Origin of the sequence: Mucilaginibacter agri, from assembly GCF_009928685.1 — a bacterium.
Classification (GTDB): domain Bacteria; phylum Bacteroidota; class Bacteroidia; order Sphingobacteriales; family Sphingobacteriaceae; genus Mucilaginibacter; species Mucilaginibacter agri.
The window spans coordinates 1-115,343 of sequence record NZ_WWEO01000043.1; the positions used below are offsets into that span (position 1 = coordinate 1).

Genomic DNA, 115,343 nt, shown 5'->3' on the forward strand with positions numbered 1-115,343 from the left:
ACAAAAACGGATATACAGAGAGCCAGTAAGGTCAGATCAACAAAGGGTTTGCTTATTCATGTTTTTGGTAAAATTGCTGCCGCTTTTATTTATCTTGTCTTTTAACCCTTGATTCGCATTAATAACTTAATAGTATTGTCACTAAGCAAAAGCATTCTTAGCAACGCAATACTATTTACAGACATTTAACAATCCCTTGCTTGTGGATTTATATACAATGTTTAGAATTGCTAAACAACTTCACGCTATGAAAAGATATTTAACCTTTCTGCTTTTACTTGTCGCACTTAGTGGCTTTGCCCAAAAAAAGAAAACTCAAAATGTAGTATTTATTTCTATCGATGGCTTTCGCTGGGAAGAAATATTCAGAGGTGCAGACTCTGCTATTTTGAGCAATAAAAAATTTCGCCGTCAGGATTCTGTCGAACTTTATAGGAAATATTGGGCTGCAACATCAAATGAACGCCGTAAAAAATTGATGCCATTTTTCTGGAGCACTCTGACTACACAAGGTCAGCTTTATGGTAACCGGGATTTAGATAACAAAGTAAATGTTAAAAATAAGTATTGGTTTTCTTACCCGGGGCGCAGTGAAACAATATGCGGCTATTATGATAGTTTGGTTAATTCTAACGAGTATCCTAATAATCCTAACATTAACGTATTTGAGTTTATCAATAAACAAAAAGGCTACGAAAATAAAGTGGTTACCATATCTGGTTGGGATGCCGTTGCAAAGATTGTAAACCGCGACCGCAATCATATGCCGCTCATTAATCCGTTTGAGAGTGTGGAAGGGCCAAACCTTACCGAATCACAGAAGCTCGCTAACGAGTTGCAAAATTATCTGCCAGATTACTTTGGCAAAGGGGTTCGTTGGGATTTAAATACTTACGCCATTGCCAAAACTTATATCGCGGCTAACCATCCAAAAGTTACCTATATAGATTTTGATGACCCCGACGATCTTGCGCACGCAGGGCAATATGATTCTTACCTTGACGCTATCCATTATTTAGATACGATGATTGGCAATCTCTGGAAAATGTATCAGAACGATCCGCTCTATAAAGATAAAACCACGTTTGTGATATGCCCCGATCACGGGCGCGGGTTGATAAATCAATGGACAGACCATGGCTCTAATACCGCACATTCAAATGAAACCTGGCTGGCTGTAATTGGTCCCGACACCCCTGTCACCGGAGAAGTGAAATCTGCCGGTCAAATCTATCAGGATCAGATTGCTCAAACTATAGCCAATTTGCTTGGATTTAATTTCGTGGCAAATCACCCGGTTGGTGCTCCAATTGTGTCAGTTTTTAAATAAAGTGAATCACCCCTAAACACAAAGCCTGGATATAAATGTCCAGGCGTTGTGTTCGACAAAGAAGCCCCATGTTGGGGCCGGTTTTTGTTTGGTAAATAAAATGTGTAAATATCAATTACTTTACGTCGCCTGCCATCTTTTTGGCTGTGCCCTTGCCGGGCAGATAAATTTGCAAGCCAAACGATAGCATTAAATTGCTCTGATAGCCTGCGCTGCCAAAGCCGCCTACGCCGTTGTATTTAAATAAAGTTTCGATGCCGATATTGGGTGTAACAAAATAAGCGAAGCCAGGGCCAACACTAAAATCGATGCCGTTGGTATTGCCACCGCCGTTGCTGGCATTTAGTCCGCCGAAGCCGACGGTACCTTCAGCAAAAAAGCGCCCGTGCTGTATAATGGCTACGTCAGACCCTGTGTAGTACCGGCCTAATGCACCCACCCCATAATTAATAATGGTGTTACTGTTATGCGCGCTCTGTACGCCAAAGTTTAAATATCCGCCCAGGGCTACATTGTCCTGTACAAACCACGCTGCCTTGGGTGATATGCTAAGGCTAAAAACCTTTGCGTTATCTAAGCCAAGGTTTATGTTGGCAAAGTTTGCACCAACAAATACATTGCCCTGCTGGATCTGCGCCCTGGCAGAGAGCCCGAAAGCAAACAATGCAATAAGATTAAGGATTAAAAGTTTTTTCATAGCTGTAAGATTTAATTAAATTATAAATGAAAAATAGATTCAACTTTTAGGGCTTTTGCGGAGGCGTTTGCTTGAGATAGTTGCGGCTAATTAATTGGACGGAAACGCCAATTACAAATATCCGGTTCACAGATATTTTGGGATATGTGCAAATATATCTGCGTATTGTTGAAATGCGGTAAAATTTAACTTCAATGCGTTTCATCTTTTAAAGTGAAACGCATTGTGATTTGCAACAAAACGAATCGGATATTTTGAAAAGTGAAACAGATTATGTTTTTCTCTGGCATTTGGCGATGCAGAATTATTGCTGGTGAATATGCCGGGTTTAATAAAAAAAGCCTCCCAGGTTTACCTGAGAGGCTTTTCGAAATTGAAGTTAATTACTTTTAGTTGTTGAGTTTAATTAAATTCATTTCTAATTTCTTATCCTTTTTAAAGTAATTCATTTGGAGTACATGGCCCGACTTGGCTGGTAAAAATCTCGAAAGGGTGGCTTTTTCGTCCTTAATTGGTAGTTTATCCGTAGTAAGCGTCCCATTCTTGTATTTTATCTGGCCAAAATTATCGGTGCTTTTCGAGGCGTCATCAATTTTGCCATGATCAACAAAACTAAACGCAATTTCAGAATTGTCGCTGTTTTGTGTAGTAAACATGTAGTCCATTAAGCCTAATCCATTAGCCCACGAAGCCAGATAATAGGCTGGAAAAAAACCGGAGTACGAAGGGAATGGCGCAGTTGAGGTCATTGCTTTAGGAATTTCTGTTGCGGTTTTAATATTCCCTTCCAGGTCATATTCCAAAACTACCATGTTTTCTAATTTAAGCTTTATAGGTCCTCCTCCCACTAATGATAGCGCAATTCCGCCTGCATCAGCTGCCTTTTTAAATTTCTCTGCAATAATCAAATTGGTGTTTCTGTTTGAGCGGATTATATTGTGGAAATACAAATAATACCCACCGGTAAGCTGGTGGTTCTCTATCGGTAAATATTTACCAAAAGACTCATCAAAAGTTTTAAAGCTGCTTTTTAAAACTTTTCCGGTTCGGTCCATTTGTATAAAAGCTAACCCTTCAGGAGCCGAAGTGTATGTTTTCTCACTTAAGTAATTAAGACCTATAATAGTTATTTTTCCGTCTTCAAGTATTGCATTAATCGGTACAACATGGTTTTCGCCAAAAGTTGTTGATACATCAAAAAGCTTGCTGCCATTTTTTGTGTTATATGCCGCAATAGACTGCGCTGTTTTTAAACTGTAAAGGCCTTTATCAATTCTTGTTATTCCTGTAAGAATCATTTCGTCGTCGCCTGTTAAAAACTTGGGTACTACAGCTTTTGATTTAGCTTCTGGCTCATAAGTTTGTTGCCACGAAGCCTGGCTGTTATTATTGATGTAGGTAATTACAAACGAGTTGTTGGGGTCGTTAAATGTGTAATTACAAAAGCCAGCATTACCAACAGTATAAATATCGGCGCCCACAATTTGGCCAAAAGTTTGGTAGGTATTGCTGTTAGTATTGTAATTGGTTTTTAATGTGTTTGCAGCTATTTCTTTAGCTTGTTGGTCGTATACCCTTAGTTCTATTGTTTTCTCTTTTTCGTCGTAAAATTTAAAGCAAAAGTTAGTGCCATCAAACCCACTGGTAAGCAACGACCAGCTTTTAGGCCCTGTAATATCGCCTGTACCAATTGGATTTAAATTCTCATCCAGCAGATTCAGCCTGAATAAGATTGTTTTTCTGTCCACCTTATCAAACTCATAGAAAGTGTAATAACCTTTTATAACGTTGTTTTTTTTAATACTTCCGAAGTCTTTTACAGTTACATCTTTTACTTTGTCGAAAACCTTGGTAACGTTTTGGGCAGATCCTCTTATACTCAAAAATAAAAGAGCAGTAGCAAGTAGTCGTAGTTTCATTTTACTTAATGGTTGTTAATTGTGTTTAGGGCTTCGGTAGAAGCATTAATTAATAGTTTATTGTTGTTAAAGTATCTGGTTGCGATGTCTGCCATTTGCCACGAACTTAAATTGTCCAATAGTTTTAACAGCGTTGTGTATTGGTCATTCTTATCGTCGGTATTATATTGATTTTCTGCCACCTGGTGAAGGGTGTGTGCCTTCATATGTTTACTTAAACTGACCATGGTGGTAAACAACTCAGCAGTGATAAAAGCGTTTTGGGGATAGTATGCGCTGGCTTGTATGAGTTGAAAGAGGTACATGCTGAGATGATTTTGATCTTTAGAATAAAGTGCCGCATTAAGGCAAGCCATTTTCTTGATCTCATTTAATTGTGAGTTATTGGCAAAAAGGTAGTCCTTTCCTGATTTAGGACTTTGGGCAAAAAAATTTTGCATCCATACTTTTCGTTGTGCACAATCGGGATGTGTTTGTAAGGAATCTGATCGTTCTTTGCTGAGTTGATTCCCAAAACCGAGAGGTTTGTCGGGGGGCGAAAGTTCGGCATCGAGATCAATGCTTTCTCGCTTAAAAAAGGTACTGATGTTTATCGCCGCCACATTTTTATCGGCAGAGTCTAGGAGGTCAAAAATACCGGAAACATTTTGCCCATTATATTCTGTATGCGAAAATAGGATCATTGCTAATGAGTCAGCGGCCTTTTCTTGTTCACGATCATGCCTCCTTTCATCAAAAATTGTGTTAAGCATCAAACTCTCCAGCTTCTCTTTTTGATTATATCCGTTCTTCTGGATAGCCTTGATTTGTCTTAAAAGTTCGGGCGAACTAAGCTTACTTAATTGTTTAAGAATAGCTGTGTTGACGTGATTTAGAATACAATGTCCCAGTTCATGGCAAAGAACCATAGCCAACTGGCTTTCATTTTCCACAATGCTTACCAGTCCCAGGTTACATACCACCGTTCCGTCCTCGTAACTGTAGGCGTTAACTACCGATGATCTGTCGACGAAGAAGTGATAATGGCTTTTATCCAGATGATTCTCCCGGATGATATGATCGATTATAGACTGCAGATATGGCCAGGCTTGATTGTCAAATAAAAAGCCCCTTTCATTGTATTTTCTTTCGAGCTCTTTGTTTTTCCTCTCAATTATTGCCAAATATTGTTTCCGAAACTTGTTATCCAGTAAATGACCATTCGCTGCTGTATTTGAATCTAAAAAAAGATGATAACCAGAAAAGCCAAGAGATGTGTAAACGTTATTTTGAGCAGAAACTTTGGCGGAGCATAGTACTAGGAATGAAAACAGAAAAGTATAGCTAATAAGTAGCCGATTCCCGAACGATGTAAAATAAAAAGAGTGACAGGTCAAGTTAAATAGAGGTATCTATCTTAATATATTAAAACTATTGGCGTTATACGCATATTGCAGATAGAAAGATGCAAAAAAAGAATACCGGCATCCTCCTATAAGAAACATTAGACAGTGATAGCAGAATGGTTATAACGTTGGTCTTTATTTGGCTTAAACCCTGGGTGCGGTCGGCTCGTAGTATTGAACTATCGCGCCCGAAGCAAATTCTTTTGTTTTTAAGAGTTTTAAATCAACTCTGTTCGCCATATTTTTAAATAACGGCAACCCGCTTCCTAAAATAATTGGATGCACGCAGATCTGGTATTCGTCAACTAAGCCAAGATTTATAAACTCTGCTATTAAACCGGGGCTGCCCGCAAAAAGGTTGTTGCCGGCTTGTTGCTTCAGTTCTAAAATATCATCTTTAATCACTTCGTGTTTTAATACAGAATTTTTCCAGTCGACACTTTTTAACGTACGCGAAAAAACGATTTTCTGAATATCATCTATAAGTACAGCAAACTCGTCAACTGCTTTATTGCCGGTGGGGTGTTCTACAATAGCCGGCCAGTAACTCTCCATTAACTGGTAGGTTGTTCTGCCGTATAAAAGGGCGCCTGCATTACTTAATAATTCGTTGTAGTGCTTGTGTAGTTCTTCATCTGCAACTGACGCTGTATGATCGCAGAAGCCGTCGAGCGTCATGTTGATTGCTGCAATTAGTTTCCTCATAATTTTTCAGATTAAACGAGCGTCAACTGATTACCCATTCCGAATCGCTCATGAAAAAGTTGATCAGTCGCTTTAAGAACGACTTTATCTTGTCGCCAAGGGTTTTAAGTTGGGGTGTTGCTGGCGGTGAAGTGTTCGGCTCGTCATTGCGCGGGGGCAATTCCGCATCTTCCATTTCCTTTAATACAAACTGGCGAACCATCGGATCACGGTTGATAATTTCATCCATTTCCGCTAACTCTCTTAGGGTGCACTCACCTTCCATGCGTTTTTTCCAGAGCACTTCAAACCGCTCTTGCGACATGGTACGCCTGATGATAAACCTCTTGTTGGAATCCATGGCATTTGATTTGGCTTAACATGCGTCAAATCAGGTGCCATATTTTTATTGTATTGGTAGTCAAATAATTACGATATTGTATAAGTAAAGTTTGATCGTTTTTGAAACAGTGGGTGTTCGGGGTTGATACATAATTTAAAACACCCCGCCAGGGAATAAACTTGCGCTGAAACACAGTGGGTTGCGGGGGGGGGCTGAATCGTAATTATAAATAATCATAAAAATAAAAATCATGGAACTTAAACTTATCCGTTCGGTGTTTAAACCCGACTGTACTTTGGGAAAAATGTTTTTAAATGATGCGTTTTATGCCTTTACATGCGAAGACACCGTAAGGAACTTAATGCCCGATGGCAGCGGCAAAATTAAAAACAGAACCGCTATTGATTATGGCCGCTATGAAGTGGTTTTGAGCTTTAGCAATCATTTTCAGAAATATTTGCCACTACTTTTGAATGTTAAATTTTTTGAAGGGATCAGAATTCATGGAGGTAATACCGCAGCCGATTCGGAAGGCTGTATTCTTGTAGGGGCCGAAAGCGATATGCAAACCAAAATTTGGAATTGCGCCAGCAAGGTGGCAAATCTGGTGGCAACACTTAAAGGTATTGAGAAGAAAGAGAAGATGTTTATCACGATAACGCATGAATAAGGTATAGCCTAAAAAACACCTTTTATCGTTTTGCTGTCCAAAGTTTCGAGGCTTTGGGAGATTTATATTTGTTATGCCCCTATGTTGCTCATTTCTTTTTCATTTATATCTTTACAATACTGCATAACCAATGCAAACCTCAAAACCACTTGATAGCCAATATGTCGACATTTAAGAAATTAGCCGCTTTATGCTTGCTGTCCCTTTTGTTTGGTGCTTGCCAAAATGAAGCTTCGAAGGAAAATCAATTAACCGAGAAAGAAAAAAGCGAAAAGTGGAAGCTTTTGTTCGATGGAACCTCGACAGCCGGATGGCACTTATATAACGTTGGTAATATTGGTAACACCTGGTTAGTAAAAGATGGCACTTTATATTGTAATCCCGATATCAACATCGATCACGGCGACCTCGTGTCTGATGACTCGTTTACTAATTACGATCTTGTTTTCGATTGGCAGATACCGGAAACCGGGAATAGCGGAGTGTTTGTAAATGTTTTGGAGCGTAAAGATATTCCTACAGCCTGGGCATCGGGGCCAGAGTATCAATTGCTTGGTGATAAGCATCAGGACGCATCAATTCCGAGTAAAGTATCGGGGTGCCTTTTTGCCTTTGGCCCGCAATTACATCCAGCCAAAAACAAGCCGAACGGCGAATGGAATCATTCCGAAATTATACAAAAAAACGGTAAGCTATCATTCTATTTAAATGGTACACTTACCGCCGAACAAGATCTAAAAGCCCCCGAATGGGCTGATAAAATTAAGAACAGCCATTTCAAAGCCTATCCAGAATATGGCCAATATAGCTATGGCCGAATAGCTTTACAGGATTGGACCAAGGGTGTTTCTTTTAGGAATATCAAGATTCGGGAACTGTAACGCAGATGGCTTATTTCTTTACCTCAACCAATAAAAAGGTCGCATTTACCGAAGTACGGTTCGGATCACTGCTCTTATTTTGAGCAGCGAACAAAGCTTCCAGTTCTTGTTGCAATTCTGCCGACTTTCCATTTTTTTCTGCCGCCTCAAAAGCATTCATTGTTGGCCCATAGTATGCTTTAAATAACTGAACAAATTCTGCAGGTTTATAATCGACATTGAATGTAAACGTTTTTTTGCTGAAGCTTATATTTTCAGGCAAGACACCTGCACTTGTAAAACGCTCTTTTACCTGGTCTTCTACACCCCAAAGCATTGGGCTAACAAAACCTTCGGGAGGTGGCGGGGTATAAGCGGAACTGATTCTGAGGATCTGAGCCACCAGTGTAGGATCGCCGGGGATCCAGTTACCCATTACAATTTTCCCGCCGGGTTTGGTAACCCTAACCATTTCTTTGGCCACGTCAAACGGCTTCGGGGCAAACATCGCACCGAATATGCTTACCACCATGTCGAAAGTATTATCGGCAATGCCGTGCAAATCGGTAGCATCGCCTTCCTGAAAAGTGCAATTGCTTAGTCCTTCTGCTTTTGCCCGTGCGTTTCCGGCGGCTACCAGATTTTCAGCGATATCAACCCCCAGTACATTTGCACCAAGCTTGGCCGACGGTATGGCGGTTGTTCCGTCACCACAGCCAAGATCGAGCACTTGCATGTTTTTAGTAATACCCAGATCGGCAACCAGCTGTTCTCCGCTGGCGCGCATTGTTTCGGCGATTTTGGTAAAGTCGCCTTTCTCCCATAGAGCTTTGTTTGGATTCATAGTACTTTGTTTTCTTCAAAGTTAAATGAAACCCAATTTCTTTACTTATATTAAACGTTCATAATCATGACTTTAAAGGCCACATTATTAATCACAGATTTGCGCCCGCAATGATCAATTTTTACGAAAGGGTATTACAGTATCCCAATTATCACCGCCAGTTTAACTGTAATGATAGCCTCATTACGGCATTCAATTGCCCCGCCGAAGCCCGGTTAATGAAAACTAAATTTGCCGAGTTGTGGACCCAATACAACTGCCTTTTTTATGTGGTGGAGGGAAAGAAGATATGGCATACTGCCGATGGTGTTTATCCAGTTGAACAGGGAAGCTGTATGTTTATGCGTAAAGGCGCCTTTATTCTCGAGCAGTTTTGGGATATTGGGTTTTGTATCGTGCTTTTCTTTATCCCCGATGAGTTTATATGCCACACCCTGAGTGCCAAACTTGATATGCCTGATCGCAAAAGGCTCACACACAAACAAGTAATTGCGCTGGAAACTAATCAAACACTGGAGGCTTTCTTTTTATCGATGTCTTCCTATTTCGGCCAATCGAAAGAGCCTGATCCATTACTTCTGGAGCTTAAATTTAAAGAGCTGATCCTCACAATTGCCGATAACCCCTTTAATAAAGAGATGCTCGCTTATTTCTGCGCGCTGATTCATGAGCCACGCCCCGTTGCTTTGCAACGGTTAATGGACGATAACTTCCGCTTCAATCTTAAACTTGAGCAATTTGCGAAACTAAGTAACAGGAGCCTGTCAACATTTAAACGAGATTTTCAAAGCACGTTTAATACTACGCCGGGTAAATGGCTTTTAGAAAAAAGGCTGCTGCACGCCAAAAGCCTTATTGTAAACAGCGAGAAATCCATTAATGAAATTGCTTTTGAAAGTGGTTTTGAAACCGCCTCACATTTTAGCAGAGCTTTTAAGCAGAAATTCGGACTAAGTCCTTCAAGTGTTCGGGAGAAGTAATTTTCGATGCGCGACTTTTAAACAAAGTAGACTACGACTTTTAAACAAAATCTTCAGTTTCGATAAACGCGAATTTTGCTTCATCAAATAAATAAAAAGATGAATACAAGTTCGAATAACGAAAAATTAGTGCTGGTTACTGGTGGTGCCGGGTTTATAGCCGTGCATTGCATAATTCAATTATTAAATGAAGGCTATCGAGTAAGGGCAACATTGCGCTCATTAAATCGGGAACCACAGGTAAGGGCCATGTTGCAAGAAGGTGGGGTAGACGCAGGTGCCAGGTTAACATTTATTCAGGCCGATCTTTCTGCCGGCGATCATTGGGAAGAGGCTGTAAAAGGCTGCACTTATGTGCTGCATGTGGCGTCTCCGACGCCTAAACTCAACTTCAAGCACGAAGATGAAATGATTGTTCCTGCCCGCGAAGGTGTATTACGCGTACTGCGTGCAGCCAGGGATGCTGGCGTAAAACGCGTAGTTTTAACATCGGCCATTGGGGCGGTGGTTTACGGCCACCCTAACCAAACGGAACCTTATGATGAAAACAGCTGGACAAACACGACAACTGCGCCGGCTTATCAAAAGTCGAAAACACTAGCCGAAAAAGCAGCATGGGAATTTATTGAACGCGAGGGCAATGGGTTAGAGCTTGCTGCGGTTAACCCAACTGCGGTAATGGGGCCTGTGCTGGGACCAGCGTATTCGCATTCTATCGATATTATTAAAAACCTGTTGACAGGTAAGATGGCTGGTTCGCCTAAAATTAACTCCTGCTTTGTTGATGTACGCGATGTTGCCGACTTGCACCTGCGCGCCATGACCAATCCTGTTGCAGCTGGCGAACGATTTATTGCCACTGCAGGCGAAAGTATTTGGTTGATTGACGTAGCCAGGATATTGAAAGAGAACCTCGGGGAAGCTGCTGCCAAAGTAAACGTAAAGCAATTGCCAAACACCCTGTTGAAAGTATTGGCAATGAAAGATCCTAAAATTAAAAGCATTGTGCCCCTGTTGGGTATTAATATGAATACCACCAGTGCTAAAGCTATCCGCATGTTAGGTTGGTCGCCGCGTACTACCCAGGAGGCGATATTGGCCACGGCAGACAGTCTCATAAGGCTCAATTTATTGTAACTTGCACTATGGAGGTTGCCGAAGTTTTTGTGTCATGTAAAAAGGAAGCCCATTACAGCCGGGAGCTCACACTCCCGCAGCCTGCGCTCGTGCGTGTGATATCAGGTGAGGTAAGGATTGTTGCCGCCGACCGTTGTTTTCGCTTCTTTCCGGGTGATACCGTTTTGTTTCCACGCGACCAATTAGGGCGAATGAGCAAACTGCCTATGAACGGGGAGCCTTGTGTGGCCATATCAGTTGTTTTTCGCAACGACCGATTAAAACGTTATTACAGCAATGTTAAACCACTGGCGCCAAGGAGTAATGAACCGGTAGTTTTTACTGATCATCCGTTGCTTCAAAGCCTGTTTAATTCTTTAGGGCCGTACTTTGATTTGGCCGATGCGCTGCCTGGCGATATCGCAGCCCTGAAAGTGGCCGAAGCAATCCATGTTTTGCGCGCCATTAACAATGCGGCCGACGGCTTGCTGGGGCATTTTGAAGCACCGGGTAAGCTGGACCTGGTGCAGTTTATGGAACAAAATTTCATGTTTAACCTGCCGGTAGAAAAGTTTGGCTACCTAACCGGCAGGAGCCTTACTACATTTAAGAAAGATTTTAAGAGCGCGTTTAAAAATACACCAGGCAGGTGGTTAACTAAGAAAAGATTAGAGCTGGCTCATTATCAAATTGTTGAACAAAAGCGTAAACCCTCCGAAGTTTATCTCGACGCGGGGTTCGAAAACCTTTCCCATTTTTCGTTTGCGTTCAAAAAGCTTTTTGGCTATAGTCCTGCCAGTGTAAATGCTTATTAAGAACTACCAGGCCATCGGTTTTATTAAGGTGTATGATATTGCCTGACAATATCATACACCTTTTTGCACTTATAATGCGGGGTTTGCAATCATTTATTTAGGTTTGGCGATATTTAAAAGTGCAGCAATGTTTTGGTACGAAGACGAGATAAAACGCCTGGAGCGGGTACGGACTAAGGTAATCCGCGAGCCTGATACGCTGTTCTACGGCAGTTCGTCTATCCGTTTGTGGACCAGCCTCGCAAAGGATCTGGAGGAATTTAATCCTGTTAATCTTGGGTTTGGGGGTTCTACAATGGCTGCATGTACCTGGTTTTTTGATCGTGTAATGGTTGGGTACAAGCCTCAACGCCTGGTTTTATATGCCGGCGACAACGATTTGGGCGATGGCAGGCATCCCGAAGAAGTATTTATCTTTTTTCAACAACTTGCTGCAAAAACAACTAAACGTTTTGGTGACATACCCTGCTATTTTATTTCTTTAAAACCCAGTTTCAGCCGTTGGAACATGGCCGATCAGTTTAGATTTACCAACAAAATTATATCGGAGGATATAGCAAGTAATCATCCCGACTGGCATTTTATTGACGTTTTTAACCCGATGCTTAACGTAGATGGAAAGCCAAACGCCAAATATTTTGCACCGGATGGCCTGCATTTGAGTGCGCAAGGCTATGCACTTTGGTCGGATATTATTAAGAAGGCCATAAGCTCATAAATTAACCGTATTTTGACGGGTAGTTAATCTGCAACGCAGATCTTTCAGCAAAAAGTAACCTTACTGATGAACAGGGAATATCACCGGTGGTATAGCGATCGCTTGGGTCGGGATATGGAGCTGCTGGTTTTTGGTCACGCTGGCAGAGCCGTGCTTTTCTTTCCGCCGCGCATGGGCCGTTTTTATGATTACGAGAACTGGGGTATCATCGAATCCCTCCGCGATCGTATAAGCAATGGCGAACTTCAGTTATTCTGTGTTGATAGTGTTGACTGTGAGAGTTTTTACAATGACTGGGCACAGCCACACGAGAAGATGCATAGGCATTTGCAGTACGAGCAGTACATACTTTGCGAGGTTTTGCCGCTAATGAATACCATAAACCCCAATAATGATATTGAAGTTGCCGGCTGCAGTATGGGAGCTTATCATGCCGCAAATATTACCCTTAAACATCCCCAGCTATTCAATAAGCTGGTTTGCATGAGCGGCCGCTATGATCTTACCCGATCTGTTCAATATTTTCGCGACCTGTTTAACGGTTACCATAACCAGGATATTTATTTTAATATGCCCCGCCAGTTTATGGCTAATATGGAAGATCAATGCATGCTTGATGCTATCCGTCGATTGGATATGTTGATTGCAATAGGTGAAACCGATCCGTTTATGCCCGATAATTACGACTTTAGCGAGGCATTGGGTTGGAAAGGCATAAATCACAAGTTTTATACCTGGCAGGGATACGCACACAGCCCCAAAAGTTGGCGAAAGATGGCACCGCTTTATCTTTAAAAACTTCTCGGCTTAGGTTATTTACCAAAGGCAAGGTAGTTATTTCAACAGGTATTCATTATCGCCTCTATTATTAGCATTTTTGAAGGTATGAAGAATGGTTGTTGGAAGAACGCAATGGCCGCATTATTGCTGACAGCAATTACTGGTTGTGGGTTTATAAAATCGCTGGGGAAAAAGCCTGCAGGTGATGAGCTTGCCCGACTGGATACGTTGCCTAATTATAAAGATGGCGCCTTCCAAAATTTGGCCAAACATCCCGATTCTACCGCCAAGTACGACCATTTTCTTTTTATCTTCCGTAAGCGCCAGAAACCTACCCGCCCCGCTACTGATCTGCCATGGGTAAAAACTAATTTACTGACATTGGCTGCAACTCCGCCAACCATTGTTTGGTTCGGGCATTCATCTTTGCTGATCAAAAGCGCGCAGGGTAATATACTCATCGACCCGGTTTTTAGTAACCAGGCATCGCCGGTGCCGGGAGTGCTAAAAGCGTTTAAGGGTACTAAAAATTATAAGGCTGAGGACATGCCGCCAATTGATGTGTTGATCATTTCGCACGATCACTACGATCATTTAGACTATAGCACTCTGAGAAAGCTGAAAGACCGTATTAAAATGGCCGTAGTGCCCATGGGGGTAAGGTCGGATCTCGTATACTGGGGTTTTGATCCGAAGAAAATAATTGAGCTGAATTGGAACCAATCCACAACGCTGCCCGGTGGGCTTCAGATTACTGCCACACCGGCACAGCACCATAGCAAACGTGTGCTTACAGAAAATAAAACACTTTGGGCATCTTATGTGATACAAATAAATAAATACCGGCTTTTTTATAGTGGCGACAGCGGTTATGGCACCCACTTTAAACAGATAGGGCAACAATATGGCCCGTTTGATCTGGCGCTTTTAGAGTGTGGGCAGTATAATCAGATATATGTTCACATGGGCCTTGGGCAACCGGCCCAGGCCGCTGTTGATCTGCGTGCCCGTTTGCTGCAACCTATCCATTGGGCCAAGTTTCCGGAAGCTAATCACCCCTGGAATGAACCTATAAAAACGCTTCTCCCAGCTGCAGCAAAATTGGGTATGCCGGTACACGTTCCGCGTATCGGAGAACCTTATGCCCTGGGCGATGTGCCCAGGACAGCAGATTGGTGGGATTTTGAATAGGTTGTGATCTTTGTCAAAAAAACGTTATGCCTGTTCTATAGCCAGTAATTCTTCAAGTTGGTTAAGGCCAATAGTAAAGCCACCTTCAAATCCCATTTCTACCAACATTTTAATATCGGCGTCATTATCAAAACTAAGGTCTATCACTACTTTGGTCTTATTGCCTTCGGCCATAAATTTATTATCCCAATGGCTTACCGGTGCGCCCGGCAATGTATTGCCCTCTTCGTCGGAGAACATGGCGTCGGTAGCAAACTTGCTTTCTTTTTCTATGGTGGTAAACTTTACATAGCTCCAGTGCTTCTGTCCCTCTGGCCCCTCCATAGCATATAGCCAGGCGCCGCCTACTGTAAAGTCCATCGATTTGGTTTTGGCTACCCAGGGTTTCGGTCCCCACCATTTTTCGAGCAGGGCAGGTTCTGTCCAGGCTCTCCACACTTTTTCAACTGGTGCGTTAAACTCACGTACTACATGAATCTTTTTAGCAGCAAGGTCTTTTTCGAATATCATGTTTGTCATTTTAAGTGGTTTTATATTTGGGTTATTCAAAAATTCGCAATTCATCTGGCGGCTTTAGGGCAAAGTCTGTTTAACTCCCCAATTGCCTGCCATAGCTATTTAAATGTTGTCTAGGAGATTATCTAACTGATCAAAGCTTTGTTCCCACATCTTGCGTAAACGCTCCAGCCATACATCAATCTCTTTCATTTTTTCGTGGTTGTAGTGATAGTATATTTCCCTGCCGATCTTTTTCTGTGTCAGTACTTCGCATTCGGTTAAGATTTGAATATGCTTCGATATCGTTTGCCTTGTGCTGTCAAAGTGCTCTGCTATAGCATTGGGTGTCATGGCTCCCATTACCAGTAAGCCCAAAATAGCCCTGCGTGTGGGGTCGGCAACGGCTTGGAAAACATCTCGTCTCATTTATATATGCAGTTGATTGACTGCAAATATAAATGCAGTCAATCAACTGCGCAAATTTTTTCTAATTTTTTTTGTCACATCCGTAAGCAGTAGAAAAGCCTTTCAGAATTTCTCTGAAAGGCTCGTGTTGGTGAGTTAAAGTGTTAGTTTATTTACGGTATGATGTGCCGAGCTTGTGAAATACAAATACTTTTCGCTGTTTGATAAAGCGATATAAGAAACTTCTTGTCCTGACAGCAGCGTGGTTACACTCGCCGTAGCGGCCGACATGTTACTGATCACTTTGATAACGCCGTTATCTGCTATATATAATTTATCTCCACCAGTGCTTGCGCATATACTGCTAATGTTATTAAAACTTAAATTCTTTAAAATTCTAGCCAATACACCTTCCTTGGTTAGCTTATAGAGCCCAGCCCCTTGTATAATATATTTTACACCGTTCGAGCACGAACTAAGATCTCCAAACCCAAATTCCCTGCCGCCGTTTACATTGTTGGTTGTGTTGCTACTGTAGCCGGTTCCGGTTGACGATATGGTGCTTACTCCAGTATCTCCGGTATACCAAAAATAGCCGCCGTTGACATCTTTATCTATACCGCCATACTCAATCCCGTTGCTATGTGGCTGTACCGAATAACCAGCCGATTGTCCATTAGGATTAAAGACCCATAAGCCATAATAAAAATTGAAGTCTGGGGTGTCCACCGTCCCGGTGATTCCGATAGCGCCATCTGTTGTTTCGGCAACATCCAACGGAAAAGCGCCTTCGAAACTTACGCCATTTTTCACCATCGGAAAATGCAATGTGGAAACAACAGTATCTGATTTAATTTTACGGATAAGCCCATTATCGTGATCGGCAACTAACAACGATCCATCAGCATTAACAAAAATGCTCAGAGGCCTGTTAAATAATGCCTTTAAGCCGTTACCGTCGGCGTTGCCCGACGTGTTATACTTGCCATCAATTACAATAAACTGGCGGGGAGCAGCATGGGCCATTGGTACAACATCAAGCGGTTGGGTTTTTGTTGCTGGCGTTATTTCTTCTCCGCTCTCTTTCTTACAAGAAAAATTAAATACCAAAAACACAGTACAAATGATTAGAAACTTTTTCATAACGAGTGATTTATGTTGGGGTTAAGACACAATTTTCACAGTAAATGAAGTTAGCAGCCGTAAAAGGGCTATTAATGGACAGACTATTGTAAAGTGGTAGTTAGATTTATAGAAGTGCGGAGATCAGGGTGAAGGTATGGGTATATAATGATGGCGACAAGGCTTGGGGGTAACGATTTGATTCACAATTGATGAGTAAACATCCTGAACCCAAAAAAAGCCTCAGTATTTCTATTAAGGCTTTTCTTTCTGGATAGCGGGATAGGACTAAAGTCGAACCATTTGTCGGAAAGGTTCAGGCAATTAGCTATAATTATCCAGTCTATTCAAGCTTGGTTTTGTTGTTATAAAATCCCTTTTTAATCCATACATACCAGATCAAATCCGAACACATCTTGTACCAAAAGCGGACGTTTTTGATTTTTAAATATTAAATAAGTTGCTTAAAATCACAATCTTGTATTTTAGGCACTTGATTGGTTGTTGCATATAATGATCCACTTACACCAGCAAAGATTGAATCATGATCAAATATTTTTTCAAGATAGGTTATCGTAGTTTGTTGCGTAACAAAGGATTTTCTTTTTTAAATATCACGGGGTTGGCTATAGGCATGGCTTCTGCAATTTTGATTTTATTGTGGATTCAAAACGAAGTGAGTTACGATCGGTTTCACGAAAATAAGGACCGCATTTATGAGGTTTGGAACCATGTTAACGATCATGGCGACCTGGGCGTATCAAATCATGTATCTGCCCCATTGGCCCGAGTAACGGAGAAGGATGTGCCCGAAATAGAACGTGCTGTGCGGGTAAAGGATGTAAACAACAAGCTTTTTTCGGTAGGCGAAAAAAAAATGATGATATCAGGTGCGGCAGTAGATACAGGTTTTTTGCAGGTATTTAGCTTTCCATTATTAAGAGGGAATGCTACCACAGCGCTGAACGAAATACATTCCATCTTACTTACAGAAAAGACGTCAAAGGCCTTATTTGGCGACGAAAACCCTATGGGTAAAATGGTTACCCTCGACAATAAAGACAGTTATACGGTTAGCGGTATATTGAAAGATATGCCAGATAATACACGTTTTAATTACGATTATCTGCTGCCATGGAATGCCATAAAGGTTGAAAAGGCGCAAGATTTAGGCTGGAATGATAATAGTACATCAACGTATGTTTTATTAAAACGTAATGTTAGCTTCGCCGCTGCATCGGCCAAAGTACGACCTTTAAAACAACGCTATGATGAAGAAGCAAAGAAATTTAAATGGGAGTTTTTCTTATATCCTATAGAACGCTGGCGTTTGCATTCAAGCTTTACCAATGGTGTAGAGGATGGCAACGGGCGAATTAAATCCATTAACTTGCTCGGTGTTATAGCTTCATTCATTTTATTGATTGCCTGTATAAACTTTATGAACTTAAGCACAGCCCGAAGCGAAAAACGTGCTAAAGAAGTGGGTATACGAAAGGTAGCAGGAGCCCAAAAAAATTCGCTTATTATACAATTTATTACGGAATCCGTTATCATGGCCACTTTGGCGGGAATCATTGCGGTAATGATTGTGTTGCTTTGCCTGCCCGCATTTAACAATTTCACCCAAAATAACCTTTTTATCAATTTTGAGGTATTAAATACGTGGCTGTTTTTCGTCGGATTTATACTCTTAACCGGTCTTTTGGCGGGAAGTTACCCAGCATTCTTCTTGTCATCTTTTCAGCCGGTTAAAGTATTAAAAGGTACATTTAAAAGAGTAGATGCAATCGTAAATCCGCGTAAAATATTGGTTATTGTCCAGTTTACCTTTGCTATAGCGCTTATCACGTGTACAATTATTATTAAGCAGCAAATTGATTATGCCCGGAATCGTGAAACGGGTTATAACCGCGACCATTTGATTTATCATTTCCTGACGGGCGATATCTCTCAGAATTACTCCCTTATCAAAAATGATTTATTAACGTCTGGGATTGCTATAGCGGTATCAAAAACTAATTCGCCCCTCACTGAGCGTTGGAGCGATGGTTGGGGACAAAACTGGGAAGGTAAAGATCCTGATCAACAAATTTCCTTCGATCGTTATATGGCCGATGAGGCACTGGGTAAAACCGCCGGACTGCAATTTATTAAAGGTCGGGACTTTGATCTGAAGCAATTCCCTACGGACTCCACTGGTTTGATCATTAATGAATCGGCGCTAAAAGTCATGAAGTTTAAAGAACCGATAGGAAAAAAAGTGAGTGATCTGGGTGTGGATTGGCATATAGTGGGCGTAATCAAAGACTTTATTTTAACCAATCCTTACGAGCCAACGAGACCTTTGTTGCTATGTGGCGCTAAAGGAGGATTTATGACTTTCAACACAATCCAAATCAAACTAAACGGTAAGAATTCGACCGCTGATAACCTGAAAAAAGCAGAAGGGATTTTTAAGAAGTATAATCCGCAATACCCTTTCGATTACAAATTTGTAGACGAGGCCTACGCCAGGAAATTTGATAGCGAGCAGCGACTGGGATCACTTGCAGCGTTATTTGCCGGCCTGACTATCTTTATTTCCTGCCTTGGGCTGTTTGGCTTAGCTGCCTACATGGCCGAAAATAGGGTGAAAGAGATAGGGATCCGGAAGATTTTAGGTGCTTCGGTAACGGAAATTACAGGATTATTATCTAAGGAATTGATTTCGTTGATCATAATTTCGTTTATCATAGCCTCCCCGGTAGCCTATTGGGGAATGCATAAGTGGTTGCTGAATTATAATTATCGTATCGGTATAAGTTGGTGGGTATTCGCGATGGCAGGTGTTTTATCTATGGCGATAGCATTGTTAACGGTAAGTTACCAGTCCATTAAAGCAGCACTGGCTAACCCGGTAAAAAATCTTAGGGCGGAGTAGTTATTTGCCTTCCTACTAAATAATATGCTAACTTATATCTGTTAAAAGGCAGATATAAGTTAGATAAACTAAAGAACAACGCCTCTCAGAATTCTCTAAACGCTTTTTACTCGTCCTGTATCGGGAGCAGGACTCGAACCTACGACCTTCGGGTTACGAGTCCGACGAGCTAAAATAAAAAAGCCTCTCAGATTTCTCTGAAAGGCCTTGGGTAGCGGGAGCAGGACTCGAACCTACGACCTTCGGGTTATGAGCCCGACGAGCTACCAACTGCTCCATCCCGCACTATCTTGTGTTTTTTATTGGACTGCAAAGATATAATTCGTTTCTTTGTACTCCAAATAAAAAATTAAATATTTTTATATGAGTCATAGGGCAGGTTTTGTAAGCATTATTGGTAAACCCAACGCAGGTAAATCAACACTGATGAACGCGCTGGTGGGAGAGAAAATGTCTATCATTACCCCCAAAGCACAAACTACGCGTCATCGTATTTTAGGTATTGTTAATACCGACGACTATCAGATTGTGTTTTCTGACACCCCCGGCGTTATTAAACCGGCGTACCAGTTGCAGGAAAGCATGATGCACCAAGTTGATGGAAGCATTGTAGATGCCGACCTGATTTTGCTGGTTACCGATATTAACGAGAAGTACGACGAAGGCGATGTAATGATCAAACTGCAAAAATCGGATGCACCGATTGCGGTATTGATTAACAAGATTGACCAGAGCGACGAAGAAACCGTTAAGCAAAAAATTGAATACTGGCAGGAAAAACTAAACCCGAAAGCAATTTTTGCAATTTCGGCCCTGCACCAGCATAACGTGAAAGCCATTATGGATTTCATTTTGGAGAACCTGCCCGAGCACCCTGCTTATTACGAGAAAGACTTTTTGACCGATCGTAACGACCGCTTCTTTGCTTCGGAGATGATCCGCGAGCAGGTGTTTAAACAATACAAAAAAGAGATCCCCTACAGCACCGAGGTTATTATTACCAAGTTTGAAGAGGGCGATAAGCTATATCGCATAAGCGCCGAGATTATTGTGGAGCGCGATTCGCAAAAGAACATCCTCATAGGTAAAAACGGCGAGATGCTTAAAATTGTTGGTACTTATGCACGCCGCAGCATGGAGGAGTTTTTCCAGAAGAAGATTTTCCTGGAGATGTTTGTAAAAGTAATTACCGACTGGCGCAGCAAAAAGAACTACCTGAAACAATTCGGGTACGAAGACTAATTTTAAGAGAAGCAAGAGACAGGAATCCGACACCAAGATGGCTTGGTTGATGTTTTTAATTGCATAATAAGAAAGTAAGCAATACTTAACTTACAGGTAGTAAGTTTAATATAAATAGGAATACAAGGGTTACCGGTAACAAAGCCATTTTTTCTTTGTTGCATGGCTCTTGGTTCTTTAATCCCATAAAAAAATGAGCAATATAGTAGCTATTGTAGGTCGCCCAAACGTGGGCAAGTCAACCCTATATAACCGACTAACCGAATCCCGTAAAGCAATTGTTGATGATATGAGCGGCGTAACCCGCGATCGCCATTACGGTGTAGCCGAATGGATTGGCCGTAACTTTACCGTTATTGATACCGGCGGTTATGTAGCTAACAGCGAAGACGTTTTTGAGGCTGCCATCCGTGAGCAAGTAACCATTGCTATTGAAGAAGCTACCGTTATTGTATTTGTGGTTGACGTTACCACCGGTATCACCGACCTCGACGATGAGATTGCCAACCTGCTGCGCAGAAGCAAAAAGCCGGTATTTGTAGTAGTAAATAAGGTTGACAACACTTCGCTTAATGCCGATGCTACCATATTTTACAGCTTAGGCCTTGGCGAGATATACAGTGTTTCGTCGATGACTGGCTCTGGTACGGGCGAATTACTGGATGCGGTTGTTAAAACTTTCGACGATGATGTGGTGGAAGAAAACACCCGCCCTAAATACGCTATTGTTGGTCGCCCTAACGTAGGTAAATCATCTATCATTAACGCACTGATTGGTCAGGACCGTAATATTGTAACCCCAATTGCCGGTACCACCCGCGACAGTATCCATATCCACTACAACCAGTACGGGCACGATTTTATGCTGATTGATACTGCAGGTTTGCGTAAAAAAACCAAGGTAAAAGAGAATATCGAGTTTTACTCGGTAATGCGTACCATTAAAGCGTTGGAAGAAGCCGACGTAATTATCCTGATGATTGATGCCCAGGAGGGTATCGAATCGCAGGATATCAACATCTTCCACCTGGCCGAAAAAAATAAAAAAGGCATTATGGTGGTAGTGAACAAGTGGGATTTGATCGAAAAGAATAACAAAACAGTTAAGGTTTTTGAGGAAGCCATCCGCGAAAAAATTGCGCCGTTTACCGATGTGCCTATCGTGTTTACTTCGGTAACCGAAAAGCAACGTGTATTAAAGGTGTTGGATGTTGCAGCCGATGTGTATAAAAACCGCGCTAAGAAGATCTCGACATCCAAGCTTAACGACGTGATGCTGCCTCTTATTGAACACTATCCGCCGCCTGCACTTAAAGGCAAGTTTGTGAAGATTAAATACGTTACGCAGATCAACGCTTCATCGCCAATGTTTGCTTTCTTTTGTAACCTGCCACAGTACATCAAAGAACCGTACCGCCGCTACATAGAAAACAAGCTACGCGAAAACTTCGATTTCAGCGGTGTGCCGATCCAAATCTTCTTCAGACAGAAATAGTTTAGAAGAGAATCAGGAATCAAGACAAGATAAGGGCGAAAGAGCAAGGAGCAATCTTTGATCTTTCGCCCTTTTTTGTTTGCACCTATCGTAGTTCGTTTTGTCCTGCCCAGCCTCTATAAATGTCGTTTTATGCCGCACTAAATCAGGTGCCTATCTTTAGATTTGCATAACTTAAATTACAGACAATGAGAAAGTTGATCTTATTTATGCACACCTCCATAGATGGCTTTACCGCCAGACCCAAGGGCGAAATGGATTGGGTAACGGTAAACGAAGAAATGTTCGAATATGCGTACGAACGAACCCAAAAGGCCGATACCGCTTTATATGGCAGGGGTACTTATGGGATTATGCAGGCCTATTGGCCCACCGCGGCAGATAAGCCGAATGCATCTAAGCATGACGTTCAGCACGCTACCTGGTATAATAAAGTTGAAAAGTACGTGGTATCTGCAACCATGCGCGGGCAAACCTTACCCAATGCTACTATTATAAGTGATGATGTGGCCGACCGCGTCAACCAACTTAAACAACAACCGGGAGGCGAGATCATTATGTTCGGCAGCCCTAACCTTGCGCAATATTTAATGCAGCATAACCTTATCGACGAATATTGGCTGTTTGTAAACCCAATTATCCTGGGCAAAGGCATCTCGCTGTTTAACCATATTCAAGAGCAGATTAAACTTAAGCTGGTTGAACAAATTGCCCTCCCCGGCGGTGTAGTTTGCTTGCATTACGCAAAGGAATAAGGTGAAAAGAGAATCAGGAATCGCGAGTCAAGATAAGGACGAAAGAGAAAGGAGTAACCTTTGATCTTTCGTCCTTTTTGTTTTCATGAAGAATTCTGTCCGTCCGTTCCCTTGTCCTTCCTGGTTATGGATATGGCGGACACCCCTATTTTCTTATTAGAAGTGCTGTAGTCGGAGACTTCGAACAGCGGTTAGTGCTAATCAAAATGATTGCCTTTCGGTTTACAGCTCTCCAAATTTGTTGGCTATAAGAAAATTTATATCGTTTGTAGTGGCCGTGAAACTCAACTTATGTTTAAAAACCCAAAATAAATTTAGTTTTTATTGTAGGATCGTAACGGTAACATTGTAACTTAAGCCCAATAAATAACTTAAACCTTGTCTATTTTATGGAACCTACACCTTTAAATCAGGAGAGTATTCAAAACGCATTAGACCAGCTCCGCAACTGGTTTCCCGAGCAAGCCTCAGCTATTAAAAAGTACAACGACGAGCTTGTCGATAATATTTTGAAGGATACCGAACCGGATCCTAACAGTCCACTTGGCAAAATAGCCGAATTGCCGGTAAGTGAGGTAAGCATTGAAAGTGCGCCGGCTAATAAGATGGCTGCCACAGTGCAAGCTCTTAAACTGCCGGGCAAGATAGTTTCAGATAGTACAGACGACGAACTTTTTAGCTTTTCTACCGGCTTTACCCCTTGCGAATTTGCTGTTGGAAAGGCTATGGTAAGCGCCGGGTTTTTTGTGCTGAGCATGGTGGGTATTAACGGCAGTGCACATGAACGGGTGGTTTATTCTTTCTTGCAAGAGTTCAGACCTGTGGCCGATAAGTTTATGCGGCTGTTTAACAGCTTTGATGCGGCAGTTGGTTTTTATGAAAAAGCTAAAGTATTCTTCAAAATAGCAGGTGGTTTATACAAGGCATCGTGCCTTAAAATGCTGATAAAAACATGGGCAGAAGAAGCCAACTGGTTCGATTGGGCTTCTACAGCAGCTATAGCCATTGCGCAGTTTACCGTTTGGTTTGCTACCGAAGGTATTGCGTTTATTGCTGAGGTTGCTTTACTATTGGCAAGTGCGGGCTTTTTAATTGCAGATATTGTTAAAGCAGTAAACGTATGTACAGCCGACGAATGCACCCCTGCAAAAGCACCGGTAGAAAACTTTACTCCTGCTGGTTCATTTATCAACTCGGCCGACAATGTTTTGGTTACATTGTTTGCCCAATGCAAAAACAAAGCAGGCGTTTATGTTGATTCTACACTAAATATTACCAATATTGCAACTATAAAGCAGGTTGACAATGCCGATGGAAAATTAGTATTTGCCCCGGCAACCGGTTCAAAGGCAACTACGTTTACGCCAAATGGGTCGTACCGTAGTTCTTCGCAAAATATAAAGGTTACCCTTTCGGCAGCCTGTAAAAATATGCAGGGCAATACCGTTAATTCTGTGTTAGATATTACAGATCTGGCACTTAGCAAAGAAATAGCTAATGCCAATGGCCAGCTAAAGGTTGAAGGGCAATAATACAGTTACGAGTTTAAGGACGAAGGCAAGGGGCTCGAAATCTCTACCCTTCGTCCTTTTTTTATGCTTACTATTCTTCCGTCCGTCCGCTCCCCTGCCCGATACACTGCGGACAAACCGAACAGCACAATTGCCCGAATTGCCACTTTGAAATTTACATATTGCTGCGTACCTTGAGGGTCCTTATGCAATTTAACCTACGCCTCATCCTCGTCCTGCTGTGCGCATTTGTTTTAGCCAATGCCTACGCTGGCACCCCCGTTGTACATATCGAACCTAAGCCTTTGTGGCTCAATGCTCCAAATCCCTATACCGGCAAAATTGCTGCGCGCGAAGTGGAGAACGGCTATTTCTTCCAGCTAAACGAAGAGCAGATCCACGTGGAAAAACAGGCAGATTACCGGCATAACATTCTCGAGATTGTGTCTGAGGCAGGTATCCAGAACGCATCACAAATTTCGGTTGGCTTTGACCCTGCTTACGAGCAAATTGCCTTTCACGAGATTACTGTTTGGCGTAACAATAAGCCATTGTCGCGCTTAAAGCCCGGGTTGTTTAAAGTGTTGGCCGACGAGAAAGAACTGGCCGATTTTATTTACCAGGGCAGCTACTCGGCCTATTGCATTTTAGACGACATCCGCAAAGGCGACTGCATAGAATACTCTTATACCATAACCGGCCGAAACCCGATTTTCGATAACAAATTTAGCCGCGATCTTTATTTTCAAGGCTCGCAGCCTATTGCGCACCTTTATAAAGCGCTGTTGGTATTACCTCAGCGGCAATTGCATTTTAAAGAATTTAATAAACCCGTTAAAAGCATATCGTCGATAAAAAATGGGCTGCAATGCTACGAGTGGGAAAGCTATCAGGTAAAACCAGAGTGGGACTATAACAACCAACCCGGCTGGTATAACGCCTACCCCTATGTACAGATAAGCGATTACAATAGTTGGCAGGAGGTTACAGATTGGGCCTTAAAGATAAACCCTATTGATACCCATCTCAACGGCGAATTGGCTATGCGTGTTGCCGCCCTTAAAGCAGCAGCGGGTAATGATAAAGAAAAATATTTTAATAGCGCTGTTAGAATGGTGCAGGATGAAGTGCGGTACATGGGGATAGAAATTGGTCAGTATTCGCACCGTGCCAATAGCCCCCAGCGGGTTTATAACCAGCGTTATGGCGATTGTAAAGATAAATCGCTGTTGCTGGCATCAATACTACAAGCAGGTGGTATTGATGCCAATATAGTGTTAGTTAACGCCGATATTGAAGGGCATATAGCGCAGTTTATTCCAACTCCTAATGCCTTTAACCACGCGGTGGTTACCGCTAATGTAAATGGCAAGCAGGTGTGGGTAGACGCCACAATCTCCTACCAACGGGGTGCCGGCACTAATATTTATTTCCCCAACTATGGTAAAGGGCTGGTGGTTAAAGCAGGTAGTAATGAGCTCACCAGCATACCGCCATCCAAAGCCGGTAAAAGAGTAGTGACCGAAACCTATAGCATTGCTAATGAAAAGGGGGCTATGAAACTCGATGTAAAATCTACCTATACCCTAAATGAGGCTGATGATATGCGAAGCCAGCTGGCTGCTACCGGTATGGCCGAAACCGAGAAAAATTATCTGAATTACTATAAAAAGATCTACCCCAAAATAAGTACTAAAGATTCGGTTACGGTAGTTGATAACGAAAGCAAAAACGAGTTGACTACTATAGAGCATTACTCGTTGCCGACTATACTTAAATTAGATAAAGAGACAGGAAAATACAATGGATCGGTATATGCCAATTACATTAACGATAACCTGCCTTCGATATCTAATACAGCCCGTGTACCTATAGCCGTGGCTTATCCTAACAATGTGTATTATACAGCCCAACTGGTTTTACCATCTACTTGGAACGTTGAAAATAGCCATACAGAAGTAGATAAGGATGCTTTCCGTTTTTCGGCGGACAGATCGACGAACGGAGACACCTTGAATCTTAAATATTATTACCAGGCCCGGCAAGACTACATTGCTGTTGACAAATTTGACGAGTACCGCGAAAGTGTAAAAGATATTTCTGACAACAAGCTTTCTTTTAGTTTTACCTACACGCCCGATGTTAACGCTCTGCCCTTCAGGCCTAATTACTGGCTAATAGGCGGCGCCATTTTACTGGCTTTGGCATTAGGTGCCATCGGCATTAAAATTTACCGCACCGAAACCCCCGGCATTATGTTTACTTATGGCTCTAGCTTTGTACCGTTAGGCGGTTGGCTGTGGTTTATTGCGCTTGGCTTGGCTGTAACCCCTATCGCAGTTTTGGCAACAACAATAAATGCCGGCTTTTTTGATGTAAATAAATGGCACAACTTTGTGGTACGGGGTGCTTGGGCTTATAAAACCACAATTATTTTCGAAATGGCGGGAAATATTATGCTTATCTGCTATTCGATATTCTGCTTTGTTTTGTTAATAAACAGGCGAGATATCTTACCCAAATTTATTACGGGCTTGTATGCCTTCTGTATCTTGTTTGCCTTACTCGATTGTATTCTTAGTTCGATCCTGAACAACGCGGCAAGTGAAGCAACCGTCAAAGCATTAACCCGCGCCATTGTTGGTGGGCTAATCTGGATACCCTACTTCCAACGTTCTACCCGGGTGCAAGAAACCTTTATAGTGCCGTATCCGGCATCTAATTTTGGTTATGAAACAGCAGAGATAAGTGAAAACGTAGAGTCAGAAGTGGAATAGCTAAAAAAGAATTCCTAATTATAAAAGGACGAAAGGCAAAGGGGCAATCCCTCAATCTTTCGTCCTTTGTTATTGAACTTCTTGTCCGTCCGTTTCCTTCCCCGATACACTGCGGATACTGGCGGAGGGCAGACTTATAACTGTTTTGTCATGCAGAGCGATAGCGAAGCATCTTCTTCGCTATCATTAGCCGCTCTTCTAATCAGACTGCCAAAGCGCAGAAGATTATTAATGAGATTTTTATTTAAGTAGGTATTAATGAGCTTCCTGCGGTCGGTTCCTTCTCCGTCGGAATGACAAACTTTATAAAACGTCAACCTGTTTTTGTCATGCAGAGCGATAGCGAAGCATCTTCTTCGCCATCATTAGTCGCCCTTCTAATTAGACAGCCTACATTGTTCTGTCTTGATTCCTGATTCTTGTCTCTTGCTTCTACCAAGCCACGCCCATATTATAAAACATAAATGCCCATTTATCAGCCTGCTGATTAATTACCTGGGCTGTTGATTGCCCTGCACCGTGACCGGCGTTGGTTTCTATGCGGATTAACACCGGTGCCTGCCCTTGCTGATCTTCCTGCAAGCGGGCTGCAAACTTAAACGAGTGTGCTGGTACTACGCGGTCGTCGTGATCGGCGGTGGTAACCATGGTGGCAGGGTAGTCGGCAGGTTTAAGGGCATGGTACGGCGAATAATGGTACAGGTAGTTAAACATCTGCTCGCTATCTTCGGCGGTGCCGTAATCATAAGCCCAGCCTGCGCCTGCTGTAAATTTATTGTAGCGCAACATATCCATAACACCCACAGCCGGGAAAGCCACCTTGCATAAGTCGGGGCGCTGGGTCATGGTGGCGCCGATGAGCAGGCCGCCGTTAGATCCGCCCGAAATAGCCAGGTAATCTTTCGATGTATATTTATGTTCTATCAGGTATTCGGCGGCGGCTATAAAATCGTCGAAAACGTTCTGCTTTTTCATCTTAATACCCGCACGGTGCCAGGTTTCGCCATATTCGCCGCCACCACGCAGGTTAGGTACCGCGTAAATACCGCCATGCTCTAACAGCACAATATTGCTGGTGCTAAAGGCAGGCGTAAGGCTCACCCCAAAACCACCGTAAGCGTACAGCATGGTAGGGTTGTGCCCGTTAAGCACGATGCCTTTTTTATAGGTGATGATCATCGGTACCTTAGTGCCATCCTTAGATTTATAGAAAACCTGTTTGCTCTCGTACAACGATGGGTCGAACTGTACGTTAGGTTTTTTGTACACGGTAGATTTTCCGCTGGCGATATCATACTTAAATATAGTGCTCGGATAAACATAGCTGGTAAAGGTATAGTACAATTCCTTTTCCTCTTTTTTAGCGCCGAAGCCTGCAGCCGTACCCACACCCGGCAAGGCTACGGTATGCTCTAGCTTGCCATCCATATTGTATTGCAGCACCAGCGAAGTAGCATCCTGCAAGTATTCGGCAAATATCTTCTGACCGCCGGTGCTTACCGTAAGGGCATTTTTGGTTTGGGCAATCAGATCTTTCCAATGTGTAACACCGGGGTTGGCGGCATCAACCGTAACCACACGGTGATTAGGCGCATAAAGGTTGGTGTAGATGTATAGTTTGCTGCCAATGTTATCTACCACAATATGGTCGTTATCGAAATTGGCAACCACGTTAACAATGGTGCTGTTGGGTTGGCTAAGGTCTTGAATATAAAGTTCGTTGCCGGTGGTGCTGTTGGCAGCTGTAATTACCAGGTAACGTTCATCTTCGGTTAAGTAAGCGCCAATATAGCGGCGTGGGGTTTGCTCGCCGCCGAAAATGAGTTTATCGGTGCTTTGCGAGGTGCCCAGCTTGTGGTAATACAGTTTGTGGTACTGCGTCATGCCGCTTAACTGGCTGCCTGCTTTGGGCTTATCATAGCTGCTATAGTAGAAGCCGTCGTTACCTTTCCAGGCAATACCGCTAAATTTTACGTCGAGCAGGGTATCGCCAACAACACTTTTGTCTGATGCTTTGAGGATGATCACCTTGCGCCAGTCGCTGCCACCTTCAGAGATCTGGTAGGCTGCCAGGCTGCCGTCTTTGGTAAAGTCGAGGCCCTGCAATGATGTAGTGCCGTCTTTAGAAAACTGGTTAGGGTCTAAGAAAACCTCGGGCTCCTGGCCTTCTTTCTGCCGATAAATAACACTTTGGCTTTGCAAGCCGCTATTGCGGCTAAAGTAGGTCCATTCGCCCTGCTTTTGCGGTGCGCCAAATTTCTCGTAATTCCACAACACCTCCAGGCGTTTGCGGATGGCGTCGCGATAGGGGATTTGATCCAGGTAGGCGTGTGTAACCTTGTTTTCTGCCTGCACCCAGGCCTTGGTATCCTCGGCGCGGTCATCTTCGAGCCAGCGATATGGGTCGGGCACGGTGGTGCCGAAATAGGTGTTAACGGTATCCACTTTTTTGGTAACCGGGTAAGGCAGCGTTTTCATAGTAGTAGTTTGGGCAATTGCCGAACCACCCAACAAGGTAGCCAGCGGTAAACACATCATCAATGCTTTCATTAACATTAGGGTTATGTGAGTGGCTAATATAGTTGCTTTAGGGGCATAAGTCAATAGGTAGCACCTGTCACTCCCATATTAATACCTCCACCCGTCATGCTGAACTTGTTTCAGCACCCCACATGCTAAGTGTACGCGCACACTCGTTTTTCATTAGGAAAGGCAGTGGGTAATATGAATCGCCGGTGGATGTTACTTTTTCTTTCCGCAAGAAAGAAGTACTAAGAAAGAAGTACTAAGAAAGAAGTACTAAGAAAGAAGTACTAAGAAAGAAGTACTAAGAAAGAACTCGTGGCTGCTTTATTTTCTATTAAAGTTTCTGCTGTAGCTGGGCTGGTGATATCCGAAAATCAAGAGGCCACAATGGTTAGAGTGTGGAGGGTTCTGTGCGGGTAGTTGTCTCATAACCACGAACGGGAGACCACCCCCCGCTCCCGCAAGCGTCCCGCTTGTGGTATAACAGTAACAAAGCAGCTTCCCCTACCTAAAATACCCCGCATATTCCTTCGGCATTTCGGTAATTTGCTGTAGCTGGATATCTTTGTAATACACCTCTGCCGATTCGCTTTGGAGTTGGATTTTGCCTTGGGTGAGGGGTTTTATCGCGTCGCCGTCTTTGTAGCGCGAATTGGCGAGGGCCATAGCTACCTTGCCGTTTACCAGGTGCAGGGCCTTATCGCCAAAAACGATGAGTTCGAGGTTGGTCCATGCGCCGTCGGCTTTGGTTTCGTAGTCGGCAATGGCCTGGCAATAGCCGCCGTATTCGCGTTTTTCGCCTTTGGGGTCGAAAATATAGGTGGTGGTATCCCGCCGCTTGGTCGACCGTATATCCATCCGCGACGAAGCAATCGGCCAGTAATCGCCCATGGTACCTTCGCCCACCTGAAACTCCTGCCCCAGCATCCACGAGTGCCAGTAATCAACCCCCGAAGGCCCCTGCGAGTTATACAACACGCCCGAATCTTTGTATTCGTTCAGCCTCGGCACAAACTTGTTTTTCCCCCAGCGCACTTTTAGCCGCAGGCGGTAGTTGGCATAGGCCTGTTTGGTAAACACGCAGCCATAAATTTCGCCGCTAATGCGCAGCATTGGTTCGCCGTTTTCCATCACCACGCTAAACACTTGTGCGGTATCTTTATCGTAGCCAATGGCCTTAACATCGTTTCCGGCAGCATCTTTGGGTATCTTGCCACCGTCGCCATCGGTATGCTTAAAGCTCAGGTAGGTGCTCCAGCGGCTCAGGTCTTTATCCAGCAGGTTCACCCATTTGCCCGCAGGCTGAAACGAGGTGCAAAGCATTAAACAAAAGCAGGCGCAAATAAAGGTGGCAACGGTTCTCATGATTTTGATTTCGAGTGGTTTACACAAACTTAGTTAATAGCCCGGCCCAATTGTTATGGTATTTTAACAAAAAGTTGAAGGATATGGGCAGGTTGGGTGTTAGTCATTAGCCACTGGTCATTGGCCATTAGTCATTAGCCATTAGTTGTTGGTCATTGGAGTATTGGCTTTTTTTGTAAATTAATATTGGTAGCTTTTGGCAGCCGGCAGCCCCGCTTTCCGCTGTACTGCGTGCCGCTGCAATCGGGTTTAGGTTGGAGGGGTAGCTATATCATATGTCATTGCGAGGAGGTACGACGAAGCAACCTCGTAGCTCTGCAGATCGACCATGTATGCGACGAGGTTGCCGCGCTATTGCTCGCAATGACACGGTGGGAATGCAAGACAAGCCCTAAGCAAATTATTCCCCTCTCGAGAGGGGTTGGGGGTGTGTTCTTTCTGTAAGCGAATTTCGTAGAAACACACCCCTGCAACAGCACATGCCAGCCGCACCCCCTCTCAAGAGGGGAATAGCTCTTGATTAGACAGAGTTTGTCATAAAAGCGCATGGGGATGTGCGATTCCCCTCCTTGGGGGGGTGTAGGGAGGGGTTTCTGCGATTGAATTGCGATGATACCCCTCCCTGCCATAGCTCAATCCGATGCGCCCCTCCCAAGGGGGGAATTTGAAAATTCTGTCTAATCAAACGGACACGTTAATTGCTCTGTAGTTCGGGGGCTTCGAGTGCCTCAGCCTGACAATGCCGTTAGATTATCAACCTCTTAACCCTAACCCCGCATCTTCATTCAACACCCATTTTCCATCACTAAAAGCTGGTTTGGCAAATGGGTTGTTGCTCACTAAAAGGGGGCCATCCAGATCGGCCCAGTGGCATTGGGGGGCGAGGGCGGCGGCGGCGAGGGTGGCGCAGCTGGTTTCGCTCATGCAGCCTATTAATATTTTAAGGTCAAGCTGGCGGGCTTTGGCTATCATGCGTTGAGCTTCGTACAAGCCAGCCGATTTCATCAGCTTAATATTAATGCCATGATAAACGCCTTGGGCGCGGGTAACATCGTCGAGGCGTTGTACGGCTTCGTCGGCAATAATGGGTATTGGGCTGCGCTCGGTAAGCCAGGCATTGCTGTCAAGATCGGCTTTTGGCATGGGCTGCTCAATCAGTAACACGCCTTGTTGGTGCAGCCAGTGGGTCATGTCGAGGCTTTGTTGCAGGTCGGTCCACCCTTGGTTGGCATCCACAAAAAGGGGGTTGTCGGTTACCGAACGTATGGTGTTTATAAGCTCCTTATCGCTATCGCGGCCAAGCTTCACTTTGATTATTTTGCAGTCGGCGGCATCCTTAATCTTCTCCCTAATCACCTCGGGCGTATCAATACCAATGGTAAAACTGGTAGCAGGCATCAAGGCAGGGTCGCTACCGAAAATTTGCCAGCAGGGCTTGTTTTGCAGCTTGCCATCCAGATCGTGCAGGGCAATATCAACGGCAGCTTTTATGGCGGGCATACCGGGGGCAATGCTATCGAGGTAGCTTAAAATCGACCCAAAATCAAATGGATAACTAAACTGGCTTACATCTATCTTACTTAAAAATTGGGCGGCTGTTTCGTTGCTTTCGCCCATGTAGGGTACCATTGAGGCTTCGCCATAGCCTGTAAAGCCCTCGTGCTCAATCTGTACCAACACAATTGGGGTAGAGGTGCGCGAAAATTTTGCAATGGTGAAACGGTGTTTCAGATCGAGTTCGTAGAGGCGGTAAGTCAGTTTCATGTTAAAAATCAAAGCTAAAAATTTAACGTAAAAATCATGGTTATCTTTGCAGCCATGGCACCGCAAATTTATTACCCGTTTCAGAGCTTTAAAGCAAGCAAAAAATTATGCTTTTTAACAGGCAAGCCGCTTCAAAGTTCTGAAGAGCAGATCCACGTTTTTCCGCAATGGTTAATGACGCGGTACGACCTGCACGACAAGCCTTTTAAACTACTCGACGAAAGTATCTCGACCTATAAAGACCTCAAATTACCTTGCAGTGCCGAGGCCAACGAGCTTTATGTTGAGCCTCTTGAACGGGAAATTGAAGCAGCTTTTACTGTTGGCTACGAAGCCGTAAAGCAACTGGACGAGCTGCGCATTTTTCAGTGGGCTGCCAAGTGGTTGCACGGTATTATTTTTAACGAGCTGCAGGCCGCCATGCGCCAGCAAAACGCCGAAGGCGAAGAGTTTAGCGTTTCGCAATCTATTTTGCAGCGCTTTACCAACCTGCATGTAATGCTGCAAACATTGTCGCTACCCATCCAGTTCGACGAGTTTAAGCCTTACAGCTTGTTTTTGTTTAAGGTAGATAACCTCGAAAACGAGTTCAGCTACCGCGATGAGGTGAGCACGGTTACGTTCTCTTTAAGGATCAACGATTTCGGCCTAATCATTAACCTGCAAGACAATGGTACTGTAGGCCGCTATCAGCAGGAAACTTACGATAAGATTAAAGACAAGGTACTGCACCCCATACAGTTCGAAGAGTTTTCGGCACGTGTGTTTTACTCGGCATACCTGTTTAACCGTTTGCCTAACTACGACATTATGCCCATTGGCAACGAAATTTACATCGAAGCCAACCAACTACGCGGCAATAGCGCCAAACCACTTTTCGACGAGTGGCAGGTAAAAACCTACGGCCAGGTGTTGGAAAATTTCTGGAAGAAGTGGGGGTACTTGTTACTGGAGATCATCAAGAATCCCGATCATCCGGTTAGCCATCTGTTTGATGCCGACGGTAATTTTAAACCGGCAGATACCTTGGGATTGGGAAAGTAGGTTCGAAGATGCCTCACCCCAGCCCTCTCCGGGGGAGAGGGAGTTAATAAAAGCAGATGTGACGCTTATGTGTCCGCTTTGTTTGAGTGTAACGGGGGAGGAAGCGGACGGACAGATTAGTTACTTAATAATAATAAAGCATTGTCAGGCTGAGGCTCTCGAAGCCCCGTTAGCAAATCAGCTCTGTATAGTTTGAGCTTCGAGTGCCTCAGCCTGACAAAGATGTAACTCATAATGTCTCCCGTTTTCTATCTCGATTCTCGACTCCTGATTCCCTTCTTACTACAGCCCAAACTGGTGCAAAAACTCGGGGATTATCTGGTGGTACAACAAAATGGTTATAGCCAATCCGCTGATGGCGCCAAAGAAGTGAGCATCGTGGTTAATGTTATCGCGCGATTGTTTGGATGCCCAGGCGCAGTACACCAGGTATATCACCCCAAATAGTATGGCAGGGATAGGCACAGGGATGAGCATCAGGTACATTTTACTTAGCGGACTAAACAAAATATAGCTGAAAATTACTGCGCTGATAGCTCCTGAGGCACCCAGGCTATGATACCATTGATCATTCTTGTGTTTTTGAACGGTTGGTAAATCGCTTAATATTAAGCTTGCTGTATAAAGTACCCCAAATTGCCAATGCCCTAAGTAGCCGGCTTCTAACTGGAAGGCGAAGAAATAGTACGACAGCATGTTGAAAAACAGATGCCCCCAATCGCGATGGATAAGGCCACTGGTGATCAGCGTATAAATGCGCTCGCCGCGCGACACGCTGTAGGGGTGCAGGGTACATCGGGCATAAAACTCTTCGTTATAAAAAGCAATTAAAGAAGCAATCAGCGTGATTGCAAATATGGCCGAAGCAACCGGCGCAAGCATTATATATTCAAGCATTTTTAGTTGATATCAAGTTTTGTATCGGTAAGCAAACGGCCGACCGGGTAGCGAAGGTACGTTTTCTCAAACCAGGGCGAATTGTGGTAAACAAACTCCAGTTGCATACTTGCGCTAGCAGCCAGTTTAGGATTTTTCGCTTTTTCGTCGGCCAGTTTCTTTTGCAGTTCGGGGTTAGTTTTCAGGTATTCGGCAGCAGTATCTTCAAAAACATAGTCGGAGTAATGCTCTTTCTGACCCAGCATCGAATCAAAGAAATTCCAGGCGAAGAATGAATCTACCCCCTGTGGTTCTAATGTTTCTACTATATAACGGTTTATCGGCTGATTAGTATAAACCACATAGTCGCCTGCGAAAAACTTAATGTTGGCCTGCACCGGATTTAACTTAACCCCGGTGTGCAGGTAATGCCCTTCGTACGGGCGCTGGCCTGTTTTGTAATCGGCAATGTAATACATCTGCAGGTTAAGCGTAGTATCGTGCGTTAGTTGATGCATAGCCACCTTGTTTAGCTTAAATAAATCGATAATCTTACCCCATGCCTGTGGAATTACGTAAGCAACCGGCTTATCTGCAAAGGCAGTTGCCTTGTAAGTATTGTAGTATTTAATGGTTTTGGTGTAGGGCTTGGTGCGGTCGTAATATAAACGCGGTAAGCCGCTAATTTCGCTTGGCTTATGGCCAAATTCATAGCCGTTAAAACTAATGGTATCGTAGTGCTGCTGATCCAGATCCCAATCTAGGGCGAAGGTTTTTTGCGCCTTTACCTGTGCATCTGCCTGCTGCTTTAACTTACCAATGGTTTCGTGGTCGCGCTCAACAATGCTAATGAGATGATCCATAAAATCGTAGGTAGAATATACACGCTTGTCATACTGTTTCAGCATGTGGGTTTCGGTAATGTAGCTAATGATATTATGCAGTGCCGTATAGCCGGTACAAAAGCGCGGGGTTTCTAAAAACGATACAATGCCAGAGTCGGGCGTGCCCTTTTCGCTCTCTACATAAGGTATCATTTCGTAACCGCTTTTCTTCATGCGTTTGTATAGCTCGGGCGATAGCGTTTCGGAAGTATACTTGGCCAGTATTGGGTTTTGCTTGTCTTTCTGGGTTTCAATTAGCGTCATTACGTACTGGTAGTCGGCACCATCGCTGGTGTGGTTATCCAGAAATACTTCGGGGTTCCAGGTGTTCAGAATTTGCTCGAAGGCCAGGGCATTCCGGCTATCTGCCTTAATAAAATCGCGGTTCAGATCTAGGTTGCGCGCGTTGCCCCTAAAACCATAAGCCCGCGGGCCGTTCTGACTAATTCTCGATAGCCCCCGGTTTAAACAGCCGTCGATATTGTAAACCGCCACCATACAAATCACCACATCGCTGGGCAGCTTGTTGCCTTTCAATAAGTCGCGGGTAAGCATCATACTGGCATCAATGCCTTCCGGTTCGCCAGGATGGATTCCGTTGTTAATGAGCAGCACCCGTTTGTTCTGTTTCTTAATTAGTGCCGGGTCAAATACTTTATCTTTCGACAAAACCACCAATGTAAGCGGCTTGCCAATATCCGTCATGCCGTAATCAATTAGTTTCATCTGCGGATATTTGGGCGCCAGCTGATGGTAGTAGGCCATAATCTCGGCGTAATTGGCGGTGTAGTTTTTGTCTTTACTTAATTCAAAAGGCGTAAGCTGTGCCGAGGCAAATAAAGTCGAGAAAATTAAGGATAGAAGGAGTATGTGTTTTTTCATAATGTGTGTTTCTTTAATGTTGTAACCGGAGAAGAGCCTCACCCAACCCTCTCCGGAGGAGAGGGCTTTTGTTTTAAAGTCTCCCCTGCAGGGGGAGTTTAGAGGGGGCTCCCATTTCCACCCTAACCTTCTTCGGTAAACTTTTTACAACTAACTCGTACGAGTGGTCTATCATTTCGCAAAGTTGTTTACGGGTTAGCGAGCCGTCGGTACGTACTGTGTTCCAATGAGTTTTGTTCATGTGGTAGCCTGGTTGCACTTCTGGGTGTTGCTCGCGCAGTTCTACTGCAAGTTCGGGGTCGCATTTTACGTTGAACTGACTGCCCCTATCCAGGCTGAACAGTAAGAAAATTTTGCCTGCTACTTTAAAAACCAGTGTTTCTTCGCCAAAGGGGAAACCTTCGGTAACGGCTGGTTTCTCTAAACAGTAGTCTCGAATTTGCTCAACATCCATAGCCGGTCATTTTAAATTTTTGATTGATAGAGCTGTAAATAAAGCCCTAATTTGCACAAATATTTTTGCGTATGAACAGCCAATTAAATTTTACCGTTGCCGAGCGCTTTTTGCGTTATGTAACTATAGATACCCAATCGGACCCCGAATCTGAAACCTGCCCTTCTACAGAAAAACAGAAGAATTTAGGTCGCCTGTTGGTGGAAGAACTGACAACCATAGGGATTACTGATGCCGAGCTTGATGAGCACGGCTATGTTTATGCCACTATTCCGGCTACCAGCGATAAGGAAAACGTCCCCGTGCTGTGCTTCTGCTCGCACATGGATACTTCGCCCGATTGCAGCGGTGAGGGTGTAAAACCTTTGGTACATCAAAACTACCAGGGACAAGATTTGGTGTTGCCGGATGATAACAGCATTGTGCTGAAAATGAACGAGCACCCCGATCTGAAAAACCAGATCGGCAACGATGTGATTACCGCCAGCGGTACTACTTTGCTTGGTGCAGATAACAAGGCAGGCTTAGCCGAAATTATGGATGCGGCTTACCAGTTAATTAATCACCCGGAAATTAAGCATGGCAAAATCAGGATACTGTTTACCCCCGACGAAGAAATAGGCCGCGGCGTAGATAAAGCCGACCTTAAAAAGCTAGGGGCTGATGTAGGCTATACGATGGATGGCGAAAGCGCAGGCCATTTCGAGAACGAAACTTTCTCTGCCGATGGCGCCAAACTTATTATTAATGGTATAAGCTCGCACCCAGGGTTTGCCAAGGGCCACATGCAGAGTGCTATCAAAATAGCAGGTAAAATTATTGCCGCCTTACCGCTGGAGTTATCGCCGGAAGGTACTGAAGATATGGAAGGTTTTGTACACCCGGTATCAGTTACCGGCCATGCCGAGCAGGCAGTTATAGAATTTATTATCCGCGATTTTGAAGACGAGAAACTGGTAGACTATGCCAATGTGATCCGCAATATTGCCAACGGGGTAATTAAAGGTTTCCCTGGCGCAACGTACCAATTGCAGGTAAAAGAGCAGTACCGCAACATGAAAAAGGTACTGGACCAGCATCCCAAGATAACCGAATATGGCATCGAAGCCATTAAACGTGCCGGATTAAAGCCTGAACTGAAAAGTATCCGCGGGGGAACTGATGGTTCGCGCCTTTCGTTTATGGGTTTACCCTGCCCAAATATTTTTGCTGGCGAACACGCGTTTCACGGTAAACAGGAATGGGTTTCTGTACAGGATATGCAAAAAGCAGTAGAAGTTATTTTGAACTTGTGCGAGGTTTGGGAAGAGAACGCTTAGCTAAAATTTTCAACCATTATCTATATTTTGCGTTTAACAATAGAGTTGATTAATACCAATATAACGTTGCATGACAGAGAACCAACCTTTTAATGCTTATAAAGGGCTTAGTGAAAGTGAAGAACGGTTTCGTACGCTGGTAACCGCTACTTCGGACGTGGTTTATCGTATGAGCGCTGATTGGAAGGTAATGCGTCAACTTAACGGTGGGAATTTTTTGTTGGATACAGGCGAACCTGACGAACATTGGCTGCAAAAATACATTCACCCCATAGATCAGCAAGTGGTTAAAGATGCCATTGACGAGGCTCTCGGTAAAAAGCAAATGTTTCGATTGGAGCATCGGGTTTTACGCGCCGATGGTACTATAGGATGGGTATTATCAACAGCGGTCCCTATCTTAAATGAAAGCGGCGATATTATAGAATGGTTCGGCACAGCCAGTGATGTTAGCGGCCGCAAGGCAACCGAAGAGGCACTTAGACAAGCGAGAGATGAAGCCGAAACGCAGAGACGGCTGTATGAGATCGTTGCTGCCAATACTCCCGATTTGGTATATGTTTTCGACCCCAATTATATCTTCACATTTGCCAACCCGGCACTGCTAAAGATGTGGGGGAAAAGCTGGGATGATGCCGTTGGCAAAGGCTTGCTCGATAATGGTTATGAACCCTGGCACGCCGAAATGCACGAACGTGAGATAGACCATGTTGTAAAAACTAAAGAATCGATTCGCGGCGAAATTGCTTTCCCTCATGCCACACTGGGCAAGCGGATTTACGACTATATATTTTCGCCCGTTGTTAATGCCCAGGGCGAAGTAGAAGCGATAGCAGGCACTACCCGCGATATTTCGGATATAAAAGAGAATGAGCAGCGCAAGAACGACTTTATCAGCATGGTAAGCCATGAGTTGAAAACGCCGCTAACATCCGTAATAAGCAATGTGCAAGTGGCGCAGAAAAGAGCTATCCAAAATAACGATACCATTGCGGCGGGCATGTTAGAGCGAGCGGGAACGCAGCTTGGTAAAATGACCCGGATGATCAATGGGTTCCTCAATGTCTCACGACTGGAATCGGGCAGGATTCAGATAGATCATCAATTGTTTGATCTATCCGACCTAATGAAGGAGGTAGAAGACGATGCGGCTGCCACCATGCTGGGGCACTCGATCAGGATTGAACCCTCGCCAGAAATATGGATCAATGCCGACCGTGAAAAAATAAGCCAGGTATTTAACAACTTATTAAGCAATGCTGTTAAGTATTCGCCCCTGTGTTCAACGATCTACATTAGCTGTTCTGCCGATAATGATTTTGTTAAAGTATGCGTCCGTGACGAGGGTATTGGTGTTAGCGAAGAAGATCTGCCGCTTATTTTCGAGCGTTACTATCGCGTAAAAGGCGCAGAGGCAAACCACATATCCGGCTTCGGTATTGGGCTATATTTATGTTCCGAGATCGTAAAGCTACACGGGGGCAGCATTTGGGCCGAAAGCAAACCTGGCGAAGGCAGCACATTTTGCTTTACCCTACCCAAAAATTAGCAAGTAGATAAAATAAACAAGAAAGGCGATTGCATCCAATCGCCTTTCTTGTCTAAATCTTGATTCTCGATTCTTGCTTCTCTTCCAGTTATTTCTCCGAAAGCAAATCATCAGTCAGTTTTTCAAACTGGCTTACAAAATCGGTATAGTAATAACCGGTTCCCGGGCCACTGAAGCCGGTGTATATTTTGCGCACGTCGCCTTTTTTATCGATAATAAGCGTAGTTGGGAACGAGAAGAAGTTTGCCATTGCAGGTAAGCTTTTGGCAACCTCTTTAGGGTTACTGGTATAACCAGTAATTAACATCGGGTAGGGTACGTTGAAATGATTTTTCTCGCGCAATAACGACGCCTTCGATTTGTTAAAATCTGCGGTGCGCTCGTAAGCAAGGTCTACAACCTCCACTCCTTTTTTGTGATACTTTTTATAATACTTTACCAGGTAGGCTGTCTGATCCATACAGTTAGGGCACCACGAACCCATAATCTCTACAATAACCACCTTGTTTTTAAACCGTGGATCATTTAATGAAACCTTGTTGCCATCCAGATCAGGGAAAGAGAAATCGAGTTTCTTGAACCCAGGTTTCAAAAAGGTTAGTGAATAAGCATCGGGCAGTTTGGCGTCGTCGTCGCGTTTAGCGTGCCATGGGTTTTTACCGAACAAGCCGTCAACCAGGGTATTCTCATCCTTTAAGGTTGCTGTAAATAAGAAAGCATGCCCACCGTCAAAGCAAGATAACGATAGTTTATCGCCAGAAACAGAGCCCTCTAAATAGCGGTAATCGCCGGTAGTGGTCAAAAAAGTACCGGTAACTTTATTGCCTGTCTGCTGAAACTCTGCAACTGTTGTATCTGGCTGGTCGACGCCAATAATAGCCGACCACCTGCCGGCAACTGTGTATTTTGTAGGCTGCACGTCTTTAAAGCGGTATGATACACCGGGCACTGCTTCAAACGGAATAAACACATCACGCTCACCCAGGTGGCGGATCCAATTCCCTTTCAGGTTTGCGCCTTCAAATTTCAATCTGAATTCAGAATCAAATAAGGGCATCTGGATCAACACCGAATCGTCTTTAACAGCAATCTCGTTTACACGGAAACGCTCATTGCCATTAATAATAGCTATTTGCTGATGCCCTGCTGTATCCTTAACAGTAAAATTAAAAGGCAGTTCGCCGGCTGGGATTTGTAGGGTGCCGCGCCATATACCTGTGCTTAGTTTTTTTTGTGCAAAACTTGCAGTAGCGGATAGTATTAATATTGCAAGGATAAAGCCTTTGAATTTCATAGTCTACTAAAATAGTCGTTTTATGCCAAAGGTAGTAAAGCCAGCCTATTATTTCAAAAGTTCGCGCGATATGACAATTTTCTGAATCTCCGAAGTACCCTCATAAATTTGGGTGATCTTGGCGTCGCGCATCAGGCGTTCTACATGGTAATCTTTTACAAAGCCATATCCTCCGTGTATCTGCACCGCTTCTACGGCAACTTTCATGGCTGTTTCTGAGGCAAACAACTTGGCCATTGCGCTTGCCGAGCCGTACGGCATGTCATGATCCTTTAACCATGCAGCCCTTAAACAAAGCAAACGTGCGGCGTCAATTTCGGTAGCCATATCGGCTAGTTTAAATTGTATAGCCTGGTGATCTGACAATGGCTTACCAAAGGTTTTACGTTCTTTTGAGTAGTTTAACGCCAACTCATAAGCGCCAGATGCTATACCCAGGGCTTGCGCAGCGATACCTATGCGGCCACCTTCTAATGTTTTCATAGCGAAGGTAAAGCCGAAACCATCTTCGCCAATGCGGTTAGCCTTGGGTACCTTAACATCGGTAAACATCAGCGAGTGCGTGTCGGACCCTCGGATACCCATTTTATTTTCCTTAGGACCAACGGTAAAACCCTCCATGCCTTTTTCCAGTATTAAAGCGTTAATCCCTTTGTGGCCTTTTTCGGAGTGGGTTTGCGCTATTACGATATAGGTAGAAGCCGAGTTTCCATTGGTGATCCAGTTTTTGGTGCCATTAAGCAGGTAATAATCGCCCATGTCAACAGCGGTGGTACGCTGCGAAGTGGCGTCAGATCCGGCTTCGGGTTCCGAAAGGCAGAATGCGCCAATTACTTCGCCTTTAGCCAGGGGCACTAAGTATTTTTCTTTTTGAAATTCGTTGCCATAATGCTCCAGTCCATAGCATACCAGCGAATTATTTACCGACACCACGACCGAGGCCGATGCATCAATTTTCGAAAGCTCCTCCATTGCCAACACATAGGAGATAGCATCCATACCTCCGCCACCATATTGGGGCGATACCATCATGCCCAGGAAACCGAGTTCGCCTAGTTTCTTCATTTGTTCGGCCGGAAACGTTTGGTGTTCGTCGCGCTCTATCACACCCGGCTTCAGTTCGTTTTGTGCAAAATCCCTTGCCGCCTGACGGATCATCAGTTGCTCTTCTGTGTATTCGAAATTCATATATGGTTATATGTTGGTTTTCAAATATAATACTATGCACGCATAGTAAAAATAGTGCATAAAAAAAGAGAGCTCTTGCGAAGCTCCCTTTCCCCTAATTAATTTAAACTATTGATTAAACCCAAAACAAAGAACAAAAAACCTCAGCTTGGGCGTCTGAGAATTCTAAAACAATTTATTTTTCACAGGTAGATGTTGTTTTATATTTTTCACAGTATAATGCAGAGTCATTAATAACATTACAAAAGTAGAGCCACAATTTTAATTATGTACTTACTAATACGTCAGAATTTGTTTATTTTCACATTGGTTGTTGTTAGTATAACATTAACATAGCATTTTACATTTGTTAAGTATATACTTACTAATAATTACCCCTAAAAAACTAACTGACGATGTTACTAACTGATTTTGAGTACCTTAACAACTCTGAGGATGCCTTTAAGAAGAAGGTTGCCCTGCAGATTAAACGCTTGCGACGACAGAACCAGGTTACGCAGGAGCGATTTTACAGCGAAACAAATATTAATATTGCCAGGCTCGAATCTGGCAAAATTGATATCCGGCTCGACACCTTACGTAAGATTTGCTACTATTTCGATGTCTCCTTATCCGGATTTTTTCAAGGTATTTATTAAAACCACCCATTGAGTAGTGTATTAATTTTTAAACAAATCCTATTTTCTATACAGCAATTCTGAAATTCTGTACAAAAAGGACTACAATTTAAAACAATGATTAAAAAAATTTATGCAGCGCCCCTCTGCGCGCTATTTGCTGCTTCTTTATTTAGTGCTTGCCACAGTAACGAAACCCCCGACTATGCAGCGCACGATGCTGTATATAAAAATTTAGATACCACAGTAAAACCCGGCGACGACTTTTTTATGTACGCTAATGGTGGATGGATAAAAAAGAATCCGATCCCTGCTGCTTACTCGCGTTGGGGAATTGGCAACCTGGTAAGCGATGAACTGCGCGACCGCCTTAAAAAGATTAACGAGGATGCCTTAAAAGAAAATGCCGCCAAAGGAACCAACTCGCAAAAAATAGGCGATTTCTATTACAGCGGTATGGACACCGTAGAGATAGAGAAACAAGGCCTGTCGCCATTGAAGCCGGAGTTGGATAAAATAAACCAGGTTACCGACCTTAAATCGCTACTCGATGAGTTTGCACATCTTTCTGTAATTGGCGTTACTACGCCAATCGGCGCTTATGTTGCGCAGGACGCTAAGAATAGTGAAAAGATGATGCTGCAATTGTATCAATCGGGCATAGGCTTGCCTAACCGCGACTATTACTTTAACGCCGATGAGCAAAGCGTTAAGATCCGTAACGACTATCAGCAAACGCACTTGCCAACTGTTTTAAAATTATCGGGGCTTGATGATGCCAACGTAAAGGCAGGCACTCAAAAGGTTTACGCGTTAGAAAAATTTTTGGCAGATAGCTCGCGCAAGCTCGAAGACCTGCGTGATCCGTATCATAATTATAACAAAATGCCATTGGCAGGCTTAAGCAAGCTTACCCCGCAGATTGACTGGAAAGACTTGTTTGCCAAAATGGCATACAAAAACATAGATACAGTTATAGTTGGCCAGCCGGAGTACTACCGTGCTTTGAGCAAAGCTTTAACTACCTATAGTATTAATGATTGGAAAACTTACCTGCGTAAGAATCTGGTAGCGGAGTTTAGCGGCCAGTTAAGTAAAGCCTTCCGCGATGAGAACTTCCGTTTTTATGGTATGGTGATATCTGGCAAGAAATCGCAATTACCACGTTGGAAACAAGTTATCGACGCTGAAAATAACCTGATGGGCGAAGTACTGGGTCAGCTATTTGTTAAAGAATACTTTCCGGAAAAAACTAAAGAGCGTTATGTAAAGCTGGTGGATGCTATTCGCGCAAGCTTTAAAGAGCACATCGAAAAGCTGGACTGGATGAGCAGCGAAACCAAAACCAAAGCGCTTGATAAATTATCGAAAGTAAACCCGAAAGTTGGCTACCCTGATAAATGGAAAGATTTCTCGAACCTGGAAATTGTTAAAGGCCCTTACGTGCAAAACGTAATTAATGCCAATATCTTCTGGTACAAACGCGAGGCTAACAAAATAGGCAAACCGGTTGACCGCACCGAGTGGGATATGACGCCACAAACCTATAATGCTTATTACAATCCATCAAATAACGAAATTGTATTGCCGGCTGCGCAGTTTATGATCCCGGGCGCTAAAGACGATGAAGTGGATGATGCCGTAGTTTACGGCTATGCAGCAGCTTCAACCATTGGCCACGAAATTACCCACGGGTTTGATGATGAAGGCCGCCAGTTTGACGCTAAGGGTAACCTGAAAGCTTGGTGGACTCCGCAGGATTCAGCCAAGTTTACCCAGCGTGCGCAAGGTATTATTAACCAATTCAGCAATTACACCGTTTATGGTCTGCACGTTAACGGCAAGGCATCACAAGGCGAAAATATTGCCGACTTAGGCGGTATTGTAATCGGTATCGATGCGTTCAAAAAAACTGATCAATATAAAGAAGGTAAAAAGATTAACGGTTTAACACCAATGCAGCGTTTCTTCCTGGGTTATAGTCTGGGTTGGTTAGGCCACGAGCGCGAAGAAGCTCTGAAAAATCAAATTGTTACCGACGTACATGCTCCGGCATTTTTACGTGTAAACGGTCCGTTTAGCGATGTGCCGGAATTCTACGAAGCATTCGGCATCAAAAAAGGCGACAAAATGTGGATCGACCCTGATAAACGGGTGAAGATTTGGTAGCTCCTCAATTTGTCAATTAGTTAATTTGGTGATTTGTCGATTCTTAGCATCCTGTTGGGGAGCTCATATTGACAAATTACCGAATTGACAAATTATCTAATCAAATGTTGTTAGATTGGTTTCACCAGCAAAGCTGGATCGAATTAATTGGAGTTATAACCGGCCTGTTGTGCGTATACCTGGCGGCCGTTAATAATATCTGGAACTGGCCCTTGGCTATTATCAGTGTAACGCTGTATATCTTCATATTTTTTGAAGCAAGGCTTTATGCTGATATGGGCTTGCAGTTCTACTTCCTCGGCGCCAACATTTACGGCTGGTATTTCTGGAGCCATAGAAAAGCGCCCGAAGTAAAAGTACCCGTGGTGTCTATCACTACCAAGCAAATCATTTGGACCGTTATTGCTATCGCCATAATTACACCATCACTCGGCTACACCTTAATAGCCCTCGCTCCCAAACTGCATTACAAGCCAGCAGCATATCCTTATCTTGATAGCTTTTGCACCGCCGTGAGCCTTATAGCACAATTCTTTATGGCCCGCAAAATTTACCAGAACTGGCTGATGTGGGTATTTGTAGATATTATCTATGTTGGTGTTTACATTGTAAAACATTTGCAACCTACTGCATTTATGTACGCTGTTTATGCTATAATTGCGTTAGTTGGGTATCTGGACTGGAGGAAGGAATATAGGAAGCAGGGGGCGTAAAAGCCTGGTACGCCTTTAATTTTTAATTTGTCATTGCGAGGTACGAAGCAACCTCGTAGCTATACATATTAATAAAGAATGCGATGTGGTTGCCACGCTGTCGCTCGCAATGACACTATGTAGTAATGAACAAGCAAAACAACATCTTCAAAATAGCAATCGTAGGCCCCGAATCAACAGGCAAATCAACCATGTCAAAATATCTTGCGGAACACTTTAACACCGTTTGGGTGCCCGAGTTTGCGCGCGGCTATTGCGAAAACCTCAAGGGCGACTACACCTGGCAGGATGAGATCAACATGTTTTATGGCCAGCTGGAGTTGGAGAAGGAGTTAGAACCCCAGGCCAACAAACTGCTCATTTGCGATACCACCTTTATAACCGTTAAGATCTGGAGCGATCAGCTTTTCGGAAAGTCGCCGCAGGAGGTATTAGACGAATTGCCCAAGCACCCCTACGATCTGTACTTACTTTTAAACATCGACCTGCCCTGGGAAGATGATCCTTTGCGCGATTTCCCCAACATGCGCGAACATTTTATGGACGTTTGGCACCAGGAGTTGCAGGCATTAAATGCCCGCTACACTGTTATTTCGGGCACCGGGCCCGAGCGCTACACCAATGCCGTGGCCGCTATTGAAGATTTTCTCAATTCTTTTCATTAATTTTTAGCTTTCGTGCAACGTTGAAATAAATGTTGCGTCTCTTATTCTTGAAAGCTAATCACATTGGAAGCCGTTTACATAGACAAACACTACAGCCTGGTGGCAGAGTGTAAGCAGGGAAGTAAAAAAGCCTGCTACGAGCTTTACCGTTTGTACTCCAAAGCTATGCTTAACGTGGCCTACCGGATAGTAGGTAATGTTGAGGAGGCCGAAGATGTATTGCAGGAATCGTTCGTGGATGCTTTTAACAAACTGAAAGATTTCAGGCAGGAAACAACCTTCGGCCTGTGGATGAAACAGATTGTTGTTCACCGATCTATCAACCTGCTGCGCAAACGCCGGCTGGAATTGGTGGAAATGGAAAGTGAACAACTGGAAAACATTGCCGACGATGAAGGTTTTGACGACGACGAAATCCAATACCAGGTAGAACAGGTAAAACGCGCCATACAGCTTTTACCCGAAGGTTACCGTGTGGTGCTATCACTTTATCTGCTGGAAGGTTACGACCACGAAGAGATAGGACAGATATTAAAAATTAACGAAAATACATCAAGAACCCAGTTTTTAAGAGCAAAAAGAAAGCTGAGCGAGATTTTAAAACAGAAAGGAAAAGTAGCATGAGCAAGCGATTAGATGATTTCATACACGACAACCGTGATGAATTTGACGAATTGGAGCCAAGAGCCGCTTTATGGGATAATATAGAAAGCCAACTGACTTTTACGGAGGAAACAGAAGCGCCAAAAAAGCGCGAAACAAAAACCTTCTCGCTTGGCTTCGTACTACGAGTGGCCGCCATGATTATCATGGTAATGGGCATAGGTTTCGTGTTTTACCTGCGCAACGAAAAAAGGCCAAACGGCGTTGATCTTACCGCCATTAATCCCGAGTATGCCAAACAGCAAATGCACTATGCATCGCTGGTGAAAGAGAAACGCAACGAACTGCACCTGATAGCCAAGGCAGACCCGCAGTTGTATAAAGAGTTTAGCGGCGAGATCGCTAAAATGGATTCGACCTATAAAAAACTGAATAACGAGTTAAAAACCAGCCCTAACCAGGAGCGTGTGCTACGAGCAATGATCCGGAACTTGCAGATACAGACCGAGGTTTTAAACCAGCAACTAAACGTTATTGAGCAGTACAATCAAATTAAAAGTCAAGATGAAAACAAAAATATTTAATAAGATCCTTTTTACCCTGCTTTGCCTGGCCGCCGTAAATGGCACAAAGGCACAGCAGGCTACACCAGCAGTTCCGGCTAAACCGGCCGAGCCAGCAACACCAGCTACACCTTATACTTATTCAGACACTAATAATAGCAAACAGTATCGCGACAAAATGCGTAAGCTGGAGGATCAAATGCGCGACCTGCAAAAGCAAATAAATAGCGTGCGCAGTGAAGAGTTGAAGAAAAATGCTTTGGCAATGCGCGAAAGCAGCAGGAAGCTAAAGAGCCTTAATAAACTTAATTATAGCTATAATTACGAAACAAACGTATCTGGCTTAAGTAAAAGCCTGGGGGTTATTTCAAACGACATTGGTGTAAACACAGTGGTAGGTATAACAGGTGGCGACGACTACATCGCAAAAAGAGTGCAAAGCGGCGATGCCTTTGAGAAAACCAAAAGCTACAGCAAAAGCTATAGCGCCGATGGTAACGATAGGTTACAATTGGATAACACCTTTGGAAAAATTATTGTAAACACCTGGAACAAGAACGAAGTTAAGGTTGATATCCAGATCAAAGCCGACGCAGACCAGGAAGATGAAGCCCAAAAACTGATAGACAAAGTTACCATTGCCGATAGCAAAGACGGTTCGTTAATATCATTCAAAACCAACTACGATAGGGATGGTAATAACAATTGGGGTAACTGGTTTGGCTCGGGCAAATCGCATGTACGCAAAATAGAGATCAATTATACCGTATACATGCCCGCTAAAATGCCTTTAACAGTGAGCAATAAATATGGCAGCACACAACTGCCCGATCTGAGTGGCAAACTGATTATTAACAGCTCTTACGGCAGCCTTACCGCTAAAAATTTGAGTAACAGCACCAACGAAATTAAGGTGCGCTACGGCAGTGCTACTATCGATAACCTGTCGGGTAGTATAATAGATGTTGCCTACGGAAACCTTAACCTGGGCGAGAGTGACAACCTTAATGCTGATGTAAGCTACGGCTCGGCCAAAATTGGTAAGCTTACAACTTCTGGCAATATCAACGCACGTTATAGCGGCACCGTACAGGTAACCGATGTGGCTAAAAGCGTAAAAAACCTGTCGGTAAATACGTCCTACTCGGGTGTTAAGCTTGGCATCGGCAACGACCAAAATGCCGATTTTGACATCACGGTACGTTACGGCAGCTTCAGCTACGGCGATGTGCCGGTGAGCATCACCAGCAAAACACCGGAAGATGGCGAGCGCGGCTTTAACCCAACCAAAACCTATAAAGGTAAAGTAGGTAAGGGTAATAGCGATAAGGTAATTACTATCAAATCCTCGTTCGGCAGCGTTAAGTTCGATTAACCCCAATTCTTAAAACCTAAATAACACCTTATGAAAGTAGTTTTTAACACTGCCCTGGCCATGCTTTGCCTTTTTGCAGCCAAAAGCTCAACCGCGCAATCGGCCGACAGTTCAAATGTCACAACAGAAATTTCGACTTCGGTAAGTGTCCAAACAGACACCACCGGGCACGACAAAAGTTATTATCGCGAGCAGATGCGCAAACTGCAAGCACAAATGCACGACGTGCAAAAGCAGATGAACGATTTGCGTGCACAGGAGTGGAGAAAAACGGCCGAGCACATGCAGCAAATGGGCGACAGAGTTAACACCCGGTATAATTATAATTACACAGAAGGCGCAGCGCACACCTACACCCGGGGCGACGACTTTATTGATAAAAAGATTGCCAGCGGTGAGGTGAAAGAAAAAACTAAAACGTATACTAAAAGTTACCCGGTTAGCGCAACAGATCAGGTACAGATACAAAACGTATTTGGTAAGGTAGCGGTAAATACCTGGGAGAAAAACGAGGTAAAGGTTGATGTAGAAATTAAAGCCGATGGCGACGATGACGCCTCGGCCCAAAAGATACTGGACAAGGTTAGTATTAAAGACGGCAAAGATGCCGACGGCGTTTCGTTCAAAACCTATATTGAAAAAAACGACGAGGACAATAACTGGGGCTCGTGGACAGATTCGGGTAAAACGCATGTTAAACGAGTAGTTGTTAACTACACCGTTTATATGCCAGCCAAAAATGCGCTTAACCTCAGCAATAAATTCGGCACAGTAACAGTGCCCGATCTGATTGGCAAGGTATCTCTTAACCTCAATTTTTCGAGCCTTGTTGCCCAGCAATTATTAAGCCCCCTTAACGAGCTGAACATCAGATTTGGCGATGCCAATATCGGCACACTCAACAGCGATCAGTTTAATATCAGCTATGGTAACGCAAAAATAGGCACCGCCGATAAATTAAAGGCAAAAGTTAGTTTCGCGGGTTTGAATGTAGATAAGCTAAAAACATCGGGCGATATTACCCTCAAATATACAAGGGGTGGTGTTGGCCTGAAAGTGGGCGAGTTGGATAAAAGCCTGAAAGCACTTAATGTTGATGCCTCATTTAGCAAAGTTGATCTAAACGCAGATGATGATTTTGATTTCGACATCAGCACCAAAATGGGTGGGTTTGATTATAACAATGCCTCGGTTAATGTAACCGATAAAAGCCCTGTAGACGGCGAGCGCGGTTATCATCCCAATAAAACCTATAAGGGCCACGCTGGCAAAAAGGGTTCAAACAAAACAGTTACCATCAAATCGAGCTACACCAAAGTAACGCTCGATAAGTGATACTAGTTATAATGATTGCGTTTTAATTAGTTTGTTTAATTAAGTAGCGCTGGCCCACGCGAGGTGTACCAGCGCTTTTTATGTAATGAGTAAACGTCATGCCGAACTTGTTTCGGCATCCCACGTGGTAGGTTTACGTCGTCCTATTTGTTCATCAAACAGGTGCAAACTTAGCAAAAGGGATCCTGAAACAAGTTCAGGATGACGGTTGGATATTCACAGTAGTACGTTCCCTTGGCTATAACTACTTTGGACTTCTGACCTCACTGACCTCAGGACTCCCACTACAGCACCCTACACAATAACCCCTTCAAATACTCTCCTTCGGGAAAAGAAGCCCTTACCGGATGATCTTCGGGTTGGCAAAACTGGGTGATAAATTGTACCTCTTTACCGGCATCCAATGCAGCCCAGGCCAGTACCTGTTTAAAGTTATCGATATCCATAGCACCTGAGCATGAGTAGGTAGCCAGTAAGCCACCTTTGTTGAGCAGCAACATGGCAATACGGTTCAAATCTTTATAGGCACGCGACGCACGAACTAGCGCCGAGCGCGATGGTGCGTATTTAGGCGGATCGAGCACAATAAGGTCGAAGGTTTCGCCTTCTTCCTTAAACTTGCGTAGTTGTTTATTAACGTCAGATTGTATGGCAGTATGTTTGGCTGCATCCAGTCCGTTTAAAGCTATGTTTTGTTTCAGCGTATCAATGGCCAATGCCGAGCTGTCAACACTGGTAACAGATGCTGCGCCATTTTTAAGGCTATTGAGGGTAAAACCGCCGGTATAGCAGAAGCAATCCAATACTTTTTTGTCCTTAGTATGTGCTGCAACAAGGTGCCGGTTATCGCGCTGGTCGCAATAAAAGCCGGATTTCTGTCCTTCGGCGATGTTGATGCCGTACACTACATTGTTCTCTTTAACCTCCACAATTTCGGGCGGATGGCTACCGGCTAAAACGCCCCCATCGGATGCTCCCAGACCTTCGTGCTCGCGTGATGATGCATCGCTTTTGTCGAAGATACCTTTAGGCTGCATTAACTTTTGCAGCTCGTCGATAATAACGGCTTTATTGTTTTCGATGCCTGATGTAAGGATCTGTAAAGAAAGGTAGTCGGCATATTTGTCTACAATCAGGCCTGGCAGATAATCTGCTTCGCTGAATATCAGTCGGCAGGTATTGGTGCTGCCATCAGCCAAGAGTTCGCTACGGCTCGATACCGCTACTGCCACTTTTTTGCGGAACCAATCGCCATCAATAGCAATATCTTCGTTCCACTCCAGCAGCCGCAGGGCCACTCGCGATTGTGCGTTGTAAAAGCCGTAAGCCATAAACTTACCCTCTGTACTCAACAGACGTACTACATCGCCATTGGCTGGCTTGCCCTTCACTTTATCTATAGCGCCCGAGAACAACCAGGGATGCCTTTGCATTACCGCTTTTTCTTTTCCTTTCTTAAGGATCACATCAATCATGCCGCAAAGATAAAGATTTGGTTGGCAGTTGTCGGTTACCAGTTGTAGGCTGTCGGGTTTTACCTCCCAAAATTAAACCGATATGCTGCACGTATGCCTATCAATGGAACTGTCTTGTCGTAATCTGGCAATGCTTCAAAGCGGCCTGTGAATTCTAGGGCGTTATGTTTATCGAGGTTTAAATTGACACCCGCGCCAGCATGGGCACCCACCCCCGAGCTGCCGGCATCATCGCCGCCTGCGTTTAAGGATGCACCGCCAACCACAAAAAACAAGCTATTAAAATAGTATTTAGCAGTAGCGCTTAAGTAAATGAGGCTTACACTTCGCCCCGAGCCTACAAAATAGTAGCCATTGTATACGCCTTTTTTATCGCTTTCGATGTTCACCACGCCTATAGACGGCATTAATTCTACTTTGTTAGCCAGTTTAATGCTGCCTTGCAAAAAGTAATTGCTTCCGGTACTGTAACCGTTGGGCAAAGGGATATTAATGCCCCCACCAAAGCCTATCGAATTTCTGGCCTGGCCGTAAGTTTTATCAATAGTAAGTACCCCCAATAAAATCAGGATGCAAATGTAAAGTTGTTTCATTTCGTAATATAGACTTGAGAAATTTACCGATTGTTACAGTTATGTAATAGTTGAATTTAAGTTACTTGCGAAATAAAGCGTAGATGCACTCTTGACTCTCGATTCACAACTCGTAACTAAAATTTATCTTTGCCTTCTATGGAAACCATTACCTGGAACGACTTTGAGAAAGTAGCCCTGCATGCAGGCACGATATTGGAGGCGCATGATTACCCCGAAGCGAGAAAGCCTGCCTATAAAGTAAAGGTTGATTTTGGCGAGCATGGCATTAAATGGTCTAGCGCACAGATCACAAAACATTATACTAAGGAAGAATTGGTGGGCAGGCAGATACTGGGCGTAATTAATTTTCCGAAAAAACAGATAGGCAAATTTATGTCGGAGTTTCTGGTGACCGGCTTGGCCGATGAAAACGGAGATATTGTATTAACCGCCGTTGAAAGGCCGGTACCAAACGGGAGCAGACTAATATGAGATACATTAATTTCGACGACGAGGCCACCATTTCGCCCGACGACTTTTTTATGAACGAGGCGCTTCGCGAAGCCAAACTGGCTTTAGCCGAAGACGAGATTCCTATTGGCGCTATTGTGGTTTGCAAAGGTCAGATCATCGGCCGTGGACATAATTTAACCGAACGGCTGAATGATGTATCGGCCCATGCCGAAATGCAGGCGCTTACCGCCGCAGCCAATTACATGGGTGGTAAATACCTCCCCGAATGCACGTTATATGTAACCATGGAACCCTGTGTAATGTGCGCAGGCGCGTCCTACTGGTTTCAGGTGGGGCGCATAGTGTTTGGTGCCTATGATGCAAGGCTGGGATTTGGTCGTTTAAATCAAAAGATCACGCATCCCAAGACGTTAATTACAGGCGGTATCCGCGAGAACGAATGCAGCCAGTTAGTAAAAGACTTCTTTAAAGCCCGCCGACAGAAAACTTGACATTAACAGAACAAATATTGAACATGGGGCTTTATATTTGTATACATTCATTTAACCTTAAAAAATACGATTATGGCATTCGAATTACCGGCGCTATCATACGCAACCGACGCACTGGAACCACACATTGATAAAATGACCATGGAAATTCACCATGGCAAGCATCACCAGGCTTATGTTACTAACTTAAACAAAGCTCTTGAAGGTAAACCGGAGGCTAACAGCAGCATTGAAGATATAATTAAAAATATCTCAAAATTCCCTGCAGCTGTACGTAATAATGGCGGTGGTCACTATAACCACTCTTTATTCTGGACATTGCTTTCTCCGAGCGGTGGCGGCGAGCCAACCGGCGCACTGGGTGATGCAATTAAAAGCACTTTCGGTTCATTTGCCGATTTCAAAACTAAAGTGAACGAAGCCGGTGCTACCCGTTTCGGTTCTGGCTGGGCCTGGTTAATTGTTACGCCTGATAAAAAACTGGCAGTAACTTCAACCCCTAACCAGGATAACCCGTTAATGGATATTGCTGAAGTAAAAGGCACTCCGATTTTCGGTATCGACGTTTGGGAACACGCTTACTATCTGAAATATCAGAACCGTCGCCCAGACTACCTTGCAGCTATCTGGAATGTAGTTAACTGGAACCACGTTGCTGAATTATACACAAAAGCGGTTTAACAAAGCCTCACCCAACCCTCTCCTAAAGGAGAGGGCTTTAGGAAAAAATATCACAAAGCCATTGTAATTACAATGGCTTTGCTGTTTTAAGTCATGTTCTGAGAAGAGGGTCTAAACAATTCTGTGTCTTTCTTATTTATCAAATAGTATTTTAGTAATTCAATTCCCCCTTTAGGGGGTTAGGGGGCTCTATGAAAGCAGTAGTATTAGAAAGCGCCGCAAGGCCAATTGTATATAAAGAGATTGATAAACCAGTATTAGGCCCGGGCGAGGCATTGGTACAAATCAAAGCTGCGGCGCTTAACCGCCGCGATTATTGGATAACGGTTGGTAAATATGCCGGGATCAAATATCCATCGGTACTGGGTTCAGACGGCTCGGGCATTGTTGCCGAGGTATTCGATGAGGCTGATCAACACTGGCTAAACCAGGAGGTGATCATTAATCCAAGCCATAACTGGGGCGATAGCGACCAGGTTAAATCAGACGATTTTAAAATTCTTGGCCTTCCGGAGTACGGTACATTGGCCGAGTATGTTAAAGTCGAAACTAAATATCTTTACCATAAACCGGCACATTTGAGTTGGGAGCAAGCAGCCGCAATTCCATTGGCCGGGCTTACCACTTACCGTGCCTTGTTTACCAAGGGAAACGCTAAAGCTGGTGATAAGGTGCTTATTGTTGGCGTAGGTTCGGGCACTGGTACTTTTGCTTTGCAATGGGCTGTTGCTGCGGGATGCAAGGTATTTGTAACCTCGGGCAGTGGCGAAAAGATAGATCGCGCACGGCATCTGGGCGCCTGCGCCGGAGTAAACTATAAAGCGCAGGATTGGGCCGAAGAGCTAAAGCACTTTGCAGGCGGTTTTGATGTAGTAATTGATAGCGCATTAGGAAGTGATTTTGCCAAGGTGATAGACCTTTGTAACCCGGGGGCACGTATTGTAACTTTTGGTGGCACAGCCGGTAACATTCCTGCTTTTAATGCGCGGCCATTATTCTGGAAACAACTGCAACTGCTGGGCACCACTATGGGCACACCACAGGAGTTTGAAGCCATGCTGAAACTGGTAAGCGATAAAAAGATAGTGCCAGTTATTGACGAGGTTTTTACGATGAAGGATGCAGAAACGGCTTTTGCTAAAATGGAGAGCTCGTCGCAATTTGGTAAGCTTGTACTCACCAACTAAATGAATACAATTAGGCTTATTGTAGACAGCGTTAAGCAAGAAACCCGCGACACCTCTACTTTTTACCTTCGCCCAGCCGACGGGCAAAAGGTTGTTTATGAGGCTGGACAGTTTATTACGCTGATATTCAATCATCATCACGAAGAGATCACCAGGTCATATTCGCTCAGTTCTTCTCCAGATGAAGAATGGCTTTCCATTACGGTAAAGCGTATCCAAAACGGCGAGATCTCACGCTACATGCTGGCGCATGTAAAAGCAGGTGATGAGCTAACCGCCATTCAGCCTGCGGGCAGGTTCGTTTTACCCGCCGAGGGCCAACCTCGACAGTTAATCTATTTTGCGGCAGGAAGCGGCATTGTGCCCATTTATGCACAACTGAAACATGCATTAAGAACTAAGTTGGATCTTCAGTTTACGTTGGTTTATAGCAGCCAAAGTAATAACGATATTATTTTTAGATCGAGCTTAGATGAAATGGTCGCGAAGTATCCAGATCGCCTGTCGGTAAAATATATGATCAGTGACGAGGCCAATCGGTTGAATAACCTGATGCTGGAGAAACTAGTCAATCAACTTACCAATAAACACTATCAAGATACGCTGTTCTACATTTGCGGCCCGTTCCCCTACATGCGCATGGTTCAGTTCGCACTGCATTACATGGGCGTTAGTGCCGACAATATCCGCAAGGAAAACTTTGTGCTCGAAACCATCCCGGTTACCAGTAGTATAACCAATTTCCCGCCCCGTAAAATGCGGATCTACTTTAAGAACGAGTGGCATGACCTACAGGCGGGCGAAAACCAATCGATATTACAGGCAGCTTTGCAAAACAATATTCCCTTGCCTTACAGTTGCCGTAGTGGGGCTTGTTCGGCCTGCTTTGCACGTTGTACCCAAGGCAAGGTTGAGGTGGTGAGTTATGAAGTACTTACGCCGGAAGATATCAAGAACGGCTACATTTTAACCTGCACAGGGCATCCGTTAACGGATGATGTGGAGATTAGATTTAGTTAGTGAATTACCCCGACCGTCATGCTGTCCCGATGGCGATTGGGATCAGCACCCCACAGGACAAGGTGATTGCACAGTATACTTTAGACTTAGCGAATGGGGTGCTGAAACAAGTTCAGCATGACGTTAGTCGGAATTTAGTGTCCGTGTTTACACCGCATGCTTTGCCCGCCTATCAACAGCGTGCTTTACCTGGCGTGTTTTTTTGGGCTTTTTGCGTTTACCTAACCATATGATAAAACCTGTTATCGGTAAACTGGCACAAATTAAACTGGCCAGAAAAGCCAGAATTTTACCCGTTAAACCTGCTATCTGCCCTACGTGGATGTCATAGTTCATGTCGTTGAGGCGCAGGCCGAGGCTCTTCTTGGTATCCGGTAAAAATTTAATCAGTTTGCCCGTATACTTATCAAATGAGTACTCGTCGCTGTAGGCAAAATGCATTGATTTGTTGTAGGCAGTTATACCTACAGTGCCAGATGCTGCGTCGTCTGTATAAACCAAAAACATTTTGGCGTCGGGAGTATGTTGTTGGGCATAAGGCAAGGCGACGTCGGCCACATTATATTTTACGCCCTTACCTTTAAGCAACGAGTCCGATTTCATCACTTCCTTTTCAGCAGCATAGGTTTTGCCCAGGTTTCCGGCTTTGTAAATGCCTTCGCGAACCCAATCGAAAGTCATAGATACACCTGTAATAGCTAATATGATGGCAATAGCTGTGGCGTAAAAACCTAATACATTGTGCAGATCATAGTTAACACGTTTCCATTTGGCACCCCATTTAATGCTGAAGCTACGTTTGCGGTCCGATTTGCGTTTGGGCCACCAAAGTACCAGGCCGGTAATCATAATCGCCACAAATATTAATACCGAAACACCTACTATCATTGCACCTATTTTAGGAGGCAGCAAAAGATAAAGGTGAATGTATTCAACAATAACAAAGAAGTTTTTGGCGTAATCTTCCACATGGGTTTGCTCGCCGGTGTAGGGATTAAAGAATACGATCAGGAAGCCCGCTTTCTTGCTGTTCACCATTACACCTGCAGGGCGGTCTTTACCGTAGTAGTAGGTGTAGTTTGATGTACCGTCGGGATATAACGCCAGGGCTTTCTGTTTCAACACAGAAGGTGCTATGTAAGCTTTTTGCTGAGGTTCAACACTGCGGTACTTATAAAAGGCATCCTGTATCTCATCCTGAAAGCAAAAAAGGCATCCGGTAATGCTCACTATAAACACCACTAGCCCGGTAATAAAACCGAGCCAGCGATGTAAGAATAATATAGTTTTCTTAAATGGAGTCATAAACTGCCTTTTTTAGAAACGGAATGCAAAGCTTGCTAAATATTGTCTCAGCATTTGTGGGTTAACAGACGAGTATCCTGTATAGTACTCTTTGTTGGTAAAGTTATTACAAGATAAGCCAATTCTGTAAACACCCTTGTCGTAAAACACGGTAGAGTTAAGTATGGTGTAAGACGGCAGGATGAACACACCCTGGCTACGGCTGTTAATTACTTTGTTATCGCTGGTATAATTACCGCCAAAACCCACACCTAAACCTTTAAGTTTTGGTGCTTGCAAACGGTAGCTAACCCATAAGTTAGCAGTGTAAGGCGAACCGGCTACACCCGGGCGAAGGCCATCAACATCTGCAGATGAGTTTATATATTTTGAGTCGTTGTAAGCGAAGCCCGCAACCACATTTAAACCAGTTAACGGGTTAGCAATAACTTCGGCTTCAAGTCCTTTGCTCACCTGGGTGCCATTCTGGATAGAGAAGTTTGGATGAGCAGGATCGGCGCGTAAAATGTCTTTTACTTTAATATCATAGTAGCTTAAAGTACTGCTCAATTTACCGTCAAACACATCTAACTTAACACCACCTTCAATTTGGTTTGCCTGCTCAGGTTTGAACGCATTGCCGGCAAAATCGGCACCCGGTTGGTTTTTAAAACCATTCTGGTAGTTACCGAATAACGATACATGGTCTTTAACAAGCTGGTAAACCAGACCAAATTTTGGCGACCATGCAGTTTGCTTGTAACCACCTGACTTAATACCGGTAGATGCATCTTCCACACCTGTGTAATCAAAACGATCAACGCGTAAAGCTGCAGATGCAATTAAACGGTCGGTTATGTTAAATACGTCAGATACATACGCACTGTAGGTATTCGAAGTGTAAATAAGCGGATAGGTAAATCCGTAGTTACCGGCATCATAAATAGCACCGAAATTGGCTTTGTTGAAGTTGCTATAGTTAAAGGTGCTGCTTTGCAGTGGTGCATTGCCGAACGAGCTTCCGAAGAAAAACTGGTTAGAGTTTACATGGTAATAATCCAGGCCAATAACCATACGGTTACGCATTTTACCAATTTTGAAATCGCCATTGAAGTTTTGCTGAACCTCGGTAGTGGTCGATTTGCTGTTGCGGGTCGATTGGTCATTAAGCGATACAGAATCTTTAGATATCAGGTAGAGATAGGGTCCGAAACCGTTAGAAAAACTGCTTGCCGATGTAAAGCTGGTTGTTGATTTCCAAGAGTTAGAGATCTTGTAGTTCATCTGTGCAAAATAGTTTGCGCTTCTTGAACGTTGTGATAAGCTTTTATCGTAGTAAGAACGCGTATAGTCGATGTTCAGATCATCTGCACGGCTAACTCCTAACTGGGCAATAGTTTGTCCATAAGGGAAAAAGTAGAAAGTATTTAAAGCATTTCTGCCGAAAAATAACTCAGCCTCTGCCTGGAAAGATAGCTTGTCGCTAACGCGGTATAATAAGCTTGGAGCAACGGCAACGCTTTTGCTAAAGCCATTATCCTGAAAACTGTTTTGATTGGTATAGGCTGTATTTAAGCGGAACAGCACTTTCTTTTGAGCATCTAATGGCGTATTCACATCGGCGCTCACACGGCTTAGGCCATAGCTGCCACCGGTGTAAGTAATTTCACCTGCAGTATTATCAAACGGTTGCTTGGTTACCCGGTTAATTAAACCACCATATGAGGTTACTGCGCTACCAAACAATGTTGCAGAGGGGCCTTTGATTACCTCGATACGATCAAGGTTTATCGCATCTATAGAGTTGGTAACATTACCGGCAACGCCATTACGTAGTTGGGTTTGAACCACAAAGCCACGTAAAGTATAGTAAGAGCCACCATCACCACCACGACCGGTAGCGTCCCACATTTTTTGCAGACCCGATACGTTTTTAACGGCCTCGTCTGCAGTGAAAAGGTTTTGCTCGGTTAATAGTTCACGACTGATAGATGTGTATGATTGTGCATTCTCGAGGTTAGCAAGCGGCATTTTAGCAACGTCGGTACTTACCTTTCTTTTAAAGCGGTTTACTTTATCGCCTTTTACGGTAACTTCCTGCAAACCGCTGCTGTTTAAGCTGATGGTAAGATCGTTAACCACGGTAGTTTTACCGGCGGTAATTTCTACATCAACCTCTTTGGTTTGCATACCCACGTGCGATATGCTCAGCTTATAATTGCCTGCGGGTGCTTTTAACGAGAAGATACCATCTTCACCTGTAACAGTAACCGAACCGGTTGATTTTAAGCTAACGGTTACGTTGTCAGCAGCTTTCCCTTCGGCATTGATAACTTTACCTTTTACAGTTCCTTTTGGGGTTTGTGCGTAGCTAACCGTGCTGCCGAAGCTCAGCACTGCCGCCAGTATGTATATTAGAAATTGGGTAGACTTGTTTGTGGATAGTTTAATCATGCTTATTTAGACTAATTATAAAGAATGGCGCAAATGTATGTTTTACATTTTAATTATCAAAGCTATTTAGACTTATTATAAACAACTAAGCGCTGTTGGATCACATTACGTGATGCCGTTAAACAAAGTAAGCCGGGCATTGCCCGGCTTACTTTGTTCGTTTAATTTGTAAAGTTTTAACGAATTACTTAAAATCTATAACCTAACGTAGCACGTACGGCACGTGGCGATTCTGCCTGCCAGGTATAAACAGTTTTGCCTTCAGAGCTTAGGTAGTCTTCATGACCGCCCGAGTACAGGTAGGTGTTTAATACGTTATTTACGTTAACAGCCAGACTGAACTTTCCCCACTGATATGATGCTGCAGCATCCAGGCGGAAGTAATTCGGCAGATCTGATGTTCCGGTGCCTAAGCTCCACGGAATACGATCCAGTTGCCATTGATAACCTGCCGAAAATCCTAAGCCTTTAAGGCTGCCGCGCTGCAGGCGATAGCTTAACCAGGTATTGGTTACGTGTTTGGCAAAGCCGGGTACCGGCGTGCCTACATTATTAGGGTCGGTATCTTCAGAAATGCGTGAATTGGTATAGGCATAGTTAGCCATTAAGCTTAAACCACTGATAATTTCGCCACGCGCATCAAACTCGATACCGTTGGTTTTGGTCTGACCGAGTTGTACCACGTAAGGCGTGTTAGGTCTGTCGGGGTCGGCAACTAGCTGGTTGTTTTTCAGGATACGATAAACCGATAATGACGTGCTCCATTTACCATTAAACCAATCGCGTTTAATACCACCTTCAAGGTTGTTGCCGGTAATTGGTTTAACAGAGCCGCCGCCAAATATATTACCTGTTTGCGGTATAAAGGCAACATCATAAACACCGTAAAGGGCTGTATTAGGATCGAGGGAATAGCTGATACCAAAACGCGGTGTAACTTTTCTGCTGGCGCTGGAGCCTGCATATGGGTCAACTACGGTGGCGTGAGTAAACCTGCCCGCAATAGTTAAGCGTAGTTTTTGCTCAAAAAAGCCAAGCTCATCCTGCGCATAAACAGATTGATATTTTTGCGAAGTAGCAGTGCCTAAACCGCGTTCGCTCAATGGTGCTGAGGTGTTAAACACAGGCAGCGTTACCGGACCATTGTTTGGATTAAATATATTAAAAGGTGTGTTTGGATCAAGCGAGCCAGATTGGTTATAATCTGCGATGTAGTATTTGTCGCCCAAATCAGCACCACCTAAAATACGGTGTTTAATAAAGCCTGTTTGCACTTCGCCATTTACAAAGGCCTGCAGGTTTTTAATGCGGTTGCTGGCATCCCACAAACCCAGGTTACGGTCTACATCGCCGTTATCCATAATGCTGTTGATCCAGTAGCTGTAGCCGTTTTGCTTGTAGTTAAAATACGAACCCTGTGCCGTAAACTTCCATTTGTCATTAAACTTATGTTCGTAATTTAAGAAAGCGCTTTGGTCATAAATGTCCGTTGCAGGGCTATTAGATGGGGCATTGGTGAAACTACGTGGTAAAGATGCATAGCCCTTTGTTGAGAAAAGGTAAGCTGTACCAAAAGCATTCATACGCTGATATTGGTAAGTATACTCAGCAGTGATCATGTTTTTATCGTCGAATTTATAACGCAGTACCGGTGCTATGCCGAAGTGATTGGTAAAGTCATACGGCCTCCAGTCTTTTGCCATTTGTCCCATCAGGTTCAAGCGGTATTGCAATTTACCGTCTTTGGTTATCACGCCGTCAAAATCTGCAGTAGCACGGTAGTTATCAAAGCTACCTGCACTCAATTCAAAAGCCTGGCGTGTTACACCTGTAGGCTTTTTGGTAACCACATTATAAAAGCCCGATGGGTTGCCATTAGCCAGCATAAAACCAGCGGGACCTTTTACAAATTCAATACGATCTACAAAGGCCATATCTTCGTTCAACGGCCCCCAGTCTGCTTCCAGGTTTACACCGTTTCTAAAAGGTGCAAGCCTGTCGCCACGGGCGTTAACGCGGGCATAGTTGCCCCAGTGCTCTTGCATGGTGATACCGCTTACGTTGCGCGATGCACCTTCGAGCATATTGTAGATCTGCTGATCTTTGATCTGATCTGAAGTAACTACCTGGATATTTTGAGGAATCTGAACCAGCGGCTCGTTTAAACGTAAGGTAGCAGATGGCTCGTCTACCTTATATTTTTGACGGCGGTCTGAGATCGAAACCTCTTTCAAAGAACTTGAGTTCTCTTTTAACATAAAATTTAGTGTAATGCTGCCTTTGGTTACAGTCACCGATTTCTCTTCAGACTGTAAGCCAACTGCCGTTACCTTAACGGTATATGTTCCGGATTTAATGTTGTTTAGTTGATAGCGGCCCGATTCGTTGGTGATGGTGCCCCTGGGGCTGTCTTTAATTCCAACGCTTACGGCTTCAGCTGGCTGTCCGTCTGATGTGGTTACCGTGCCCCTTATCGTGCCACTTTGGGCCAGGGCTGATGGTACGGCTAAAAATATAAAGGCGAGGAGATGTAAAATTTTGCGCATGATTTTTATTTAGACCAATTATAAATAATTGCGCAAATGTATCTTTCACATTTAAAAAATCCAAAAAAAATCCAGAATGTTTTTTATAAGATTAGATCTCGATCAGATCTTTCTTCTTTTTATTCTTCATTCGTTTGGGTACAAATTCCAATACTTCGGCCTTCAGTGCATCTATCATACGGCGTTTAATGAAGTTTTTTTGAGTTACAAGACTAATCTCACGGGCAGGTTCGGGCGATTTGAAATAGCGGACCTTGTCAAGCTGTTTTTCGGTTAGATCTACCAACGCCAGTTCTGGTAAAATGGTAGTGCCGTTATTTTGGTCAACCATACGTTTCAAGGTTTCTATGCTGCCGGTATTGTATTCGAAATGCTGAAATCCCTTGCTGCTTTTGCGTCGCTGGCAAATGTTAAGCACCTGGTCGCGCATACAGTGGCCTTCGTTCAGTATCCAAAGCTCTTCCATGTTAATATCGTCCGGGTTGATGTTTTTCTTCTTAGCAAGGTGGCTGTTCTTAGCTACGTAAGCCACAAAGTTTTCGTAAAAAAGTGGGGTTTCAGTTAACTGGGGTTCGTGCAATGGGGTTGAGAGTATTCCGCAATCTATCATCCCTAATTTCAATTGTTGAATGATCTGCTCGGTAGTTTGTTCCCATACTACAAGCTTCACCTGTGGGTATTTAGCAATAAATTGATTAATGATTTTGGGCAGGATATAAGGCGCAACGGTAGGTATGATGCCAACCTTGAGTTCGCCGGCGAGGTCTTTTTGGCGGTCGCTGATAATTTCTTTGATTTTTTGATGCTCCGAAAGCATCACGCGGGCCTGGGCAATAATATCGTTGCCAATTTCGGTAGGGACTACGGGCTGCTTAGTTCGGTCGAATATTTTTACGCCCAGAGTATCCTCCAGTTTTTGTACCTGCATACTGAGGGTAGGCTGGGTAACAAAGCATTTTTCGGCTGCAGAAACGAAACTTCGATAGGTGTCAACGGCAACAATGTATTCGAGCTGAACAATGGTCATATAGTTTGTATCTTTTTTCAAAGATACAAACTATTGATTTTATCTATAGGCATGACAGTCTACTCAACTGTCACAGATTTGGCAAGATTTCGAGGCTGATCTACGTTACAACCACGCATTACCGCAATATGATATGATAGTAATTGCAGTGGGATGGTGGCCAGTAAAGGCACAAATGCCTCAGATGTTTGCGGAATTTCGATCACATAATCAGCCATTTCTTTAACTACGGTATCGCCCTCAGAAACGATGCCTATAACATGTCCGCCACGGGCGCGTACTTCCTGTATGTTGCTGATCACTTTCTCGTACGATGAGTTTTTGGTAGCGATAAATACTACCGGCATGTCTTCATCGATGAGCGCGATAGGGCCGTGCTTCATTTCGGCAGCAGGATAACCTTCGGCGTGGATGTAAGAGATCTCCTTCAGTTTCAATGCACCTTCCAACGCAACCGGGAACGAACTTCCGCGACCAAGGAACAAGCAATTGGTTGCATCTTTAAACTTATCGGCAATCATTTTAACATGATCGTTTGCTTTTAACGCGGTTTCAATCAGGGTTGGGATCTGGTTAAGTTCGGTAAGGTATTCTATTAGTTTGCTTTCGGTAATAGTGCCGCGTTGCTGCGCAATGTAAAACGCCATTAAGGTAAGGGCAGTAACCTGTGCGGTAAATGCTTTGGTAGATGCTACACCAATTTCCGGTCCGGCGTGGGTATAAACCCCGGCATGTGTTAAACGAGGTATAGATGCGCCAACCACATTACAGATACCAAAAATGGTTGCGCCTTTTTCTTTAGCTAGCTCAATTGCCGCCATCGTATCAGCCGTTTCACCCGATTGCGAAATGGCAATTACCAGGTCTTTTTCGGTGATGATCGGGTTGCGGTAGCGGAACTCAGATGCATACTCAACCTCAACCGGTACACGTGCATATTCTTCAATCAGGTATTCGCCAACCAGGCCTGCGTGCCATGAGGTTCCGCAAGCCACAATGATAATGCGATCTACGTTTTTAAGTTTCTCTACGTATTCTTTGATACCGCCTAACTGCACTTTACCCTGTTGAGGATAAATACGGCCGCGTAGGCAATCGCGTACCGAGCGTGGCTGTTCGTAAATCTCCTTCAGCATAAAGTGGTCGTAGCCGCCTTTTTCGAGCATTTCTAATTGCAGCTCAAGCTTCTGTATGTACGGGGTTTGAACCGTGTTATCAATATTTTTGATCAGCAGGTCATCCCTGCGGATGTAGGCAATTTCGTTATCATTTAAGTAGATCACATTTTTGGTGTACTCTACAATCGGGGTGGCATCAGAAGCGATAAAGTATTCGCCTTTGCCAACACCAATAACCATCGGGCTGCCTTTACGAGCTGCAATAAGCTGATCCGGCTCATCTTCGCTCATAATTACAATAGCATAAGCGCCAATAACGCGGTTAAGGGCAACGCGCACGGCTTCCTGCAGTTCTAAACCTGTTTCTGTTTGTATATCTTCTACAAGGTGTATTAATACCTCTGTATCCGTATCGCTCTTAAAAACGTGGCCTTTGCCAAGCAAGGCTTCTTTAATGCTGTTATAGTTTTCTATAATACCATTGTGAATAATGGTAAGCTTACGGTCGCCAGATGAGTGTGGGTGCGAGTTGCGGTCGCTGGGCGCCCCGTGAGTAGCCCAGCGGGTATGGCCCATGCCAATGGTGCTGCTGGTATCAACGCCTTTTACAAAGTTTTCGAGATCGCTAACCTTACCGGCTTTTTTATAAACTTTAAGTTCTTCGTCTTTATTAAGCAATGCAACGCCGGCACTATCGTAACCACGATATTCCAAACGGTGCAAGCCTTTTATAACTATAGGGTACGCATCGCGAAACCCAATATATCCTACAATTCCGCACATAAATAGAGTGTTTGATTAATACTGCCACAAAGGTAAGCAGCTATACCATAAAAAGTTTGCTAAGCTAATAATTTGACCTCAAAAAAAAGCCCCCTGTTGTAGCAGGGGGCGTATATTATTTGGTTGCCTTTGTATAAGTAATGTTGAGCCTCATACGGTATGGATAGCTGGCCGAAGCCTTATTGGTTATACCTCCCACTCCTATAGCCCGACCGCCAGTTTGTGCGGTAGCGGCAATATCAACGGTAGATGTGTTGGTGGTATCAACAGGGGCTATAAATGTTCCATAATCGACCGTTTTACCACGCATCAGATCGGATATATAGCCCGTTATAATAAAGTGATACTCTTTAAGCGATTTTGAATAATAACCGCCAAAGGTGGTTACACTAATAAAGCGAGGATCTACAACGCTTGCATTAGTACCGCCGGTTGCATCTGGCAACTGCACGCGTGTTTTGGCAATATCGTACCGGTACATGCTCAACTTCGGTGTTGGTATGTACGGTATATCTGTGCCCGGCGCTGCGCTGACAATTAACTCCGCACGGTTTAATATTACATCGGTACCAGCATCTTTAATTATATTTTTAAGATATGGGAAACTTACTTTAGTACGTAAACCACCCAGGCCCTCCAGGTAAACAGTTTGTTGTGGTGTTGTACCTGCCAAAGCTGCTTTGACTTCGGTAGTGTAGGTGTGTTTAATTTCGGCAGCGCGGTTAGCAAATGGCAATGATACAATGGTAGTATCTACTGCTGTGCTGGTTGTAGCTTTGTAATAAACATCTATACGGCTCGAGTCGAGGTTAAGCATAAAGCGGCCGCCGTTACCAACCTGATTTTTATCGAGCGTAATATAAAGCCCTTTTACCTGGTTTTGGAATAAACTGTTGTTATTTAACACCGCGTTAGATGCGCCAAAAAGGTTTGCATAAATAAAGTTAGGGTCCAACTTTACACGCAATTGGGCACCTACAGATTTAAGCGTGTCCTTAGCACCGCTAACAATATCAGTAATCTTAACTGGAGTATGCGTACGCGAGTTAAAAGTTTGTGTTCCTAAAACAGCACCGGTATTAACACTCCAGGTCTTATTGTTGAAGTATACCTGAGTTGGACTTGGTTTTTCAGCAAGCTGATAAACATTTACTTTATACTTTGAGGTAAGCGAATCGCCATAAAAACCATCGTTATAACGCAACACAAGCAATGCCGAGTCGATAGTAATGGTACCTGTTGGCAGCGTGTAAGCAGCGCTACCCGGTAAACTTAACAATGTAGCGATATTCGCTTCTGAAGTACCGATAACCGGGTCTTTAAAATAAGCAAGCGGCGTTTTGGCTAACCCAGACGTAACCACACTATCCTCAGGGATAGTATTAGTTAACAAGGTAGCCGTGTCTATTATAGACCCCTCAATGGCCTGAGACGGATCTACAGCCAAGCCCAGTTTATCCTGGTTGGTGCAACTATTTAAAATAAAAAGACTTATCAACAGGGTTAATAAGTCTAGTCGGAAAAATTTCATATATGTCCTCAAATCTTTAAGCAACGTTCACCAATTCGTCATTGGTTATTTCGTCGTAAAAATTGTAATAATTTTCGAAATCTGAAGTAGAATTAAATTCCAGAATCGGTTTTTGGCTGTTTTTAACATTATTTAACACATCTGCGTCGATGTTTTCACTCGCCAAAACAATACCGTCACTATACTGGATAGCGCCACCATATAACGATGCATTGGTACCTGGCTTGTAGGCTTCGGTATGTGCTTCGGTCATATCGCTCATTACAGCTTTGCGTGCAAAATCGGCATCCAGTTGTTCTTTAAAGTCATTCTCATAAATAGAGTAAACTATTTTCGAATGCTTAAAGGTTGGATCGTCTTTGTAAGTATTTTTTAAATAAGCCGGAACCAAAGAGCTCATCCAGCCGTGACAATGCACGATATCTGGTGCCCAGCCTAATTTTTTAACAGTTTCTAATGCGCCTTTGCAAAAGAAAATCATACGCTCATCGTTGTCCGCATAAAACTTCCCGTCTTTATCATTGAACACATGCTTACGCTGAAAATACTCTTCATTATCTAAAAAGTACACCTGCATACGTGCCGAAGGAATCGAAGCCACTTTAATGATCAGCGGATTGTCATTATCATTAATGATAATATTCATTCCCGACAAACGTATTACCTCATGTAGTCGGTTCCTGCGCTCGTTAATATTTCCAAAACGTGGCATCAGGATACGGATCTCAAATCCTTTGTCCTGCATTGCTTGTGGCAACTGCCTTGTTATTTCAGAAATTTTAGTGAGTTCGAGGAAAGGCGACATTTCATGAGTTATAAACAGAAGCTTAGATTTACCCATTCTAATCAGTATTTAAAAATTTTAATATCGCTCAAAAAAAATTGAGTGTGCAAATATACACAATATGTTAAGAACTATCAATGGATTATGCAAGTAACTTTTGGTTTTTTTTAATTAAAAGCACAACTTTGCCAACTTTTTACCACGCACGGTTTGAAAATATTTACAACCAAACACGAGCTGCAACAGTATTTGCAGCAATGCCGCCAAAATGGCGAAACCATTGGGCTGGTGCCAACCATGGGGGCGCTGCACGCAGGGCACCTGTCTTTACTGGCCATGGCGCAGCAGCAATGCAGCACTACCGTGTGCAGTATTTTTGTGAACCCAACCCAGTTTACCAATCCCGACGATCTGCAGAATTATCCGCGCCCTATTGAGAGCGACATAGAGAAATTAACTGCTGCCGGCTGTGATGTTTTGTTTAACCCAACGGTAAATGAAATGTATGCCGCTAATGAGCAATGGCATATTGATTTAGGCGATCTGGAGCATTTGCTCGAAGGCGAGTTTCGCCCGGGGCATTACCAGGGGGTTACCCAGGTAGTATTTAAGCTGTTTGATATTGTAAAACCAGACAAGGCTTTCTTCGGTCAAAAAGACTATCAACAGGTATTAGTAATAACCAAAATGGTGCAAATACTTAACATGCCTGTTGAGCTGGTAATGGTGCCTATTAGCCGCGAGGCCGAAGGGTTGGCCATGAGTTCGCGTAATATCCATTTATCGGCCGACGACCGCGTACACGCCCTGGTATTATCTAAAGCATTAACCTGGGTTGCAAAGCATTTTAACGGGCAAAATCTGCAACAGGTAAGGCAAGAGGCTATTGATATGATCAATGCTGAGGATGGCGTTAAACTCGAATATTTCGAGGTGGCAGATGCGGATACCTTGCACCCTGCTGCCGAAACAACACCGCGCTTAATAGCATTAACAGCTGCGCAGGTGGGTAAAACAAGGCTGATAGACAATATGATAATCCGCTGATTTTCACTCCACCAATATCCAAATACTATATTATAACTTTGTAAAATGATTATTGAGGTTTTAAAATCAAAGATCCACCGCGTTAAAGTAACCGAGGCCGAATTGAATTATGTAGGCAGCATTACGATAGACGCAGATCTGATAGAGGCAGCCAATATTATCCCGAATGAGAAGGTGCAGATTGTAAATAATAATAACGGGGCACGCTTTGAAACTTATGTAATTAAGGGCGAACGGGGCAGCGGCATTGTATGCCTTAACGGCGCAGCAGCACGTCTGGCGCAGGTGGGCGATATTGTTATTATTATATCATATGCTTCTATGGAAATGGAAGAAGCGAAAAAATATGAACCGATTTTAGTTTTCCCCGATACAGATAATAAACTGATTAAGTAATTTAATCTTTCTCAGCCACATCCGCAGTAACATCCAAAACCACATGCAGGCTTACATCAACATCGGCCTGTTTGCGGAGCTTATATATCATCCTAACCCGGATGTTGGGCTGGCGCACGTGCTCGTCTAAAGAGTTCGTATTATCAATATCCAATGAAACGTTGTTGCCGGCAGTGGGGCTAATGTCTGTGCGGGAAGCCACCAGTACTTCGTCGCTGCCATCGGCTTTGGAAACATATATTTTAACTGAGCTCAGATCGCCTATATTATAACTGGATGGGTTGGTTGATTTTAATTTGGCCGATACAATGCGCACATTGTTTAACCGGGTAGCGTTATTGCCGCTTTTGCTAAAGTTTTGGTCAAAGCTGCTACCGGTACTTATTGCCGATTGCGTTGTGCCTACCTTTGCCGATGCGGGTACGGTTAATGTAGCCGTGTAAGGAAAGCTCGATTTAATCATTCTTTGCATCGTACCACAGCCAATCACGGCTATACACATGCCAATTATTAGGGTAGTAAAAACAATTCTCATAGTCTCAGCTCTGTTGTACCTTTAAATATAGCCCGGTAGCCATATATTTATTTATAACGGAATAATTGGTTAAAATGATACTGCACCGGTTATTTTAGGCTGATAAGGTGTGCAGATTTAATATCCAATATAGTAATGATTTACGGCATTTATCACGCCAGTATAAAAATCAAAATATTAGGCCGTTGTAATATTTAAAGTCCTATCTTTGCATCCCGACGCTGAAAGTCGGAATATCTGCTTCCAGCGCATAGTATTAACCGGTAAAAACTCATGCTTTTTGAGCTTTTTGTCTAACAACTTTTGACTTTAAATAACTATGCCAAAAGACACCTCCATTAAATCAGTCTTAATTATTGGTTCAGGTCCTATTATTATAGGCCAGGCTTGCGAATTTGATTACGCAGGATCACAAGCAGCTCTTTCGATGAAAGACGAAGGCATTAAAGTGTCTATCATCAACAGCAACCCGGCAACCATCATGACTGACAAGGTTATCGCCGACCATGTTTACCTGCTGCCGCTTACCCCTGCAAGTATCGAAAAAATACTTCAGGAGCAAAAAATTGACGCCGTATTGCCTACCATGGGTGGCCAAACTGCATTAAACCTTTGTATCGAAGCTGATGAGCAAGGCCTTTGGAAAAAGTATGGCGTGCGTATTATTGGTGTTGACATTGCTGCCATCGAAAAAACAGAAAACCGTGAGGCTTTCCGCCAGTTAATGGTTGATATCGGTGTTGGCGTAGCCAAATCAAAAATTGCCAACTCGTTTTTAGAAGGTAAAGAAGCAGCGCAGGAAATCGGTTTCCCGCTGGTTATCCGCCCAAGCTACACACTGGGTGGTAAAGGTGCAGGTTTCGTACACAAAAAAGAAGAGTTTGACGCTGCGTTAAGCCGTGGCCTGCAGGCTTCACCTACCCACGAGGTATTGGTAGAGCAGGCTGTTTTGGGTTGGAAAGAATATGAGCTGGAGCTTTTGCGCGATAGCAACGATAACGTAATTATCATTTGCTCTATCGAAAACTTTGACCCAATGGGTATCCACACCGGCGACTCGATTACTGTGGCACCTGCCATGACTTTGAGCGACCGCTGCTACCAGGAAATGCGCGACCAGGCTATTAAGATGATGCGTGCCATTGGTAACTTTGCAGGTGGCTGTAACGTACAGTTTTCGGTTAACCCGGCTGATGAGGCAATTATCGCAATCGAGATCAACCCTCGTGTATCTCGTTCATCGGCACTGGCATCAAAAGCAACCGGTTACCCTATTGCCAAAATAGCCTCTAAACTGGCTATCGGCTATAACCTGGATGAATTAGAAAACCAGATCACCAAAACCACTTCGGCTTATTTTGAGCCAACTTTGGATTACGTGATCGTTAAGATCCCTCGCTGGAACTTCGATAAATTTAAAGGCGCTAACAAGCAACTTGGCTTACAGATGAAATCTGTGGGTGAGGTAATGGGTATAGGCCGCAGCTTTACCGAGGCATTGCAAAAAGCATGTCAAAGTTTAGAGATCGGTCGTGCCGGCCTTGGTGCCGACGGTCGCCAAAGCCGCAACCTTGATGAAATTATGGATAGCCTGGAGCATCCAAGCTGGGATAGGTTATTCCACATTTATGACGCCCTGAGCTTAGGAGTGCCAATTGAATCGGTACGTAAAGCAACTAAGATAGATCGCTGGTTCCTGAACCAGATACAAGAACTGGTTAACCTGGAAAATGAATTACGCCGCTACTCGGTAAACAACATCCCTCAGGATATCTTCTTAACGGTTAAACAAAAAGGTTTCTCAGACCAGCAAATTGCATGGATACTGGGCGGCAATACTACCGAAGAGGATGTTTACCAACGCCGTAAAGCTTTAGGCTTAAAACGTGTTTATAAAATGGTTGATACCTGTGCTGCAGAGTTTCAGGCTAAAACACCATACTACTACTCAACTTACGAAGGCGAGAACGAATCGATCGTATCTGACAGAAAGAAGATCATTGTATTAGGCTCGGGTCCTAACCGTATCGGTCAGGGTATTGAGTTTGATTATAGCTGTGTACACGGTTTATTAGCTGCTAAAGAAGCTGGTTACGAAGCCATTATGGTTAACTGTAATCCGGAGACGGTTTCTACCGACTTTAACATGGCTGATAAATTATACTTCGAGCCCGTATTCTGGGAGCATGTTCGCGATATTATCGAACTGGAAAAACCAGAAGGCGTGATTGTTCAGCTGGGTGGCCAAACAGCTTTGAAAATGGCTGAGAAGTTGCACGAGCATGGTATCAAAATTATCGGTACATCTTTCAACGATATGGATATTGCCGAAGACCGTGGCCGTTTCTCTGACTTGTTGAAAGACCTGGATATCCCTTACCCTAAATATGGTGTTGCAGAAACTGCCGAAGAAGCAATTGAAGTAGCACACGAAGTAGGTTACCCGGTGTTGGTTCGCCCAAGTTATGTATTGGGTGGCCAGGGCATGAGCATTGTAATTAACGACGAGGATCTGGAGAAAGCAGTAGTGAACTTGCTGAAAAACTTACCAGGTAACCGCGTGCTGATTGACCACTTCTTAGACCGCGCATCTGAAGCAGAATCTGATTCGATTTGCGATGGCGAGGATGTACATATTATCGGTATGATGGAGCACATTGAGCCTGCAGGTATCCACTCTGGCGACTCGTATGCTGTGTTACCTCCGTTTGATCTGAGCGAAAGCGTGATCAGCCAGATGGACGAATACTCGAAAAAAATTGCCCGTGCATTAAATGTGAAAGGTTTGTTAAACATACAGTTTGCAATTAAAAACGATAAAGTGTATGTGATCGAAGCTAACCCGCGTGCATCGCGTACGGTGCCTTTCATAGCTAAAGCCTACGATGTGCCTTATATCAACATCGCAGCTAAAATTATGCTGGGTGTGAACAAACTAAAAGACTTTACTATAGAGCGCAAGCTGGAAGGTTATGCCATTAAAGAGCCTGTTTTCTCTTTCGATAAATTCCCGGAAGTAAACAAAGAATTAGGCCCCGAAATGAAATCTACCGGCGAAGCTATTCGCTTTATCCCTAACCTGGAAGACCCTTACTTCCGCCACCTGTACAAAGAGAAATCGATGTACCTGAGCAAGTAATTCTTTAGCATAAAGGACAAATGATACAAGGACAAGAGTTGAGGCTCTTGTCCTTTTTTTGTTTCTTAACCACTCATCACTGGGGATCTATTTTATAATACCTGCAACTGCTGTGACGAACCCCAAATAACCTAACAGTTGTGGCATCTTAATTTTCGGATAGCACGAAGCTGATACAGCACACACTTTCATAGAAAATTGAGCAGCCACGAGTGTTATTCACGATGTGTTTATTTTGGGGTGTTCATGAGATCGCTACGCTAAGTCTCTTGGTACTTCTTTCTTGCGGAAAGAAAGAAGTACATCCACTGACGGTTCATAACTCACACTGCCATTCCTAATGAAAAACGGATTATGAGTGGTTGCTCTGTAAGTTGAGGCTTCGAGCACATCATCCTGACAGACTAATCTTATACCTGCCGGTGCTGGTAAGCAACTCTATCTATTAACTCCAAAATGTCAGCAGCAATAAATACTTAAAAGTCATTAAAAGTGGTGCATCCATCCCATTTGATAACTTAGTTTGTTTTTTAACTGATTTATAACCAGTAGCTAACAAAAAATATTTATCAAAAATGACTTTTAAGTAGGAACACAGTGGTGCATGTGGAACATTGCACCATGCACCACTAAATCTCTACCTGTTGATGTTGATACGGAATCTCCACATCCTTAAATCCTACTGCCTCCAATTTCTTAGCAAAGTGTTGTTGTACATCATACTCGCCATGTACTAAAAATACCTTCTTTACTTCGGCGGGGTCCTGGCAGCTCATAAATCTGAGCAGGTCTTCGTAGTCGCCGTGAGCGCTCATTGATTTGATGGATTTCACTTCGGCCTTAACATCATGATCCTCGTGGAATATGTTAACCACCTTATCGCCAGCCAACAGGCGGCCACCTAAGGATGATGGTTCGCAGTAACCTACAATGAGGATGGTATTACGTTCTTTATCGATATTATTACGAATGTGGTGCCTCACCCTACCCGCCTCTGCCATACCTGATGACGAGATGATAACACATGGCCGCGGGTCATTATTCAGGGCAATTGATTCTTCGGTAGATTGGGTAAAACGCAGCCCCTTAAAGCTAAATGGATCGGCATCAACCTTCATTACCTCTTTAACAGATTTGTTGTAGGTTTCGGGGTGGTCTTTGATCACTTGTGTGGCCTGATCGGCCAATGGGCTGTCAACATAATAAGGCACATCGGGGAGGTCGCCTCTGAGTTCAAGGGCATTCAATGCATAAAGTATTTCCTGCGTGCGGCCAACGCTAAAGGCGGGGATAATTACTTTACCATGCCTCACCATGCATGTATGCTGAATGATGTCGTGCAGGGCATTTTCAATAGGTTTTAAGTCTTTGTGTAACGAATCGCCATAGGTAGATTCCAGCAAAACGTAATCTGCCTGCGGAAACTGCTGCGGGCTTTTCAATATCATATCACCGTAACGGCCCACATCGCCACTGAACGTAATGCGGGTTTCTTTACCATCCTCCAAAATCTTTAGGCTGATAGCAGCACTACCGATGAGATGGCCTGCGTCGGTGAATAGTACTTTTACGCGGGGTGTTATTTCAAATTCTTCGTTGTATTCTACTACCTTAAACAAACCGAGGGCGGCGGTCGCATCTTCTTCGTTATAAAGCGGCACTTCCAATTCCTGACTATTACGATCGCGATGTTTGTTGGCGTATTCGGCGTCCGAAGTTTGAATGCGCGCAGAATCTGCCATTAGTATACGAGCCAGGTTCATGGTTGGCGGGGTGCAGTAAATAGTACCCTTAAAGCCTTCGGCAACCATGCGGGGTATTAAACCGCAATGGTCTATGTGCGCGTGCGATAAAATTAAGCAATCTACCGTATCCGGACGGAAGCCGAAATGGCCGTTAAGGTCATCAGCATTTTGCAGGCCTTGGAACATGCCGCAATCCAGCAAAATTTTAGTGCCATCTTTTAATTGTATAAGGTGTTTGCTGCCGGTAACATTGCGGGCAGCACCGTGAAAAGTGATATGCATTAGTACAATTTAAGTTGTTGGGATTATTAACCCCATTGGCAAGATAATGTTCTGTAATAAAAATTTGCACAACTAATTTATTAGTTGCATTTTTATATAAAAGTAGCTAAATGTAAATATTACAGCTGGTTATAGCTAAAGATATAACTGGCTGAATACAGCTGCTTTAAAACGTTTGAATATGGAAATGAAAGAACTGACACGTGCAGAGGAACAACTGATGCAGGTGCTTTGGCAACTTAAAAAGGCTTACGTAAAGGAAATTATCGACCAATTGCCGGAACCCAAACCAGCCTATAATACGGTATCGACGTTTATCAGGATACTGGAAACTAAGGGTTTTGTTGGCCATACCGCTTACGGCAAAAGCCACGAATACCACCCGCTGATCAGCAAAGAGCAATACCAAAATTTTGCTGCCGATAAATTGCTGAACGGCTACTTTGATAATTCGGTGAAGCGCATGTTCTCCTTTTTTGTACAAAAGGAAAAGATAGACATGAAAGAAGCCGATGAGATTTTGAAATTGATTGAAAAGTTGAAAGATAAATAATTGAGCATATGACCTGGTGGCAATATCTGATACTGGCGAATGTTTACCTGTTGTTCTTTTATGGGTTTTATGCCCTGTTGCTTCGCCGCGAAACGTTTTTTCAGTTAAACAGGGTGTACCTGGTTAGTTCCGCGATACTATCATTTTTAATACCGCTGATACAGGCCGACTGGGCGCGCAACTTGTTTATTACCCAACAGATCAAACAAACTATTTATCACCTCGACCCGGTGGTGATTTATCAGATCAAGCCGGTACAAAGCCACTTTACCATTGGCCAGGCATTTGCTATTATTTACGTCGCTGGTATTGTGCTTTTATCGCTGCGTTTTGCGCTGCAGTTTTATTTACTGCAACGCAGCCTGCGCAATCCCGAAACCGATGATGCTTATTCGTTTTTTAAGACCATTAAGCTAAGCGACAAGCTGAGCAATCGTAATGTTATCATGGCGCACGAGGAAGTGCACGCACAACAGTGGCATTCGGCCGATGTATTGTTGATAGAGGCTATTATGATTATTAACTGGTTTAATCCAGCAGTATACCTGTACCGTAAGGCTATAAAGCATATCCACGAGTTTATTGCCGATCGCAACGCGGTAAAATTTGGTGCTTCGAAACAAGAATATGCTTTGCTGCTGCTAAGCGAAACTTTTAAAACACCGGCGCATGAGTTGGTGAATCCTTTCTTTAGCCATAGTTTATTGAAGCAAAGAATATTGATGCTGCAAAAAAACAATTCGCAGCGTACGGCTTTGCTCAAATATGGCTTGTCGGCACCGCTGTTTGCGGTGATGATCATTTTATCGTCGGCCACAACACGGACAACCCGTGTAATTAATATTATTAACGATAGAGCAGAAGAAGTGATGCGGGTACCCGCTACAGCACCAGAGTTAAAGGATGTTTATACCACGATATCATCGTCCGTCCAGAATGGAAAGCTAACTACAACCGTGTTGGCTGTTCCGGAAGTTAAGGACTTTGAACCGGCCGCTAAATCCTTACCGATAGGTAAAGTTGAAAGAGACACCAATAGTAGTCAATTATTAACATCAGCGGCAATAGCCCCAGAATTTAAAGGAGGGGTATCTGCATTTTCTGAATATTTGAAGCAGAATATCAAGTATCCCGAAAGCATGCGCGAAAAAGGTACAAAAGCCAGGGTTGTTGTAGGTTTTGTTGTTGAAAAAGATGGATCGTTATCGGGGGCTAAGGTTTTACGGGGTGATGATACAGATGCGAATGAGGAGGCGTTAAGAGTAATTGAAACCTCGCCTAAGTGGGAACCTGGTATGCAGGATGGCAAAACAGTACGTGTGAAATTTGCAGTGCCGATAGATTTTACCACCGTCGAGGATAAGGTTACTCCCGAAACTGATACGGCGAAACATAAGAAACTATTCTTTGTACAATCTTTTAAAGCTGACTCAAAAGCAGGCAATGCAGTGGCAAATGTTACCTTCATTCGCCGTGATATTGATACCAATAAAGCGGTTACAAAGGTTATTATTAAAAACGACGCCAACGGCATAACTAATAATGCTCCCTTACTAAAACCTTTATACTTGCTGGATGGTAAGGAGATGCCTGCGTTCGAATTGTCGAGCATAAAACCTAATGATATTCAAAGTATTAATGTAATTAAAAACGAAAGTGCGGTAAGACTATATGGTGCAAAGGCACGTAATGGTGTTATTATGATCACAACAAAAAAGCTTCCGTCTAACTAATTTATAACGGATTAAGCTACTAAACCCCGACAGAAGGTCCTCGTTTGTTAATTTTCTCAAAAAGAAATATCAATTCTGCCCCCAAATTGCTAAAATTTGCGGGGCATTTTGTTTTGGTTTTGAAAATCGCTCCGCAGAAAACCCCCTTGGTTAGCACCATTTTATCTATTGGCAAAATGAATAAAATGATCTCGGCCTAAAAATCTCCTCTTACGTATTTTAAATTAATTCCTGATGCTCATTACAAAGTTGTGTTAATTATTGTGCGACTATTGTAACTTTTAATTATTTAATTGTTGTTTTAATATAACTTTTAATTTAATTGAGCGTATAAGGCGAAAAAATTTATTTACTGATAATTAATTTTATGAATCGGATTCTTACTTTTTGCCTTGTTGCCGGTGCGGCTTTGTTCGCATCCTGCAAGAAAGACCATTCGGGCGATGGCGGCACAACAACCCCTGTTAACAAGATTGCCCCAGATGGTTTTAATTTTGCCACTTCTAAAAATGTAAGCTTAAACTTGTCGCTTAAAGACAATGGCAACAGTGCGCTTGCCGGTATTGTGGTAAGTGTTTACGCGCCGGGTAGCACCGATGCTTTATTTAGGGCAGTAACTGATAAATCGGGTAATATATCGGCTAAGTTAACCGTGCCGGCTTACTACGATAAATTGGTTATCGATCCTGCTTACATCGGCCTGATGCACAACGCAACTGCTGTGATTAATAATAATGCAGTTACAGCCACTATTGGTGGCAGCACGGGTTATAGCGGTGATATTATGCCCGATGCTATTAACAATACTGCCGCCAGTACCGCAACAGGCAGTGTACGTATTAATGGCTTGTTAACCACTGATTTTGGATATCCAACAGGCTACACTACATCAAATGCTTTTAAAAGTCCAACTAACCTTGGCCGCCCTGCGTACCTGGAGGCAACCGGCGATGTTATTGATGCTTCGTTATTGTCGTATGTAAATGCGTCACTACCAGAAGGAACTCCTTTAACAACAACTCATCCAAGTTACCTTGCTACCACAGCCGTTAACACCATCAACGTTACTGCAACTTCTGATGTATGGGTAACCTTTGTTTCGGAGGGTGCAGGATATCAAAACACTTTGGCCTATTATACTTATTCAACTGCCAACCCGCCAACATTATCTTCGGGTGGTACTTTGTTGGGCGGTATCGATAAGGTGACTTATATTTTCCCTAATGCTTCATCATCAGGTTCAGGCGGCGGCCTGATCTCAGGTGATAAAGTAAAACTAGGAACCTTCAGCGCAGGTACTTCTATTGGGTTTGTACTGTTACAAAATGCCTGGACTGGTAGCGGTGTAAGCACTACAGGTACTAAATTCTACTCACAGGATAGCTTTAATCCTGAAAATACAGCTGCTTTAAGAAAGCATTCGGTGATGTTATATGATGATGTACATAAGCTTTACCTGCTGGGCTTTGAAGACACCAACAGGCAAACTGGCGGATCTGATAATGATTTTAACGATTTGGTTGTATATGCTACCGCTAACCCTATTACTGCTATATCGGGCACTAACGTGGCTACAATAGACCGTGGTGGTGATACTGATGGTGATGGTGTTGCCGATGCACAGGATGCGTTCCCTAATGATCCAACCCGTGCTTATATCAGCTACTACCCAACGTCAAGCACTTACGCTACCTTGGCTTTTGAAGACAACTTTCCAACCAAAGGCGACTATGACATGAATGACCTTTTGGTTAACTACCAATATGCATTCATCAGCAATGCATCAAACCAGGTTGTTGAGTTAAAAGGAAACTTTAATGTAGGTGCTGCAGGTGCATCGTTCCATAACGGTTTTGGTGTGCAGTTGCCGGTCGCCGCTTCTGCTGTATCCTCGGTAACGGGTCAACAGGCTATCAGCGGTTATATTCAGTTTGCATCTAACGGTGTCGAAGCCGGCCAAACCAAAGCGGTTATCATTCCGTTTGACAACCACGAAGCGCTGATTAAAAACCCTGACGGGGCGTACTTTATAAACACGTTGACCACTAAAGATAAGGTCACCAATGGAAAAACGGCTGCCATCGATATTAACTTTGCTTCACCTGTTGCAGCGTCAACATTAACGGTTTCGGCATTTAATCCATTTTTGATCAGTAACCTGCGCCGTGGTTACGAGGTGCACTTACCAAACTTTGCACCCACCGATAAGGCTACCACAACCTTATTTGGTACTGGTGATGATAACTCGTCGCCATCCACAGGTCGTTATTACCTGAGCAAGGAAAACTGGCCTTGGGCTATCAGCTTCAGCGATACGTTTAGCTGGCCGATAGAAACTATTCCAATTAATCAGGCTTACCTGCACTTTAGCGATTGGGCAAGTTCATCGGGCACAAACTATATAGATTGGTATACCAATACCTCATCAGGTTACCGTAATACTGCTAACATATACAGTAAATAAGATATAACGATTGATTGAGAGGAGCCGTCTGCCTGTAATGGGGCAGGCGGCTTTTTTGTTTCGTAGCATCGCGGCATATCCCGCAAAAAAAGCCCCGCTAAAAAAAGCAGGGCTCACACATTACACTAACTATATATATAACGCAAAAGGAAAAGTTAAACAACCGTCCTTTTGCTATCGATAGGGCAAATTAACTGCAACCCATAGAATTGCCGCAGTTTAAACATTTGTAGCAGGTGCCACTGCGAAGGGTGGTGTGCCCACACACGCTGCATGGGGGGGCATCGCTTTGTACGCCCATGCTCAAATCAACACTTAGCTGTTTTTGAGGGCTTTGGCTTGATACCGCCACGGGCTGATAAACATTGCTCTGATAGGGGTTGATATCGGTATCTTTTATTTGCGGATTGCCTATAATGGCGTGCTGCTCGGTTATTACATGCACCAGGTCTGTACGGTTCTGGTATTCGTAGCCCAGCATCCGGAAGATATAGTCGATAATGGAGGTTGCATTTTTAATATTATCGTGCCCCATTACCATACCGGCAGGTTCAAAGCGTGTAAAAGTAAATTTCTCTACATATTCCTCCAACGGAACGCCATATTGCAAACCAACAGAAACGGCTATCGCAAAACAGTTCATTAATGAGCGGAAGGTTGCCCCTTCTTTATGCATATCCACAAATATTTCGCCCAGGGTGCCATCTTCATATTCGCCTGTGCGAACAAAGACTGTTTGCCCATCAATACTGGCTTTTTGCGTAAATCCGCGCCGTTTAGCAGGCAGGGTTTTCTTCTGCACCACACGCGACAGCTTGCGCATAAATTCGGTGTCCTTAGATTTTTCCATGATGGCCATGGCGGCCTCCAAAACCTGTTCGGGAGTAAGGTCGCTGAGTTTTAATTCGGCAGCTTTGCCCAAAACTTCTTCAACGGCTTCCAGTTTATCTTCTTCTTCCTTGGTATCGGATTTGGTGGATAACGGTTGCGATAATTTACAGCCATCGCGATAAAGCGCGTTAGCTTTTAAGCCCAGTTTCCACGAGAGTTCGTAGCAATCTTTGATCTCCTCAACCACTGCTTCGTTAGGCAGGTTAATGGTTTTAGATATGGCGCCCGATAGGAAAGGTTGTGCGGCAGCCATCATTTTGATGTGGCCATGTGCGTGGATATAACGCTCTCCTTTCGCTCCGCATTTATTAGCGCAGTCGAATATCGGGTAATGTTCTACTTTTAGGTAAGGCGCACCTTCAATGGTCATGGTGCCGCATACGTACTCGTTGGCTTCGGCAATTTGCTTTTTGCTGAAACCCAAAGCCCGCAACAGATTAAAATCCATCGAATTGTATTGTTCTGCTGTAAAGCCCAGGCGTTTTAAGCAGTCCTCGCCTAAAGTCGAGATATTAAATACAAAGCCAATTTCAAAGGCAGAAACTACCGCCTTATCCAGTTTTTCCAGATCATTTTCGGTAAAACCCCTTGTTAGTAAAGTTTGCGGATTAATGTGCGGTGCGCCGTTTAGGGTAGCGGCTCCTTTGGCATAATTAACAATCGCGGTAACCTCGTGTTCCTGATAACCTAAATTTTGTAAAGCTTCGGGTACTGCCTGGTTGATGATCTTGAAGTAGCCACCACCTGATAGCTTTTTAAACTTAACCAGGGCAAAGTCGGGCTCAATACCTGTGGTATCGCAATCCATTACCAGACCAATGGTTCCGGTAGGAGCAATTACGGTAGTTTGAGCATTGCGGTATCCATACTGTTCGCCCATTTCTACTGCTTTGTCCCATGCATTGCATGCCGCAGATAATAGATAGTCCGGGCAGTTACGCTGATCTATTCCCGGAGGTAATATCTCCAAACCTTCGTAATTCTCGGTAGAGTTATAAGCCGCGTAGCGGTGGTTGCGCATTACACGCAACATGTGATCTTTATTTTCTGTGTAACGGCTGAAAGTGCCTAGCTCGCGGGCCATCTCGGCCGAAGTTGCATAGGCAGTGCCGGTCATTATAGCTGTAATTGCACCGCCGATTGCCCGTGCTTTATTACTATCGTAAGGAATGCCATTAACCATCAAAGCTGAGCCTAAGTTGGCATAACCTAAACCGAGGGTGCGGTAATCGTATGAGAGTTGAGCCACTTCTTTTGATGGAAACTGAGCCATCAATACGGAAATTTCCAAAACTATAGTCCATATACGACAGGCGTGTTCAAATCCTTTTACGTCAAAAACGCGGGTTGTTTTATCGAAGAAATGTGCCAGGTTAATGGAGGCTAAATTGCAAGCGGTATTATCCAGAAACATATATTCTGAACAAGGGTTCGACGCATTAATGCGGCCACCTTCGGGGCAGGTATGCCATTCGTTAATAGTGGTATCAAACTGCACCCCGGGATCGGCACATGCCCAAGCTGCAAAAGCGATATCATCCCAAAGTTTTTGCGAAGAAATGGATTTCATCACTTTGCCGGTCATGCGGCTGGTTAATCCCCAGCTTTCACCGTTGTTAAGCGCTTTAAAAAAGCTGTTGGGTATGCGTACCGAATTATTGGAGTTTTGGCCTGATACAGTGCGATAGGCCTCGCCTTCATAGTCAGACGAGTAGCCGGCGGCTATCAGCGCAGCTACTTTCTTTTCTTCTTCAACTTTCCAGTTTACAAATCCTTCAATTTCCGGATGGTCTAGATCGAGGCAAACCATTTTGGCCGCGCGACGAGTGGTTCCCCCCGATTTTATAGCCCCTGCTGCGCGGTCGCCGATCTTGAGGAATGACATTAGGCCAGATGAATAGCCCCCACCCGAAAGCTTTTCGCTTTCGCCGCGAATTTTGGAGAAGTTAGTGCCTACTCCAGATCCGTATTTAAAGATGCGCGCCTCACGTACCCATAGGTCCATAATACCACCGTCGTTTACCAGATCATCATCAACAGAAAGGATGAAGCATGCATGTGGTTGGGGACGCTCGTATGCAGAGGTAGATTTAGTAAGTTCTTCGGTAATGGGGTCTACGTAGTAATGGCCTTGTGGTTTACCGGTAATGCCGTAAGAAGTATGCAAACCGGTATTAAACCATTGCGGCGAATTTGGTGCAGCCAGCTGGCCAACTATGGTGTAAACAATTTCGTCGTAAAATATATCGGCGTCTTTTGCTGTGGCGAAGTAGTTGTAACGCAGGCCCCAGTCTTTCCAACAGTTGGCCATGCGGTGGGCAACTTGTTTTATACTTTTTTCAGATCCGAGAGAGCCATCGGGTTGGGGGACACCGGCTTTGCGGAAATATTTTTGGGCAAGTATATCTGTGGCAACCTGCGACCATGCTGAGGGTACTTCAACATCATTCATCTCAAACACGGCATCTCCGGATGGATTGCGGATCACCGACGATCGCTTTTCGTAATTAAAAAGATCATAAACACCGGTACCTTCTTTGCTGAAGTATCTGCTCAACTTAAGCCCTTGCTGGCCCGCTTTTTTAGTAATGCTCTTGCCCATAACGTTAAATTTGTGTTAAAGTAATTACCTGAAAAAGGGATAAGGAGGTTTTAACTCAAATTTATCTTTCTGGGCTTCTGGTTGCATTCCTGAGTTTTCAACACCTGTTTACTAAAAGTGCCGTGAAATTGTAAATTAAAATTTATTTATTTGATTTACAATGCATTGTATGTGTTGAAAACTATTAAAATAGCAACTTTTAAATAAAAATTTCATACTTTTGCTAAGTTAAAGTATCTTTAATATTAAGTACATTAAACTATTACGTTAAATACTGGTCAAAAAATTTTACTAAAACACGGCGTTATGAGTATATTAAGAATGTATTGGGATTATCGCTTCGCGAAAATTGGTAAACTTCAAGGCAAGGTTTTTAGAGCTGAAGTTTACTAATCGAAACGTAAGAGTTAATACCCCTCCCGGCCGTACAACCGCAGGCAAATAGTTTGCCGCAGGCCAGAACACAAAACCGACAATAAGCCGGTAACAACCGAACTAAAAAATAAAAAAGGGAATGATTATATAATCATTCCCTTTTCATGCTTTAAACAACTTGTTGCTTGAGCGCTCGTCTGGCCGATATCTGATAGTATATCGCAATGCCTATAACCAGCATAAAAATGGGGTATAGCAGTAAGAACCGTGCATTTGGATGTTTATAGTCTGCCAGGTAAATTTCTCCTGGGAAATATCGGCCATAGTAAACATCTACAGTAGTTTTTACTTTTTGTAATCCTTCACCGTATGAACGGTCTATATCATCAACGTAACTTATAACAGTAGCATTAAGATACTGATTGTCGTATCTTAAAGTTACTTTATATGGGTTGGGTGATTTTACTCTCTCTACCCGTAGTATTTGGGCTTGAGCTACTTTTCTGGTAATTACGAATGAAGCATCATTGAAAAGAGCAAGAATATTTACTGCCAATAATACGACTTCTACAATAAGGATCAGCAGATTTGACCGCTGGCTCAAATATTTTTGCACTCTAGTTTAATTAACGGGGATAATATTATATAACAATAAAAGGGAACGATTATTATAACCGTTCCCTCTTTTATACGTGTTTCGTTAAGCAGATGTTACTCTACAACGGTCACTTTCAGCATATTAGTTTTGCCTTGTGCAGCAATTGGCACAGCAGCAGTGTTGATCACAACATCACCTGCATCGATCAGGTTCTCAGATTTCAAAATAGCGTTTACATCGCTGATGGTTTTATCAGTACTTTCTAAGCCATCATAGTAGAAAGTTTTTACGCCCCAAAGTAAGCTTAATGCGTTAAGCAGGTTTCTGTTAGAGGTAAAGATATAAGTACCTGCTTTTGGTCTGTAGCTCGAAATCTGGAAAGCGGTGTAACCAGAAGTTGTCATAGACACAATACCTACTGCATTGGTATGCTCAGATAAATAAACTGCCGAGCCACAAAGTGCATCGCTCAAATAGTTTTGTGAAGCCGGATCTTCGTTAACCTCTTTGTTGCTGTTATATGGGTAGCCCATTTCTTCAACGTTGCGTACAATTTTGGCCATTGTTTCGATAACGATAACCGGGAATTCACCAACTGAGGTTTCGCCGCTTAGCATCACTGCGTCAGCACCGTCTAATACAGAGTTAGCTACGTCATTCACCTCAGCGCGGGTTGGGCGCGGGGTAGTGATCATAGACTCCAGCATTTGGGTAGCAACGATAACCGGTTTTGAAGCAGCACGGCATTTGCGTGCAATCATTTTTTGCAACAATGGAACTTCTTCCAAAGGCATTTCAACACCCAGGTCGCCACGGGCAACCATTACGCCGTCGGTTACTTCGATAATAGCATCGATGTTTTCAATAGCTTCTGGTTTCTCAATTTTAGCAATAACGCGTGATGCTTTACCGTTACGTGCAATAATGCGTTTTAATTCAACAATATCTTCTGCGTTACGTACGAAAGAAAGGCCGATCCACTCTACATCATTAGCTAAAGCTTGCTCCAGGTTAACCAAATCTTCTTCGGTTAAGCTTGGGATAGATACTTTAGTGTTTGGCAGGTTAACGCCTTTGCGTGAGGTTAAGATACCACCGTGTAATACTTCGCAAATAACAGTGTCTTTTCTGTTGGTCTCAATTACTTTAAGCTGCAGTTTACCGTCATCTAATAAGATAGTTTCGCCAGCCTGAACATCCTGAGGGAACGTTTCGTAAGTGATATAGATCTGCTCGTCGTCACCAATACACTCATTGGTGGTAATTTTTACGTGTTTGCCATTTACTAAATGGATACCGCCATCTTTAACTAAACCAATGCGGATTTTTGGGCCTTGTAAATCTGCCAGGATACCGATATTAAGTTTGTACTGCTCGTTAATTTCGCGAATAGTATCGATAACTTTTTGATGATCTTCGGCTTTACCGTGCGAAAAATTTAAGCGGCAAATATTTACGCCTGCTTTTACCATGGCCAGTAAAGTTTCTTTTTTGGCCGAAGCCGGGCCCATGGTAGCCACAATTTTGGTTCTGTTATAAGATAATTTCATATTAATGCGGGGTTAAACTGGCTATACTATATAATGTAAAGTCGTTATATTATAGACGTTTTTAAATTTTGCGCTAAAATAAAAGATTTTCACGGGATTTTATTTTTTTAGGATCAATCTTTACAGCGGCTACTATTTCTGTTATTTTATTTAACTGGGTAATCATGGTGTCGAGATCTTTCGGATCGATGTAATTTTTGATCATCAGAAAATAATCAACGCCACGCATTTCGGGTATTAAAAGGCCGTCAGAGCCTCTGTTGGCAATAAAATAGAAATCTGTTTCACTCGCTTCCCAGTAATGGTGGAAGATAGAAAACAGCACCGGATCATTACTATGGTGTATGTCAACAGCCAAATCTTGCTGCCTTACGAAGTTAAAATTTAACTGTTTATTAATATAATAACAGATGCGATAGTCCTTTAAAGAGGAAGTTACGGCGATAAGTACAAAGTCCAGATCGATCTCAAACTTTAAAATCCGCTTGTTCAAAATCAGTATATTATATAATTATGGTGTAAAACTACTAATTGAAACCGTAGGCCTAAAACTTTGTTATTAATTAGCCGAAAAATTATGCAAAGATTTTAGATTTGATATTTAATAGAATTTGACTTTCTTTGCACAGAAAATTTATTAATCAATTAAACATCAAAGACCATGTCTGATATCGCTTCAAGAGTAAAAGCTATTATCGTAGAAAAATTAGGTGTTGACGAAAGTGAAGTTACACCAGAAGCAAGCTTCACCAACGACCTGGGTGCAGATTCATTAGACACCGTGGAATTAATCATGGAGTTTGAAAAAGAATTTAACGTGGCTATTCCTGACGATCAGGCTGAAACTATTGGTACTGTTGGCCAGGCTATCGCTTACCTTGAAAAAAACGTTAAATAAGCTCCTCTTACTACGTTTAAATGGAGTTTAAAAGAGTTGTAGTAACCGGGCTTGGCGCACTTACTCCTATTGGCAATAGCGTTCCAGAATACTGGGACGGTTTGATCAATGGAGTGAGTGGGGCTGCCTTTATTAAAAGTTTTGATACAACCAATTTCAAAACAAAGTTTGCCTGCGAGGTAAAAAATTTCGATGCCGATGCTTTTCTGGGCCGCAAAGACGCCCGTAAGCTCGATCCCTTTGTTCAATATGCACTTTATGCTACCGAAGAAGCGGTTAAAGATGCCGGCCTTGACTTCGATAAACTGGATACCAACCGTATAGGTGTTATCTGGGGTTCGGGTATTGGCGGTCTGAAAACGTTTTTAGACGAAGTTGTGAACTTTGCAAAGGGCGACGGTAATCCACGTTTCAATCCCTTCTTTATCCCTAAAATGATTGCTGATATTGCCCCTGGCCATATCTCTATCAAATACGGTTTACGCGGACCAAATTTCACCACTGTATCTGCATGTGCCTCATCAAACAACTCGTTGATTGACGCCTTTACGTACTTACGTTTGGGCAAGGCTAATATGTTTATTACAGGTGGATCTGAGGCTATTATCAATGAAGCTGGTATTGGTGGTTTTAACGCCATGCACGCTTTATCAACCCGTAATGATGACCCTGCAACTGCATCGCGTCCGTTTGATCTGGACCGCGACGGCTTTGTAGCCGGTGAAGGCGCAGGTACTATTATACTGGAAGAGCTGGAGCACGCTAAAGCGCGTGGTGCGAAAATTTATGCAGAAATGATGGGCGGCGGCATGAGTGCCGATGCATACCACATGACTGCTCCGCACCCCGAAGGTTTAGGCGCTGCACTGGTAATGAAAGCAGCATTAGAAGATGCTAACATGACCCCTGCAGATATCGACTATGTGAATGTACACGGTACATCTACACCAATAGGCGACCCGCAGGAAGTTAAGGCCATAACAGAAGCTTACGGCGAAGAGATTTACCGTATCAACATTAGCTCTACCAAATCAATGACAGGTCACCTTTTGGGTGCTGCCGGTGCGGTTGAAGCTATTGCAGCTATTTTGGCTGTTAAACACGACATTATACCGCCAACGATCAATCACTTTACTGATGATCCGGCGTTCGATCCTAAAATCAACTTTACCTTTAACAAGGCTCAGCAACGTGTAGTGCGTGCTGCCCAAAGTAATGGTTTCGGTTTTGGTGGTCATAATGCTTCGGTGATATTTAAAAAGTACGAAGAATAATCTTTGAATGCCAGTAAGACGGTTTTATAAACTTTACTTATCCCCAAGCAGAAAGTACGTAAAGACATTGAAAAATTTGCTCGGCTTTGTGCCGGGCAATTTGTCTTTATACCGGTTGGCTTTTCGCCACAAGTCTGTAGCACAGAGTGTTAAGAAGGGGGTAAAGAACAGCAACGAACGCCTAGAGTTTTTAGGCGATGCTGTTTTAGGCAGTGTTGTGGCCGAAGTGCTGTTTAAACTGTACCCTTATAAAGATGAAGGCTTTTTAACCGAACTACGCTCTAAGATTGTTAATCGTGCCAATCTTAACCAACTTGCCCGAAAACTAGGCTTCGAAAAGCTGATAGAATACGATAACCGCATGATCAGTGCCACCCGGCAAGGATCATTATTGGGCGATGCTTTTGAGGCATTGGTTGGTGCAGTTTACCTGGATAAAGGGTACGATTTCACTAAAAACTTCCTGATCAACCATATCATTAAATCTCACATTGATATCCATACGCTTGAGCAAACCGAAACCAACTTTAAAAGTAAGTTGATAGAATGGTGCCAGCGTCACGGTAAGGATATTATATTTGAACACATCCCTAACCAGGAAGGCGAAAGCACTAAATTATTTACCATTGTTGTAAATGTTGATGGCGAAGTAATGGGCCTCGGTAAAGAGTTTAGTAAAAAGCACGCTGAAAAACTGGCAGCCGAAAAAGCTTGCGAAGCTTTAGGGATTTGATTTAAAGATATTTACAGGGGTTATAAAGCCTGTCTTCTTAAAAGATTCGTACGATTTTTTGATATATACAATCACCTCGTAGTCTCCCCATTTCACAATATCATCATGTGCTGGTCGGTAGCTTAACATAAACAAGCGCAGACTATCCCCCTTTAAACCTGTAGTTCTCGAAACCAGGTCGGGTGTGTATTTACGGTCCACTTGCGTGGCTTCATTTTCATTTTTGGCAAACTGTGCAAATCTGCGTTGCTGGCCAGCTGTTTTGCCGAAGAGTTCGTTAATGGTTGTCAGCGGGTTAAACACGTAAGCCAACGGTGGTGGTTTGCCGTCGAAGTAAAGTCCTTTGCTGCGGTATACGCCCATCACCTCATCTAATTCTTGTTTTTTGGTTTGGCCTTTTATGGTTACCTGGTTTAAGGTAATGCTGGGCAGCAATGAAATGTATAAGGTGCTAAAGCTGGTAATTGGCTGTTTAAATGGAGTAAAGCCTTCCTTGTTAATCAACAAGGTATCGCCTACACTTACTCTTGTATTAAATTCGCCGTAAAGATTGCTTTTTGTAGTAACGTTGGTTTTGAGGTTGGTGATGTCTGCGTCGGCAATTTTTTCGAGCATGCCTTTTTTAAACACAATACCCCTTACCGATTCCACCTGCTGCGCATGGCAAAACAGTGGAATAGCACATAAACAAAGTATTAGTATTCTTAAAGTTCCCCTAAACATAAGTTACAAAGGTAACCATAAGCAAGTCACGCAAATGTGAAAAAGTGTTAAACACTAGTGAGTGGTTGAACAAGTTAAATGGTTAGAATAAAACTTAATCAACTACTCAACTCAATCAACCACCCACTAATTCACTACCTTTGCAGTACATGAAGTCCTCCTTAAATCTCTTCGATTTTTCTCAGAAAGTAAACTATAAAAATGAAATTCTAGCCGGCCTAACCGTCGCCATGACGATGATCCCAGAATCATTATCGTTCGCAATCCTTGCAGGCTTTCCACCATTAGTTGGTTTGTATGCAGCCTTTATTATGGGCTTAGTTACATCCATATTTGGGGGAAGACCTGGTTTGATATCGGGTGGTGCGGGCGCAACAGTTGTTGTGCTCATCGCGCTCATGAAATCACACGGCATAGATTACGTATTTGCCGCGGTGGCGCTGGCCGGTGTTGTACAAATACTGGTGGGGCTTTTTAAACTGGGCAAATTTATCAGGCTGGTGCCTCAACCGGTAATGTATGGCTTTGTGAATGGCTTGGCAGTGATCATCTTTATGGCGCAGTTGGAGCAGTTTAAAACGGTAACTAACCGACAGGAGCATTGGCTCACAGGTTCGCCGCTGTTAATTATGGGTGGCTTAGTGGCGCTAACCGTGACCATTGTGATGATATGGCCGCGCATAACTAAAGCTGTTCCACCATCGCTGATTGCTATTATTATTGTGTTTTTAGTAGTGTTAGGTTTTGGTATACATACCAAAATGGTTAAAGATATTGCCGCCGTAAGCGGTGGTTTCCCTCCATTTCATATTCCGCAGGTTCCCTTTAATCTGGTTACGCTGCAAATCATTTTTCCTTACGCTCTAATTATGGCTGGTGTGGGTTTAACAGAAGGCTTGTTAACATTGAATTTGGTCGACGAGATGACCGCCACCAAAGGCAATAGCAATCGTGAATGTATTGCGCAAGGTAGTGCCAATATACTAAATGGTTTCTTTTATGGGATGGGTGGTTGCCCAATGATAGCCCAAACGTTGGTTAATCTGTCGGCGGGCGCGCGGGCGAGGTTATCGGGCATTATCGCTGCGCTTACCATTTTGCTGGTTATTTTAATAGGTGCGCCGGTTATAGAACGTGTGCCAATGGCGGCGCTGACGGGAGTAATGATTATGGTGGCTATTGGCACGTTTGAGTGGTTGAGCTTCCGTATTATTAACAAAATGCCTAAACAGGATATTTTTGTCGGGATCTTGGTGGCTTTAATCACCATTTGGTTGCGCAACCTGGCATTGGCGGTTTTAATTGGTGTTATTATATCGGCGCTTGTATTTGCCTGGGAAAGTGCCAAGCGTATCAGGGCGCGCAAGTATATCGACGCCGAAGGTGTTAAACATTATGAGATATATGGCCCGCTTTTTTTCGGCTCTGTAACGGCCTTTAACGAGAAGTTTGATGTGGCCGGTGATCCGCAGCAAGTAGTCATAGACTTTAAAGACAGCCGCGTAGCCGATATGTCGGGCATTGATGCCTTAAACAAACTCACCGATCGTTATCATAAGGCCGGTAAAGTGCTCCATCTCAAGCACCTGAGCGACGATTGTCGCATGCTGCTAAAAAACGCGGAAGCTGTGATTGACGTAAATATTTTCGAAGATCCGGGATATCGGGTAGAATAAGTGAAGGGTTGATTGGGTAAAGTGAGTTTCGAAGTGCTAAAAACAACGTAATCAATGGCTTAACTCAGTCAACTTAGTCAACTGGATAATCAACTATTCAATTTTACCAACAAAACTGTATCTTTGCACATGATAAAGTCAATGACAGGGTACGGCATAGCTGTTTCCGACTCTGGCAGCACCAAATATACAGTTGAGATCAAATCGCTCAATAGTAAATTCCTCGAGTTGTCGCTGCGCATGCCCAAAGCATTTTCTGAGAAAGAATTTCAACTGCGTACCGACTGCAACAAGCAGATTGAGCGTGGCAAAGTAAACCTCAGCATTAACATTGAGCAAACAGAAGGCCCAACTAAAGCTGCTGGTATCGACACGGTATTACTGAAACAATACTACGATCAGTTAAAGGCAGTAAGCGAGAGCTTAAACGAGCCTGCTACTAATCTGTTGCAATTAGCCCTGGGCTTACCAGAGGTGGTTAAGTACGACGAGGAGACTTTATCTGATGAGCAGTGGAAGATGGCCGAAAGCACCTTTAAACAGGCAATGGCTGCATTTCAACAATTTAGGGTTGATGAAGGCAATGTGTTGGAGAACGAGTTGAAAGGCCGTATTGCTATCATCCTACAAAATTTGGAACAGGTAATTATCGAAGAACCTAAGCGTGTAGCCCAGGTTCGTGAGCGTTTAAACACTTACCTGGCCGATGCCGTTGGCCGCGAAAATGTTGATCAGAATCGCCTGGAACAGGAACTGATCTACTACATAGATAAGCTTGATGTTACCGAAGAAAAAGTAAGGCTTAAAAGCCATTGCGACTACTTTTTAGAAACCCTTAAAAGCGCAGATGCCAATGGTAAGAAGTTAGGCTTTATTTCGCAGGAGATAGGCAGGGAAATTAATACCCTTGGCTCAAAAGCCAATGACGCTGCTATCCAAAAGCTGGTAGTAGGCATGAAAGAAGAACTCGAAAAAATTAAAGAACAACTGTTAAACGTATTGTAGTTAGTTGATTTAGTTTAAAATGTTGATTAGGTTGAATAAGTTCAAAATGATCAACCCAATCAACTTAATCAACTGCTCATCCAATCAACTTATACAATATGCCCGAAGGTAAACTGGTTATATTCTCTGCCCCATCTGGCGCTGGTAAAACCACCATCGTACATCACCTGCTTTCTAAAATGCCAGAGCTGGAATTCTCTATTTCGGCTACCACCCGCGATGCCCGCGGCGATGAACAACATGGTAAAGATTACTATTTTATCAGTGTAGAAGAATTTTTGCACCGCATTGCCAAAAAGCACTTTGTTGAATTTGAAGAGGTTTACTCAGGCACATTCTATGGCACGCTCCGCGAAGAAATAGAGCGAATCTGGAAAACCGGTAAAACCGTAATATTTGATATCGACGTGGAGGGTGGCCTTCACCTAAAACGTAAATACGGGCATCAGGCCTTGGCTATATTTGTACAACCTCCATCGTTAGAGGTATTGAAAGAAAGACTTACCGGCCGCGGTACTGATAGTGCACAGAAGCTGGAAGAGAGATTCGAAAAAGCCGAAAAGGAGCTAAACTATGCGCCTCGATTTGATGTTATTCTAAAAAACCACGATTTGACTACCGCTTGTAACGAAGCAGAACAGTTGGTGAAGGATTTTATAAACAATTAAGCTTTTTGATTTTAATTTAGCAATCAATTGGTTTTTTGTTTGTTGATTTTATAATATATTGCTTATATTATTGCGAAAATCAGTTGTTAGAAAATGAAGATAGGCTTACTGTTCGGTTCTTTTAATCCTGTGCACATTGGCCATTTAATTATTGCTAATTATATGGCCAACCATACCGAACTAGACAAGGTTTGGCTGGTGGTATCGCCCCAAAACCCTTTTAAAAAACTAGGCGACCTGATTAACACCTACGATAGGCTGGAAATGGCTCGCCTGGCAACTGATAACTCTGAAAACATTTCAGTAAGCGATGTTGAACTAAAGATGCCGCAGCCGTCTTACACCATTGACACCCTAACCCTGCTTAAGGAAAAATATCCTGAGCACGAGTTTGCTTTAATAATGGGATCGGATAACCTGATCTCGTTGCCCAAATGGAAAAATTATAAGCTTATTTTGCGCGATTACCGCGTTTTTGTATACCCAAGGCCAGGCTATGAAAATGCAGATTTGGCAAATCATCCCTCTGTAACTATCACCATGACGCCCTTGATGGAGCTGTCAGCAACGTTCATCCGCAAGTCTATTGCAGCAAAAAAAAATGTGCAATACTTTGTGCCAGACCCAGTTCTGAAATTTATTGAGAACAAGAATTTATACCGGTAAAACAATCTTTTTCCTGCCACGTTAACAAATTGTCAAATTTGTATAAAGTTGATCCTCGTATAGGTAAAACTGTATCTTTGTCCACAAGAAAAAAGAGATTAATATGTTAACGAAGCACAAAGTTTACGAACTAATTAATCAGTTGCCAGATACATTCTCTGTTGATGAACTGGTAGATGAGTTACTGCTATGGCAGAACATTGAGAAAGCAAGGACACAGGTTAAAAATCGCGAGGTTACGGCCGAAGCCCCTGTTCAACCTGCTGTTTTTGCAATGTAATTAACAATTACTCGGGCGGTAGCATATTCTCACCTCTGTGCTACACCCGCTTTCCAAGAAGTGTACCCAATCCACATATAATTCCTAACACTGTTTCGCGTATCTTTACTTTTGTGAGCGAGAAAACCATTTTAAAACTGCAGCTGCCAACAGACCCTCTTTGGGTTAAAAACGTGGTAGAAAGTAATATCGAAGAGATACTAACAGACCATGCTTATTGCGAGCAAAAGGCAGCCAGTAATGCCATAACTATTATTGTACAAAACCCTGACCTTAGTGACCTTGTGCAGGAAATGGCCGATTTAGTGCGCGAGGAAATGGATCATTTTAAGCGCGTACACGACATTATTATTAAACGTGGATATACTATGGGCCGCGAGCGGAAAGATAACTACGTGAACGAGCTATTTAAGTTTCTGACCAAAGGCGGGGGTAGGAGCATTCAGCGCGTTGACCGTTTGCTGTTTTCAGCCATGATAGAGGCTCGCAGCTGCGAACGTTTTAAGGTATTGTCTGAAAATATCGGAGACCCGGAACTGTCTGAATTTTACCGCGAACTAATGATCAGCGAGGCAGGCCATTACACCATGTTCCTGAAGTTTGCAAAGAAATATGCTGACGGGATAGATGTAGATAAACGCTGGGAAGATTTTCTGGTTTACGAAGCAGAGGTAATCAAAAACTACGGCAAAGCCGAAACTATACACGGCTAAATTACGCGGTTAGCTGGCGTTCAATGCGGTCTATAAGATTATTCATATCAAAAGGCTTGGATAGAAAATCATTAGGGGCCCCCTTATCAAACATTACGTTATAGGCATTTACATTTGCCGAGAGCAGTATTACCGGTATCCAGTTTAGCTTAGGATCGGATTTTATACTTTTACAAATATTTCGGCCATCCATGCCAGATAGCATAACATCCATTAATATCAGGTCGGGGTGGTATCCATTAATTTCATCAAATACCTTCTCGCCACGGGTTATAGGTTTAACATCAAACTGATACTCACAAAGTATGTCTGTTAATACCTCCAATACTCCCGGATCATCGTCTACAACTAAAATGCGCTTGCTCATTATGATAACAGATTATACATATATTAATATAATGATACAATGATTGTGCCATATAAAATATAATAAGCTGTTTATCAGTAATAACTAAAGGCGAATAAGCCCTGCATTGCTATGCAGATAGTTGTTAATGATGTCCATATCAACGGTATCACTTAAAAAGCCGATATAGTTATCGGGCCTTACCACCAATGCTTTAGCATGATCTGTTTTTACCTCAAAAGCATCAAATATGTGCTGATTTTTATCGGAAGGCGGCAGATAGAAGAAATTCAATCCCGGGCCATAATACTGCGTAATCCAGCGGGCAAAGGCCAATAGTTCCATTTCGGGCAAGCGCCCCAAAAGTATCAGGGTAAATCCTGGCTTGCTGCACCAGGCATGTAAGTCTGTTTCTACCTGTTTCTTCTCATCATATAACTTCAAATAAGGCAGGCGGTCGCCGGCTTTGATTCGATGTGCGTGGCTGAGATGCAGATTGATGTTACTGTGTCGATAATTGATATCTAGCTGTGACACCCGCTGGAAAAAGGCTTTTCTTATGGACTCATTTTTCCACAACAATTGCAAGGCTTGCGGTAGTACATATTTTTTCAACCCCTGTGAGAACCACGATTTCGACATGATGATGTTAAACAGCCTATCGGTGGTTTTAAGTAGTTGACTGGCTACCGGCATCCGCTCCGCGGCATAACTATTCAATGTTGTTTCATATAGCTTGCCATTAATAACCCCAGCCAGTTTCCAGGCCAGATTATAGGCATCTTGTAAACCGGTATTCATACCCTGCCCGCCAACAGGAGAATGGATATGCGCTGCATCGCCGATTAAAAAGCACCTGCCACTTCTAAATTTATCGGCCATGCGGTGGCTCAGCTTATAGGTTGTAAACCAATTGCACTTGTTTACAATTAAAGATTTATGCGTAATCTGCTCAGTAAATGGGATGATGTCGTCGAAAGTTACATCGGCTTTGTCCATCAACTGGTTCGGCATGCTGCCAATTAAACGATAGCCATTCTTCTCAGAAGTAGGGAAAAAGCCAGCGAAGCCTTTAGCGCTTAGATTAAGTCCAATGTATTCATCGTCGTGGTTGGATACAAAATCGGCCAGGTAGAATAAATGGGGATAAGTATCGCCATTAAAATGAATATTAAGCTGATGGCGTACCTCACTATGCGCACCATCGGCACCAATTACCCAATCTGCCGTTATGGTAACATCTTCGCCATCGCCGGTAATTATAGCATCTACCGATTTGGCGTTTTGTTTAAGCGATTTTAGCGTAGTGCCCCAATAAACCGGCACTACTTTTTGGGTCAGATCATTTATTAATACCCGTTCGTTTTTGCTTTGAGGGTAAATAAAGATGTATGGGTAAGGGGTTTCGCCCTCACCGGTATTAACAATTTCTAAAGTGCTTTTTAGTTTGCCATCATAAAAAAAATGTAAGCCAGTATTGGGCTTACCGCCTTTTAACACCTCATCAACCAAACCCATTTGCCTGTAGATTTCCATAGAGCGCGCCTGAACGGCCAGTGCTTTAGAATAATCTGTAGGGCCAAGTTTACTATCGATAATAATAGGTTCAATGCCGTATCTAAGCAGTTGAGCGGCCATCATTAAACCCGACGGCCCTGCGCCTATAATTAATACTTTGGTGTTTTGGCTTATTAACTTCATCAGGCATGAAAAAGTAAAAAGATAGTCGGTTTTTTATGAAGATCGGGTGTGGCTTTTTTCCACGCCGCTATGGTTTGGGTTTTCACCAGTTCGTCTTCGCCTGTTAAATTGCAGACAATACATAAACGCGTATTGGGCTTGCAGGTTTTTAACATTTCTTCTAATAACGCATTGTTGCGGAAAGGTGTTTCTATAAACAACTGCGTTTGTTTAAAACGTTCGGCCAGGTTTTCCAGCTCTTTAAGCCTGCGGCTACGGTCGCCTTTATCAATAGGCAAATAACCGTGAAACGTAAAGCTTTGCCCATTAAATCCGGAAGCCATAATGGCCAGCAGGATAGAACTTGGCCCAACCAACGGCACTACCTTTATACCGCGACGGTGTGCTTCGGCAACAATATCCGCACCGGGGTCGGCTACGCCGGGGCAACCAGCTTCGCTCATGAGCCCGGCATCACGGCCGGCCATTAGCCCGGTAAAAAATGTGCCGATTTCATTGTTGCGGCTGTGTTTGCCATAATCGTGCAGTATCAGTTGGCTTTGAGGAATTTGCAACCCGGCCTCTTTTAAAAAACGGCGTGCGGTTTTCTCATTCTCTACAATATATTCGGTAATGCTGTTAATGGTTTGTACCAGGTAGGGCGTAAAAGACTTTGCCGCTGCAGCATCGGCAAGCGGAACTGGTATCAGATAAAGTGTTCCGGTGGGCATATATTGCAAAGTTGCTTTTTTTAATTTAATTTAAGGGTAACAGAAAGGAGTTAATCAGAAATGAAATCGTTAGGTATTAATTGGTTTATTGACGGTTGTATTGACTTTGAGCATAAGAAATACATTTTGCTCGATTATCTCCAGGAAATTAACTGCCATTTTGATAAAACACGGCTATATCCAAACCTCACAGACTTGATTTTCCATTACAACAACCTGATGGACTTTAAGCATAACAAGGCCGTATTACAACAGGCATTTCCGCAACGTTTAAGTAAGGCCGATATAGAAGCGGTTACACTTACCTACAAAAAGATGGTGGCCGATGATAACTCCATGTTTGAAATTGAGCGCATTATCACCTATGCCATCAACAAAATGGATCCGGCTATACAGCTCGGTAAAGAGCTATATGATTTTGTAGAAAGTCGTATCAATATCGATCCGGTAGGTGTAGTACCCCTACTGCCCTTTCACGGTTATTTTACGTTGCGTAATGGCAAAGGCAAAACTAATTGGGTTTACGAGTATCATATTACATTTTTCGAAAATAAAGACGACCAATACCGAGGTATCAACACCGAGTTTATAAATACCTTTGAGCAGGGTATTGTTACCACACCCGAATCTATTAAATTGGATCTGGTCAAGCATCGCAAGCACCTGCCCAACCCTGCGGTGTATCATGTACAAAGTGATATTACCTTCCCACTGGAGCAAACTTTATTGCCTGTGGCTAAAAAAAGCCTTGTGAAGTACATTTCTGCAGCGTAAGTTCGGTCCATGCAATCGGACCTTCAGCAACTTTACGGTAACATAGATATTTACCTCTTCGATCAACTACTTAAAGGCACTTACAATAATTGCAACAAGGTACTCGACGCAGGCTGCGGAGGCGGGCGTAACCTGATCTATTTTTTAAAGAATGGCTACGAGGTGTATGGCATCGATCCTAATCCCGATGCGGTATCAGCAGTTAAGCAATTATCACAAACCCTGGCTCCTGCTAATTCAGTTGAGAATTTTGTAGTTGCATCGGCTGAGAAACTTCCCTTTAACGATAATTATTTTGATTTGGTGATCAGTAGTGCGGTCTTGCACTTTGCCAATAACTCCGAGCATTTTGATCACATGATACACTCGATGTGGCGGGTGCTGAAGCCCGGAGGGTATTTATTCGCCAGGCTTGCATCAGATATCGGGATTGAAACACTCGTACAGAGCTTAGGCAACGGTCGCTATCTTTTGCCAGATGGCAGCGAACGTTTTTTGGTTAACCAGCACTTGCTGCTTCAATATACCGAAAGCCTTAACGGTCTGCTTTATGAGCCTATTAAAACCACCAACGTGCAAAACTTGCGGTGCATGACTACCTGGTGTTTGCAGAAAGTTTAATAGATATAAGTTGTCTCATGCATTCAATCCGCCAATGCGGGGTTGGTGTTTTTAGTTTGATTTTCGGGCTCGTTTATCTTCTTTACGTAGAGCTCATCAACCAAAATAAACACAATTGATAAAAGCGGAACAGCCAGTATAATTCCAAACGCCCCTGAAAGTGTCCCCATTAAAACCTGGCTAATAATGGTTAATGCAGGGGGGAGCTTAATCATTTTGTTTTGTATAATTGGCGTAACCACATTGCTTACTATAGTTTGTGATACGATATAAATAAGCGAAACGATGATGGCTGTATTGAAGCTGACGGTAAGTGCTAAGAGTACGCCCGGTATCATGGCAACCAATGAACCAAAGTTGGGTATGATTTTTAACATGCCGGCAAAAAGCGCCAATACCAACGCAGCCGGGATATGCATTATAGTTAAGCCGATAAACAACATAATGCTTATTAATACCATAGAAAGCAACATGCCTTTGAGCCAGCCTTTTAACGATAGGCTAATACGGTCGATGATGCATTTGGCGAGATCTTTCCGGTCAGACGGGACGAGTAGGATAATCCCATCCTTATACACGGATGGACTGAGTGTAAAAAATATGGCCAAAAATAAAATGATATAGATATTGCCAAGCACCCCAAAACTGGTACTGAAAAATTGCCCTGCTGTTGCTACGAGCTTTTGCGAATTGTCGTCGGTGGAAGTATAATCGAGTATTTTTTGTCCGATCTCCGAATGCGAAAGTTTAATTTTGGCGCTTTGTACTGTGTGCGGCAGGGTGTCACTTAACTCCTTGATCTGCACCTGAATGTTGGCCCCCATAAACCAAAGTAACGCAGCCGAGAGGATGAACGTACCACCGACAGATACATACATGGCCGGCTTGCGCCCCCATTTTGTTCTACGCTGAATAATATCCCCGAGACCATGAAAATAAGTGGCAATAAGTGCGCCGGCAAGTACCATCAACAACACGTTAAAAGCAACGCGAGCTATTAATATCACCATAACCAGTAATGCAACTATGGCAACAGTGTGCCACACTTTTTGGATATAGGTTAGTTCTTTCTTTACCTTCTCGGCCGATTTTCTGTCTGTCATCTTACTACAAGGGATGTTAGACGTTTTACGTAAATTGGGGGTAAGTAAAACGTATGTGTTTAAATACCTAAATACAATTTAGTTGATTTATGTTTTAATTGGCCTTGCCGGAAATGAAAAAAGCCTCAGGATTTATTAATCCCAAGGCTTTAATATTTATGAGCGTTATACGTAAAACGTACAACGTCTAACTTAATTTAGCAAGCGCATCTTTAATACGCGGTATCATCTGGCGAATCTCTTCGTGAGTACAAGTACCAACCGAAGCCCTGAACCAGGTAACACTATCATCAGTACCGAATGCCGAGAATGGAACCAAAGCTACTTTAGCTTCTTTAATCAGATAGAAATTAATATCTGCTGGTGAGTTAAGCACCTCGCCGGTTGGGGTGGTTTTGCCAACGTAATCAACCTTTACAGTTAAATAAATAGCACCCATTGGCTGGATAGCGTCAACGCTGAAACCTTCAGATTTTAATTGTTGAAAACCATCGTATAAGGTAGAAAGGCTGGTTTGTATCTCGCCTTTAAAATGATTGAGATAGTTATTCAGCGGTTCTTCAGATTTGATAAATTCGGCTGTGGCAACCTGCTCGGCTTTTGGAGCCCAGGCACCCATGTGGCCAACTATCGAACGCATTTGGCCAATGATTTTCTCAGGACCGAAGCCCCAGCCTACGCGCACACCTGTTGCTGCAAGGCATTTAGAGATACCGTCGATATAAATGGTATAATCCTTCAGCGCCGGGCGCTGACTAACCGGGTCTACGTGCTCTTTGTTGAAGGTAAGTTTTGAGTAGATCTGATCGTACATCAGGTACAACGGCTTTTCGCCTGGTAAACGTGATGCATTTTCTTCGATAACCAGGTCACAGATTTCTTCCAGGTCCTTTTTATCGAACATGGTGCCGGTTGGGTTCAGTGGAGAGCATAATGCCAGCAGGGTAGCGCCTTTTAAGTGCGGACGGATATCATCTGCTGTTGGCATAAAATCGTGCTCGGCACGGGTTTCAATCTGTACTTCGTTAGCCGAAAGCAGGTGGCAATAGTGGTTGTTATTCCATGATGGTACAGGGTAAACCACTTTATCACCTTTATCAATCAAAGCCAAAAAGGTAGAATAGATTAATGGGCGAGAGCCACTGCTGATCAGGATCTGATTGGCGCTGTAGTCTAAACCATAATGTTTTTTCAAAAATGCAGACACTTCCTGACGCAGGGCAGCAACACCATCCGCCGGCGGATAATTAGTTTGGTTGTGCTCATATGCATCAATAATGCCTTGCTTTAGTTCGGCAGGTATCGGATAAATATTAGCATCAAAATCGCCAATGGTTAAGTTGGCTATTTGTTGGCCTTGTCTTTTCAGCTCATTAATCTCGGCGCCAATCTTAATAATCTCAGAACCTCTGAGGGTTTGGGCCAGGTGTGAAGTGCTCATGGTTGTATACTTATTATTATCGTAGCCTTTGGCAGGCTATTAATTATTTTAGTTGTATGCCGGTTTGCGCAATCTGATAATGCGCGCCCAGTGCATCACCTTCATAACCGGGTAAACGGGATCAAACTCGAACCAGCGTTTAGCAAAGTTAGCGCTATTAGGGTGCTTGTGATGGTTATTCTGAAATAACTCGCCGAGCATCAAAAAGTCGAAAGGCGTAGTGTTTTTCGATTTGTCGTTATTATCGAAATTGGCATAGCCATATTTGTGGCCGCACCAGTTAACAATAGCGCCATGGATAGGGCCCATCATAAAATGGATAGGCAACAATAGGTACATCCACCATTGTGTAGCAAATGCAACATAAAAAGCTACGTATAGTAAACCGAAAATAACGCGCGACACCATGGTAGAGCCATAGTAATCGAGTAAACGCCATTCTGGGTAATTGCCTTTAAAACGAGCTTCAGGCTCTCTAAGTCTTTTTTCGTGTTCGCGGAAACTGATCACTGTTCTCCACATCATCTGAAAAACATCAGTAAAGAAATGCGGCGAATGCGGGTCTTTCTCTGTATCGCTGTAAGCATGATGTTCACGATGCATAATAGCATAAGCCCTAGGGTTTAAAAATGATGAACCCTGGCAAATGAAGGTCATAACGTGGAATGTGCGCTCAAAAAACTTATGGGTAGTAAACATCTTGTGAGATGCGTATCTGTGTAGAAAGAAAGTTTGGAAAAAGAGCGACAGAAACCAGTGTGCCAGAAAGAATATAAGAATAATCACTATAACGGTATTATATGTAGGCGTTTATAAATGCTGCGAAAGTACGAAAAATTTTGTCTACAAGCTGTCAGTTTTTGATGGCTTGTTGGTGCAGTTAGTACAATGTAAAACGATCAACTGCTGTTTTTGTTGCAACTAAGGCCTATTCATTGTGCTATTTAACAGTCATTTATTATTTATTTTACTATAAATTATTGTTGGCAAAAGTACGTCACCAATAACAAAAAGGGCGCTCAGTTACTAAGCGCCCCTTTTGTTATTAAAGTTTTTAATATCTTATTATTTGGCGCTATCGCGCAGAGCTTTCACCTTGTCGTGGGCAAGTCTTTGCTCCTGTGCCTGGCGCGATACAATTACGGATAGTTCGCCAGAGAGGTCACCGCTGTTTAGCGCAGATTGGTAAGCTTTTTTTATGGCATCTTCACCACGCTCGCACTCTGATAAAATACTGGCCCGGTCTTTACCGGTAAAAGCAGCTTTAACATCAATCCACGCACGGTGAATGGCGCCGCTTACACTCGAGCCGATTTGCACATCGTTATCGTATTTGGTTACCGCCTGGGTAAGTTCCTGGGTGTTTTTGCGGCTTTGTTGCGAGTAAGTTTGGAACAGTGATTTCAGGTCGGCATCATTGTCAGATAGGTCTGCAATTGCTTTTTCAAAACCTTCAACACGGTCATTGTTGATTTCTATTAAGTCGTTTAAAACTTCAACTGATTTTTCAATGGTTTCCATAATAATAGATTTTTGTAATACTGTATTGCGTTTGCAATACAAGAGGTAGGTTGCAATTAGTATGCCATTGGTTAATTATGGATTATTATTATTATATTAAAAGTTAAAATCCCTTCCGCAAGACGTTGCGGAGGGGATTTTAGATTAGATTATTTATCAAGCAAATCCTTTCAGAACACTTGTCCAGATAAAGCTTCACAAAATATGTCTACCAACTGCGGGTGCTGAAACCGCAGCGATAAATTACTTATTAACTACTTTATCGTATAACTAAGCAGCTTAAATGTGCTTTTTACCCCATAGGTGCTGGCGTCCATTTCGATAATGCCGATACCTTTAGCAACATAAAAATCATAAGTAGCAAAAGTGCTGTAGGTGGAGCCGGTAAGTGCATACTGCAGCTGTACCGTAGTGTGAATTACATTGGTATATGCTTTGCCTGCAACGGTTTTGGAAATACCAGTGGCAATTATTTTACCCAACATTTGTGCTGGTATGCCGCTTATCGTGCCATCATCTGTAACTTTTGCCTTCCATGTGTAGTTTACTTTGGCGGTGTCGTTGAGGTAAGTGAAGTCGATGTCCCCTGCTCCCGCCGAGCTATTTCTCCAGTTATAAACGTGATTGCCATTATAAAAATAAGTGTTTGCATTGCCAATTACTTTGGCCTTGCTTTGTACCACGTGATAGGATTTTCCACCATAAGTTTGAGTTGACGAACTCATGGTCATTACGGTTGTATCTACGGCAGGGTAATCTGTTGCATACTTCCAGGTAGAATTAAGTGTAAGCGGCTGATAAGTATCGGAAGTTGCAGTATCCGGCGAATCTGCGCCGCTTTTTTTGCATGATGTAAAAAGGGTTGTAATGAGGCAGACTGCCGCCATTGTAGCAAATGCATTTTTTAGATGTATCATGTATAAAGTTTAAGTTTTGTCCTAAAATAGATATTTTGAGGAATGATGCAAAATGAACAGGGTGTTTTACCGTGGGTTCCGGATGCCTAAGTTAGAAGTCACACTAAATGATTAGTAATTGTGCGAAATTTGTGATTGGCAGTACCCTGCAATCAGCCTATTTTAATAAACGTTAAAGTAATTTTCAACTACTTTATATCATACCCAATCAACTTCACTGTACTGGTAATTCCATAAGTACTGGAGTCTATTTCTATAATGCCTATACCCTGGGCCACGTAAAAGTCGTAGGTAGCATAAGTGTCGTAACTGGAGCCGCTCAAAGCGTATTGCAAGTTAACGGTAGTATGGATAACCTTACTGTAAGTTTTGCCTGATATGGTTTTTGAGATTCCTTTTTCAACAATTTTGCCTGTCATCCGGGCGGGGATGCCATCAAGTGTGCCATCGTCTGTGATTTTGGCCGTCCAGGTATAATTTACCTTTGCCGTATCATTTAAATAAGTAAAATCAATTACGTCGCCGGTGCCTGCGGCGCTGTTGCGCATGTTAAAAAAGTGGTCTTTGTTAAAATAATAACCTGTGGAGGTACCGCTTTTGCCTTTACTCTGTATCGATTGATACACTTTGCCATTAAAGGTTTTGGTGCCCGATGTAATGGTCATCACGGTAGTGTCTTTCGTTGGGAAATCGACAGCGTATTTCCAGTTAGAATTCAGTGTTAGGGGTTGGTAGCTATTTGATGTGCTTGTAGTTTCATCATCAGGAGCTGAAGTGTCTTTTTTACAAGCGGTAATTAGGGTTGCAAGCAGGCAAAGTATTGTGAGTGTTTTGAATGTAGATTTCAGGTTCATAGGCTATGGATAAGATATGCGTATGTATACGCCGAATCTGAAGCGCTTGTTACAGATAAATAAATGGGTGTACCCCAGACTCCGTTAAATCAATACTTGGTACACGCTTTAACTTTCATGGGTTTTTGGTAGGAATATCTGGTATTCATGCTTCAAAATGATACTGACAATCAGTTTATAAGCCCCGATTAACTTATGTATTGTGCTTACAAATGGCCTTTTTCGACATTTTATAAGCATGCTATGCTAAATGCCTGAGCACTAAATGCAAATTTCCTTACAAAGCCCTTGTAAATTAAACAAATGTCTGTATCTTTGCAGTCCCGAAAAATGCGGGTATAATAAAGTATTTAATTAAATTAATTTAAAGCAAGTGAATACGTTAAGTTACAAAACTGTCTCAGCCAACAAAAAGACCGTTAACAAAGAATGGGTTGTTGTTGACGCTAATGGCGAGATTTTGGGGCGCTTGTCTTCTAAGATCGCAGCGATCATCAGAGGAAAACACAAGCCAGGGTTCACCCCGAACGTAGACTGCGGCGATAACGTTATTGTTATCAATGCAGACAAGGTAAAACTGACCGGAGATAAATTCGCAACTAAGCAATATATCTCTTACACTGGTTACCCAGGTGGTCAGCGTTTCATTTCTCCTAAGGAGTTAATGGCAAAACATCCAGAGCGTGTAGTAGAAAAAGCTGTACGTGGTATGTTACCTAAAAATCGTTTGGGCCGCGCCTTATTTGGCAATCTGCACGTTTACGCAGGTGCCGAGCATCCTCATGCAGCACAAAGCCCTAAAGCCATTTAACTTTTAATTTTTAAAGGAGAAAAGAAATGCCAACAACAAACACTTCAGGCAGAAGAAAAACCGCTGTTGCCCGTATCTATTTAAACGACGGCAATGGTGCTCTTACCGTTAACGGTAAAGACTACAAAGAATACTTCCCTACTTTACCTTTACAATACGTTGCTACCCAATCTTTACTGGTTTCTGGTTCAGAGGGTAAATTCGACATCGTTGTAAATGTAGCTGGTGGTGGTGTTAAAGGACAGGCAGAAGCCGTTCGTTTAGCTATTGCGAAAGCTATTGTTGAACTTGATGCTGAAAAGAAACCAGCTTTACGCGCTAAAGGTTTAATGACACGTGATGACCGTATGGTTGAGCGTAAGAAACCGGGTCGCAGAAAAGCTCGTAGAAGATTCCAATTCAGTAAACGTTAATATCAGGAGGACACAACAATGGCAAGAACAACATATCAGGATTTACTTGACGCAGGTGTACACTTTGGTCACCTTACCCGCAAATGGGATCCAAAAATGTCTCAGTACATTTTCATGGAGCGTAATGGTATCCACATTATCGATTTAAATAAAACCTTAACTAAGGTTGAAGAAGCTGCTGCAGCTATTAAACAAATTGTAAAATCAGGACGTAAAGTTTTGTTCGTAGCTACTAAAAAGCAAGCGAAAGACATCGTTGCTGATTACGCAAAAACAGTAAACATGCCTTTCGTAACCGAGCGTTGGTTAGGTGGTATGTTAACTAACTTTGCTACCGTACGTAAGTCGATCAAAAAGATGTCAAACATCGATAAATTGACTAAAGACGGTACTTACAGCAACCTTTCTAAGAAAGAGCGTTTAATGATCCAACGTGAGCGTATTAAATTAGAAACCCTTTTAGGTGGTATCTCTGATTTAAACCGTTTACCTGCAGCATTATTCTTAATTGACGTTAAGAAAGAGCATATCGCAGTTTCTGAAGCATTAAAGTTAAACATCCCAACCTTTGCAATGGTGGATACTAACTCTGATCCTTCTAACATCGATTTCCCTATCCCAGCTAACGATGACGCTACCAAATCAATCTCTTTGATTACCGGTATCATTATCCAGGCTATCCAGGAAGGTTTAGATGAGCGTAAACGCGAAAAAGAAGACGAAGCTGAAAAAGAAGCAGTAGCTGCAAAAACTAAAGCAGATGCTCCTGAAACCACTTCAGGTGGCCGTGGCGCAAAACGCGTTGCTGCAGAAGCTGAGGCTGAAACTGAAGCTCCCGCTACAGAAGAATAATAAGCCCCCAACCCCTAAAGGGGAGTGAGGATAAATATTTAAAATGATGAATTGCATGAAAATTGCAATTCATCATTTTTCATAAAAACTTAAAATTAAATCGGGTTACAGGTCATATGAGTTTGCTAACTCGCAGTTCATAAACCCGCAACTCATAACAATAAAAAACTATGTCTACAGTACAAATTTCTGCAGCTGATGTAAACAAACTGCGTCAGCAAACTGGTGCAGGTATGATGGATTGCAAAAAAGCTTTAACCGAAACTAACGGTGATTTCGAAGCTGCAATTGATTACTTAAGAAAAAAAGGTGCTAAAGTAGCAGCAAGCCGTTCAGACCGCGAGTCAAACGAAGGTGTTGTTATTGCACGTACTTCTGAAGATGGTAAAAACGGTGTGATCATCGTTTTAGCTTGCGAAACTGACTTCGTTGCTAAAAACGCTGAGTTTATCGCTTTCGCTAATGCAGTTGCTAACGTAGCTGTAAACAGCTTACCTGCTAACGTTGAAGAACTTGGCCAATTAGAAGTTGATACCGAAACCGGTCGTATTAAAATTGCTGATGCATTATTAGACATGACAGGTAAAATCGGCGAGCGTATCGTTATCAGCACTTACGAAGTGTTAGCTGGCGAGAAAGTTGTTCCTTACATCCACGGTAACTTCCGTTTAGGTGTATTGGTTGCTTTAAACGCTAACCCTGCTGGTGTTGATGAAGCTGGTAAAGACGTTGCAATGCAAATTGCTGCTATGAACCCGGTAGCTGTTGATAAAGACGGTGTTGATGCTTCTACAATTGAGCGTGAGTTGGAAATTGCTAAAGAGCAAATCCGCGCTGAAGGTAAACCAGAAGAAATGGTTGAAAAAATCTCTCAAGGTAAATTAAACAAATTCTACAAAGACAATACTTTGTTAAACCAGGAGTTTGTTAAAGACCCATCTAAAAATATCTCTCAATTCCTTAACGGTGTTGAGAAAGGCCTGACCGTTACCGCATTTAAGCGAGTAGTTTTAGGAGCTTAATTTATTTATCCCCTCGTTTATTAAACGAGGGGATTTTTTTTGCCCTTTTATTTTTGTCTCCTTCTGGTATCTGAGTGATAGCGAAGGATTTTTTGTGAGAAGCCTGCTGAACAAAATTCTTCACGGCATTCACAATGACAAAGACTGAATACTGAAGTTGATTTTTTGTCCTTACATTTGGTTTACATGATAACTGCCTTCTATCATCTGCAACTTATTGACAATGGTACCATTACCAACAACAAAGCAATTTTAGTTGAGGACAAAAAAATAAAAGCCGTAATAGCCGAAAGCGAAATTCCCGGCGGGTCAGAAAAAATTGATCTTCATGGTGCTTATGTTGCTCCGGGACTGCTCGATCTGCAGATCTACGGTAGTGGAGGCAAACTGTTTGCCGGTAAGCCCGAGATTGCTGCTCTAAAGCAATTGGAAGATGACCTGATTAAGCAGGGCACCGTCGGCTTTTTTGCCACCATAGGCACCAATACTGACCCAATTGTTGAGCAGGGCATCGAGGCCGCCAAGGCCTATCGGAAAACCTGCATAGGCAACTTTTTGGGCTTGCACCTCGAAGGGCCTTTTCTAAATCCGATTAAAAAAGGCGCACATCCTGCCGAACTGATCCATAAAGCTACCTTAGAAAAAGTAAAGCGCTGGATAGAATCCGCCGAAGGCGAGGTTAAAATGATAACCATAGCACCCGAATTGCAGGATCAGGAAGTGATTGACTATCTGCATAATGTAGGAGTGATTATATCATCGGGCCATAGCAATGCTACTTACGAGCAGGGTAAGGGCTTTTTAAATAAACCTATACCGGCAGTAACCCATTTATTCAATGCCATGCCGCAAATGCACCACCGTGAGCCTGGTTACATACCTGCAATTTTTGAAGAAAAGCCTTACACCAGCATTGTTGCCGATGGCAACCATGTAGATTTTGCGATGATTCGTTTGGCTAAACGCGAACTGGGCGATAAGCTTTTCCTGATAACCGACGCAGTTACTGCAGCTACTGAAGGCACATATCAACACCAGTTGGTTGGCGATAAATATGTAATGCCTGATGGCACACTCTCTGGTTCGAGCCTTACCATGCTTAAAGCAGTGCAAAATTGTGTAGAAAAGGTTGGTATAAACCTTGCAGAGGCTATTAATATGGCAACTTTATATCCCGCGCAACTTGCCGGTTTAAATAAAGGCCGCATCGAAGCAGGATTTGATGCGGATTTAGTAATTTTTAGTGATACTTTTGAGGTTAAAGCTACGTGCCTGGCCGGAAAGATGTATCAATTTTCTGATTTACCTGTAAAAAACTCTAACTAAACTATTTATATGAAATACAAACGGATATTATTGAAGCTTAGCGGCGAATCATTGATGGGTGACAGACAATACGGTATTGATAATAACCGTGTATTGCAGTATGCTCATGATATTAAAACAGTGTTTGATGCAGGCATTGAAATAGCCATTGTTGTAGGAGGTGGAAATATATTCCGTGGGTTAAGCGCCGAGAAATCGGGCATGGAGCGTGCTCAGGCCGATTATATGGGTATGTTGGCTACGGTAATTAACTGTATGGCTTTGCAAAGCGCGTTAGAAGGCATTGGTGTACAAACCCGTTTGCAGTCGGCCATTAAAATGGAGCAAATTTGCGAACCATATATCCGTCGCCGTGCTATGACGCATCTGGAAACTGGCCGCATTGTAATTTTCGGTGCAGGTACAGGTAATCCTTATTTTACTACCGACACAGCAGCATCATTACGTGCCATTGAGATTAAAGCCGATGTGGTATTGAAAGGTACCCGCGTTGATGGTATTTATACCGCCGATCCGGAGAAAGACCCGACTGCTACCCGTTACGATGAGATCAGCTTTGGTGAAGTTTACGCTAAAGGGTTAAACGTAATGGATATGACAGCCATCACTCTTTGCCAGGAAAACAAATTACCAATTATCGTATTTGATATGAACAAACCAGGTAATTTCGAGCGCATAGCTAACGGTGAGGCAATAGGAACACTTGTAAAATAGGTGTTGGAATCAAGGATCAAGAGCCGAGAATCGAGATAAAGACGTGTCGGAATTCTGATTTCTTGATCCATGAACACGATATAAGAATAAGTCTTGATTCCTGATTCTTGTCTCTTGACTCTAAATTACTATTTTTGACAAAATTTATTCAGAATGAGCGAACTCGTTAAAAAACAGTTGAATGATGCAAAGGCATCAATGGACAAAGCTGTTGATCATACAGATAATGAGCTATCAAAAATCCGTGCCGGTAAAGCAAGCCCAGGCATGCTTGATGGCATTATGGTAGACTATTATGGTACACCAACTCCATTAACACAAATAGGCAACGTAAACACCCCGGATGCCCGTACCATTATTGTACAGCCTTGGGAAAAATCTTTGCTTAACGCTATCGAGAAAGCAATTAAAGAAGCAGATCTGGGCATCAATCCTCAAAATGATGGTGTCGTTATCCGCTTAAACGTACCTCCACTAACCGAAGAGCGTCGTAAAGACTTGGTTAAAAAGGTTAAAGCAGAGGCAGAGAACGGTAAGATCGCTGTACGTAACATCCGTAAAGATACCAACGCTAAAATTCAGAAATTAAAATCTGAAGGCGTGTCTGAAGATGAGATCAAAACAGGTGAAGGCGAAGTTCAGAAATTGACTGATGCTTACATTGTTAAAGTTGATAAATTATCAGAAGCGAAAGAAAAAGATATCATGACGGTTTAAGCAATAATAAACCTAATGTCAAATTAAAGGGAATGAGCGGATTACGCCATTCCCTTTTTTATTTTTGTGTTGAAACATGAAAATACTCTTATCCTATTTGTCGCGCTACCGTTGGGTAGTGGTTTTTGCCCTGGTTTTAGCAGGGTTTAACATTGGTTTTTCCTTACTGGATCCCTATATAACAGGCCGTATCGTTGACGGCTTTATCGAAAAACGAAGCAAACTTGATTTTAATGCCTATGTGTGGGGAGCAATTGGTATGGTTGGTTTGGCTGTTGGTGCCGCTATGGTGTCGCGTATAGCCAAAAACCTGCAAGATTATTATACCAACATCATTGTACAAAAGGTAGGCGCTAAAATGTACGCCGATGGTTTACGCCATTCGCTCGAACTGCCTTACCAGGTGTTTGAAGATCAGCGCAGCGGCGAAACGCTGGGTGTGCTGCAAAAGGTACGTTTAGATTGCGAAAAGTTTATTACTTCGTTTATCAGCATCCTGTTCGTAAGCTTTATCGGGATGATCTTTGTGATCGTTTATTCGGTAAGTGTAAGCTATCAGGTTACTTTGGTTTATTTTGCAGCTATACCCGTTATTGCTTTTGTAAGCATGGCTTTGAGCCGTAAGATAAAAACCATCCAGAAAAAGATAGTTGGCGAAACCACAGCCTTGGCTGGTTCAACCACCGAATCGTTACGTAACATCGAACTGGTAAAAAGCTTAGGCCTGGCTAACCAGGAAATAGAACGCTTAAATAATACCACTTATAAGATCCTTGAACTGGAGCTAAAGAAAGTGAAGTATGTACGCAGTATGAGCTTTGTACAGGGCACAACAGTAAACTTTGTGCGTAGTACCATGGTTGTAGTATTGCTGATACTGATCTTTAAACAAACAATATCACCGGGACAATACTTTAGCTTCCTTTTCTATTCTTTCTTTTTATTTAACCCGTTGCAGGAGCTGGGTAACGTTATCCTGGCCTGGCGCGAAGCCGAGGTTTCTCTGGGTAATTTCCAGCGTATCCTCAATATCCCTATCGATGTTAAGCCTGAGAAACCTGTGCTGATTGAGAAGCTGAAGAAGTTAACTTTTGATCAGGTAAGTTTTAAGCACTTAACGGCCAATCGCAACGCGTTAAATCATATTGGTTTTGAGGTAAACACGGGCGAAACTATTGCGTTTGTTGGTCCATCGGGATCAGGTAAAACTACCTTGGTGAAACTATTGGTGGGTTTGTATCAGCCGTTGGATGGCGATATTCTTTACAACAATGTATTGAGTAAAGAGATCGATCTGGATCAGCTGCGCGAGAAGATTGGTTTCGTTACGCAGGATACTCAACTGTTCTCAGGCACCATCCGCGAAAACCTGAAATTTGTTCGCCCCGATGCTACCGACGAGGAGTGTATGAATGTACTGCATCGTGCGGCTTGCCAAAGCTTATTGGCACGTGCCGATAAAGGTCTAGACAGTGTGATTGGCGAAGGCGGTGTAAAAGTATCTGGCGGCGAAAAACAACGTTTATCAATTGCGCGTGCCTTATTACGTAAGCCGGATCTGTTAGTATTCGACGAAGCAACATCGGCCCTGGATTCTTTAACCGAAGAAGAGATCACAGAAACTATTAAAGATGTTTCGGTGTTGAAGGACCATATCACTATTCTGATTGCCCACAGGCTTTCTACCATAATGCATGCCGACCGTATTTATGTGTTGGAGAAAGGCCGTATCATCGAATCGGGCAAACATGCCGATTTGCTATCGCAAAAGGGATTGTATTATGCCATGTGGCGTCAACAGATAGGCGAAAAGTATAGCACAGAAGAACCTTTGGCTAACGTGTAGAAAAATGGAAAATCTTCCGATGGTGTCGGGAACGCTCGGCTTAATATTGATGATTGTGTGGCTTGCGCTGCTCGTCTTCACCCTGCTCCACGCCATCGGAAACAAAAATATCGACAGAAACAACAAAATACTTTGGGTTGCCATTATGGTAGTTGTACCTATCGGTGGTTCATTGGTTTATTTGTTTTGGCGATTGGTGAAGACGATAGCGAACCCCTCTTAAAAACGAAAAAACTGTGTCATTGCGAGGTACGAAGCAATCTCGTAGCTAGCACATTCGCTGTGCATGCTACGAGGTTGCCACGCTATCACTCGCAATGACACTTTGGTTAAAATCATAGGAAGAGGACCCTAACTTACCGGCTCCGTAGCCTCCGGCGAATGAATATCTTTCAATGTGCTTGGTATAAGGTTGCGAGTTTTAAAGAAGGTGACGGTTACCACTAACAACGTCATACAGCCACCAAACAATACAGCGGGTGTAGTACCTATCTTAGCTGCCATGCCCGATTCAAAATCACGCTTAATCTCGTCCAAGAACAGAATCCACCCGTCTTCCCGAACTTGTTTCGGGATCCCATAGGATAGGTAAACTATACAAAGTAAGAAGTTGCGAATGTGTAGGTGGCTCAACTAACCTGGCAGAGAATAGCATCCTTAAGCCCCCCCCTACGCTTCACCATTTACATAAAAATCTCTGATCCTTTTGGTTTTTAAGTTAATTTTAAACTGAAAAAAACAACTTCCACCATCTCTAACTATAACGATGGATGTTTGCCAATCAGAGCCCATTGCATCGCAAAAGCAATTCACAAAAACTTCTTTTTCTCCGTTAGCATTAATAGCTGGAATATATTGTCTGTAATAAGATAATATGTTATTTATTTGCATGTTGCGACGTTTTTGTGCAGTATTATATCGTGCTACGGCGGTGCTAGTTAGCTTCTCAATTTCGGAGGTTTCCTGCTTGCTAAGAGTTGCAGAGGTGACCATGTTTTTTAAATATGGTCGGTATTCTTTTTTGTATTCGATAATAGCATACGCAATAGTATCGCCAGGCTTAACGGTTCGCTTGGTTACTGGTGGTGGTAGCGATGTGTTTTTTTGAGAACAAGAAAATACAACAAATAAACAGCTGAAAATACATAACAAGAGAACCGTTTTCATTCTCCTAAATTATAAATTCTTATCAAGTATCAACGCCGAGTAACGATCTAACTAACCGTCTCCGTAGCCTCCGGCGAATGTATATCCTTCAGGGTACTTGGTATCAGGTTTCGTGTTTTAAAGAAAGTGACGGTTACTACCAACAACGTCATACAGCCACCAAACAATACCGCTGGTGTAGTGCCTAATATCTTAGCTGCCATACCCGATTCAAAATCGCCGATCTCGTTAGATGAACCGATAAACATAGAGTTTACTGCTGATACACGTCCGCGCATTTCGTCGGGGGTGAGGAGCTGCATAATGGTACCGCGAATAATTACGCTCACGCTATCAAACGCACCCTGTAGGAACAAGAAAACTATGGATAGGTAGAACACGTGCGATAAACCGAAGCCTATAATAGAGGCGCCAAAACCTGCCACAGCGATTAACAGGTTGCGCCAAGGTCGGTTCATTGGAGAGAACCTAACCATAGCTATCATCGTTAGCGCAGCACCTAATGAAGACGCCATACGCATAATGCCCAAGCCTTCTGAGCCTACCTTTAAAATATCAAGAGCATAAACAGGCAGCAATGCTACCACGCCACCAAAGAATACTGAAAACAGATCGAGGCTCATGGCGTAGAACATCATTTTATTATTGAACACAAAATGAAGCCCTTCTTTTAGACTTACCCATATGTTTTCTTTCGGAATAAATACCGCGGGGTACTTACGCAGGCGGTAAACCAATACTAAAGCGATAAATAAAAACGCGAGTACAACAATAAAATTGGCTGTAATGCCCGACAAACCCGGAATCATTTTGCCCGCAAATCCATATAAAAGCCCTCCGGTTAAGGGGCCTAAAATAGAAGCCACCTGCCATGCCGAGCTGCTCCAACTGCTGCCATTAGGGTAAACCTCTTTGGGGATACTATGCGCATAAACGGTAAACGTGGCAGGCCCGTAAAACGCCCGGGCAATACCGTTGCAAAATATCATGGCATACAAGGCGTACAATATCCAGCCATGATCGATATGCGCCAGACTATCCAGCGTTACCGTAAACATAACTAATGACGACAGAAATACCCCACCGAATATCAAAAGCAGCATTTTACGCTTCTCGTATTTATCGGCAATATAGCCGCCGTAAAGGGCAATGCCCACCGCCGGTATGGCCTCGGCTAAACCGATAAATGCAATGGCTACTTTACTATGGGTTAGCTCATAAATGTAGAAACCCAGTACAGTTGTTTGCATTTGATAAGCAAACGTAAAAAAGAAGCGCATACCAATGTATGCGCGAAAGTCCTTGAATCTAAGGGCTGCAAAAGAATCTTTTTTCTGGGGTTGACTATTTCCTTCGTCTGGCACGCTAATTTGTGGATGTTTGCCGCAAAGCTACGACTTGAAGTTTTTAATCCCGTTAATAAAATTAAAATTTCAGGCCGTGTTGGTCTATCAGGTAAATTAACGAAGCCATTGCAGCCGCTCCCAAATGTAATTCGCGTTTGTTAACATTCTCGAAAACATCATTTGGTGTATGGTGAATATCGAAGTAACGCTGCGAATCAGGGCGGAAACCAATCAAGGTAACTCCGGGTACTGAACCCCTTAACGGGCCGATATCAGAACCACTACCACCGGCAACCAGCATATCTGCTTCGTAAGGGGCGAGTAATGATTTCCAATTAGCATTTACTTGTTTTAAAAACTCTGCTGATGGGCGTTCGAAGCTAAAACCGCGTGGGGTAAAACCACCTTCGTCAGATTCTATGGCGGCAATATGTTCTTCTTTATTTTGGACAGCAAGCTCGGCGTATTTTTTACCGCCACGGCCACCATTTTCTTCATTCATAAATAATACAGCGCGTACAGAGTGTTTAGGTTTGTAGCCCATTGCTTTGAAAATACGCAGCACTTCTACCGATTGCATTACACCTGTGCCATCATCATGCGCGCCTTCTGCCAAATCCCACGAATCTAAATGGCCACCTACAGTAACAAATTGATTCGGGTTTTCTGTACCGGTTAGCTCTCCCACCACGTTAAATGATGGTGCATCTGGTAAAGTCTGACAATTTTGCTTCAAAAAGAATTTTACCGGTTTGCCCTTCGCGTTTTTAATGGTTTCGCTTAGTTTGTTGGCTGCAACAGTTGATAATGCCGCACCCGGTATAGGCGTATTAACCGTACCATAACTGGTAGTACCTGTATGCGGATAGTTATCCAAAGCTGATGTTAACGAACGAATAATAACGGCAACTGCTCCGTAT

103 protein-coding genes and 1 tRNA gene (1 of these 104 running past the window's edge) are annotated in these 115,343 nt (G+C 43.2%); 57 read left to right on the forward strand and 47 right to left on the reverse strand.

Features of this window, described 5'->3' with window-relative positions; genetic code table 11:
- Positions 1–247: 247 nt before the first annotated feature.
- Complete coding sequence (locus GSY63_RS12850; RefSeq protein ID WP_166586231.1) at positions 248–1,330, forward strand: alkaline phosphatase family protein; 1,083 nt, start codon at positions 248–250, stop codon at positions 1,328–1,330.
- A gap of 115 nt (positions 1,331–1,445) precedes the next feature.
- On the opposite strand, the gene GSY63_RS12855 is transcribed toward GSY63_RS12850, so the two are convergent.
- The 5 genes from GSY63_RS12855 to GSY63_RS12875 all read right to left on the reverse strand — a co-directional run bounded on the left by GSY63_RS12855 (position 1,446) and on the right by GSY63_RS12875 (position 6,376).
- Positions 1,446–2,027 carry a porin family protein gene (locus tag GSY63_RS12855; RefSeq protein WP_166586232.1) on the reverse strand — a complete coding sequence of 194 codons (582 nt, stop codon included), beginning with the start codon at positions 2,025–2,027 and terminating at the stop codon, positions 1,446–1,448.
- 389 nt (positions 2,028–2,416) lie between these two features.
- Positions 2,417–3,946, reverse strand: a complete 1,530-nt coding sequence (locus GSY63_RS12860) for a DUF6770 family protein (RefSeq protein ID WP_166586233.1) — start codon at positions 3,944–3,946, stop codon at positions 2,417–2,419.
- A gap of 5 nt (positions 3,947–3,951) precedes the next feature.
- Positions 3,952–5,109, reverse strand: coding sequence for a M48 family metallopeptidase (locus GSY63_RS12865; protein ID WP_166586234.1), 1,158 nt, complete (start codon positions 5,107–5,109; stop codon positions 3,952–3,954).
- Between the two features lie 366 nt (positions 5,110–5,475).
- Complete coding sequence (locus tag GSY63_RS12870; RefSeq protein WP_166586235.1) at positions 5,476–6,036, reverse strand: dihydrofolate reductase family protein; 561 nt, start codon at positions 6,034–6,036, stop codon at positions 5,476–5,478.
- Between the two features lie 22 nt (positions 6,037–6,058).
- Complete coding sequence (locus GSY63_RS12875; protein ID WP_166586236.1) at positions 6,059–6,376, reverse strand: hypothetical protein; 318 nt, start codon at positions 6,374–6,376, stop codon at positions 6,059–6,061.
- Positions 6,377–6,608: 232 nt separating this feature from the next.
- Between GSY63_RS12875 and GSY63_RS12880 the strand changes: the two genes are divergently transcribed.
- On the forward strand, positions 6,609–7,028 hold the full coding sequence (locus GSY63_RS12880; RefSeq protein ID WP_166586237.1) for a DUF5675 family protein: 420 nt from the start codon (positions 6,609–6,611) through the stop codon (positions 7,026–7,028).
- Between the two features lie 161 nt (positions 7,029–7,189).
- Complete coding sequence (locus GSY63_RS12885; protein ID WP_166586238.1) at positions 7,190–7,909, forward strand: 3-keto-disaccharide hydrolase; 720 nt, start codon at positions 7,190–7,192, stop codon at positions 7,907–7,909.
- 10 nt (positions 7,910–7,919) lie between these two features.
- Here GSY63_RS12885 and GSY63_RS12890 read toward each other — a convergent pair whose 3' ends face one another.
- Positions 7,920–8,732 carry a class I SAM-dependent methyltransferase gene (locus tag GSY63_RS12890; RefSeq protein ID WP_166586239.1) on the reverse strand — a complete coding sequence of 271 codons (813 nt, stop codon included), beginning with the start codon at positions 8,730–8,732 and terminating at the stop codon, positions 7,920–7,922.
- 110 nt (positions 8,733–8,842) lie between these two features.
- Here GSY63_RS12890 and GSY63_RS12895 point away from each other — a divergent pair, with 110 nt between their 5' ends.
- The 6 genes from GSY63_RS12895 to GSY63_RS12920 all read left to right on the forward strand — a co-directional run bounded on the left by GSY63_RS12895 (position 8,843) and on the right by GSY63_RS12920 (position 14,332).
- Entirely contained in the window at positions 8,843–9,712 is an 870-nt protein-coding gene (locus tag GSY63_RS12895) for a helix-turn-helix domain-containing protein (protein ID WP_166586240.1), read from the forward strand.
- Between the two features lie 99 nt (positions 9,713–9,811).
- Positions 9,812–10,849 (forward strand): SDR family oxidoreductase, encoded by a 1,038-nt coding sequence (locus tag GSY63_RS12900; protein ID WP_166586241.1) that lies wholly within the window; start codon positions 9,812–9,814, stop codon positions 10,847–10,849.
- An 8-nt stretch (positions 10,850–10,857) separates the two neighbouring features.
- Positions 10,858–11,643, forward strand: a complete 786-nt coding sequence (locus GSY63_RS12905) for a helix-turn-helix domain-containing protein (RefSeq protein ID WP_166586242.1) — start codon at positions 10,858–10,860, stop codon at positions 11,641–11,643.
- Positions 11,644–11,770: 127 nt separating this feature from the next.
- Positions 11,771–12,361 carry an SGNH/GDSL hydrolase family protein gene (locus GSY63_RS12910; RefSeq protein WP_166586243.1) on the forward strand — a complete coding sequence of 197 codons (591 nt, stop codon included), beginning with the start codon at positions 11,771–11,773 and terminating at the stop codon, positions 12,359–12,361.
- A 66-nt stretch (positions 12,362–12,427) separates the two neighbouring features.
- Positions 12,428–13,156 carry an esterase family protein gene (locus GSY63_RS12915; RefSeq protein WP_166586244.1) on the forward strand — a complete coding sequence of 243 codons (729 nt, stop codon included), beginning with the start codon at positions 12,428–12,430 and terminating at the stop codon, positions 13,154–13,156.
- A 90-nt stretch (positions 13,157–13,246) separates the two neighbouring features.
- Complete coding sequence (locus GSY63_RS12920; RefSeq protein WP_166586245.1) at positions 13,247–14,332, forward strand: MBL fold metallo-hydrolase; 1,086 nt, start codon at positions 13,247–13,249, stop codon at positions 14,330–14,332.
- 24 nt (positions 14,333–14,356) lie between these two features.
- Here the strand turns inward: GSY63_RS12920 and GSY63_RS12925 are convergent, their stop codons facing one another.
- The 3 genes from GSY63_RS12925 to GSY63_RS12935 all read right to left on the reverse strand — a co-directional run bounded on the left by GSY63_RS12925 (position 14,357) and on the right by GSY63_RS12935 (position 16,378).
- Entirely contained in the window at positions 14,357–14,851 is a 495-nt protein-coding gene (locus tag GSY63_RS12925) for an SRPBCC family protein (protein WP_166586246.1), read from the reverse strand.
- Between the two features lie 99 nt (positions 14,852–14,950).
- Positions 14,951–15,256 (reverse strand): ArsR/SmtB family transcription factor, encoded by a 306-nt coding sequence (locus tag GSY63_RS12930; RefSeq protein ID WP_166586247.1) that lies wholly within the window; start codon positions 15,254–15,256, stop codon positions 14,951–14,953.
- A gap of 135 nt (positions 15,257–15,391) precedes the next feature.
- Positions 15,392–16,378 (reverse strand): hypothetical protein, encoded by a 987-nt coding sequence (locus GSY63_RS12935; protein WP_166586248.1) that lies wholly within the window; start codon positions 16,376–16,378, stop codon positions 15,392–15,394.
- Positions 16,379–16,901: 523 nt separating this feature from the next.
- Here GSY63_RS12935 and GSY63_RS12940 point away from each other — a divergent pair.
- Positions 16,902–19,280, forward strand: a complete 2,379-nt coding sequence (locus tag GSY63_RS12940; RefSeq protein WP_166586249.1) for an ABC transporter permease — start codon at positions 16,902–16,904, stop codon at positions 19,278–19,280.
- A 208-nt stretch (positions 19,281–19,488) separates the two neighbouring features.
- Here GSY63_RS12940 and GSY63_RS12945 read toward each other — a convergent pair.
- Positions 19,489–19,565, reverse strand: a tRNA-Met gene (locus GSY63_RS12945).
- Positions 19,566–19,643: 78 nt separating this feature from the next.
- On the opposite strand from GSY63_RS12945, the gene era reads away from it, so the two are divergent.
- The 5 genes from era (at position 19,644) to GSY63_RS12970 (ending at position 27,060) form a co-directional block, all read left to right on the forward strand.
- Positions 19,644–20,522 (forward strand): GTPase Era, encoded by an 879-nt coding sequence (era, locus tag GSY63_RS12950; RefSeq protein ID WP_166586250.1) that lies wholly within the window; start codon positions 19,644–19,646, stop codon positions 20,520–20,522.
- A gap of 193 nt (positions 20,523–20,715) precedes the next feature.
- Positions 20,716–22,017 (forward strand): ribosome biogenesis GTPase Der, encoded by a 1,302-nt coding sequence (gene der / locus GSY63_RS12955; protein ID WP_166586251.1) that lies wholly within the window; start codon positions 20,716–20,718, stop codon positions 22,015–22,017.
- 188 nt (positions 22,018–22,205) lie between these two features.
- Positions 22,206–22,772 (forward strand): dihydrofolate reductase family protein, encoded by a 567-nt coding sequence (locus GSY63_RS12960; RefSeq protein WP_166586252.1) that lies wholly within the window; start codon positions 22,206–22,208, stop codon positions 22,770–22,772.
- Positions 22,773–23,161: 389 nt separating this feature from the next.
- Complete coding sequence (locus tag GSY63_RS12965; protein ID WP_166586253.1) at positions 23,162–24,304, forward strand: CVNH domain-containing protein; 1,143 nt, start codon at positions 23,162–23,164, stop codon at positions 24,302–24,304.
- 185 nt (positions 24,305–24,489) lie between these two features.
- Complete coding sequence (locus GSY63_RS12970; protein ID WP_166586254.1) at positions 24,490–27,060, forward strand: DUF3857 domain-containing protein; 2,571 nt, start codon at positions 24,490–24,492, stop codon at positions 27,058–27,060.
- A gap of 432 nt (positions 27,061–27,492) precedes the next feature.
- Here the strand turns inward: GSY63_RS12970 and GSY63_RS12975 are convergent, their stop codons facing one another.
- The 3 genes from GSY63_RS12975 to GSY63_RS12985 all read right to left on the reverse strand — a co-directional run bounded on the left by GSY63_RS12975 (position 27,493) and on the right by GSY63_RS12985 (position 32,715).
- The gene (locus GSY63_RS12975) at positions 27,493–29,616 is read right to left on the reverse strand and encodes a prolyl oligopeptidase family serine peptidase (protein WP_208094537.1); all 2,124 of its coding nucleotides are present in this window, start codon (positions 29,614–29,616) and stop codon (positions 27,493–27,495) included.
- A gap of 474 nt (positions 29,617–30,090) precedes the next feature.
- The gene (locus GSY63_RS12980) at positions 30,091–30,951 is read right to left on the reverse strand and encodes a 3-keto-disaccharide hydrolase (RefSeq protein ID WP_208094538.1); all 861 of its coding nucleotides are present in this window, start codon (positions 30,949–30,951) and stop codon (positions 30,091–30,093) included.
- A gap of 753 nt (positions 30,952–31,704) precedes the next feature.
- Positions 31,705–32,715: a dipeptide epimerase gene (locus GSY63_RS12985; RefSeq protein ID WP_166586256.1), complete on the reverse strand. Its 1,011-nt coding sequence runs from the start codon at positions 32,713–32,715 to the stop codon at positions 31,705–31,707.
- A 36-nt stretch (positions 32,716–32,751) separates the two neighbouring features.
- Between GSY63_RS12985 and GSY63_RS12990 the strand changes: the two genes are divergently transcribed.
- A complete protein-coding gene (locus GSY63_RS12990) occupies positions 32,752–33,759 on the forward strand; it encodes a hypothetical protein (protein ID WP_243749225.1) in 1,008 nt (335 codons plus the stop codon).
- 282 nt (positions 33,760–34,041) lie between these two features.
- Here GSY63_RS12990 and GSY63_RS12995 read toward each other — a convergent pair whose 3' ends face one another.
- From GSY63_RS12995 to GSY63_RS13005, 3 genes are all read right to left on the reverse strand, one after another.
- Positions 34,042–34,656: a rhomboid family intramembrane serine protease gene (locus tag GSY63_RS12995; protein WP_166586257.1), complete on the reverse strand. Its 615-nt coding sequence runs from the start codon at positions 34,654–34,656 to the stop codon at positions 34,042–34,044.
- A 2-nt stretch (positions 34,657–34,658) separates the two neighbouring features.
- Positions 34,659–36,401 carry a M14 family zinc carboxypeptidase gene (locus GSY63_RS13000; RefSeq protein WP_166586258.1) on the reverse strand — a complete coding sequence of 581 codons (1,743 nt, stop codon included), beginning with the start codon at positions 36,399–36,401 and terminating at the stop codon, positions 34,659–34,661.
- A 73-nt stretch (positions 36,402–36,474) separates the two neighbouring features.
- Entirely contained in the window at positions 36,475–36,855 is a 381-nt protein-coding gene (locus GSY63_RS13005) for an MmcQ/YjbR family DNA-binding protein (protein WP_166586259.1), read from the reverse strand.
- Positions 36,856–36,926: 71 nt separating this feature from the next.
- Between GSY63_RS13005 and pepT the strand changes: the two genes are divergently transcribed.
- Together pepT and GSY63_RS13015 are read left to right on the forward strand one after the other, a co-directional pair.
- Positions 36,927–38,174, forward strand: a complete 1,248-nt coding sequence (gene pepT, locus GSY63_RS13010; RefSeq protein ID WP_166586260.1) for a peptidase T — start codon at positions 36,927–36,929, stop codon at positions 38,172–38,174.
- Between the two features lie 70 nt (positions 38,175–38,244).
- Positions 38,245–39,723 (forward strand): PAS domain-containing sensor histidine kinase, encoded by a 1,479-nt coding sequence (locus GSY63_RS13015; RefSeq protein WP_166586261.1) that lies wholly within the window; start codon positions 38,245–38,247, stop codon positions 39,721–39,723.
- An 88-nt stretch (positions 39,724–39,811) separates the two neighbouring features.
- Here GSY63_RS13015 and GSY63_RS13020 read toward each other — a convergent pair whose 3' ends face one another.
- On the reverse strand, positions 39,812–41,017 hold the full coding sequence (locus GSY63_RS13020) for a peroxiredoxin family protein (RefSeq protein WP_166586262.1): 1,206 nt from the start codon (positions 41,015–41,017) through the stop codon (positions 39,812–39,814).
- Between the two features lie 48 nt (positions 41,018–41,065).
- Positions 41,066–42,205, reverse strand: coding sequence for an acyl-CoA dehydrogenase family protein (locus GSY63_RS13025; protein WP_166586263.1), 1,140 nt, complete (start codon positions 42,203–42,205; stop codon positions 41,066–41,068).
- A gap of 395 nt (positions 42,206–42,600) precedes the next feature.
- Here GSY63_RS13025 and GSY63_RS13030 point away from each other — a divergent pair, with 395 nt between their 5' ends.
- The 8 genes from GSY63_RS13030 to GSY63_RS13065 all read left to right on the forward strand — a co-directional run bounded on the left by GSY63_RS13030 (position 42,601) and on the right by GSY63_RS13065 (position 50,245).
- Positions 42,601–42,843 (forward strand): helix-turn-helix domain-containing protein, encoded by a 243-nt coding sequence (locus tag GSY63_RS13030; RefSeq protein WP_166586264.1) that lies wholly within the window; start codon positions 42,601–42,603, stop codon positions 42,841–42,843.
- A 96-nt stretch (positions 42,844–42,939) separates the two neighbouring features.
- Positions 42,940–44,991: a M13 family metallopeptidase gene (locus GSY63_RS13035; RefSeq protein ID WP_166586265.1), complete on the forward strand. Its 2,052-nt coding sequence runs from the start codon at positions 42,940–42,942 to the stop codon at positions 44,989–44,991.
- A gap of 104 nt (positions 44,992–45,095) precedes the next feature.
- The gene (pnuC, locus tag GSY63_RS13040) at positions 45,096–45,704 is read left to right on the forward strand and encodes a nicotinamide riboside transporter PnuC (RefSeq protein ID WP_166586266.1); all 609 of its coding nucleotides are present in this window, start codon (positions 45,096–45,098) and stop codon (positions 45,702–45,704) included.
- A gap of 125 nt (positions 45,705–45,829) precedes the next feature.
- A complete protein-coding gene (locus tag GSY63_RS13045) occupies positions 45,830–46,369 on the forward strand; it encodes an AAA family ATPase (protein WP_166586267.1) in 540 nt (179 codons plus the stop codon).
- 63 nt (positions 46,370–46,432) lie between these two features.
- The gene (locus tag GSY63_RS13050; RefSeq protein WP_166586268.1) at positions 46,433–46,993 is read left to right on the forward strand and encodes an RNA polymerase sigma factor; all 561 of its coding nucleotides are present in this window, start codon (positions 46,433–46,435) and stop codon (positions 46,991–46,993) included.
- Positions 46,990–47,556 (forward strand): hypothetical protein, encoded by a 567-nt coding sequence (locus GSY63_RS13055; RefSeq protein WP_166586269.1) that lies wholly within the window; start codon positions 46,990–46,992, stop codon positions 47,554–47,556. Before GSY63_RS13050 ends, GSY63_RS13055 begins: the two co-directional genes overlap by 4 nt.
- Positions 47,537–48,910 (forward strand): DUF4097 domain-containing protein, encoded by a 1,374-nt coding sequence (locus tag GSY63_RS13060; protein ID WP_166586270.1) that lies wholly within the window; start codon positions 47,537–47,539, stop codon positions 48,908–48,910. Before GSY63_RS13055 ends, GSY63_RS13060 begins: the two co-directional genes overlap by 20 nt.
- Before the next feature lie 30 nt (positions 48,911–48,940).
- The gene (locus tag GSY63_RS13065; RefSeq protein ID WP_166586271.1) at positions 48,941–50,245 is read left to right on the forward strand and encodes a hypothetical protein; all 1,305 of its coding nucleotides are present in this window, start codon (positions 48,941–48,943) and stop codon (positions 50,243–50,245) included.
- Positions 50,246–50,529: 284 nt separating this feature from the next.
- On the opposite strand, the gene GSY63_RS13070 is transcribed toward GSY63_RS13065, so the two are convergent.
- Positions 50,530–51,720, reverse strand: a complete 1,191-nt coding sequence (locus GSY63_RS13070) for a class I SAM-dependent rRNA methyltransferase (RefSeq protein WP_166586272.1) — start codon at positions 51,718–51,720, stop codon at positions 50,530–50,532.
- A gap of 59 nt (positions 51,721–51,779) precedes the next feature.
- Positions 51,780–52,313 (reverse strand): hypothetical protein, encoded by a 534-nt coding sequence (locus GSY63_RS13075; protein ID WP_166586273.1) that lies wholly within the window; start codon positions 52,311–52,313, stop codon positions 51,780–51,782.
- 138 nt (positions 52,314–52,451) lie between these two features.
- Here GSY63_RS13075 and GSY63_RS13080 point away from each other — a divergent pair, with 138 nt between their 5' ends.
- From GSY63_RS13080 to GSY63_RS13100, 5 genes are all read left to right on the forward strand, one after another.
- Positions 52,452–52,787: a tRNA-binding protein gene (locus tag GSY63_RS13080; protein ID WP_166586274.1), complete on the forward strand. Its 336-nt coding sequence runs from the start codon at positions 52,452–52,454 to the stop codon at positions 52,785–52,787.
- Entirely contained in the window at positions 52,784–53,260 is a 477-nt protein-coding gene (locus GSY63_RS13085; RefSeq protein WP_166586275.1) for a nucleoside deaminase, read from the forward strand. Before GSY63_RS13080 ends, GSY63_RS13085 begins: the two co-directional genes overlap by 4 nt.
- Before the next feature lie 72 nt (positions 53,261–53,332).
- Entirely contained in the window at positions 53,333–53,941 is a 609-nt protein-coding gene (locus GSY63_RS13090) for a superoxide dismutase (protein WP_208094539.1), read from the forward strand.
- 191 nt (positions 53,942–54,132) lie between these two features.
- Positions 54,133–55,128 carry a zinc-binding dehydrogenase gene (locus GSY63_RS13095; RefSeq protein ID WP_166586276.1) on the forward strand — a complete coding sequence of 332 codons (996 nt, stop codon included), beginning with the start codon at positions 54,133–54,135 and terminating at the stop codon, positions 55,126–55,128.
- Positions 55,129–56,148, forward strand: coding sequence for a ferredoxin--NADP reductase (locus GSY63_RS13100; RefSeq protein WP_166586277.1), 1,020 nt, complete (start codon positions 55,129–55,131; stop codon positions 56,146–56,148). It begins immediately after the preceding gene.
- Between the two features lie 147 nt (positions 56,149–56,295).
- On the opposite strand, the gene GSY63_RS13105 is transcribed toward GSY63_RS13100, so the two are convergent.
- The 7 genes from GSY63_RS13105 to GSY63_RS13135 form a co-directional block, all read right to left on the reverse strand.
- Positions 56,296–57,453, reverse strand: a complete 1,158-nt coding sequence (locus GSY63_RS13105) for a PepSY-associated TM helix domain-containing protein (RefSeq protein ID WP_166586278.1) — start codon at positions 57,451–57,453, stop codon at positions 56,296–56,298.
- A gap of 12 nt (positions 57,454–57,465) precedes the next feature.
- On the reverse strand, positions 57,466–59,886 hold the full coding sequence (locus GSY63_RS13110; protein WP_166586279.1) for a TonB-dependent receptor: 2,421 nt from the start codon (positions 59,884–59,886) through the stop codon (positions 57,466–57,468).
- Positions 59,887–60,074: 188 nt separating this feature from the next.
- On the reverse strand, positions 60,075–62,432 hold the full coding sequence (locus tag GSY63_RS13115; RefSeq protein ID WP_166586280.1) for a TonB-dependent receptor: 2,358 nt from the start codon (positions 62,430–62,432) through the stop codon (positions 60,075–60,077).
- A 91-nt stretch (positions 62,433–62,523) separates the two neighbouring features.
- On the reverse strand, positions 62,524–63,459 hold the full coding sequence (locus GSY63_RS13120; protein WP_166586902.1) for a hydrogen peroxide-inducible genes activator: 936 nt from the start codon (positions 63,457–63,459) through the stop codon (positions 62,524–62,526).
- A 59-nt stretch (positions 63,460–63,518) separates the two neighbouring features.
- Positions 63,519–65,360, reverse strand: coding sequence for a glutamine--fructose-6-phosphate transaminase (isomerizing) (gene glmS, locus GSY63_RS13125; RefSeq protein WP_166586281.1), 1,842 nt, complete (start codon positions 65,358–65,360; stop codon positions 63,519–63,521).
- A gap of 115 nt (positions 65,361–65,475) precedes the next feature.
- Positions 65,476–66,891 carry a DUF4270 family protein gene (locus GSY63_RS13130; RefSeq protein WP_166586282.1) on the reverse strand — a complete coding sequence of 472 codons (1,416 nt, stop codon included), beginning with the start codon at positions 66,889–66,891 and terminating at the stop codon, positions 65,476–65,478.
- 16 nt (positions 66,892–66,907) lie between these two features.
- The gene (locus GSY63_RS13135) at positions 66,908–67,732 is read right to left on the reverse strand and encodes a glycogen/starch synthase (protein ID WP_166586283.1); all 825 of its coding nucleotides are present in this window, start codon (positions 67,730–67,732) and stop codon (positions 66,908–66,910) included.
- 153 nt (positions 67,733–67,885) lie between these two features.
- On the opposite strand from GSY63_RS13135, the gene panC reads away from it, so the two are divergent.
- Positions 67,886–68,722 (forward strand): pantoate--beta-alanine ligase, encoded by an 837-nt coding sequence (gene panC, locus GSY63_RS13140; protein WP_166586284.1) that lies wholly within the window; start codon positions 67,886–67,888, stop codon positions 68,720–68,722.
- Between the two features lie 45 nt (positions 68,723–68,767).
- Positions 68,768–69,118 carry an aspartate 1-decarboxylase gene (panD, locus tag GSY63_RS13145; RefSeq protein ID WP_166586285.1) on the forward strand — a complete coding sequence of 117 codons (351 nt, stop codon included), beginning with the start codon at positions 68,768–68,770 and terminating at the stop codon, positions 69,116–69,118.
- A 1-nt stretch (position 69,119) separates the two neighbouring features.
- Here panD and GSY63_RS13150 read toward each other — a convergent pair whose 3' ends face one another.
- A complete protein-coding gene (locus GSY63_RS13150; protein WP_166586286.1) occupies positions 69,120–69,653 on the reverse strand; it encodes a hypothetical protein in 534 nt (177 codons plus the stop codon).
- 319 nt (positions 69,654–69,972) lie between these two features.
- Between GSY63_RS13150 and carB the strand changes: the two genes are divergently transcribed.
- A complete protein-coding gene (gene carB / locus GSY63_RS13155; RefSeq protein WP_166586287.1) occupies positions 69,973–72,792 on the forward strand; it encodes a carbamoyl-phosphate synthase large subunit in 2,820 nt (939 codons plus the stop codon).
- 629 nt (positions 72,793–73,421) lie between these two features.
- Here carB and GSY63_RS13160 read toward each other — a convergent pair.
- Positions 73,422–74,819: an MBL fold metallo-hydrolase RNA specificity domain-containing protein gene (locus GSY63_RS13160; protein WP_166586288.1), complete on the reverse strand. Its 1,398-nt coding sequence runs from the start codon at positions 74,817–74,819 to the stop codon at positions 73,422–73,424.
- Positions 74,820–75,000: 181 nt separating this feature from the next.
- On the opposite strand from GSY63_RS13160, the gene GSY63_RS13165 reads away from it, so the two are divergent.
- The 3 genes from GSY63_RS13165 to GSY63_RS13175 all read left to right on the forward strand — a co-directional run bounded on the left by GSY63_RS13165 (position 75,001) and on the right by GSY63_RS13175 (position 79,569).
- Positions 75,001–75,372: a BlaI/MecI/CopY family transcriptional regulator gene (locus GSY63_RS13165; RefSeq protein ID WP_166586289.1), complete on the forward strand. Its 372-nt coding sequence runs from the start codon at positions 75,001–75,003 to the stop codon at positions 75,370–75,372.
- Between the two features lie 8 nt (positions 75,373–75,380).
- A complete protein-coding gene (locus GSY63_RS13170) occupies positions 75,381–77,105 on the forward strand; it encodes a M56 family metallopeptidase (RefSeq protein WP_166586290.1) in 1,725 nt (574 codons plus the stop codon).
- A gap of 367 nt (positions 77,106–77,472) precedes the next feature.
- A complete protein-coding gene (locus GSY63_RS13175) occupies positions 77,473–79,569 on the forward strand; it encodes an LruC domain-containing protein (RefSeq protein ID WP_166586291.1) in 2,097 nt (698 codons plus the stop codon).
- A gap of 190 nt (positions 79,570–79,759) precedes the next feature.
- On the opposite strand, the gene GSY63_RS13180 is transcribed toward GSY63_RS13175, so the two are convergent.
- The 4 genes from GSY63_RS13180 to GSY63_RS13195 form a co-directional block, all read right to left on the reverse strand.
- Positions 79,760–83,062 carry a vitamin B12-dependent ribonucleotide reductase gene (locus GSY63_RS13180; protein WP_166586292.1) on the reverse strand — a complete coding sequence of 1,101 codons (3,303 nt, stop codon included), beginning with the start codon at positions 83,060–83,062 and terminating at the stop codon, positions 79,760–79,762.
- 544 nt (positions 83,063–83,606) lie between these two features.
- A complete protein-coding gene (locus GSY63_RS13185; protein WP_208094540.1) occupies positions 83,607–84,041 on the reverse strand; it encodes a hypothetical protein in 435 nt (144 codons plus the stop codon).
- Between the two features lie 107 nt (positions 84,042–84,148).
- On the reverse strand, positions 84,149–85,585 hold the full coding sequence (gene pyk, locus GSY63_RS13190; protein WP_166586294.1) for a pyruvate kinase: 1,437 nt from the start codon (positions 85,583–85,585) through the stop codon (positions 84,149–84,151).
- Positions 85,586–85,658: 73 nt separating this feature from the next.
- Positions 85,659–86,078, reverse strand: a complete 420-nt coding sequence (locus GSY63_RS13195; protein ID WP_166586295.1) for an IPExxxVDY family protein — start codon at positions 86,076–86,078, stop codon at positions 85,659–85,661.
- A gap of 168 nt (positions 86,079–86,246) precedes the next feature.
- Here GSY63_RS13195 and GSY63_RS13200 point away from each other — a divergent pair, with 168 nt between their 5' ends.
- From GSY63_RS13200 to rnc, 3 genes are read left to right on the forward strand one after another with little or no spacing between them, the layout of a single operon-like run.
- Positions 86,247–86,483 carry an acyl carrier protein gene (locus GSY63_RS13200; RefSeq protein ID WP_008508386.1) on the forward strand — a complete coding sequence of 79 codons (237 nt, stop codon included), beginning with the start codon at positions 86,247–86,249 and terminating at the stop codon, positions 86,481–86,483.
- A gap of 20 nt (positions 86,484–86,503) precedes the next feature.
- Entirely contained in the window at positions 86,504–87,757 is a 1,254-nt protein-coding gene (gene fabF / locus GSY63_RS13205) for a beta-ketoacyl-ACP synthase II (RefSeq protein WP_166586296.1), read from the forward strand.
- 7 nt (positions 87,758–87,764) lie between these two features.
- On the forward strand, positions 87,765–88,490 hold the full coding sequence (rnc, locus tag GSY63_RS13210; protein WP_166586297.1) for a ribonuclease III: 726 nt from the start codon (positions 87,765–87,767) through the stop codon (positions 88,488–88,490).
- Here the strand turns inward: rnc and GSY63_RS13215 are convergent.
- The gene (locus tag GSY63_RS13215; RefSeq protein ID WP_166586298.1) at positions 88,479–89,141 is read right to left on the reverse strand and encodes a hypothetical protein; all 663 of its coding nucleotides are present in this window, start codon (positions 89,139–89,141) and stop codon (positions 88,479–88,481) included. The genes rnc and GSY63_RS13215 overlap by 12 nt on opposite strands.
- A 221-nt stretch (positions 89,142–89,362) precedes the next feature.
- On the opposite strand from GSY63_RS13215, the gene GSY63_RS13220 reads away from it, so the two are divergent.
- The 6 genes from GSY63_RS13220 (at position 89,363) to miaE (ending at position 94,221) form a co-directional block, all read left to right on the forward strand.
- Entirely contained in the window at positions 89,363–90,889 is a 1,527-nt protein-coding gene (locus GSY63_RS13220; RefSeq protein WP_166586299.1) for a SulP family inorganic anion transporter, read from the forward strand.
- 129 nt (positions 90,890–91,018) lie between these two features.
- Positions 91,019–91,894: a YicC/YloC family endoribonuclease gene (locus tag GSY63_RS13225; RefSeq protein ID WP_243749226.1), complete on the forward strand. Its 876-nt coding sequence runs from the start codon at positions 91,019–91,021 to the stop codon at positions 91,892–91,894.
- Positions 91,895–91,992: 98 nt separating this feature from the next.
- Positions 91,993–92,562, forward strand: a complete 570-nt coding sequence (gmk, locus tag GSY63_RS13230) for a guanylate kinase (protein WP_166586300.1) — start codon at positions 91,993–91,995, stop codon at positions 92,560–92,562.
- A gap of 93 nt (positions 92,563–92,655) precedes the next feature.
- Complete coding sequence (gene nadD / locus GSY63_RS13235; protein WP_166586301.1) at positions 92,656–93,228, forward strand: nicotinate (nicotinamide) nucleotide adenylyltransferase; 573 nt, start codon at positions 92,656–92,658, stop codon at positions 93,226–93,228.
- Between the two features lie 103 nt (positions 93,229–93,331).
- A complete protein-coding gene (locus tag GSY63_RS13240; protein WP_166586302.1) occupies positions 93,332–93,508 on the forward strand; it encodes a hypothetical protein in 177 nt (58 codons plus the stop codon).
- 113 nt (positions 93,509–93,621) lie between these two features.
- A complete protein-coding gene (gene miaE / locus GSY63_RS13245; protein WP_317168567.1) occupies positions 93,622–94,221 on the forward strand; it encodes a tRNA-(ms[2]io[6]A)-hydroxylase in 600 nt (199 codons plus the stop codon).
- Position 94,222: 1 nt separating this feature from the next.
- Here miaE and GSY63_RS13250 read toward each other — a convergent pair whose 3' ends face one another.
- The 3 genes from GSY63_RS13250 to GSY63_RS13260 form a co-directional block, all read right to left on the reverse strand.
- Positions 94,223–94,588: a response regulator gene (locus GSY63_RS13250; RefSeq protein WP_166586303.1), complete on the reverse strand. Its 366-nt coding sequence runs from the start codon at positions 94,586–94,588 to the stop codon at positions 94,223–94,225.
- An 84-nt stretch (positions 94,589–94,672) separates the two neighbouring features.
- Positions 94,673–96,268: an FAD-dependent monooxygenase gene (locus tag GSY63_RS13255; RefSeq protein ID WP_166586304.1), complete on the reverse strand. Its 1,596-nt coding sequence runs from the start codon at positions 96,266–96,268 to the stop codon at positions 94,673–94,675.
- Complete coding sequence (locus GSY63_RS13260) at positions 96,268–96,978, reverse strand: SAM-dependent methyltransferase (RefSeq protein WP_166586305.1); 711 nt, start codon at positions 96,976–96,978, stop codon at positions 96,268–96,270. Before GSY63_RS13260 ends, GSY63_RS13255 begins: the two co-directional genes overlap by 1 nt.
- Before the next feature lie 60 nt (positions 96,979–97,038).
- Here GSY63_RS13260 and GSY63_RS13265 point away from each other — a divergent pair, with 60 nt between their 5' ends.
- Both GSY63_RS13265 and GSY63_RS13270 read left to right on the forward strand, forming a co-directional pair.
- Positions 97,039–97,752 (forward strand): hypothetical protein, encoded by a 714-nt coding sequence (locus GSY63_RS13265; protein ID WP_166586306.1) that lies wholly within the window; start codon positions 97,039–97,041, stop codon positions 97,750–97,752.
- A gap of 9 nt (positions 97,753–97,761) precedes the next feature.
- Positions 97,762–98,373, forward strand: coding sequence for a class I SAM-dependent methyltransferase (locus GSY63_RS13270; protein ID WP_166586307.1), 612 nt, complete (start codon positions 97,762–97,764; stop codon positions 98,371–98,373).
- Between the two features lie 23 nt (positions 98,374–98,396).
- Here GSY63_RS13270 and GSY63_RS13275 read toward each other — a convergent pair whose 3' ends face one another.
- The 6 genes from GSY63_RS13275 to GSY63_RS13300 all read right to left on the reverse strand — a co-directional run bounded on the left by GSY63_RS13275 (position 98,397) and on the right by GSY63_RS13300 (position 104,209).
- The gene (locus tag GSY63_RS13275; RefSeq protein ID WP_166586308.1) at positions 98,397–99,476 is read right to left on the reverse strand and encodes an AI-2E family transporter; all 1,080 of its coding nucleotides are present in this window, start codon (positions 99,474–99,476) and stop codon (positions 98,397–98,399) included.
- 187 nt (positions 99,477–99,663) lie between these two features.
- Entirely contained in the window at positions 99,664–100,917 is a 1,254-nt protein-coding gene (locus GSY63_RS13280) for a pyridoxal phosphate-dependent aminotransferase (protein ID WP_166586309.1), read from the reverse strand.
- 48 nt (positions 100,918–100,965) lie between these two features.
- Entirely contained in the window at positions 100,966–101,703 is a 738-nt protein-coding gene (locus GSY63_RS13285) for an acyl-CoA desaturase (RefSeq protein WP_166586310.1), read from the reverse strand.
- Positions 101,704–101,982: 279 nt separating this feature from the next.
- Positions 101,983–102,438, reverse strand: a complete 456-nt coding sequence (locus GSY63_RS13290) for a ferritin-like domain-containing protein (RefSeq protein ID WP_166586311.1) — start codon at positions 102,436–102,438, stop codon at positions 101,983–101,985.
- A gap of 254 nt (positions 102,439–102,692) precedes the next feature.
- Positions 102,693–103,355: a hypothetical protein gene (locus GSY63_RS13295; protein ID WP_166586312.1), complete on the reverse strand. Its 663-nt coding sequence runs from the start codon at positions 103,353–103,355 to the stop codon at positions 102,693–102,695.
- 188 nt (positions 103,356–103,543) lie between these two features.
- Positions 103,544–104,209, reverse strand: a complete 666-nt coding sequence (locus tag GSY63_RS13300) for a hypothetical protein (RefSeq protein WP_166586313.1) — start codon at positions 104,207–104,209, stop codon at positions 103,544–103,546.
- A 373-nt stretch (positions 104,210–104,582) separates the two neighbouring features.
- On the opposite strand from GSY63_RS13300, the gene rplM reads away from it, so the two are divergent.
- The 9 genes from rplM to GSY63_RS13345 all read left to right on the forward strand — a co-directional run bounded on the left by rplM (position 104,583) and on the right by GSY63_RS13345 (position 112,133).
- Positions 104,583–105,020: a 50S ribosomal protein L13 gene (rplM, locus tag GSY63_RS13305; protein ID WP_166586314.1), complete on the forward strand. Its 438-nt coding sequence runs from the start codon at positions 104,583–104,585 to the stop codon at positions 105,018–105,020.
- 26 nt (positions 105,021–105,046) lie between these two features.
- On the forward strand, positions 105,047–105,433 hold the full coding sequence (gene rpsI, locus GSY63_RS13310; RefSeq protein WP_166586315.1) for a 30S ribosomal protein S9: 387 nt from the start codon (positions 105,047–105,049) through the stop codon (positions 105,431–105,433).
- Positions 105,434–105,451: 18 nt separating this feature from the next.
- A complete protein-coding gene (gene rpsB, locus GSY63_RS13315; RefSeq protein WP_166586316.1) occupies positions 105,452–106,285 on the forward strand; it encodes a 30S ribosomal protein S2 in 834 nt (277 codons plus the stop codon).
- Between the two features lie 170 nt (positions 106,286–106,455).
- Positions 106,456–107,307, forward strand: a complete 852-nt coding sequence (gene tsf, locus GSY63_RS13320) for a translation elongation factor Ts (RefSeq protein WP_166586317.1) — start codon at positions 106,456–106,458, stop codon at positions 107,305–107,307.
- Between the two features lie 186 nt (positions 107,308–107,493).
- Positions 107,494–108,633, forward strand: coding sequence for an N-acetylglucosamine-6-phosphate deacetylase (nagA, locus tag GSY63_RS13325; protein WP_166586318.1), 1,140 nt, complete (start codon positions 107,494–107,496; stop codon positions 108,631–108,633).
- A gap of 9 nt (positions 108,634–108,642) precedes the next feature.
- Positions 108,643–109,347, forward strand: a complete 705-nt coding sequence (gene pyrH, locus GSY63_RS13330) for a UMP kinase (protein ID WP_166586319.1) — start codon at positions 108,643–108,645, stop codon at positions 109,345–109,347.
- A gap of 153 nt (positions 109,348–109,500) precedes the next feature.
- On the forward strand, positions 109,501–110,064 hold the full coding sequence (gene frr, locus GSY63_RS13335) for a ribosome recycling factor (protein ID WP_166586320.1): 564 nt from the start codon (positions 109,501–109,503) through the stop codon (positions 110,062–110,064).
- Between the two features lie 76 nt (positions 110,065–110,140).
- Positions 110,141–111,910 (forward strand): ABC transporter ATP-binding protein, encoded by a 1,770-nt coding sequence (locus tag GSY63_RS13340; RefSeq protein ID WP_166586321.1) that lies wholly within the window; start codon positions 110,141–110,143, stop codon positions 111,908–111,910.
- 4 nt (positions 111,911–111,914) lie between these two features.
- Positions 111,915–112,133, forward strand: a complete 219-nt coding sequence (locus GSY63_RS13345; protein ID WP_166586322.1) for a PLDc N-terminal domain-containing protein — start codon at positions 111,915–111,917, stop codon at positions 112,131–112,133.
- Positions 112,134–112,261: 128 nt separating this feature from the next.
- Here GSY63_RS13345 and GSY63_RS13350 read toward each other — a convergent pair whose 3' ends face one another.
- The 4 genes from GSY63_RS13350 to GSY63_RS13365 form a co-directional block, all read right to left on the reverse strand.
- Positions 112,262–112,447: a hypothetical protein gene (locus tag GSY63_RS13350; protein WP_208094541.1), complete on the reverse strand. Its 186-nt coding sequence runs from the start codon at positions 112,445–112,447 to the stop codon at positions 112,262–112,264.
- Between the two features lie 132 nt (positions 112,448–112,579).
- On the reverse strand, positions 112,580–113,077 hold the full coding sequence (locus GSY63_RS13355; protein WP_166586324.1) for a hypothetical protein: 498 nt from the start codon (positions 113,075–113,077) through the stop codon (positions 112,580–112,582).
- A 47-nt stretch (positions 113,078–113,124) separates the two neighbouring features.
- Entirely contained in the window at positions 113,125–114,441 is a 1,317-nt protein-coding gene (locus GSY63_RS13360) for an MFS transporter (RefSeq protein ID WP_317168569.1), read from the reverse strand.
- A gap of 61 nt (positions 114,442–114,502) precedes the next feature.
- Positions 114,503–115,343, reverse strand: partial view of a M20/M25/M40 family metallo-hydrolase gene (locus GSY63_RS13365; RefSeq protein ID WP_166586325.1) — the 3' portion only. 554 nt of this gene lie beyond the right edge of the window; only the last 841 of its 1,395 coding nucleotides appear in the window; its start codon lies off the right edge, out of view — the gene reads right to left on this strand; the stop codon is at positions 114,503–114,505.

Coding starts and splice junctions, on each gene's coding strand:
- GSY63_RS12850 (WP_166586231.1), top strand. CDS start 248: ATGAAAAGATATTTAACCTTTCTGCTTTTACTTGTCGCACTTAGTGGC.
- GSY63_RS12855 (WP_166586232.1), bottom strand. CDS start 2,027: ATGAAAAAACTTTTAATCCTTAATCTTATTGCATTGTTTGCTTTCGGG.
- GSY63_RS12860 (WP_166586233.1), bottom strand. CDS start 3,946: ATGAAACTACGACTACTTGCTACTGCTCTTTTATTTTTGAGTATAAGA.
- GSY63_RS12870 (WP_166586235.1), bottom strand. CDS start 6,036: ATGAGGAAACTAATTGCAGCAATCAACATGACGCTCGACGGCTTCTGC.
- GSY63_RS12875 (WP_166586236.1), bottom strand. CDS start 6,376: ATGGATTCCAACAAGAGGTTTATCATCAGGCGTACCATGTCGCAAGAG.
- GSY63_RS12880 (WP_166586237.1), top strand. CDS start 6,609: ATGGAACTTAAACTTATCCGTTCGGTGTTTAAACCCGACTGTACTTTG.
- GSY63_RS12885 (WP_166586238.1), top strand. CDS start 7,190: ATGTCGACATTTAAGAAATTAGCCGCTTTATGCTTGCTGTCCCTTTTG.
- GSY63_RS12890 (WP_166586239.1), bottom strand. CDS start 8,732: ATGAATCCAAACAAAGCTCTATGGGAGAAAGGCGACTTTACCAAAATC.
- GSY63_RS12895 (WP_166586240.1), top strand. CDS start 8,843: ATGATCAATTTTTACGAAAGGGTATTACAGTATCCCAATTATCACCGC.
- GSY63_RS12900 (WP_166586241.1), top strand. CDS start 9,812: ATGAATACAAGTTCGAATAACGAAAAATTAGTGCTGGTTACTGGTGGT.
- GSY63_RS12905 (WP_166586242.1), top strand. CDS start 10,858: ATGGAGGTTGCCGAAGTTTTTGTGTCATGTAAAAAGGAAGCCCATTAC.
- GSY63_RS12910 (WP_166586243.1), top strand. CDS start 11,771: ATGTTTTGGTACGAAGACGAGATAAAACGCCTGGAGCGGGTACGGACT.
- GSY63_RS12915 (WP_166586244.1), top strand. CDS start 12,428: ATGAACAGGGAATATCACCGGTGGTATAGCGATCGCTTGGGTCGGGAT.
- GSY63_RS12920 (WP_166586245.1), top strand. CDS start 13,247: ATGAAGAATGGTTGTTGGAAGAACGCAATGGCCGCATTATTGCTGACA.
- GSY63_RS12925 (WP_166586246.1), bottom strand. CDS start 14,851: ATGACAAACATGATATTCGAAAAAGACCTTGCTGCTAAAAAGATTCAT.
- GSY63_RS12930 (WP_166586247.1), bottom strand. CDS start 15,256: ATGAGACGAGATGTTTTCCAAGCCGTTGCCGACCCCACACGCAGGGCT.
- GSY63_RS12935 (WP_166586248.1), bottom strand. CDS start 16,378: ATGAAAAAGTTTCTAATCATTTGTACTGTGTTTTTGGTATTTAATTTT.
- GSY63_RS12940 (WP_166586249.1), top strand. CDS start 16,902: ATGATCAAATATTTTTTCAAGATAGGTTATCGTAGTTTGTTGCGTAAC.
- era (WP_166586250.1), top strand. CDS start 19,644: ATGAGTCATAGGGCAGGTTTTGTAAGCATTATTGGTAAACCCAACGCA.
- der (WP_166586251.1), top strand. CDS start 20,716: ATGAGCAATATAGTAGCTATTGTAGGTCGCCCAAACGTGGGCAAGTCA.
- GSY63_RS12960 (WP_166586252.1), top strand. CDS start 22,206: ATGAGAAAGTTGATCTTATTTATGCACACCTCCATAGATGGCTTTACC.
- GSY63_RS12965 (WP_166586253.1), top strand. CDS start 23,162: ATGGAACCTACACCTTTAAATCAGGAGAGTATTCAAAACGCATTAGAC.
- GSY63_RS12970 (WP_166586254.1), top strand. CDS start 24,490: ATGCAATTTAACCTACGCCTCATCCTCGTCCTGCTGTGCGCATTTGTT.
- GSY63_RS12975 (WP_208094537.1), bottom strand. CDS start 29,616: ATGTTAATGAAAGCATTGATGATGTGTTTACCGCTGGCTACCTTGTTG.
- GSY63_RS12980 (WP_208094538.1), bottom strand. CDS start 30,951: ATGAGAACCGTTGCCACCTTTATTTGCGCCTGCTTTTGTTTAATGCTT.
- GSY63_RS12985 (WP_166586256.1), bottom strand. CDS start 32,715: ATGAAACTGACTTACCGCCTCTACGAACTCGATCTGAAACACCGTTTC.
- GSY63_RS12990 (WP_243749225.1), top strand. CDS start 32,752: ATGGTTATCTTTGCAGCCATGGCACCGCAAATTTATTACCCGTTTCAG.
- GSY63_RS12995 (WP_166586257.1), bottom strand. CDS start 34,656: ATGCTTGAATATATAATGCTTGCGCCGGTTGCTTCGGCCATATTTGCA.
- GSY63_RS13000 (WP_166586258.1), bottom strand. CDS start 36,401: ATGAAAAAACACATACTCCTTCTATCCTTAATTTTCTCGACTTTATTT.
- GSY63_RS13005 (WP_166586259.1), bottom strand. CDS start 36,855: ATGGATGTTGAGCAAATTCGAGACTACTGTTTAGAGAAACCAGCCGTT.
- pepT (WP_166586260.1), top strand. CDS start 36,927: ATGAACAGCCAATTAAATTTTACCGTTGCCGAGCGCTTTTTGCGTTAT.
- GSY63_RS13015 (WP_166586261.1), top strand. CDS start 38,245: ATGACAGAGAACCAACCTTTTAATGCTTATAAAGGGCTTAGTGAAAGT.
- GSY63_RS13020 (WP_166586262.1), bottom strand. CDS start 41,017: ATGAAATTCAAAGGCTTTATCCTTGCAATATTAATACTATCCGCTACT.
- GSY63_RS13025 (WP_166586263.1), bottom strand. CDS start 42,205: ATGAATTTCGAATACACAGAAGAGCAACTGATGATCCGTCAGGCGGCA.
- GSY63_RS13030 (WP_166586264.1), top strand. CDS start 42,601: ATGTTACTAACTGATTTTGAGTACCTTAACAACTCTGAGGATGCCTTT.
- GSY63_RS13035 (WP_166586265.1), top strand. CDS start 42,940: ATGATTAAAAAAATTTATGCAGCGCCCCTCTGCGCGCTATTTGCTGCT.
- pnuC (WP_166586266.1), top strand. CDS start 45,096: ATGTTGTTAGATTGGTTTCACCAGCAAAGCTGGATCGAATTAATTGGA.
- GSY63_RS13045 (WP_166586267.1), top strand. CDS start 45,830: ATGAACAAGCAAAACAACATCTTCAAAATAGCAATCGTAGGCCCCGAA.
- GSY63_RS13055 (WP_166586269.1), top strand. CDS start 46,990: ATGAGCAAGCGATTAGATGATTTCATACACGACAACCGTGATGAATTT.
- GSY63_RS13060 (WP_166586270.1), top strand. CDS start 47,537: ATGAAAACAAAAATATTTAATAAGATCCTTTTTACCCTGCTTTGCCTG.
- GSY63_RS13065 (WP_166586271.1), top strand. CDS start 48,941: ATGAAAGTAGTTTTTAACACTGCCCTGGCCATGCTTTGCCTTTTTGCA.
- GSY63_RS13070 (WP_166586272.1), bottom strand. CDS start 51,720: ATGATTGATGTGATCCTTAAGAAAGGAAAAGAAAAAGCGGTAATGCAA.
- GSY63_RS13075 (WP_166586273.1), bottom strand. CDS start 52,313: ATGAAACAACTTTACATTTGCATCCTGATTTTATTGGGGGTACTTACT.
- GSY63_RS13080 (WP_166586274.1), top strand. CDS start 52,452: ATGGAAACCATTACCTGGAACGACTTTGAGAAAGTAGCCCTGCATGCA.
- GSY63_RS13085 (WP_166586275.1), top strand. CDS start 52,784: ATGAGATACATTAATTTCGACGACGAGGCCACCATTTCGCCCGACGAC.
- GSY63_RS13090 (WP_208094539.1), top strand. CDS start 53,333: ATGGCATTCGAATTACCGGCGCTATCATACGCAACCGACGCACTGGAA.
- GSY63_RS13095 (WP_166586276.1), top strand. CDS start 54,133: ATGAAAGCAGTAGTATTAGAAAGCGCCGCAAGGCCAATTGTATATAAA.
- GSY63_RS13100 (WP_166586277.1), top strand. CDS start 55,129: ATGAATACAATTAGGCTTATTGTAGACAGCGTTAAGCAAGAAACCCGC.
- GSY63_RS13105 (WP_166586278.1), bottom strand. CDS start 57,453: ATGACTCCATTTAAGAAAACTATATTATTCTTACATCGCTGGCTCGGT.
- GSY63_RS13110 (WP_166586279.1), bottom strand. CDS start 59,886: ATGATTAAACTATCCACAAACAAGTCTACCCAATTTCTAATATACATA.
- GSY63_RS13115 (WP_166586280.1), bottom strand. CDS start 62,432: ATGCGCAAAATTTTACATCTCCTCGCCTTTATATTTTTAGCCGTACCA.
- GSY63_RS13120 (WP_166586902.1), bottom strand. CDS start 63,459: ATGACCATTGTTCAGCTCGAATACATTGTTGCCGTTGACACCTATCGA.
- glmS (WP_166586281.1), bottom strand. CDS start 65,360: ATGTGCGGAATTGTAGGATATATTGGGTTTCGCGATGCGTACCCTATA.
- GSY63_RS13130 (WP_166586282.1), bottom strand. CDS start 66,891: ATGAAATTTTTCCGACTAGACTTATTAACCCTGTTGATAAGTCTTTTT.
- GSY63_RS13135 (WP_166586283.1), bottom strand. CDS start 67,732: ATGGGTAAATCTAAGCTTCTGTTTATAACTCATGAAATGTCGCCTTTC.
- panD (WP_166586285.1), top strand. CDS start 68,768: ATGATTATTGAGGTTTTAAAATCAAAGATCCACCGCGTTAAAGTAACC.
- GSY63_RS13150 (WP_166586286.1), bottom strand. CDS start 69,653: ATGAGAATTGTTTTTACTACCCTAATAATTGGCATGTGTATAGCCGTG.
- carB (WP_166586287.1), top strand. CDS start 69,973: ATGCCAAAAGACACCTCCATTAAATCAGTCTTAATTATTGGTTCAGGT.
- GSY63_RS13160 (WP_166586288.1), bottom strand. CDS start 74,819: ATGCATATCACTTTTCACGGTGCTGCCCGCAATGTTACCGGCAGCAAA.
- GSY63_RS13165 (WP_166586289.1), top strand. CDS start 75,001: ATGGAAATGAAAGAACTGACACGTGCAGAGGAACAACTGATGCAGGTG.
- GSY63_RS13170 (WP_166586290.1), top strand. CDS start 75,381: ATGACCTGGTGGCAATATCTGATACTGGCGAATGTTTACCTGTTGTTC.
- GSY63_RS13175 (WP_166586291.1), top strand. CDS start 77,473: ATGAATCGGATTCTTACTTTTTGCCTTGTTGCCGGTGCGGCTTTGTTC.
- GSY63_RS13180 (WP_166586292.1), bottom strand. CDS start 83,062: ATGGGCAAGAGCATTACTAAAAAAGCGGGCCAGCAAGGGCTTAAGTTG.
- pyk (WP_166586294.1), bottom strand. CDS start 85,585: ATGAAATTATCTTATAACAGAACCAAAATTGTGGCTACCATGGGCCCG.
- GSY63_RS13200 (WP_008508386.1), top strand. CDS start 86,247: ATGTCTGATATCGCTTCAAGAGTAAAAGCTATTATCGTAGAAAAATTA.
- fabF (WP_166586296.1), top strand. CDS start 86,504: ATGGAGTTTAAAAGAGTTGTAGTAACCGGGCTTGGCGCACTTACTCCT.
- rnc (WP_166586297.1), top strand. CDS start 87,765: ATGCCAGTAAGACGGTTTTATAAACTTTACTTATCCCCAAGCAGAAAG.
- GSY63_RS13220 (WP_166586299.1), top strand. CDS start 89,363: ATGAAGTCCTCCTTAAATCTCTTCGATTTTTCTCAGAAAGTAAACTAT.
- GSY63_RS13225 (WP_243749226.1), top strand. CDS start 91,019: ATGATAAAGTCAATGACAGGGTACGGCATAGCTGTTTCCGACTCTGGC.
- gmk (WP_166586300.1), top strand. CDS start 91,993: ATGCCCGAAGGTAAACTGGTTATATTCTCTGCCCCATCTGGCGCTGGT.
- nadD (WP_166586301.1), top strand. CDS start 92,656: ATGAAGATAGGCTTACTGTTCGGTTCTTTTAATCCTGTGCACATTGGC.
- GSY63_RS13240 (WP_166586302.1), top strand. CDS start 93,332: ATGTTAACGAAGCACAAAGTTTACGAACTAATTAATCAGTTGCCAGAT.
- GSY63_RS13250 (WP_166586303.1), bottom strand. CDS start 94,588: ATGAGCAAGCGCATTTTAGTTGTAGACGATGATCCGGGAGTATTGGAG.
- GSY63_RS13255 (WP_166586304.1), bottom strand. CDS start 96,268: ATGAAGTTAATAAGCCAAAACACCAAAGTATTAATTATAGGCGCAGGG.
- GSY63_RS13260 (WP_166586305.1), bottom strand. CDS start 96,978: ATGCCCACCGGAACACTTTATCTGATACCAGTTCCGCTTGCCGATGCT.
- GSY63_RS13265 (WP_166586306.1), top strand. CDS start 97,039: ATGAAATCGTTAGGTATTAATTGGTTTATTGACGGTTGTATTGACTTT.
- GSY63_RS13270 (WP_166586307.1), top strand. CDS start 97,762: ATGCAATCGGACCTTCAGCAACTTTACGGTAACATAGATATTTACCTC.
- GSY63_RS13275 (WP_166586308.1), bottom strand. CDS start 99,476: ATGACAGACAGAAAATCGGCCGAGAAGGTAAAGAAAGAACTAACCTAT.
- GSY63_RS13280 (WP_166586309.1), bottom strand. CDS start 100,917: ATGAGCACTTCACACCTGGCCCAAACCCTCAGAGGTTCTGAGATTATT.
- GSY63_RS13290 (WP_166586311.1), bottom strand. CDS start 102,438: ATGGAAACCATTGAAAAATCAGTTGAAGTTTTAAACGACTTAATAGAA.
- GSY63_RS13295 (WP_166586312.1), bottom strand. CDS start 103,355: ATGATACATCTAAAAAATGCATTTGCTACAATGGCGGCAGTCTGCCTC.
- GSY63_RS13300 (WP_166586313.1), bottom strand. CDS start 104,209: ATGAACCTGAAATCTACATTCAAAACACTCACAATACTTTGCCTGCTT.
- rpsI (WP_166586315.1), top strand. CDS start 105,047: ATGCCAACAACAAACACTTCAGGCAGAAGAAAAACCGCTGTTGCCCGT.
- rpsB (WP_166586316.1), top strand. CDS start 105,452: ATGGCAAGAACAACATATCAGGATTTACTTGACGCAGGTGTACACTTT.
- tsf (WP_166586317.1), top strand. CDS start 106,456: ATGTCTACAGTACAAATTTCTGCAGCTGATGTAAACAAACTGCGTCAG.
- nagA (WP_166586318.1), top strand. CDS start 107,494: ATGATAACTGCCTTCTATCATCTGCAACTTATTGACAATGGTACCATT.
- pyrH (WP_166586319.1), top strand. CDS start 108,643: ATGAAATACAAACGGATATTATTGAAGCTTAGCGGCGAATCATTGATG.
- frr (WP_166586320.1), top strand. CDS start 109,501: ATGAGCGAACTCGTTAAAAAACAGTTGAATGATGCAAAGGCATCAATG.
- GSY63_RS13340 (WP_166586321.1), top strand. CDS start 110,141: ATGAAAATACTCTTATCCTATTTGTCGCGCTACCGTTGGGTAGTGGTT.
- GSY63_RS13345 (WP_166586322.1), top strand. CDS start 111,915: ATGGAAAATCTTCCGATGGTGTCGGGAACGCTCGGCTTAATATTGATG.
- GSY63_RS13355 (WP_166586324.1), bottom strand. CDS start 113,077: ATGAAAACGGTTCTCTTGTTATGTATTTTCAGCTGTTTATTTGTTGTA.